Origin of the sequence: Nonomuraea sp. NEAU-A123, from assembly GCF_018603905.1 — a bacterium.
Taxonomy (GTDB): Bacteria; Actinomycetota; Actinomycetes; order Streptosporangiales; family Streptosporangiaceae; genus Nonomuraea.
In genome coordinates this window covers 115,344-229,140 of record NZ_JAHFZZ010000016.1, presented here as the reverse complement: position 1 = coordinate 229,140, position 113,797 = coordinate 115,344, and the positions used below count along the sequence as shown (strand labels likewise).

The window sequence follows — 113,797 nt, the reverse complement described above, 5'->3', positions numbered from 1 at the left end:
ACGCGCAGATCACCGCACTCGCGACACCCCACACAGATCCTCCACCTGGCCCTCGATCTCAGCACGATACACAACGAGTGGTTGACACCATCCAGGTCGAACAGAAAAGATACGGTCGTCCGTACAACTTAGGACGTGAGCGTATGACCGACTGGGAACGTCGGCTGGGTCTCGACCCGTCAGCCGCTGTGCCGCTCTACTACCAGCTACGCGAGCGCCTGCGGGCGGTCATACGCGACTGCGAGCCCGACACGCTGATCCCCGCCGAGAAGGACCTCATGGTCTACGCGGGCGTGAGCCGGGCGACGGCCCGCCGGGCGATCGGCGACCTGGTGCAGGAGGGCCTGCTGGTGGCCAGGCAGGGCAGCGGCACCTACACGGCGCCGCTGGCCGTGGCCCCCGAGCTGGGGGCGCGCCCGGTCGGCTTCACCGAGACGATGGCGCGGCTCGGCCGCAAGCCGACGACGCGGGTGCTCAAGGCCCATCTGCAGCCGGCGGGCGCCGACGTCGCCGTGGCGCTCGGCCTGCGGGAGGCGCAGCAGGTCGTCTTCGTCGAGCGGCTGCGGCTGATCGAAGGCGCGCCCTGCATGCTGGAGAGCGCCCACCTGCCCGCCGAGCTGCTGCCCGGCATCCTCGACGAGGACCTGACCGGCTCGCTGTACGACCTGCTGCGCATGAAGTACGGACTGACTCCCGCGAGCGGCAGGGAGACCATCGGGGCGGTCAACGCCGACTACCGGCTCGCCGAGCTGCTGCAGGTTCCCCTCGCCGCCGCCCTGCTGGCGACCGCCCGCAACACGTGCACCGAGAGCGGCGTCGCGCTCGAATACACCATCCGCCACGCGCGCGGCGACTTCGCCGTGTTCTCCGTGGAGCTCAACGACGCCAAGAACGCCCTGATGGGCCAGTAACCAGCCCATCACCACCCCCCAACACCTCGCCACCTAGCGGTCGGTGGCGGAGCCCTGCCTTCCGGAGGTTGAGCATGACCATGTTGACCCGGCGCAACCTGCTCAGAACCGCCGCGCTGGCCACGGCGTCCGGCGTGCTCGCCGCCTGCGGCGCGGATCCGGTGGCCACCGTGCCCGCCGACGGGGTGCCGCGGGGAAAGATCTCCGTCTGGCTGCACCAGACCAAGTCGTACGACGCGGTCTTCACCCCGCTGTTGCGCAAATACATGCAGGAGTTCGGCGGTGTCGACATCACCCCGCTCTACGTGCCCGTGGCCCAGCTCGACGCCAAGCTGCTGACCGCCTTCGCCGGTGACGTGCCGCCCGACCTGTTCAAGATCGGCGGCTGGACCATCCCCGGCCACGCGCGCAAGGGCCGGCTCGCCCCGATCATCCCCAAGGCCATGGGGGTGGCCGACGAGAAGGCGCTGATCCAGGACTACGACCCGCACGCGATCGGCTCGCTGTCGTACGAGGGCAAGGTCTACGGCGTCCCCATCGACTACACGATCTGCTACCTCTACTACCGCCGGGACAGGTTCATAGAAGCCGGGCTCGACCCGGACAAGCCGCCCACGACCTGGGAAGAGGTCGCCGAGTACAGCAAGAGGCTGACCTCGGCCGACGGCAAGAAGGTGGGCCTGCAGTGGATCCTGGGCAACCCGCAGTGGACGCTGATGCAGTTGCTCGCCCTGGTCAAGGGGAAGGGCGGCGGGATACTCAGTGCCGACGCGGCCAAGGCGACGCTGGCCACTGACGCGGGTGTCGAGGCGCTGCGTTACTACGGGAGCCTGGGCAACGCGAAGCTGTCGAACCCGCTGTCCGGCTTCGGGCTGTTCGCCACCGGGGAGGCGGCCATGCTGGTCTCCGGGCTGTTCGCGATGGACCTGTTCCCCACGCTGAACCCCAAGCTGACGTTCGGCAAGGCCTTCGACATCGCCCCGCTGCCGCGCTGGGACGGGGGGCAGCCCGTCGCCCCCGCCTACACCTGGGGCTGGGCGGTGGCCAAGCAGTCGAAGCTGCCGTACACCGCCTGGCACTTCGTCGACTACCTCCAGCGCGAGGACGTCGCGGCCAAGCAGCTCAAGGACGCCAGCCTGCTCACGCCGGTCAAGGGCTGGGAGAAGCTGACGGGCGCCGACCAGAAGGCGCTGGACATCATGGCGGCCGCCGCCCCGCACGCCGACTTCGGCCCGCAGACGCCGGTGTGGAACGAGATGGCCAAGTCGCTGACCGACGCCGCCGACGCGGTCGCCTTCGGCAAGAAGACGCCCGAGCAGGCGGCCGCGGACTTCGACCAGGCGATGCGGATCACGCTGTGACGGTGTCCTTACGGCTGGTGCCGCCCGTCGCCCGGGTCTCGGGCAAGGGCCAGCGATGGGCGGAGGCCCGAACCGGCGGGCTGCTGGCCCTGCCGGCGGCGGTCTACTTCCTGGTCTTCTGGCTCGTGCCGTTCGTCGTGGCCGTGTATCTCAGCTTCACCAGCTACGACCTGGCCGGGACGCCCGAATGGACCGGCCTGGACAACTACCGCAGGATGCTCGGCGACCCCGGCTTCTGGAACTCGGCCCGCGTCACCGCCGCCTACACGGTCGGGTCGGTGGTCCCGTCGATCGTGCTCGGCCTGGCGATCGCGGTGCCGCTGAGCAAGCCGGGCAGGTACAACGCCTTCCTCCGCGGCCTGGTCATGATCCCGGCGGCGATGCCGCTGGTGGCCACCTCGATGGTGTGGTCGGTGATCTTCGCCGAGAAGGGCCTGGCGAACGCGCTGATCGGGCTGGTCGGGGCCGCGCCGAAGCCGTGGCTGACCGACGAGGGGCTCGCGCTCTGGGCTCTGGTGATCATGACCACGTGGAAGCACCTCGGACTGTTCGTGATCATCCTGACCGCGGGGTTGCAGGGGCTGCCGCTGAGCGTGTTCGAGGCGGCCGAGCTCGACGGCGCCGGTCCGGTGCGGATCTTCTACCGCATCACGCTTCCGCTGCTGCGCCGCACGCTGCTGTTCGTGCTGGTCATCGCGGTGGTCGGGGCGATGCAGTCGTTCGTGCCCGCCTTCCTGCTGACCAAGGGCGGACCGGCGGGCGCCACCGAGGTGCTGCCGCTCTACCTGTGGGCGACCGGCTTCGGGTTCGAGCGCATGGGCTACGCCTCGGCGATCGCGATGGTCCTGCTGGTGGCCATGCTGCTGCTCTCGCTGGTGCAGTTCAGGGTGCTCAGGGGAGGCGAGGAAGGGTGAAGGTGGTCCGTGGCACGCTGCTGACGCTGGTCGTGGCCGTCCTGCTGCTGCCGGTGTACGCGATGTTCGCGGTCTCGTCCGCGTCGGACGCGACCGATCTTGGCGGGTTCGCCTTCGACGTGTCCCAACTGGGCGAGCACGTCTCCCAGCTGTTCAACCAGGGTGACTTCCCCGTCTATCTGCGCAACAGCCTGATCCTCGCGCTCGGCATCGGCGTCCTCGAAGTGATCTTCTCCTCGGCCGCCGGGTACGCGCTCGCGCAGCTCCGATTCCCCGGCAGCGGGGTGCTGTTCGCGCTCATCGTGGGGACGCTCTCGCTGTCGCCGATCGTGGTGCTGGTGCCGATGTACCTCATCGTCAAGGAGCTGGGCTGGATCAACTCCTACCAGGGCATGATCGTGCCGTTCATGATGAGCGCGTTCGGGGTGTTCCTGGTCCGTCAGTTCGCTCTGGCCATCCCGCATGAGCTGCTGCTGTCGGCGCGGGTGGACGGCGCGAGCGAGTTCCGGATCTTCGTCCGCATAGCCGCGCCGCTGTTGCGGCCCGCGCTGCTCACGCTCTTCCTGCTGCAGTTCCTCGCGCAGTGGGACAACCTGCTGTGGCCGCTCATCGTGGCCAACGATCCCGGCCTCTGGCCGCTGCCCGTGGGGCTCGCGCAGATCCAGACGGAGTACGACTTCAGCATCGGCCTGGTCAGCACCGCGGCCCTGATCACGGCGGTGCCGCCGCTGGTGCTGATGTTCCTGCTGCAGCGCTACTACGTCGCGGGGCTGACCCTGGGAGGGGTACGGAAATGAGCGCGTTCGGGGAATGGACCACGGCGTACGGGCTGCCTGCCTTCTCGTACACGATGGACCAGGAGCGCGACCCACGCGCCGAATGGGATCCGGTCCTGGATCCGCTCACCCGCCGGCATTTCCTCCATGTCGGGAACCGGCGTATCACGCTGGTCACGGACAACTACGGGCTCAGCGACCTCTTCGACGAGCACACCGGGCTGCTGTGGCTCACCCGGGGCACGGGCGTCACCCGCGCCGGGACCCTTTCCACCGATATTTCGGGATCAGAGCGGATTTTCGGGCCGACGTTCGCGATCGTCCGGGTCGCCGATGACCGGATGACGCTGGAGCGTACGGTGCTGTGCCCCGAGGGCGAGTGGCCGTGGGTGCTGATCCGGCTGCGCGTGCGCAACCTGCTCGACGAGCCGGTACGGCTGGAGCTGACCGAGGAGTGGACGCCCGGAGCCGCCCGGGTCGAGCTCATCACCGGTGCGCGGCCGACCGAGGATCCCGGGCTGGAGCTCGAACTCATCGGCGGGACCAGGACCGGGTCCGGCCGCTTGACCGTACCCCTGGATCTGGCGGCGGGCGAAGAGCGGTTTCTGGAGCTGAGATATGGCCTGCTGGACGGCGGGACCGCAGCCCCGTCGTCCAGCGGCGGGACGCACGGCGGAGTCCCGGCGTCCGGCTACTGGACGGACGGCGAGGCGAGCGGCCGGGCGGGCGAGGCGGCGGGGGCGTTCGACGGCAGCATCGCCGCGCTGCGCGACCGGCTGCCGAAGGCGGTCGCGGCGCGGGCGCCCGAGGCCGAGCGGGAGGTCCCGTGGCACGCGGCGCTGCTGACCGGCGCGGCCTGTGCCGACGGCGTGCTCGGCGGGCACACCCTCGACCAGGGCTCGTGCTACTCCTTCCGGCACGGCTTCAACGGCGCCGCGCGCGACCCGCTCCAGCACGCGCTGCCGCTGGTGTACATCGAGCCGGACCTGGCGCTGTCCGTGCTGCGCAACACCTGCGCCTGGGGCGGCCCCGACGGCGACCTGCCTTATGCGCTCAGACCGGACAAGCAGCCATGGACCGACCTGTTCCGCCCCTCGGACCAGAACCTGTGGGCCCTGTGGCTGGCGGCCGAATACCTGAGCGCGACGGGCGACGTGGCGGCCTTCGCCGACGCCGTGCCGTACCACCCGGTCCACGGGGCCGAGCCGGTGCCGCTCGGCGAGAACCTGCGCCGGCAGTTCAGGTTCCTCACCGACGTGGTGGGCCGGGGAGAGCACGGCCACCTGCGGATACTGAACGCTGACTGGAACGACATGGCCATCACCGAGAGCGGCGTGGCCCGCGACGTGATGATCTCGCACGGCGAATCGGTCCTGAACTCGGCCATGGCCGCCTGGGTCCTGCCGCGCTACGCGATCCTGGCCGAGCGGCTCGGCGACCACGCGACCGCGGCCGAGGCCCGCAAGCTCGGCGAGGAGCTGCGCGACCTGGTGGCGGGCGAGTGGAACGGGCGGTGGTACCGCCGCGCGTACGGCCCGGGAGCGGTCGTCGGAGAGTCCGACCTGTGGCTGGAAGTGCAGCCTTGGGCAATTCTGAGCGGTGCCGCGTCACCCGAGCGGGCTGTGGAGCTGTTGCACACGATCGAGCGGACCTCCGCCGCCGACTCGCCGCTGGGCGCCCGGCTGCGCTGGCCCGACCGGGGCGGTTACGGTCCCGGCGGGATCGGCACGATCTGGTACGCGATCAACATGACGCTGATCTGGGCCGCCGCCGAGCACGTCCCCGAGCTGGGCTGGAAGTGGTGGCGCCGGATGTCCCTGGCCGCCCATACGGCTGCCTATCCGGACGTATGGGAGGGCACGCTGTCCGGCCCCGACGCCTACCTGGCACCCGAGACCGAGCGGCCGGGCCGTACGTGGGACCTGGCGGAAGTCGGCGTCGCCATGCAGGCGTACCCCGTCGCCAACCTGCACAGCCACTCCCAGCCGTTGCTGGCCTACCTGCGGCTGCTCGGCGTCGAGCCGTTCCGCCCGGCCAAGGCGCCCGACGACGCCGGGTTCGAGTCGCGGGTCCTGAGGATCGGGCTGTGACGCGGCTCGGGATCGACGTCGGCGGAACGTACATCAAATGGGTGCTGCTCGAAGAGGACGAGGTGGTCAGTATGGGCACCGTCCCGACGCCGCCGAGCCCTGACGAGACGATGACGTTCGTGGCCTCGCTGGCCGCCCGGCGCGTGGAGAGCATCGGGATCGGGCTGCCCGGCCACGTGGACAGGGCGACCGGGACCGCGCTGTTCGTGCCGAACCCGCCCGGGGACTGGGACGGCTATCCGGTCGGCTCGCGGCTGGGCGCCCTGACCGGGACACCGGTGAGCGTGGTCAACGACGCCCGCGCGTTCGGGCTCGCGGAGCTGCTCCTGGGGGCGGCTCGCGGGCTGCCCGACGTGCTGTTCGCGGTGCTCGGGACCGGGGTGGGCGGAGCGGTGGCGCTGCGCGGCGGGATCCTCGTCGGCCCTCGCGACAATCTCGGCGAGATCGGGCACGTCACGGTCGCCCCCTGGGGGCCGGTGTGCTGCTGCGGCAACCGGGGTTGCGTGGAGACGTTCACCGGCGCGTCCGGCATCGTGCGGGCCTTCGGCTCCGGCCCGCCCGAGGCCGTCGCCGAGGCCGCCAGGGCGGGTGACGGGCGGGCACAGGGCGTGCTCTCCAGAGCCGGCTGGGCGCTCGGCATCGCGCTGGGCGACGCGGCGGCGTTCTTCGGCGTCGGCACGGTGGTCGTGGGCGGCGGGGTCGCCGGCGCGCTCGATCTCATGCGATCCGCCCTGAACACGGAACTTGAGCGGCGACGTCCGCTTATTGGGGACATCGCGGTGCTACCTGCCGTACTCGGCCCGATGGCAGGGGCGATCGGCGCCGCGCTCTATGGGAGGAGATCTGAATGAAATGGATACGGCGCGCGATGGAGTTGCTCGGCGAGATCGAGCGAACACAGGAGGAGTCGCTTGCCGCGGCCGCCCGGATCGCTGCCGCGGCCATCGGCGGCGGGGGCGTGGTGCACACCTTCGGCACCGGACATTCGCGGATGGGTGTGGAGGAGATGTTCCCCCGCTATGGCTCCTATCCCGGTTTCCATCCCATCGTGGATCTGTCGACGACGTTCTACACCCAGGTGGCCGGGTCGAACGGGATGCGGCAGGCGATGTTCATCGAGCGGGTCGAAGGGCTCGCCGACGCCATCCTGGCCAACTTCGAGCTGCGGCCGACCGACGCGGCCATCGTGTTCAGCGTCAGCGGGCTGAACGCCGTGCCGATCGAGATGGCGATGGGACTGCGCAAGGCGGGACTGCGCGTGGTGGCCGTGACGTCGATGCGGGAGACCACGGCCGTCGAGCCCGGCCATCCCAGCGGGACCCGGCTCGCCGACCACGCCGACGTGGTGATCGACCTGTGCACCCCGGTCGGTGACGCGCTGTGCTCCGTGGACGGGCTGGCCGAGCCGGTGGGTCCGGGCAGCACGCTGGCCGCGGTCTCCGTGGTCAACGAGATCAAGGTCCGTACGGCCGAGCTGCTCGTCGCGGGCGGCTGGATCCCACCGGTCATCTCCAGCGCCAAGCTCGTCGGCGCCCCGCGCTCCGAGGAGCTGTTCGAGGCCGCCTACCTCGAGCACGCCCGCCGCGCCGCCGACGTGCTCAGGAAACCATGAGCGCCGTACTGGTGGCCGGCTCGGACGGCGGCATCGGCCGCGCCTGCCTGGAGGCGGTCGAGGCCACCGGCGGGGCCGCCTTCGGCGTGGACCTGGCCGGCGGGATAGACATCACCGCCCCGGGGCACGCGGAGAAGGCCCTGGCCCAGGCGACGGCCGCACACGGGCAGATCTCCGGCGTCGTGCACGCGGTCGGCATGTCGGGCCGCTCGCTCGGCGACGGCGGCGTGGTCGAGTGCACCGACACGGCGTGGCACGAGGTGCACCGGGTCAACCACGAGTCGGTGTTCCGGCTGCTGCGCGCGGCGATCCCGGCGATGCGGGAGGGCGGCTCGATCGTGGTGATCGGCTCGGCGCTGGGCTCATCGCTCGACGACGACTTCCGCACCGTGGCCTACGCCTCCGCCAAGGGCGCGCTGATCCCGCTGATCAGGACCGCGGCCCGCGAGGCGGCGCCGCACGGCGTACGCGTCAACCTGATCTCGGCCGGGCTGGTGGCCACCCCGATGAGCCGCCGCGCCCAGACCTCCGAGTCCGTCAAGGCCAAGCTGCCCTCCCTGATGCCGCTCGGCGCCGGGCCGTGCCAGCCGGAGGAGGTCGCGCAGGCCGTGCTCTGGCTGCTGTCGCCGTCGTCCGGGCGGACCACGGGCGCGGTCATTCCCGTCGACGGAGGGTGGCACCTGCGATGAACGTGCTGTGGGAAGGCGACGTGGTGGTCGCGGGCGGAGGCAGCGCCGGGTGCGCGGCCGCCGTCGCCGCGGTGCGTTCCGGGGCGTCGTGCCTGCTGGTGGAGTCGGCGGGCTTCCTCGGCGGTACGGGCGCCGCGGTGCTCGACACCTTCTACGGCTTCTACGCCCCCGGCCCCGTCTCGCGGCGGGTCGTCGGCGGCGTCGGCTGGGAGGTGTGCGAGCGGCTCTTCGAGGCCGGAGCCGCCTTCGAGCGGCCCAACACCTATGGCGCGGGCACCGGGGTGACCTACGAGCCCGAGGAGCTCAAGCTGGTCTGGGACGCGCTGGTCCCGGACGCGCTGCTGCACGCCAGGGTCTGCGACTTCGTGCCCGGCACCGGCGTCGTGGTGGAGACCGTGGCGGGCCGGTTCCTGGTCAAGGCCCAGGTGGTGATCGACGCCACCGGGGACGCCGAGGTGGCCTGGCGGGCCGGCGCCACCCTCGAACGCCCGGGGATGCGGCTCCAGCCGATGACGGCCACCTTCCGGCTCGGCGGGGTCGATCTGTCCGCCACCAGCACGGCGGAGCTGCACGCGCTGATGGCCGACACCGACCTGCCGAGGCGCGAGGGGTCCGTGCACAGGACCGTGCACGACGGGATCGTGCACACCAACCTCACGCGGGTGACCGGCCTCGATCCGACCGATCCGGTCCAGTTGGCCGAGGCCGAGCGGGTGGGGCGGCGGCAGGTCCGCGACTATGTCGCCTTCCTGCGGGCGAAGGTGCCGGGGTACGGCTCGGCCGTGCTGCTGAGCACGTCCGTACGGATCGGCGTACGGGAGTCACGACGCCTGGTGGGACGATATGTCCTGACTTCTGATGATGTGTTGGCCGGGAGGGATTTTCCCGACACGATCGCGCGGTGCGGCGCGCCCATCGAGGACCACGACTCGGGGGACGCCACCCGCTGGGAGTACGTCCACGATTTCGGCACCTACGGCATCCCGTACCGGTGCCTGCTCCCCGTCGAGGTCGGCGGGCTGATCGTGGCCGGGCGCTCTCTGTCGGCCACGCACGACGCCCACGCCTCCGCCCGGTCCATGGGGCAGTGCATGGCGATGGGGCAGGCGGCGGGGACGGCGGCGGCGCTGGCCGTACAGGCGGGGGTGGAGCCCGCGGCGGTGGACACAGAGCTGCTGCGTACGCGGCTGCGAGAAGGAGGAGCGCTGCTGTGACGGTCCGGACCGTGCTGGGAGATGTCGAGGAGATCGGCATCACTTACGCGCACGAGCACCTGTTCATGACCGGTGACTGGCCGGTGCGCAACGAGCCGGACTACCGGCTCGACTCCCTCGACGCCGCCGTCGTGGAGGTGACGGATGCGCAGCGGCTCGGCCTGTCCGCGGTGGTCGAGATGACGCCGCTCGGCTTCGGCCGCAGCCCGTCGCTGATGAAGAAGCTGGCGGAGCGGACCGGGCTGCACGTGATCGCGGTGACCGGGTTCCACAAGAGCGGTTACTACAGCGACGCGCACTGGCTGCACCACTACTCGGTCGACGAGATCACCGAACTGCTCGTGACGGAGATCGAGCTGGGCATGGACGAGTACGGGCTGGTGGGGCCGCTGGTGCGGCGGTCGTCGGCCCGCGCGGGGGCTATCAAGATCGCCACTGGGTACCACGCGTTCGGGCGAGGGGTGGCGCGGCTGATCAGCGCGGTGGCCGCCGCCGCGCGTCGGAGCGGGGTGCCGGTCGTCACGCACTGCGACAAGGGCACGATGGGGCACGAACTGCTCGACGCGCTGTCCGCCGAAGGGGTGGCGGCCGACCGGGTCGTGCTCGGGCACATCGACCACAATCCCGACGCCGGATATCTCATCTCCTTGGCGGAGAGAGGGGCTTATCTGGCCTTTGATCGGCCCGGACGCATCAAGTACGGCCCGGACAGTGACGTCGTCTCGCTCGTCGCCGAGCTCGCCGGGCACGGGCTGGGGGATCGGGTGCTGTTCGGGATGGACCTGGCGCGCAGGTCGTACTGGCCGAGTCTGGGTGGCGGCCCCGGCTTGCCGTACCTCTTGGAGCGGTTCGTGCCGCGGCTGGAGGCCGCGGGTCTGGGTGAGGTGGCCAAGGCGGCGCTGACCGGGAACCCGCGCGCCGCCTTCGCACTGCGCCGCTAGGGCAGGTTCTTCTCCACCTGGTTCTGCCAGTTGGCGTTGGTGTTGAGCTCCGGAGCGGTGCCGACGAAGGCGCCCCTGGCGTAGGTGTCGCCCTGGAGCTGGTACATCAGCCAGGCCGTCACGTAACCGAGGAAGCCGCCGCCGGTGCCCTGGATCGTGTTGTGGTCGGCACCCTTGAGCTGCGCCTTCGCCGCGGCGCCGGGGACCTGGCCGTAGTACGTCTGGAGGGCCGAGTTGGGAGAGATGAGGGTGTCGTTGGCGCCGCTGACGAACAGCACCGGGCAGGTGAGCTGGTCGACGTAGAACTTGTCTCCCGAACTCACCCAGATCGGCGCGGGCAGCGCGATGGGGATGACGGTGTCGATGAGGCCGCCGGACTTGGTGGCGGTGTTCACCGCGCCACCGGCGCCCTGGGAGTGGCCGACCGCGCCGACCTTCGTCACGTCGAGCTTGCCGTAGAAGACGCTGGAGCTGTCGGTGTTCCGGTCGATCAGATACTGGGCGGCGGCGATCATCTCGGATCCGGTGCCGGTCGTGGTGTCGGTCGAGGCGACCACGGCGAAGCCCCAGGAGGCGAGTTGGTTGAGCAGCCCGGGATACTGCGTGGGCACGGCGTTCGTGCCGTTGCCCCAGGTGATGATCGGATGCTTGACACCCCCGGCGCCGAGGTCGGCCGGGTAATAGAGCTTGTAGCCCGGCGCGTCGGCGGTGGCGACCGCCCAAGGACCGGCGACCTTGTAGTGCGCCTCGATGGTGTCCGCGGCCTGGGCCGGTATGGCCACAACCCCTAACATGAGCACGACGACGGCCACGAGAAGCTTCATACGGCCTCCACAAGTTGTACGGATGACCGAAACTGTCGCTTCACAAAGGACCGCTGTCAATGGTTGGATCAGGCTCATGAAGCACGTGCCTTCCGCCGCTGAGATGCTCGGCTGGATCGAGACCGTCGTGTCGCGGGGCATCCGCAGACCCGGCTATCCGGCCGATATATGGACCGAGCGGTGGCTGGCCGAGCGGCTGACCGAATTCGGGCTTGAGGTCGCGCTGGAGCCGGTGGAGGTGCCCCGCTGGCAGCCCGGCACCGGGGTGCTGCGGCTCGACGACGGCACGGAGCTGGCCGGGTTCCCGCTCCCGCACACCGCGCCGACCGATGGCCTGCGCGCCAGGATCGTGCCGCTCGCCGACGCGGGGCCCGGCGACATCGCGGTGGACGAGCTGGCCTTCACCGAGCTGCCGCAGTCGTACGTCAGCACGCTGGCGACCTCGGCCTACGACCCGGAGGGCGTCTTCGACACGCTCGTCCAGACCATCCCGTTCGGGCCCCGGATGATGGAGGTCGTCGAGCCCGCGCTGGAGGCGGGCGCGGCCGGCTTCATCGGGGCGCTGACCGGGCTGCCGTGGGAGACGCGCGACTACTACGTGCCCTATGACGCGATCGAACGGCCGATTCCCGGTCTGTGGCTGTCGGGGGCCGACGGCCGGCGGCTCCTGGACCGGCTGCCCTGCACGGGCGAGCTGGTCGCCCAGTCGGTCACCGACACCGTGACCACGTACAACGTGGTCGCCACGCTGCCCGCCGACTCGCCGCACACGGTCATCGTCGCCTCCCACCACGACGGGCCGTGGGCGTCGGCCGTCGAGGACGCCTCCGGCATCGCGCTGGTCCTGGCCGCCGCGCGCTACTGGTCTCAGGTGCCCGTCTCGGCCCGGCCGCACAACCTGATGTTCCTGTTCACCTCGGGGCACATGGCGCATGCGGCGGGCACGAGGGCGTTCATCGAACGCCACCGCCCGCTGCTGGCCGACGTGGTGCTCCAAATGCATCTCGAACACGCCGCGCTGCGCTGCGACGCCGTGGACGGTGAGCTCGTCCCCACCGCGGACCCCGAGGTCAGATGGTGGTTCACCAGCCAGATGCCGCGACTGGAGAAGCTGGTCGCCGAGACGCTGGAGACGGAGGGCCTGCGCCGGTCCTTCGTGCTCCCGCCCGACGCGTTCTCGCCCATGCCGCCCACCGACGGGGCGTTCTTCCATCCTGAAGGCGTGCCGCTCGTGCACTTCCTGTCGGCGCCGATGTACTTGTTCGACTCGGCCGACACCCTCGACAAGATCGACGTGGCGGGGCTGGAGCCGCTGGTCCGCGCGGCCATACGTATCGTGGCCGGGACCGCCGGGTGGTCGCCTCAGCCCTGCTGATCGAGGACTTCCTGATACTTCGCGGCGTCCTCCAGGCTGAGCATGGGATGCGAGTAGATGTCGATCAGGGCCTGGGCGAGCAGGCGGTCGCCCTCCGGGCTGTACACCTCGACGCCCATGGCCCGGGACAGGTGCTGGTGAAGGACCGAGACCGACAGCGCCATCGCGGTGCCCACCGCGGCCCGGGCCTTGCGGGGCACAGGAGAGGGGTCGGGCCGCCCCCGGTCGATCTCCTCGATCCACTCCTCGCTCATCCGCACGAGCTCGTCGAAGACGATCTCAGCCCGGCCCTCGGCCAGGGCCCGCGCCACATACCGTTGGTACGGCCCCAAGGCGGCCCTGGAGACGGCCACATAGTTGACGTCACTCGGTAGGGTGTCGGCCCGGACCTGGTCGTTGATCCGGCGGACCAGCTTGGCCAGGTAGTCGTCGCAGGCCTCGCGCAGCGCCTCTTTGGAGCCGAAGTGGTGGCGTACCAGCCCGGAGGAGACGCCGGCGGTCTCGGCGATGCCCCGGATCGTGGCCCGCTCGAACCCGTGCTCGCCGAAGTGCCGCAGGGCCGCGTCTCTGATCCGGGCGCGGGCGGTGAGGTCTTCGGGGTCGGGTCCGATCGTCACGCTGTCACCGCCATTTGTATAGCCAGCTACTTGATCAGGAAGTCTACTATACGTACGTATAGGCATAGGGGCGGAAGGCGCGGGTAGCCGCAGCCCCGTGATACAGGCCGAGGTAGCCGAGGGACCGACGGAGCTGCCCAAGCGCTCCTGGTGGGATGTGCTCAAGCGGACCGTCAAGGAGTTCGGCGACGACAATCTCATGGACTGGGCGGCGGCGCTCACCTACTACGCGGTCCTGTCGATCTTCCCGGCGCTGCTGGTGGTCGTCTCACTGCTCGGGGTGTTCGGCCAGTCGGCGACCCAGCCGCTGGTGGACAACCTGGGCGCGATGGCTCCGGGGCCCGCGCGGCAGATCATCGACACCGTCCTGCAGTCCTTGCAGAACGGCCGGAGCGCCGCGAGCTTCGCCACCGTCATGGGTATCGCCATCGCCCTGTGGTCGGCCTCCGGCTACGTCGGGGCCTTCATACGGGCCTCGAACGTCGTGTACGAGATGCCGGAAGGCCGTCCCGTCTGGAAGACCTTGCCGCTGCGCCTGGCCATCACCACCGTGCTGGTGCTCCTGATGGCGGTCGGCGCGGTCGCCGTCGTGTTCACCGGCGGGCTCGCCGACCAGGCGGGCCGGTTCCTCGGCATCGGCCAGACCGCCCTGACCGTGTGGGGCATCGCCAAGTGGCCGATCCTGGTCGTCGTCGTGACGCTGGTGCTGGCCCTGCTGTACTGGGCGGCGCCCAACGTCGTGCATCCCGGGTTCCGGTGGATCACCCCCGGCAGTCTGCTGGCCGTCGCGGTGTGGGTCATCGCGTCCGTCGTGTTCGGCTTCTACGTGGCCCACTTCGCGTCGTACAGCAAGACCTACGCCGCGCTGGCCGGCGTCATCGTCTTCCTGGTGTGGCTGTGGATCACCAACATCGCTGTGCTGCTCGGCGTGGAGTTCGACGCCGAGCTGGCCCGCGAACGCGCCATCGAGGCCGGCCAGTCCCCCGAACGGGAGCCGTACGTCGAACCGCGTGACACCAGGAAGATGGACCGGACGGACGATCAGGACGGTTTTTCTCAGGACAGCACCTCCACGTAGCCCTCGCTTTCGCTTTTTCAGGACAGTAGCTCCACGTAGCCCTCGCTTCCGTTCAGCCGGATGAGCCGGCCGTCCTGGATGCGCTCGGTGGCGCCCTCCACGCCGACGACCGCCGGCAGCCCGTACTCCCGCGCGATCACCGCGCCGTGCGTCATCACGCCGCCGACCTCCATGACGACCCCCTTCACCGAGACGAACAGCGCGGACCAGCTCGGGTCGGTGAACACCGTGACCAGGATGTCGCCCTCTTCCACCTCGGCGTCCTCCATGCTCAGGACGACCCGCGCACGGCCCTCCACGACACCCGACGACACCGGGATGCCCGCCAGCGCCCCCTCCGGACGGCTGCCCGCGTCGTACTCGCCGTTGATCACCTCACCCTCCGAGGTGATCACCCGCGGCGGGGTCAGCTTCTGGTACGACTCGTGCGCCTCCCGCCGCTCGGTGATCACGGCGTAGTCCAGCCGCCCGGTGTTGACCACCTCCCTGAACTCCTCCAGGGACAGGAAGTACGCGTCCTCCGGGTCCTTGATCACTCCCTGGGCCACCAGCTTCCTGGCCTCGCCCATGAGCGCCTGCTTGTACAGGCCGTACCGCTGCAGGCACGCGTGCTTGGAGTACTCCCGGTAGCCGATGAAGTGGCGCACCAGGCTCATCTGCCGCGCCGCCTTCTTCGCCTTGCGCTTGCTCCTGCTTCGCAGGTTGGCCAGGAGGTCGTTCATCGTGCGCTCGGCCTCCGCGCGGCCCTGCTCGATCCGGCGTTCGCGCTCGCCGGGCGCGAAGTTCTTGATGTTGCCGAGGATGAGCGGGACGAGCAGCGTCGGGTCCTCGCTCCATCGGGTCCTGGTGAGGTCGATGTCCCCCTGACAGTGCATGCCGTACTTGTGCAGGTACTCCTCGATGGCCTGACGGACGGCATCGCCGCCGTCGCGTTCGGACAGCCCGCTGAAGAACGTGTCGCGCTCGGCTCCTCCTTCGCCGAGATGGTCGACGACGTCCGGGTACTGCCGGACCACGTCGGAGACGTGCAGCAGGTCGAGTCCCATCGCCGCCACGACGTTGTGGTCGGCCGATTGACCGACGGCGTCGGCGGCGTTCTTGACGCCCAGCCAGGCGTTCATGTGCTTGTTGACCCAGTTCACCGACTGGATGCCGAGGAACGCCGCGGCCACGCTCCGCGGCTCGAACATGATGTCGGTCAGCTCGCGGTGGTCCTCGATGATGAACGCGAACACCTCGTCACCGGACTTCCCGGCGATCGTCTCCCGGAGCCGCGCCACCGACGCCTCGTTCTGCGCGATGAGCTCCGGGACGACGCGGGGATCGTCCTCGCGGGAGAGCTTGAGGTACTGGCGGGCCATCGGCAGTGGGCCGCCCTTGCCGAAGTTCAGCACCGAGGTCTTGCCGTGCGCGAGCGACCGGATGAAGTCCTTCCTGCTCAGCACGGTCCGCAGGGCGTTGGCCATCAGCACGTCGACCTGGCCGAGGCTCTTGAGCGTGATCGGCCTGGCCCACGTCGAGGCGAGCTCGTGGGACATGTCCTTGTAGAACCGGTTCCCGGCCACGTCCATCTTCGGCCGGCCGAGCCACTCGTCCAGCAGGAGGAAGAACGACAGGCCGAGCGGGGTGAACGCGTCGGTCATCATCTGCCGGTGCCCGTAGGAGATGTAGACGTGGTTCTTGCCGTCGTCCGGGACGGGAACGGGGTACAGCGTGGTGATGGGACGGCTCTGCAGCACGTGGAACACGCCGTCATCCATGGCCCACTCGATGTCCTGCGGCCGGCCGAAGTGTGCCTCGATCCGCCGCCCGAGCGTCTCCAACTGAAGGATCTGCTCGTCGGCCAGGGTCTGCGCGTTCTGCCGCGCGGCCTCCACCCGCCGTTCCTCCGTGCCGCCGCCTGCCGAGGCGCGCAGCTCCATCGTCTGCGTGGAGACCACCTTGTCGATGATCCGCCCCGCCCTGACCCGGTAGGTGTCGGCGTTCACCAGCCCGGACACCAGCGCCTCACCCAGGCCATAGCCCGCGTCGATCGAGACCACCCTGCGGTTGGAGGTGACCGGGTCGGCGGTGAACATGATGCCCGCCGCCTCGGGGAAGACCATCCGCTGCACGACCACCGACACCTGGACCGCACGGTGGTCGAAGCCGCTCCTGATGCGGTACGCCACAGCGCGGTCGGTGAACAGCGAAGCCCAGCACCGCCTGACGTTGTGAACGACCGACTCGGGCCCCCGGACGTTCAGGTAGGTGTCCTGCTGCCCGGCGAAGGAGCTCGACGGCAGGTCCTCGGCGGTGGCGCTCGACCGTACGGCACAGGGGACGTCGCCGAGCTCTGCCAGGTGGGAGACGATGTCGCGCTCGATTTCCGCTGGTACGGCCAGCGCCTCGATCGCCGTACGAAGGCGGGTGCCGGCGGCGGCGATGGCCGGGCGGTCATCGGCCCGCAGACCGGCGAGCCCGTCGATGAGCGCGCTGACCGTGGGGTCTCCCTCCACGACTGCCCGGTAGGCCGCGGTGGTGACGCAGAAGCCGTCCGGCACGCGAACGCCGTCGATGGCGGACAGCTCGCCGAGGTTGGCGCCCTTTCCGCCGACCAGGGGGAGTTGGGTTTTGTCGATCTCGTGGAAGCCGAGTACGTAGGCGCTCATCGCTGGATCCCATCTGCCTCTCGTGTGGAGAGCTTCAAGCTACTTCAAATACAGTACAGTACTGTATTGCAATGGAATTTACGGAAGACCCATCCCTCTTCACCACCCGGGCCCGCCACCCGGGCCCGCCACCCGGGCCCGCCACCCAGGCCCGCCACCCAGGCCCGCCACCCAGGCCCGCCACCCAGGCCCGCCACCCGGGCCCGCCACCCAGGCCCGCCACCCAGGCCCGCCACCCAGGCCGGTCCGGCTCCGCATGACTACAATGCGGACGTGTTTCGCACCTTCGTTAGCGCCATCGACGTCGATGGCGTCATCGGCGTTCTCGGCGTCGGCAGTGACGCTGGCAGTGGTGCCATGGGCGGTGCAGTCGGCGGCATCGCGCACGGTGTCGCGGGCGGTGTCGGCGGTGCAGTCCACGATGCCGTCAGCACGGAGGGGATAACCATGGCTCTCCCCGAGCGGTCGACATGACTGGCACCGCACACCCCGCACACCCCGCACACCCCGGACCGTCCCAGCGCCCGGCCGGCCGCCCGCGCAGCCAGGAGGTGGACGCGGCCATCCTCGCCGCCGCGCTAGACCTGCTGATCGAACGTGGCGCCGTCCTGACCAGCATCGAGCAGGTCGCCCAGCGAGCCGGCGTGACCCGAGCCACCGTCTACCGGCGGTTCCCCGACAAGACCGCCCTACTGATCCAGGCCATCGAGTCGGTCCACCAGGCCCCCGAGTCCGAGGTCCTCGACTGGCCGGACATCGACCGAATGCTCACCGACTGGGCGACGTATCTGAGCATGCCCCGAAACCGCTCCATGCTCCGCAGACTGTACGGCGCCGTGGACGACTACCCCGAGCTGCTCCAGACGTACCGCAGCTCCCACAGCGCCCGCCGCGCCTCGGCCGAACTCGCCACCCTGACCCGAGCCCGCGACAACGGCCAACTGCCGCCAGACAGGGACCTGAACATCCTCCAGCAGGTGCTAGCCGGCGCAATACTGCACCACCTCGGCGCCTACCCCGACTCAACAAGCGCCGCCGACGTCAAGACATACCTCACAGCCGTCCTCCAGCAGGCCGGCTACCACCCCTGACAAGCAAGGGCCTCCAACAGGGCGCTTCGCGCTATGGGGTCGGGCTGCGTCTAATGGGAGGCTGCGCCCCCCATGCCCCCACAAAGGCATGGTCCTCGCTTCGCTCGGGCGCTCTTATCGGGGGCTTCGCCCCCTGGCGAGGGGCTTGCCAGCCCCTCGCGCTCCCCGGCGTTCAGCTGATTGGACTTCGTCCAGCACTTCAGCGGTAGATAGCGATCTTCACTTCCCATGCGCCGCTTGTAGTGGCTGCCTGAGGTGAAGGGGGCTCAGGTTCACATTCAGCCAGGTGTGGGCATGACGGCAGGAACCATGCTGGCCTTCAGCCATGTTGCTAAGATCTCCTCAGGTTGTGGCGCTGCTGAGGCGTGCAGAGACACTGGCAGCAGCGTGACGATCGAGGTCCCCTCAGATGGGCCCTTACGCGATGGCCGTCCCCGGCAAGAGGCAGCCTTCTGCGTTTGCGGCCCGGGGTGCGTCAGGCCAAGACGGCATCACCGCCTTCGAAGTTACTCCAGCCGTCGTCCGGGACGGTCATGACGACTTCGCGGACCAGCGCCATGGTGGCCCTGTCGACGACGCTCAGGCGGGCTCTGAGCGCGCCGCCGCCGTCGAGGTCCTCATACACCTGCCATTTTCGGGACGGTTGCTCAGCGACCCGCGCGGGATCGGTCGGGCCGCGGATCCATCCAGCCAGAGTTGCCTGCGTCGGGGATCGAAAATCTGTTGTGGCTGAGGTAGACATTCGTGGCTGTTGTGGCTAGTGTTTCTCACATCGCAAGGAACGGATCCACGAGGGCGGCGCACGAGATACCCGGCGTCACGACGAGCCGCCCGGACGAGCGTGGATAGCAGGAGTGATCGGCAGAAGGTCGGACGTGCAGGGCCGAGCAGTTGTTAAGGGCCCGACGCGTGGACGCGCTGCCAAAGCGGCCATACGGGTCGCAGCAGTACCGCAGTTGCAGTGGGAAGTGATCGGCAGAAGGTCGGACGTGCAGGGCCGAGCAGTTGTTAGGGGCCCGACGCGTGGACGCGCTGTCGGGGCGGCCATACGGGTCGTTCCATGACATGGGTTGTAGAAGGTTCACAGATAGCGAAGGGAGTGTTGAACGCCATCAGGATCGCCCGTCGCCGGTGTGTTTTCGCCGCACGGGTACCGCAGCTCCACAGACGGGAAGGTGGTCTACGGTCACGCTTACGCGATCCCCGCATCCCCGCCCTCAGCGGGCGGCTGTTGCGGAAACGGCAATTCGGCCTCTTGGCCGGTAGATGGTGTTGAACAACCTAGTTGCGGGCCCCGGCGCATCATGGCGCCGGGGCCCTCGTCCGCGTTCGGGAGGTTACATGGATCAAACATCGACAGCGTTGGCCACCGGGCCCGATAGCAAGCCCAAGCCCCGGGCCACGGCCGCTACTTCCACGCTCGCATCAAGCGCCGCTTACGGCGACAAAGCCGAGTCCCGCATCCAGCCACCCTCCGATGCGGCGGTGGATGCCAGCGCTGAGGCCAAACTCGACGATGAGGACTACCCCGCCTACAGCATGGGCCGGGCCGCGGAGATCCTGGGCGTTAGCGCGGCTTTCCTGCGCAGCCTGGGCGCCGCCAAACTGATCGAGCCGCAACGCTCCAACGGCGGCCACCGCCGCTACTCCCGCTACCAACTCCGCCTGGCTGCCAGGGCCCGCGAGCTGGTCGACCAGGGCACCGCCCTGGAAGCCGCCTGCCGGATCATCATCTTGGAAGACCAGCTCGCCGAGGCGCTGCGCATCAACAACTCCCACCACCGCCCGGCCGACCACTAGCGCCGGCGACCTCCTCGACTCAGCGGCCTGGTCCCGCAAAGCGCCGACCAGGCCCAACGACGCTTTGAACGCCGGGACGCCGATGCCGGCCCTCCCCGGCCGACGGCATTGGCCACCACGCACAGCACACGGTCTGGCGGGGGAGGCTTGGCGTTCAATTTCAGCCGGATGGTCCCACCCCTGGTCGTGCTGCGTTGTTTGGGGGTATGCGGGCTGCGGAGGTGGTGATGATGATGATGCCGCTGACGCTGACCCATCAGCACCTGCCCGGGGTGACGGTGATCGCTGTGGGTGGTGAGCTGGACACGACCAACCACAGTGAGCTGGAGAACTTCCTCGAGCAGGTTCGCCAGGGGCCCGCCGATCAGGTGGTGTTCGATCTGGCGGAGTTGAGGTTCATGGACAGCCGCGGGTTGGGCAGTCTGCTGGCCTGCCATCAAAGCTGTCTTCACCGCGGTGGTGAGGTGCGCGTGGCCGCCCTGCAGGCGACGCCGGCGCGATTGCTGTCGCTTACCGGGGTCGATGCGCATGTGGTCGTGCATGTCACGGTCGAGCAGGCTGCGGGCCAGGCGTTCGGCGCGCATCTGCTCGCGTTCGGCGTCGGTGATCCCGGTCAGGTACTGCCACCTGCTGACCCGCTGGGGCCTGTCGTCAACGAAGCTGTCACGAAGTGCATTCGAGCTGCGTTAGCTGGTCAGCGCTGTTTCGGCAGCATGGCGAGGTTTGACGGGCTCGGGCGCGCCATATGCGTCCCGGGCCTGTGCCGGGGCGTCACTCGCCTGCCGGCCGATGCGGGGTCAGGGGTGCGCTGGGCGGTCGCGCTTGGCCTCCCGATCGGCCAGCTCGCGGGCCAGTTCGTCGCGCTCTCGCGTGACCTCGATGAGCTGGTGCTGCAGGTCGAGGATGAGGCGAATGGCCGGGAGTGTCATTCCCTGGTCCATCATGATCACGACCTGCTGGATGCGGCCGATCTCGTGGCGGCTGTATCGGCGTTGCCTGCCTGCCGAGCGCTGGGGCGAGATCACCTGGTGGTCGTCGATGCGGCGCAGGAACGCCTGCTGCACTTGGAGCATCGAGGCGACCTGTCCCACCGTGAACAGCGCCGCGTGCTCGTCGTCGAAGGGCAGGTTCATGGTCGTGTCTCCTGGCGCCGGTGGGGTGCGGCAATGACGGGCGGCCCCGTCGCGGTGCCGTTCACCGCGACGGGGCCGCGCCCGCCTCGTCCCGAGGATGTCAACTCTTGATCGCTTTGTAGGTGTCGCCGGTCTGCTGGATGGCGACCTTGCGCGGCTTGGCGCGCTCGAGCACCGGGATGCGGACGGCCAGTACGCCGTTGTTGTAGGCGGCTTCGATGGCGTCGGCGTCGAGGTGCTCTGACAGGTAGACGCGCCGGGTGAAGGAGCCCATCACCCGCTCGCGGACGAAGACGCGCTCGTCCTCGCCGAACTCTTCCTCGCGTTGTGCGGTCACCGACAGGACGCCGCGGTCGACCGCGACCTCGATGGAGTCAGGGTCGATGCCGGGCAGATCGAAGCGCAGGACCACCTCGTCGGCGCGGCGGATCCCGTCCATCGGCATGACCGCTCCGCTGCCCTGGGCGGCGGCCTGGCGGGCCAGGCGGTCGAATTGACGCTCGAACTCCTGGACGAACGGGTCGATCGACGTGAGCAGCATCGTGTTCCACCTCCGAAGATCTCCGGGGGCCTCTTGGTCACTCAGGAGGCCTGCCCTCTAAGAGGAAACCTACAACTCTGATTATAGCTTTTCTCCGAGTCGAGATGTCAACATGGCCGTTCGTCGCGGTCGAAGGGGGTGTCACGGTGAGGCAGGGGGTTTCGTCGCTCGCAGGTGTGACACAGCATCGGAAACCGCGAAAGATCCGGAAACAGCCACACCAAAGGCGTGCGGACCAGGGCTAACGACCCTCGAATGCACTTCGTGACAGCCTCGTTAACGACAGGCCGGGACGCGCGGTGGATGCTACGGGCGGTCGTCTTCTTCGAGATGGCGAAGGGTGGCGTCGCGCTTCTTCCGCTCGCGGTAGTGCTTCCAGGCGTGCTGGACGGCGGCGATCAAGTCGATGACCGCCGCGTCACGGGTGGCGGGCCGGGTGCCGGCGCCTTTCACGCCGGTGCTCAGGTGCCAGGCCGCCGAGCCGCCGCGGTGGCGGGCCTCCCAGCCGGAGCGGCCGCCGCGTGCGGTGCGGTGCGGCTCGACCGTGCCGAGCAGGTCGCCGGCGACGAGTAGCTGCCGTCGCCTCGGTCGGTCTTGACGACCTGGACGGCGTTGAGCTCGTCATCGGTGTACCAGGTGCGGCGCTTGACCGGGTCGGCCTCGTTGGTCCAGGGCACCGGCTGGCCGACCGGGGCGGGCGGCGGCTGGAGCGTGGCAGGCGGGCTCGACGTCCGACGCCCGCTCGGTGGAGGCGGCGACGGCCTGGCCGATGCCAGGCGCGCCGGGCTCGGGCCCGAGCTCAAGCGTGTCGGCCGGGAGCAGCTGCTCGCGCGCCGAGCTCGGCGAGGCACCCGGCTCGTCCTGGCGCTGCTGGCCGCTGTAGTCCCGGCGCCAGGCCTCTACGGCCGACAGCGGCCAGTACAGGCGGTACAGGATGCGATGCGGCGCCGGGAAAGGCAGGCGCTTGGCCTGCGCCCTGGCCAGCCAGGCGGTGATGGTCTTGGGCGCGACGTCGGCGCCGGCGGCCGCGCCGGCGGACTGACGGCTTCGGGGAGCGAGGGAGAAGGCCCATGACCCATTCCACCCCGCCGTACCGCTGTTGCCGAGGCAAATGCCCCAAGCCGTGATCAGAGCGCTTGCGCCCTGCGATAACGCCTCTACTTTAGGGCTCGTCGCGCCAACCTGAGTGGAGGGCCCAGATCTCACACCAGAGCGCGGGCCCTCGATACGAGACCAAAGTGCCTGGTGAAAGCCCCCAAAGCGTCAGTTCGTTGGTCCGGACGAGCGCAGTGGGACACCACGTTGACGGTCCTCCGCCATTGTCCGGCGGAGGACCGTTGTCTGTTCGCAACCCGGGACAATGTCCGGACAATCCACCTCGCGGACATCACCAACACGGCTGGATCACGCCGGACGAACCCCCAATTCGGCAACTCGTTCTCCGCGGTCGTGTTCTCCTGAACTCGATCCCCGCAGAGAGAGATGATGATGAGCGACGACAACATGATCGGACCTGGTGCTCACGAGAACGCCGCGCTGAACGCTCTGGCTGACGACAAGACCGAGGACGCTAAGGTCTTGGCCATCCTGGCGCTGGCTTCAGCGGTCAATCGGCTGGCGGAAGCGCAGGAAGCTATCGCGAACAGCTGATCCTGCGGCCGCAGGTTACGGCTCGAACATGAGGGGATAAGTCCCGCGCGATAACGATCAAAGTGGGGGTTTTCCCAGGTCGTGCTGCCCGGTAAGGAGCCTTATGTCACCCTGCCCGACTCCGTCGACTCGCATCGTGCCCCTCCTCGGCCGCCAACTCCGCGGCCAGTCGCAGCAGCCTCCGCCACCCGCCCTCGCCCGGCACCTCCCGCCAGATGGGCGGCCAGTGCCGCTGCACCCCCGCGGCCACCCGCACAGCGCCCACATCCGCGCCCTCCAGCCCCGTCGCCCCCTCAAACCAGGCGTCGCCGATGAAAGTCGCCCCGCGGAACCAGACGTCTCCGGTGAAGGCCGCCCCGCCGAACTGGGCGCGGCCCCTGAACGTCGCCTCGCCAAATACGGCGTCGCCAGTAAAGGTCAGCCCGTCAAACACGGCGTTGCCGCCGCTAATTGGGCGTGAGGGGGCGGCACAAGGGGACGCAGGTACAACCCGATCGCCGACAAGCGGCCCATTGGCGAGTTCGCACAGCGGCTGCGCGATCGGAAGGACGAAGTGAGCCCGGATCTGACCTTCCGGGCCATAGACAAGGCTGTCTACTGCTCGCACGCGGTGCTCGCCGAGGCATGCGCCGGCAAGAAAATGCCGACCTGGCCGGTGACGGAGGCGTTCGGACGCATGCGGGAAGAGCGCGCGCCCGCGCGTGCGCGAGAAGATGCACCTGAGCGACTCGAAGCGACACGACCGGCCGTGAGCAGTCAGCCCCAGAGCTGGACTGTCCGCCAGACCTCTTGAACGTCGCGCGGCCGCCCCCGGCTCGACTCCGTGACGACGGTCCGGCCGTTCGTCCGGTCGGTGCGCCGGATGACCCACTGTCCGCCTTCGCCGCACAGCTCATACTCGACTCCGCTCATCGTGACGAACTCCAGCACGCGGGAACGCTCGACGCGCTTGATGTACGGGGTCCACTCCAGGCCGACGTGAACGGCGGTCATTTGGATTCGCCGGCGTCTGGAGTGACTCGCTTGAGAAGATCATTAACATTCGTGATCGCTACGAACATGACCGTTTCGCGAGCTCTCCAGATGAGAAGTTCCCAGTGTTCCGCGCTGATCTCCCGGCCGCTGTCCGTGTGCCGACCGCGCCACGTCCCGCCATCCTCGAAGCCGACGATCGAGGTCTGGGTTTCATACTCGGGCTGATCCATTACGCCTCGCCTCGCTCACCTGCTCTTGTCGTGGTGTCAAGAGTATGCCTAGTGCGCCACGTGCGCTAGGTGTACTACGTGCGCCGCTATCGCCACGTGAGGCAGATGTCCCTAGCGTGATCACGTGGCACAGATCGAGACCGAACAGCCTCGTTGGCGACAGGTGTACGCGGTGATCAGCGGACGGATCCGCTCAGGAGAAATCGAAGTCGGGGAACGCGTCCCGTCGCTCGTGGACCTGACGGCAGAGTTCGGCATCGCGAACGCCACAGCACAGAAGGTCATCCGGCAGCTTCGCGCGGACGGCTTGATCCGGACAGAACCGGGCATCGGCTCGAAGGTCGCAGACCGCGAATACTGGGAATCGGAGACCGCTTAGTGCGCGTAGAACGCCCTGCGAGGCGCAGATCCAAGCCGCTGCCGCGCCTGGGTGATCGCCTGTGGAAGCAGTCTCGGCTCCCCGGCGAGGAGCGGTAAGTGGTCCGCACCGAGTACTACGACGACCCTGACGCTCCCGAGCCTGGTACCGTCGAGGCATAAGCCCCGGTTCCGCCTCTGCATCGCACGCAGCCGGGGCATAGCTATGCCTGGCCGCCGGGCGCCATTCGTTCAGCCCGGAGCGCGCCGGCGTCGATGTAGCTCACGTGCGGCCTGGGCGCGCAGTTCGTCGAGCAGTATTTCACTCCTTGGCTGCGGTGCTGCCCGTGCTGACTGCGGCCGTGTCCGCCGTCTTGAGAAGGGTCTGCGGCTGGTCGAGGACGAGCGCCTTGGAAGATCCCGCGCCGTCACCTGGACAGCGCCTGACATACCGTCCGCTGTTCGACAGATACTGCACGCCGCCAGTTCTCGTGCGACCCTAGGTGCATGTTCGGTCACAAACGCCAGGGCTTCTACTTCCGGCCGAGCCGACGGCGCTGGTTCTGGCACCAGCCCATCCATGCGTTCGCAGATGACCCGCTGGCGGAACGGGACGAGCAGGTCTGGCGGGTCGCCTGGTGGCAGGGTGGCTGGGGCGTCTGGCCGGCCGACGCTGATCCGATGGCGGCCGAGCCCATCTACACGACAGAGAACATTCCGCAGGCCGACTCGGACGCGGCTTGCTGCTGGGCGGCGGGCGTGGTACCCGCGCACCCGCGCCTGCACATCTCGTGCTCGCACCGGGGTGACCCGGCAGCGCCCTTCATGTGAGCGGCTCGGAGTTGTCGCAGTCCACGCTGGTACTGCTGCTCTCGTCGGTGACCTTGTAGGGGCTGCCGTCGATAAATGTGCCGGAGATCGACGCTCGGGCGCGGTACCAGCCATCCCGACACGGCCGCGACAGCAACGGGTAGGAGTAAGCGAGTCCGGGCAGTTCGTTGTAATAGTCGTAGTTGACCTCGTACCAGTCGGCGAAACGACCGTCCTTGTGGTCGATGGCGATCCTGGCCATGAACGTGGTGATCACCTCCTGGTCGCACCTGACGCGGAGGCTCGCTCGGACACGGGGTTCGGCGGTGCCGACCCGGACGACGGTGAGCTGTCCCCACGAGTTGACGCAGCCGTGGCGGCCTGCGGGGTGGGTGGTGCTGCTACCGCTGCCGCAGTTAGCTGGTGTGGTGGCCAGGGTTATTGCTGTGGCGATGACGGCGGCGTGTTTGGTCCACACGGCGGGGTCTCCATGGATGGTGGGTGATCCGTCGTCTGGAACGGTAGTCGCATCAGACACGTTGTGTATTTGATAATTCACTCTCCGCATGCGGGTTTGTGTTCGGATGCGGGCGTCGCGGCGGGCTGACCGGCATCACCACCACGGGCGTCGGCCAGGAGGCGGCCGCGGTGCTCGGACGTCCCCTCTCTACAGGGATCGTGGTCCGGAGCCGGACTGGCTTTGTCGGGGATCTGCTGCTCCGCCTCGATGAGGCGATCTACTCACGCGACCTGGTGAGGGCACTCCTATCGCGACCGAGCGCAAGGTTCAGGGCGGCATCTATGCCACGCTGACCAAGGCTGGCCATTTCCCCTGCGGCTGCCGGTCCTTCGACCCGGCCAAGACGTGCTCGGAGAGCTGATCAGCCGACGACCACGTCCAGGAAGATCGGCCTCTTGGTGGACAGTAGTTGGGTCCCGGTCCCGTCGGTCATCTTCCAGTAGATCTTGCATCTGCCGGGGGAGTCCGATGCGCGGACACGTACCGCGATGTCGACCGGCTCGCCCGGCTGGACCGCGCGGATCTCGACCCGTTTGGGGGCGCGGCACGGGGTGTCGTTCAGCCGGGTGAGATAGCGTCCCCGCCACGGGATGGTTCCGGTGTTCCTGATCCGCCAGATCTTCGTGAACTCCGTCCCCTTCTTCACCACCGTGCCGTCCGGATGGGTGATGTCCTGCTCGAAGGCGGAATCGTCGTAGGGGGTGGCGGACCGAGCCGGGGTGGCCTGCGCGGTGGGCTCGTTCTTTCCGGAGAGCGGGGCGAGCCAGGTGAAGAGGGCGGCACCGGCGGCGGTCACGACCGCCGCGATCATGGCCGCCCTCCTGGCAAAGAGGCGCCGGGCTCGGCGTTCGGGGCGCTCCGCCATACGGACGCCTGTCGCGATGTGCCCGGTGCGGGTCTCGTCGAGAATGGGGTCCGCATGGACCTCGGCGGTCTCGCTAAATACGGCGGCGCTCGCGGCCCGCTCCCAGTGGGTTCGCCACTCGCGCCTGGCCTCCTCGGGGTCCTGACTCAGCCGGTCGACGGCGAGGACCCGGACGAACTCCCACGTCGTCTCCCAGGTCGGCAGCACCAGCCCTCGGGCGGCGGCCGCCAGCGAGGACTTCGAGGCCGCCGCGCCCATACGGGTCGACATCTCCGCGAAGGACGGGTCGCCCGCCTCCGCCTTGAGCTCCCACAGCCGGTACGCGAGGGCCGCCACCGGGCCCGCGGCCGGTTCCGGCCGGACCGGCTTTCGTCCGGGCCGCGCTCCGCTGACCGTCCACTGCGGGCCAGGCTCGTCCCCCTGCGAGCCTGATGTCCCCGGTAATTCCGGCATCTTCACCTGCCCTGTCCGGCAGCCGTCATCCGGCCGTGCCGACGAGCCCGGCATGACCTGTGCCACCTGAGAGCAAATGAGATTACCTGGATTGTCCGAATAAGTCCGGAATTCTGAGGTTTACTCAGGTGCCTTGGTCATTCACCCGCGCATGCCCGGAAGCCGTACTCCGCCGCGAAGGATCGCAGCGCCTTCTCGTTCTCGTCCGGTTCCAAGGACTGTTCCACCGCCTTCTTCGCCTCGCCCTCCCTGCCTGCGCGCATTGCCGCCTCCGCGCTTCCGCTGAGTTCGCGCAGGCTCGTGGCCAGCGCCCTGGCGGGCACGTAGAACCTTGTCCGCACGCGCGGGACGTCACCACCGGGCGGCGCGATCGCTTCTATCGCGGCGATGGTGCCGGTCATCGACTCCGATGCGCGGCGGAGTTCGTCCACCTCCTCGCGCAGGTTCGCGGGCGGCTCCTCGCGGAGATCCGACTGCCGGGACGCTGCTTCACACACCGCGTCCACGGCGGCGATGTACTGCTTTTTTACGTCCTCGTACGGTTGCTCCTCCGCCACCGAGACCGTCGCCCACAGCACCAAGGCCAGGGCCGGCACGACCCCGCCGACGATCACGCGCCACGCCGGGACATGCCTTCTCTCACGCGATCCCATCCGCCGCTCACTCCTTCGGAAGAAACTTCGGAGGAAAACGCCCTTGGCGCTCTCGCGAGCGCCAAGGGCCGAAGTCCGGCCGAGCTACGTCCCCGTCCCAGCCCGGGATCAACACTTGATCCGGCGCTCCTGCGTCCGCTTGTACAGGGTGGCCACTTCGCTGCCACGCAGGACGGAGTAGAGATGCACCTTCGTCTGGTTGCGGTAGAGCTGGCTACCGCCGGAGCACTTCCACGAAGGGGTCGTCGTCACGGTGAACGCCTCCCTTCCCTTCTTCACCTCCGAGGTGGCCTTCGTCCGCCAGAAACCGAGCCCGCGATACTGCTGGAGGGTCGTCTTGACCACGGCCCGGCGGCCCCACTCGCCCTTCTCGCAGTGGACCTGCCTGCTGGTGGTGATGTAGGCGCCGGTCCTGTACGGGGTCTTTATCCGCTGCCAGCCCTTGCAGCGGTCGTGGTAGCTGATTCCCAGGTAGGACTTCGCCGACCAGCCCGGCGCCAGGACGGCCGAGCCGTCCGAGACGGCGGTGACGCCCAGGCCTGCCTGCGCCGACGCGGACGACCCCGCCATAAGCGTGGTCGCCATCAGCCCGACGACGAGAGCCGCTCCGGTAATCCCTTTTCGTCCGATCATCGGATCTCCTTTCAAAGAAATCCTCTGCACTTTCCGACTCGGGAGTCCCCGATCGACCGTGTACGGCGATTCAGCGAATATCTGTACGCCTGTCGATGGCGCCGATGCCGAACACCGGCGCTGGGAACGGCGCTACTCTGACCGTCAATGCCCGACAATGGCAAGCGATCTGCCACGTCCAGTCATCCAAGCATTGTCCAGAGATATTAGGACAATCAAATTGGCAGGTCAGGAACCTGGGACAGGGATTCAACGCGGCAACGGAATCTTTCCCGGCCTCGCAGGATTCGGGGTCGACATAGTACTCGGGAAAAGTCTGGCGGATATGGCCATGGCCTGGTGTTTCGCTAATTGGTCGAGCCGCCGCCGGCCCCCGCAAGCGTCGGCGGCGGGTGATCACTAAGAGGTCCTAACAAAGGACTTATCGGACGAGGCGTCGCCAGCAGATGATCGCGGCGGCGAGGGTCATGAATGCTTCGTGGATGTCGTCGCGGATTTCCCATCGGATGCGCAGGCGGCGGAACCAGTGCAAGAGCGCTATCGTGCGTTCGATGACCCAGCGATGAACGCCCAGGCCGGAGCCGTGCGGGGTACCGCGCCGCGCGATGTGCGGACGAATGCCGACGCGCCAGACCCGGCGGCGGTAGACGTCATGGTCGTAGCCGCGGTCGGCGTATAAGCAGGCAGGACGCTTACGGGGCCGCCCTACTCGGCCCCGGACCGGCGGGATCGCCTTGATCAGCGGCAGAAGTTGGGTGACGTCGTTGCGGTTGCCGCCGGTCAGGGATAAGGCGAGCGGGATGCCGTTGCCTTCGGCGATGACGTGGTGCTTCGAGCCCGGCTTGGCGCGGTCGACCGGGCTCGGCCCGGTTTTGGGCCGCCCTTGAGCGCCCGCACGTGCGAGCTGTCGATCACCGCCTTGGACCAATCCAGCTGGCCGGCGGCGTGCAGTTCGGCCAGCAGCAGCCGGTGCAGCCTGTCCCAGACACCGGCCTGATGCCAATCCCGCAACCGCCGCCAGCACGTCATGCCAGAACCGAAGCCCAGCTCCTGCGGCAGGAACTCCCACGGGATCGCGGTGTAGAGCACGAACAAGATCCCGCACAACGCCTTACGGTCGTCCAGCCGCTTGCGCCCCGGATGGTGCGTTCGCCGCTGCACCTTCGGCAACAACGGCTCGACCCGCTCCCACAAGCTGTCCGAGACGATCCACGGCAGCTGCTCACCTTTCCTCACACCCCACCCAACGACAATCATCACCGTAGGGATGCGGGTCATCTCATTCTGTTATGACCTCTAAGCAGGCGGGCCCCTCCGCCGGCTCTCGCGCCCGGATTGGTGAGCGGCTCAGTTCCGGTGCGCGGGCAGTTCTGGGCGTTCGTCGGTCCAGCCGATCGCCTGGTACGAGGTGGAGAGACGCAGCTCCGCCTGCCGCCCGTTCGCGAGCTTGGTGGTGTTCGTCCTCACCTCGGCAAGAAGCAGGCCGGTGCTGGGATCGACCACGAGCTGAACCTGGGCGAACAGGCCCGGCTCTATTTCCTCCTGATAGCTGAGCGTCTGCCCGCGCCGGCCCAGCGGGTCTGTCATCTCCCCCTCGGCCCGTATGCCGGGCAGAGACGCGAGAATCCGGTATGCGGATGCACGAACCTCGGGCGAGGCCGGCAGGCCACTGATGATGCCCACACAATCTCGCAGAAGGATGGACGCCCTCGCCTCCTCCACGTCCATCCCGGATCCGGCCAGCTCCAGCCGGCCGATGCGCTCTTCCAGGTAGTTCCGGAGCTTGTCGGGCTCGCTCGGGATCGCGCGCACCTCCTTCCAGGTCATCGAGTCCCCCGCCATGTCCCCGGCCGAACCCTTCCACTTGCCGTAAAGCCGTTCGGCGGTTCGCTCACCTGCCGCCGCCTCCAGCGGCTTGGACGGGACGGAGAACAGATTCTCCGTCTTCATGTTCTTGGGGTATCGCCAACTGGTGGGCGCCCCCGCGGCCCGCCAGGCCGCCTCGTCCTGCGGGGTCGCGGGCTTGACGCCGAGATCCTGCCAGATGCGCCAGTACTGCAGGTCCGGCCGCTTCGCCAGCCACGTCTCAAGGGACCGCCTGCCCTCGAGCACATAGCTGCGGGTGGGGTCGGTCAACATCCACTGGTTGACGGTCGCGGTGCGCCAGTAGTCGCCGCTCGCAGGGGCCTTCTCCATGGCGACGGCAGCAGCGAGCAGGATCTGCCGGGCAGTCGGTTCGGCCGTCGCGGACACCGACGGTGCGACGGAGATCGTGCTGTCAGACCGCATCGCGGGGGAGATGACCGCTACCGCGGCGGCCGTGGCAAGGCTCAGCCCGGCGGCGAAGCTCACCACGAGCCGCCGCCGTACCTTCGGGCGCGGCCGCGCCGCGGCCACCGGTTCCCGTTCCTCGGACATGATCGCGTGCATGAGCGTCCGCGCCTCCGGTACGGACGCCTCTCCGGCCAGGTCCTTGTCGCGCACGCGGGCGAGATCGGTGAGGTTCACAGTGAGCTCCCTTCCAGAGCGACGGCACGAGGATGGTCGATCCCGGCTTTCGCCAGCCCCCGAGCGAAACGCTTGCGGGCGCGATACAGCCTGATCCGCACTGCGTTGCGGGAGACGCCGAGCATGCGGGCGATCTGCCCATGATCGAGCCTCTCCCAGGCGACCAGGGAGAGTAACTCCCTGTCGTCGTCGGTCAGGTCGCGGAAGACCCGTCCCATCTGCGAGATCTCGTCCTCCGGCGGGCGGGCCAGCGCGGGGAAGGCGGCGAGCCGCTCGCGCAGGGCCGCCGTACGCTGCTCGTGGCGCCGCTCGCCGCGCCGGTGGTTGGCGAGCACCCGGCGCGCCACGCCGTACAGCCACAACCTTGCCTCGTCGCCCTCGGGCAACTCCTCGATGCGCCGCCACGCCGTGGTGAACGTCTCGGCCACCACGTCGGCGGCGTCCTCCGGGTGCGGGCAGCGGCGTAGGACATAGCCGAGTATGGGCTCGTAGGCAGATTCGTAGATCTCCACGAACCGGCTATGGGGATCGACTCCCATCCGGTCTCCTTAACTGGATCATCGGTCATCTACGTCCATGTCCGGAATCCTGGAGGCATTTCTGGAAGGTGGAATCCCGTTCGTCTTGCTCAGTTGAGATAGAAGAGGTGCTCGACGGGGCGATCGGGGCAGGAACGACACTCGAAGAGGTACACACTGCCTCCGCCCGACACCATCAGGCCGGGCGGGTTCTTCGCGGCCTCGGCCCGTTCGGACTCCGAAAGGTAGATCTCCGGCCCGCTGTCGTCGTCGGGCCGGTCCTCCACCGGGAGCCAGGTCTGCCAGGACTTCCCATCGAACTCCTCATAGGCCACGGTCAGAAGATGGTGGATGGGCTGTCCGCACCTCTCGCAGCTGAACGAGGTCGTCGAGCCGTTCCAGCCGCGCGGATGACCACCGACTTTGGTTCCGGGGGCTGTGCTCAGGTGGTAGAAGTAATCCCACCCGGTGCTCTCCTCGGACCGGCGCAACCGGTGGTCGATCTCGTTGCGTAGTTCCTGCGGTATGTCGTCCCAGTCGGGGTATTCCGTCACCTGCTCTGGGTGCACCACGCAGGGGAGGGGAACGTGACCCTCGGGAGTGTCGGCGGGTGCCGGAGGCGTGAGGAGCACATGGCGGACATCTGCCGCACTCCTCCAGTGCACCTGCGGCAAGGGGCAGCGCTCGTAGGGCTCATCCCCGTGGTTGAACGGGCACCATAACACTTGGAGCAGATCGCTTCCCTGCGGGAACGGCACACCAGGCGCGTCCGCCGCGTAGAGCTGTACGACCGGCACCATGGGCACCACGGCCTCGTGGCGGGTGGCGTCCTCCAGGCCGTCGTCGTTGTAGTGTTCCTCGGCGCACAACGGCCAGGGTTCATCGGCCGGCCACCTCAGCGGCCCCCCGACGGAGCTGTCCTCGTACGACGGGATTCCCGTCCGCGGATGCAGCCGGAGCGCGTTTCTGCCGAGCGGCTTCAGCTCGGGAAAGAGTGCCTCCACAGCTACCGGCCGAGACGGAGTATGACGGGCCATTGCTCACTTCTCCGATGACGTTCCGTTCCGGACGCGAGGACCTTACCGGCTGGATCCGACAGAGTACGGAGTGGTTCAACCTCATCCACGAATCGGCACGTCAAACGCTTCGGCGGAGAACTCCAGTCCTTCCGGCACGCTTCTGACCCTGGTCAGCTTCACATCGGAGGGCAGATCCCCCTTGAACGGGATCGGGTAGGAGATCAGCTGTGCGACCTGGTCCGGTATGGGTACGCCCTGGATCTTGTCGGCCTGGATCTTGATCTTCCCGTCAGCGACCTCGACCCGCACTTCGGCGTTGAACTTCACCTTGTTCGCCCCGATCGTCACCTCTCCCGAGGCCGTGAGCCGGTCCCCGTTGCCGCCGATCTTCACGCCACTCGGGGCGTATTTGTCGATCGTCGCTTTGGTGAGGGTGCCGCTGATGCTCACCCGACCGGCCTGGATATGGGCTTGGTTCTGCAGGACGTCGGAGAAGGCGGCGGTAGCGCTGTTCGAGGTCGCTCACGCGACACCTCCGGCCGGGCGCGTGCGCAGCCGGGCGGCGGCGGTCCGGGTGTTGCGCCGCAGTCGTTCGACCTCGGCGGCCAGACGGGCGCTGCCCTCGTCGGTGAGCCGGTAGTAGCGCCGCAACCGGCCGCCGACGATCTCCTCCCGGTCCTCCCCGATCAGCCCCTCGGACTGGAGCCGGTCCAGGGCGGCGTACAGGGTCCCGGCCCGCAACCGGACCTCGCCCTCGGAGATGCGCTCAATGTCGGTGATGATGCCGTAACCGTGCTGAGGCTCGGCGGCCAGCGCGGTCAGGATGAGGAACGAAGGCTCCTGCAAGGACCGTAACTTAGACACAGGATCTTTATATACCGATAGTCGGCATATGGGAAAGATCTCGAATCGCGGACAGCCGCCATGCTTGTGCACTCGCGACTACTCATGTTTTAGTACTCATATGCGAGCAACCCGCCTCTTCATTCTCGGCGCCCTGGCCGACGGCGGCCCCATGCACGGGCACAAGATCCGAACCGCAGCGCAACTCGACCGGGTCGAGCTGTGGGCGGACATCAAGCCCGGATCGCTGTACGGCGCGCTGCGCCGGATGGCGGACGAGGGCGTCGTCGAAGTGGTCCGCACCGAGCAGGAAGGCAACCTCCCCGCCCGAACGGTGTACGGGATCACCGACAAGGGCCGGACCGAGCTGGTCTCGGTGATCAGGTCGGTCCTGGCCGACACCGGGCTCCGGCCGGATCCGATCCAGTTGGTGCTCCTGCACGTCAGCGAGATCGGCCCCGATGAGTTGCGGACGGCCGCCCAGCAGCGGCGCGACTCGTACGCCGGGCAGCTCAACTTCTGGCGCAACCTGCGCATCGAGGCCAAGCCCTATCTCACCAGGCTGGAAGCCATCGCCTTCGACCACACCCTGATGCGGCTCGAGATGGAGGTCACCTGGCACGACCGCCTGCTGGCGGAGCTCGCGGACATGGCCGGCGAACCTGACGGCACGGGCTCGCCTGGCAGCGCGCCCCCTACCGGAAAGTAGGAACACCATGTTGTCTCGGCGCTTGAACGTCGCCGTGATCGGCGGCGGCATCGGCGGGCTCTGCCTGGCGCAGGGCCTGAAGCAAGCCGGCGTGCGCGTCACCGTGTACGAACGCGACCGCACGGCCGACTCACGACTCCAGGGCTTCCGGCTGAACATCGAGCCGACCGGGAGCGTCGCCCTGCACGCCTGCCTGCCACCCGCCCTATGGGAGCTGCTGGTGGCCACCGCGGGCGATCCAGGACCCGGGATCGGCTTCCTCGACGAGCGGATGCGGCCACTCATCCTCATCGGGCAGAACGGCCCAGAACATGACCCGCTCGACCCCACCACCAGCGAGCACGCGGTCAGCCGCGTCACACTGCGCAAGCTGTTGCTGGCCGGCCTGGACGACGTCGTCCGCTTCGGCAAGGAGTTCACCAGCTTCTCCCGGGCGGACGACGGGACGGTCACGGCGAAGTTCGCCGACGGCACCACCGCGACCGCCGACGTGCTTGTCGCGGCCGACGGCGCCAACTCCCGGGTGTGGGCGCAGCTCCACCCGGCGGCGGACCGCACCGCACTGCCGGCGATGGCGGTCGCCGGCAAGCTGTTCCTCACCGAGGAGAACCGCCGGTGGCTGCCGGAGCGGCTGCTGGCCGGCCGGAACGTCTTCTGGCCGCGCAGGGACTTCCTGTTCACCGCGATCTTCCGCAGGCGCGAGGACCCTGCGGCGATCATCGCCAGACTCGGCGACCGGGTACGCGCGCTCGGGCTCGACCCGGAGCACCTGCTGGCGGACTCGCATGACGACGACTATGTCCTGTGGGCGTTCATCATGCACCGCGACTCCCTCCCGGCGAGCTTCGCGTCGAAGGCTCAGGACGATCCGGCCGCGGTGCGGGAGTTACTGGCCGAGCGGACGGCCGGGTGGCATCCCGACCTGCGCAGGCTCCTCACCGCCTCGACCCCGGACACCCTGTACCAGACCGGGTTCAGCGCCGCCGAACCGCTCGACCAGTGGGAGACCGGCAACGTCACCGGGCTCGGAGACGCCGTCCACCAGATGCCCCCGGTCGGCGGGCTCGGCGGCAACACGGCGCTGCGCGACGCGCACCGGCTCTGCGCCGCGCTCACCTCGGCCGACCGCGGCGAGGAACCGTTGCCGCGGGCGTTGCGCGCGTACGAGGCGGACATGCTGCGCTACGGGTTCGAGACGGTCCGCGAGGTGGTGCGCAACACCGAAGGTGCGATCACCAGAAGCACGCTGAAGCGATCAGCGGCTCGATGGTTCTTCCGAACCTGCGGAGCCGTCCCGCCCCTCGGCCGCGCGGTGTTCGGGGAGCGCTGAGCCTGCATGCTGGCACGCGCCTTGGTCAATGGCCTACTGATCAGCGTGGGCGGCTGAGGGCGGCCTCGGCCAGATCCGTCCATTTCTCGGCCGAGGAGTGGGGCACGACCACCCAGTCCTTTATCGCCCTGCCCTGCCCCGAGGGGTCGAACAGGGACGCCCCGGCCAGCTGGAGCGCGGTCGTGTGTTCGGGAGTGTCCCTGACCAGCCGGAACACCATCGCGCCGTCGCGCTGCAGGCTCGCGAACACCTTCCCCGCCTGATCCTTGAGCGCGGGACTCCCCATCATCCTGGAGATCCGTACACCCAGGTCGGCCAGCTCGGCACCGACCTGATGGAAATCCTCTTCTGCGCTCATCGTCAGTCGGTCCCAAACTCCATGGCGGCGTGGTCGAGCAACTCGTCGTGGTCGGGGCTCTTCCCGCGTGACGCGATCGCCACGGCCCCGCCCTCCGGCAGCACGGCGATCAGGTTAGTCGTCCTGACGAAACCGATCAAGATCGGATACGGGGTGCCGAGACAGGCAACAGCGCGCAGAACGGTCGAGGGGTGGGCGGCGCCTTAACTCTTTCGGAAGGACGCTGCGGCCTGGCGGACGGCTCCATCCAGCAGGTTGGCCCAGAGGGACCACGCGTCGTTGGTCGACATCGGCGGTGTCTCATGCACTTGGTGTCCGCCATCGAGTTGGACAGTGCGACGGAGGAGCCCACGACTTCCGCTGGAGCAGAGCTCGTAAACCGTGGCTCGGCAGGCCCATGTCCAAGCGAGAGGGCGAAGACGCTCAAGGGCGGCGCAAAGTGTGCTGTCATTGCGCTCTTCGCTCAGGAAGTCGCGAGCAACAAGGCCATGGTTGTTCCGGTGACCACGGCCAGCACCACGGGCGCCACGGCGTGGGAGCGGTGGCGCCGGTGCGTGAAGTCGCGGGCGCGGAGGTGGAATCCCACTGCGCCGATCAACAGCAGCGTGAGACCGGCTGCGGCCGTGATGGCGAGCGGTTTGAGCCAGAGGCCGGCCGCGAGCCCGAGCGCGCCGGCGATCTCCAGGGCGCCGATCGCTCGGGTCATTGTCGAGCCGACGCCGAGCCTGAGCAGGTTGGCCGTCACGGGATCCCGTAGCAGGACCTTCTGGGCGCCGGCGAGCAGGAAGACGAGCGCGACCAGAGCGCTCAGTGCGTTGGCGACAAACGCCATGGTACGACCTTTCGCAGAAGAGAGAACGAACATTCCTTTTTTAAGAGAGAGGCGGCAAAGTTGTCAAGTACGAATGTTCGTTCTACGTTGTGATCCCATGGCACGCATGCCCAAGGAGCACCTCGAAGCCCGCCGCCGCCAGATCCTGGACGCCGCCCGGCACTGCTTCATCCGCAACGGCTTCCATGCCACGTCCATGCAGGACGTGCTGACTGAGGCCGAGTTGTCGGCCGGGGCCGTCTACCGCTACTTCAAGAGCAAGGACGACATCATCGCGGCGACCGCCGCCGAGGCTCTCGCCGAGGTCGCGTCGGCGTTCGAGGCGGACGACGGCGCGCGGCCGCCGGATCTGGACAACATCGTCGATCTCGTGCTGGGGGTCGAGCGCCCGCCGCTGTCCGGATCGCAGGAGTCGGCCCAACTGCTGGTCCAGGTCTGGTCGGAGGCGCTGCGATCGCCGTCGCTGTGCACGAAACTGAAGGAGGTCATGGCGGAGGCCCGCGGCGTGGTCGGTGGCCTCGTGGCGCGGCATCAGCAGCGCGGGCTGCTTCCCGCCGACGTCCCTGCCGAGCACGTGGCCGATGTCCTGATGGCTCTGGTCGACGGGTTCCTGGTGCGCCGCGCGGTGTACGGTCACGCGGATTCGGCGGCCTTCAGGAACGGCATGCGAGCCCTGATGTCGGCGCCTGCGCAAGCCGCCCAATAGAGAATGAACATTCGCTCTTGACGGTCGCGGCTCAACCGTGCTCTTCTAAAAAGAACGATCATTCGTTCTAAGAGGGTGGGTTTGTGACTACAAAATCGGACGTTCTCATCGTCGGCGCGGGGCCGACCGGCCTGGTGCTGGCCATCGACCTGGCACGGCGGGGAGTGATCCCACGGATCATCGACGCCGGGCGCGCGGACCACCGGGAGAGTCGAGCGGTGTCGATCGTGGCGAGATCGCTGGAGATGCTGGACGATCTCGGGCTGGCCCAAGCCGCCATCGAACGAGGCGTCCCGCTGCACACCCTGAACTTCTACCAGGGCACGACGGCCCTGGCCGAGATGGACGTGACGGCCGTGGACTCCCCGTTCCCGCTGGACCTGTGCATTCCGCAGTGGCAGACGGTCGCGCTGCTGCGCGAGCGCGCCGCCGAACTCGGAGTCATCATCGAATGGGGCACCCGCCTGGTCGGCCAGCAGACCGGCGAGCACAGCGTCAGCGTGGAACTCGGCCACGAGGACGGACGCGGCGAACGGTGCGAAACCGGGTGGCTGATCGGCGCCGACGGCGCCCACAGCACCGTGCGCGAGACGGCGGGAATCACCCGGGAGAGAGCCGACCTGAAGCGGGGGTTCATCCTGGGCGACGTCGCCGTGGACTGGCCGCTCACGCGCGACCGCTTCCATGTCTACTTCGGCAAGTCCGGCCTCGTGGCCGTCTTCCCCATGATCGGGGGCTACTGGCGCATCCTGGCCAGCACGCCGGACGACCGGCCGCCACAGACTCCAGGGCTGGACGACTTCGCCGCCTACGTCGCCGAACGCACGCCCCTGGACTCTCGCGTACGCGATCTGCAGTGGAGTTCGTCGTTCGTGGCCCGCGAGAGCCTGGCCGACCGGCTTCGCGAGGGCCGGATCCTCCTGGCCGGCGACGCCGCGCACAGCCACAGCCCGGTGGGCGGCCAGGGCATGAACACGGGCATGCAGGACGCCTACAACCTGGGCTGGAAACTCGCGCTCGTCGTCACCGGGCGCGCCGAGGAGTCCCTCCTGGACAGCTATCAGGCCGAACGGTGGCCCGTGGTCAAGGCCGTGGTCGAGGCGACCTCGGCCACCACGAAGGCCGCCACCGGCAGCACGCTGGTCGCCCGCAGAGCCAGGCGGCACGCGCTGCGCCTGTTCGGCCGGCTCAATCCCGTGCAGCAGCGGCTGTCGAACGCCTTCGGCGAACATCTCGTCCACTACCGCGACAGTGACCTCGTCTTCGAACGCTGGCACGAGTCACAGGCCAGGGCGTGGAGTGACGTCGCCTGCACCGGACCGGAAGCCGGCGAGCTGGTACGGGACGCCTACGTTGAGAACCGTGAGGGGCCGGTGGCGCTCCGCCACATCCTCCGGACGCCGGGCCACCACCTCGTCCTGTTCGCGGCGGACACGACGGACTCCGCCACGCTGGCCGCCTGGCAGGCCTCCGCACACGAGGCGATGGCCGGGCACGGCGAGGTCCATGTCATCACCCGCGGCCATCTGCCGCACGACCCCATGAACGGAGTCTTCGCCGACCTGCGCAGCGAGGCGCACAACCGCTACGGCGTGCGCCGCCCCAGCCTGTACCTGATCCGCCCGGACAAGTACGTCGGCTTCCGCGGCGACAGCGTCGACTTCGCATCCGTGAGCGACTACTTCCGCGCCCTGGGCGCCCGCCCGTGACACCGCCTGTCAAGAAGAGGAGGTGGACAACCCCGTGACACAAGGGCCGGCCGTCCCCAAAAGCCTGGCCGGAATCGGCGCGACCGCCTTGATGAAGTCGGCGAAGGGCTGGAAGTCCGACGTGGGCCAGTGGCCGGCCCAGCAGTCGCACGTTCCGCGCCCCAGCAGGACGTCGTCCTGGGTGGCGATGACGCGGCGCGGGCCTCTGCGATACATTCGGCCGCAGCCGAATCCAAGGAGCCCCCGGACATGCTCACGCTGGCGTTCTCCGCCTATGACCTGTCCTTTCTCAGGTTCGCCTTCTCCCCGCTGCGGGAGGTCGCCGCCAGCGTCCACGCGCTGCGTACACCCGCCCGGCGCGCCCTGCATCTGCCCTGGTTCAAGCAGGTACGCCCGCAGCTCGGCAGTGAGCTCGGGCCGCTGCTCGACCTCATCACCGGCTCCGGCTACATCCCCGACTTCCTCTGCCCCGTCCCCACCGGTCCGACGCCAGACCTGGCGGGGGAGCTGGCGGTGCTGCGCGCCACCCCCCACGAAGTCATCCGCGCCGACCTCGACCGCATGGCGAGCGAGCTCGGCCCGCTGACCGGCTGCGCCGCGGAGCTGCACCAGGATCCGGCCGTGGGCCTCGAACGGCTGGTGCTCGCCATCGAGACCTACTGGCAGCTCGCCTTCGCCCCGCACTGGCCACGCATGCGCAACCTGCTCGAAGGCGACCTGCTCTATCGCACCAGGCAATACGCCGAACACGGCCCCGCCGGCGTGTTCGCGGACATGCACCCGGCCATCCGCTGGGAAGGCCGCAACCTGCACCTGGAACAGCGCCCCGAGGAGATGTCCCGGGTGCTGGCCGGCGAGGGGCTGCTGCTGGCCGCGTCCATCTTCGTCTGGCCCGGCCTGTTCTACCGCACCGACTCACCCGGCCAGCCGATCATCACCTATCCGGTACGCGCCATCGCCACCCTGTGGGAGCGCGGCACCGCGCCCGCGCCCGACGCGCTGGCCGCCGTCATCGGCCGTTCCCGAGCCCTGCTGCTCAGCGAACTGGATGTACCGGCCTCCACCACCGACCTGTCCCGCCGTACCGGCCTGTCGCCCGCGAACGTCTCCGAGCAGCTCACGCTGCTGCGGTCGGCCGGCCTGGTCACCAAGCATCGCGTCGGCCGGGCCATGCTCTACGTGCGCACTCCCCGCGCCCACGCCCTGATGGACAGTTGATTCGGCGGGGGCCGAATGTGTCGCCTCACCCCGCGGGCCGCCCCCACCATGCTGGCATGACGATCACGGCTCCGGCCCGCCCCACCATGTTCCAGGGGCTGCCCAAGGTGTTCTGGTTACTGTTCTCCGGCCAGTTGGTCAACCGGTTCGGCGGGGTCGTGCTGCCGTTCCTGGTGTTCTACATGACCGGTCGAGGGTACGCGGCCGCGCAGATCGCCGCCGTCGTCTCGGCGTACGGGCTGGGTGGCCTGGGCGGGCAACCACTGGGCGGGTACCTGGCCGATCGGTTCGGCCGCCGTCTCACGCTGATCGGCGGCCTGCTGGCCACCGCGACCTGCCTGATCCTCATCGGCGTCGCCGGCAGCCTGGCCTGGCTCATGGCATCGGCCCTGGCCATGGGGCTGGCCGGCGACGTCTACCGGCCCGCCGCCTCGGCGCTGGTGGCCGAGACCACCCCGCCGCACCTGCGGGCCAAGGCGTTCGGGCTGATGCACTGGGCGGTCAACGTCGGCACCGCCGCCGCCGGCGCCATCGCCGGCCTGCTGCTCGCCCACGGGTTCTGGCTCCTGGTGATCCTGGACGTCACCACGAGCGTCGCGTTCGCCGTGATCGTGTACGTCGGCATCCCGCGCGGCCACGACAAAGCCGCGCCCAAGCCCGCGCGCAACGGGTACGCGATCGCGGCCCGCGACCGGGTGCTGCTGGCCGCGCTGATCTTCCTGCTGATCGGCCTGATCCTGTACGCGCAGGCCTCGTACGCGCTGCCCCTGGCCCTGGCCGCCGACGGGCTCCCGGCCTCCTTCTACGGGCTGCTCATCACCGTCAACGGCGCCATCGTGGTGATCTTCCAGCCGCTGTTCATCACCTGGCTGTCCCGGCTGCCCCGCCTGCCGGTCCTCGGCGTCTCCATGACCGTGGTGGGCGTCGGCCTCGCGCTGACCGGCGTGGCCAGTCGGCCCTGGCACTACGTGGCCACGGTGGTGCTGTGGTCGATCGGCGAGATCGGCATGGCGGGCTTCGAGGCGGCCCTGATCGCCGATCTCACCCCCGGCGGCGCACACGGCACCTACCAGGCACTGTACGGCTGGACCACCTCCATCGCCCGCTTCGCCGGGCCTGCCGCTGGCGCTGTCCTGTTCCAGGCCCACGCGCTGTGGTGGGCCTGCGCCGCGACGGGCATCCTGTGCGCCCTGTTCGCCTTCATCCTGATGCCGGCCGTCGCCCGCCGGTCGAACTGACCCCCGCTTCGATGGGAAAGAAGCCATAAGCGCGTGTCACTATGGCCACCTGCCGCGATGAGGGGATCCCTGATGCGTATCGACCGCCTCGACCACCTGGTGCTGACCGTCGCCGATGTGGCGGCGACGGTTGACTTCTACAGCCGCGTTCTCGGCATGGAGCCGGTCACTTTCGGCGACGGGCGCAAGGCGCTCGCGTTCGGCCAATCAAAGATCAATTTGCACGAGGCAGGCAGCGAGTTCGAGCCGAAGGCCGCCCACGCCGTGCCCGGCAGCGCTGATCTCTGCCTGATCAGCGGAGTCCCGCTGGAGCAGGTCATGGCCGAGTTGGCAAGGCACAATGTGGAGATCGAGGAGGGGCCGGTCCACCGTACCGGCGCCCTGGGGTCGATCGAAAGCGTCTACGTGCGCGACCCCGACCGCAACCTCATCGAAATCAGTGTTTACGTCGACACGCCTTAAGAGCCTCAGGCGGTAATTGTCTGGGATGTACGGGCGAACGTGTCGCGGTAGACGCTGGGCGGGACGCCGACGTGCTCCTTGAACAGCTGCTGGGTCAGCGCAGCCACCGTAGAGCCGCGTCGGCGCAGTCCTCGGGGCTGCTGTTGAAGGCGATGGCCGCGTCGGGCGCGTACTGCCGGACCAGGTTGACCGCCTTCTCGAAGAATTCGAGTAGCGGCTCGTGCTTGCGGATGCCGCCCCCGATCACCACGCAGCCGTAGGGTTCGCGGGTCAGCGCCTCTACGAGCGCTCCTTCGGGGTTCTTGTCGAGTGCCAGCAGGCACCAGTCGGCCTCGATGCCATGATCGTCGAAACGGGCCTGACCGCGTGCTATCGCCGCCTGGATCGGCTCCGGGTCCCAGCCCTGGATCTCGGCGGGATCGAGGCCGACCACCAGTACTCGTGCCACTGTCACGCGTCCTCCCTCTCGCTAGAACGTCTCCACGCCGGCGCGATGGTCGAAGGTGGTGCCTGGGTGCATCGACATCTTGCCACGCGCGGTCCGATCGGCCCCCGCCGACCATCTCCGCCTATTAAGGTGGGGCGTCCGTGGTGTGACGACGTCATGGCGACACGGTGAGCGGTGGCCGAACGAATATGACGTCGTTGGTACCAGCGCGCCTGAGGCAGCAAAGGAAGACCAGTGAGCACTGGCACCCCGCGCCCCACGGTCGGCGTCGTGGTCCTGACCATGAACGACCGGCCCGAAGAGTTCTCCGTCGCGATGCACTCCCTGCTCGCCCAGCAAGGCGTCGACCTGGACGTGGTGGTGGTCGGCAACGGCTGCACACCGGACCAGGTGCCGGGCGGCGTGCGGACCGTCGAACTGCCGACGAACGTGGGCATTCCCGAGGGACGCAACGTGGGCGCCGCCAACGTGAAAGGCGACCTGTTCTTCTTCTTCGACAACGACGCCGTACTCCCCGCTCCCGACTCGCTGCTCCGCCTCGCGGCGGAGTTCACCCGCGACCCACGCCGCGCCTTCGTCCAGCCGCGCATCGCCGACCCGGTCACCGGCCGCACCCTGCGGCGCTGGGTGCCCCGCCTGCGTGTCTCTCACCCCGACCGGAGCGGCACCGTGACCGTCATGGCCGAGGGCGTCGTCATGGTCCGCCGCGACCTGTTCGAGGCCGTCGGCGGGTGGCCCGGCCATTTCTTCCTCTTTCACGAGGGAGTCGACCTGGCCTGGCGGCTGTGGGACCGCGGTTGCATCGGCCACTACGCGCCCGATGTCATCGTTCATCACCCAGCCACCGACCCAGCCCGCCATGCGAACTTCTACCGTCTCAACGCCCGCAACCGGGTCTGGCTGGCACTCCGCAACCTGCCCGCCCCGCTGATCCCCCTCAACCTCGCCATCTGGGCCCTGACGACCCTGTGGCGCTTCCGAGACCCTGCGGCGTTACGCGCTTCCCTTGCCGGACTCGCGGAGGGGCTGCGCGGAGGGTACGGCACCCGCACACCGATGCGCTGGTCCACGGTGGCCCGGCTCACCCGGGCGGGACGGCCCCCTGTCTGCTGACGATCACTAGACCATGGCCGTCCTCATCCGTGGGTTCGGTGATCACGAGTCCCTGAGGCAGGTTGACGCGGCCGGGAGGCTCGCGAAGCGTGCCTTGGTCCAGGCGAGGATGTCGGGCATCGCGCCGTCGTCGATGCCGGTGGAGCCGCCCCAGGTGTCGTGCTCCAGACCGGGGTAGGTCCGATACTCGATGGCGGAGCCCGTGCGGCAAAGGTCGGCCGCGACCCGGTCGGCCACGGCGCGCGGAGTGACGGTGTCGGCGTCGCCCTGCAGGAACAGGACAGGCCCGGCGACGCGGGCTCGGCCGAGGGTGTTGTCTCGCAGATAGCCGGTGAACGCCGGGTTCGACAGCCAGCCGGCCTGGACGAGGGTGGGGCCGATCAGGTCGGAGTACACGGCGACGGCGACATTGAGGCAGCCGCTGCGGACGGTGTTCAGGCGTTGGAGAGCGGCCTGGGTGAGCAGCTCATCGGGGCGGATGCTCGCGTCGCTGTAGGCGGCCCCTTCGGCGATGATCGGTACGAAACCGCCGTAGGGGGCGGTCACGGCGAGGTGGTCGACCAGCGCGGCGAGGTCGGCGGCGGGCGAGGTGACGACCGTGCCGAGGTAGCCGGGCTCGGGCTCGCGGGCCTGCCGCTCGGCGGCGGCCAGGGCCGCGCCGCCGCCCTGCGAGTGGCCCCACAGCACCCACTGGCGGGAGAGGCCGAGTACGGCCCGCGAGGCGGAACGGACCGCGCCGACCAGGTCGGCGGCTTGCGCGGCCTTGTTGAGGAGCTCCGGCCTTCCCGTCGTGCCGAGACCGGCGTAGTCGGGTGCGACAACGGCATAGCCCTGCTCCAGGAACCGCATCATCTGGTTGCCGTGGTACAGGTCCCGCATCAGAGATGGCGCGCAGGCGGTGCCGATGCCGCTCGCACCGTGCGCGTCCACGACGACCTTCCATCCGCCACGGGGCCGGGGGCGGTCCTGCGGCACGAGCACCACCCCGGACGCCGCGACGTCTCGTCCCGCGGAGGTTCGCGAGTGGTAGAGCACTCGCGTGGCCGTCACGGGCTTGCCCTCGACCACGTACTCGCTGGTCTCCTGCTTGCGGATCAACGCCCCCAGCGGTCCCCACCGCAGCGGGTCGGGCGCGTCGTAGAAACCGGTGCGGGGCAACGCGTTCTGCTGCTGCGCCGCCCATGCCCAGCTGACCTGACAGGCCTGGTCGCACTCGTCGGCGTGTACGACGGTCACTGGTGCCGACATTGAGGCCGCCGCCATCACCGCCACCAGGGCGCTACGTAGGAAACTCACATTCATCCTTAGAGGGTGGCGTGCAGGTGGCGGGCGACGTTGTCCACGGATTCGGTGACCGTGGGCTCGGTGTCGTAGAAGTCGAACTGGCCGCGGCCCTCCAGCCAGACCAGCTCTCTGGCTCCGGTCAGCCGGTCGGCGAACCGGCGCGCGCCCACCGGGATCCCGGCGCTCTCGCTGTGCACGATGAGCACGGGCGCGGTGATGCGGTCCGCGGACGGTTGCGGCTCGAAGGTCAGCCATTCGGCCCAGGCCATGGTCGCCCACCTGTTCCCCCACTCGGGGATGGCGCCCCTGGCGGGGTCCAGATAGTAGGCGTACGGGCCGAACATCGCAGCCGTTGAGTCGGTTTCGCTGACTCCGAGCACGTACTCGACCTCGCCGGTCGCCTCGAAGTGCGCGCGGGCCCGCTGTCCTGCCGCCAATCGCGCTGTGAAGGCCGCCTCGCCGCCGAGGGCGAGCCGCATCAGCTCGCCGTCCTGCAGGCCGGGCGCGACCAGGGCCAGCGAGGCGATGCGGGGATCGTCCGCGGCGGCAACCGCGGCGAACGCGCCACCGGCGCAGATGCCCAGCGCGCCGATCCTGGCGGGGGCCACCCGGTCCTGGGAGGAGAGGAAGCTGACGGCGTGGATCAGGTCCTTCACCTTCAGTGAAGGCGACTCCACGTCACGCGGCTCACCGCCCGACTCGCCGAACCCGGTGAAGTCGAAGGCCAGCGCGGTGAAACCGCGCTCGGCCAGGCGCCGCGCGTACAGCCCGGCCATCTGCTCCTTTACCGAGGTCCACGCCCCTGCCACCACGACCGCGGGCAGTCCGCGGTCGGCCGTGGCGGGCAGGTGCAGGTGCCCGGCGAGGGTGACGCCGTCGGCGTCGAAGGTTACTTTTTCCACAGCGGTCTCTGTCATGTGGACAACGGTGACGGAGCTCGACTGCCAACCGACTGCCACGCGACCGTCAGAGCATCGCCCGTACGTCCTCCGCCTCGGGAACGTCGAGGCGCTCGAAGATCTCCAAGGCCTCCCGCAGCCGGGCTCGGCCGCTCTCCTCCTGGCCCAGCCGGGACAGCGCCTTGCCGAGTGTGGTCAGCGCCCGAGCCTGTTCCCAGGCGGCGTCGATCTCGACGTTCACCGCCACGGCCTCTTCCGCCCGTACCCTGGCCTCGTCGAACAGGCCCGCCGCCAGATGGCATTCGGCCAGCCGGAACAGGGCGCCGCCCTCCATCAGGCGATCACCGGCGGCCCGGTGCCGCATCAGCGATTCCGCCCAGGCCTCGACCGCCTCATCGCACCGGCCGACCCCGTGCAGCACGATGCCGAGGTCGTACAGGCGGGTGCCGAGATCCCGCGAGCGGCCCGTCTCCCGCACCAGCTCCACGCCCTGCCTGGCCAGGTCGACGGCCTCGTCATGCCTGCCCAGCGCCAGGCAGGCCCGGGACATGACCCCCAGCGCCGCCCCTACTCCTGTCACGTCGCCCAGCTCGCGATGGAGGGAGAGCGCCTCGGTGAGATGACCGATGGCGGCCTCGTAGTCACGCTGGATCATCGCCGCGGAGCCGAGCACCTGCAGGTTCTCCACCACGATCACCGGGTCGCCCATCGCACGACCCAGCGCGAGGGCCGCCGTCCCCTCCTCGACGCCCTCCTTGAGCGACCGCTGATAGATGAGCATCGCCGCGACAGCCGTACGGGCCAGCCCGTGGCTGCGCCGGTCGCCTCGCTCGGCCGAGGCCCGTGCGATCGCCTGGGCGATCTGCCTGATCTGCTCCCATCGCAAGTGCACCCGTGCCACGTACAGCAGCACGTACAGCAGATCCGCCACGGCCGGATCGGACGCGGCCTGCAGGGTCGTGTGGAACAGGTTGGCCACCTCGGCGTCCAGCCACCCCTCCACCGTCGGATGGCCGGTGAAGGCCAGGCCGGGCGAGGCGGTGGGCGACTGCCGGGCGGTCGAGAGCGCGTCCGGCTCCAGCAGTGACTGGGCGTTTCTGGCGGTGGCCAGGTAGAAGTCGACGAGCCGGTGCAACGCCGCGTCCCGGTCCTGCTCGGGAAGGCCGCGAGCGTACAGTTTGAGCAGGTCGTGATAGCGGTAGCGGCCCGGACTCGGGGCTTCCAGCAGGCCGGCGTCCGCCAGCGACTCGCACAGGTCTTCCGCCACCCAGTCTTCCAGATCCAGTACGGCCGCCGCCGCGGCCACCGAGAAGTCATCGCCATCCGGTACGGCCAGCAGCCGGAACGCCCTGGCCTGACCGACGTCCAACTGGCCGTACCCCAGGGAGAAGGTGGCCTCCATCGCCAGGTCGCCAGTGCGTAGCTCCGCTAATCGGCGGCGCTGGTCGGCGAGCCGGCCGACCAGCGAGGCGATCGTCCACCCCGGCCGCGCCGCCAGCCTGGAGGCGGCGATGCGGACCGCGAGCGGCAGGCAGGCGCAGGCGGCGACCACCTGCTCGGCGGCCTGGCGTTCGGCGGCGACGCGGGCGGTCCCGACGATGCGGGTGAACAACTCCAGCGCCTCGCCGGTCGTGAGCGCCTCCAGACCGATCATCCGGTCGGCGTTGAGACCGGTCAGTCTGGCCCGGCTGGTGATGACGACCCCGCTCGCGGTCGCACCCGGCAGCAGTGGGCGGACCTGGGCGGCGTCGGCCGCGTTGTCCAGGACGACCAGCATCCGCAGGTTCGCCAGCGTGGTGCGGTACAGCGCGGCACGCTCTTCCAGATCCTCGGGGATGGCGTCACCGGCGACGCCCAGCGCACGGAGGAACGCCGCGAGCACGACCGCCGGTGCCAGCGGAGCCGACTCGACGCCGCGCAGATCCACATAAAGCTGCCCGTCGGGATAGCGGTCGCGGACCAGATGGGCCACGTGGACGGCCAGCGCGGTCTTGCCGACGCCGCCGATCCCCGACACCGAGGAGATCACCAGGCTCGCGCCCTCGTGCAGCAGGCCGGTCAGCTCGCCGACCAACGCCTGCCGTCCGGTGAAATCGACGACGTCGGCGGGAAGCTGGGCGGGAACCGTACGGGCAGGCGCCTGAACAGGAGCGGTCAGTGCCGGGTCGGCGCGCAGTATCGCCTGGTGGAGGGCGGTGAGTTCGGGACCGGGGTCGACGCCGAGCTCGTCCGCGAGCAACCTGCGCGTGCCGGCGTGGACCGCCAGCGCCTCGGCCTGGCGTCCGGACCGGTACAGAGCGAGCATCAACAGCCCTCGCAGGCGCTCCCGCAACGGGAACTCCTCGGACAATGACGTCAGCTCCGCGATCAGCTCATGGTGACGACCCAACTCCAGGTCCAGCTCCAGCCGCTGTTCCAGGGCCAGTAGCCGGCGTTCGGTCAGCCGGGCTCGATGAGTCTCGGCCAGCGGCCCCGGCAGTCCCAGCAACGGAACACCGGACCACAGCGCGAGCGCCTCGGACAGCAGGTCCCTGGCTCGGCTCAGCTCGCCGGCGGCCCGGGCCTTGTCGGCCGCCTCCACTCGTTCCTCGAACACCGCGGCGTCCAACGCGCCAGGCGGAAGCCGCAGTGCGTAGCCGCCGGAGACCGTGGTCAGCACCTTCCAAGGTGACCCGTTCGGCTCCAGAACCGGCCGCAACCGCGAGACCAGAATCCGCATCGCGTGCGTCGGCCGCGCGGGCGGCGCCTGACCCCACAGCCCATCCACGATCGCCTCGTCGGACAGTGCCCGGCCCTGCCGCAGCAGCAACAGCGCCAGCAACGCCTGCTGCTGCGGGCGACCGAGATCCAGCGGCTCCTCACCTCGCCAGCCCCGCAACGGCCCCAACACGGCGAACCGCAAGTCCTTGGTCATCAGCCCTCCTCCGAAGGGCAGATTAGGACAAGGGCCTTGGACGCTGTTCTCGCGGGCCCGCCCCGTACGAGGCGGGGGTGGCCGGGATGCTTCGTGGGCGGTCAGGCGCCGAAGCCGACCGCGAACGCTCGCTTGAGGTAGTCCCAGACCTGTGGGGTCAGCACGCCGCGGGTCGCGGTCTCAGGCCCCTTCCCCTCGATCTTGGCGTAGATCGAGGAGAGCACGGATCTGTCCCCGCCGGCCATGTCCCGCATGACCTCCGTCCACCGCCGGGCCAGCTCCTGTGCGGCGGGATCCGCCGGGTCGGTTCCGCGTTCGACATGCGTGGTGATGTCGCCGGCGATCTCCGCCCCGAGGCGCTGCCACTCGGCGAACCTCTCCGCGAAGCCGGCCTCCTGGTGCCGTTGTTTCGCCTGTGCCAGTTGCTCGGGCGTGAAATGGCTCGCCTGCATCATTGCCTCCATGGTCTCGATGAGCTGATCTATGGACGGCTCGGTGGCCTCCTCGATGGCGCGGAGCAGGGCCAAGAGCCGCGCGCGTAGCTGGTGTCGCGTCTCGATGTGCTGCTCGACGTGCGAGAGCTGGGCACGTACCGCCGAGCCGAGGTTCTTCGCGTCACCGTCCAGCGAGCGGGCGATCAGGTCCAGCGGCATCCCGAGTTGGCGCAGCGCGAGTACCCGGTAAAGCCGCCGGACATCGTCGGAGCTGTAGATCCGATGCCCGGCAGGGGAGCGCTGCGTAGGCCGTAGCAGGCCGATCTGGTCGAAATGGTGTAGAGCGCGGACCGTGAGGCCTGTCGCCGCGGCCAGGTCGCCGACCTTCCAGCATCGTTCGTCCATGTGATCACCCAGATCGGACGCTAGTACCTGACGCGACGTCAGGCGCAAGCTCGAAGGGGAGGGTCCGCAGGCTTATCTTCCAGGGCAGATCACAGCTTTGGCCGCCTGGTCGATGGCGTCCGGGGAGTATTCCATGTTGCTGACGCTCAACGTGGCGGACACGGCGAACTGCAGGCGGCCGTCGAGCGAGGTGAAGGTCGTGGCCATGAAGCCGGGCCCGCTGCCCGCGATCGCCTGCACCAGGGGCTCGCCGCCGCACAGGCGGCTGCCGGGGGAAGGCTGGGGTGGCGCGTCCTTCGGCGGGTCGGTGATCACCTTTTGCAGCGACGCCGGTAGCAGCTTGCCTTGGACGAACGCGCGCTGGAAAGCGCTGACGTCACGGGCGGTGGAGATCACCCCTCCGGCCGCGTACCCGAAACTCGCGTTCTGCCGGTCGACATCGCGCGGCTTGCCTTGGGGGTCGGGGAAGTAGCCATGCCCGTGCGGGCCCTTGATGCCCTGGGGCGGTTTGGTGGGCAGGTAGGTGTGGCTCATCCCGAGGGGGGCGAAGATGCGCCGGGTGAGTTCGGCGGGCAGGGTATGGCCGGTCACCTTTTCGATGATCATGCCGAGGAGCATGTAGTTGGTATTGGAGTAGGTGAACTTCTCTCCCGGCTCCCCTGTCCGGGGCAGGCCGCGTGCGGCCTTCACCAGCTCGATCGGAGGGTAGTAGATCGTGAAGTCGAAGTTGTCGAACCGGCCGGAGCCAAAGAAGTCCGGGATGCCAGAGGTGTGCCGGATCAGCTGCCGTACGGTGATCTCGTCGGCCCGCTCCACCACGTCCTGCTGAGCCACTTCCGGCAGGACGTCGCTGAGCTTGTCATCCAGGCCGAGCTTGCCCTCCTTGACCAGTTGCAGCAGGACTGTGGCGGTCATCTGCTTGGTCTGGGATCCGATGCGGTAGCGGGCGTCGGCGGGGATCTTTCCGCCCTTGCCGTTGAGGAGGCGGGAGCCGGCCGAACCCTGGCCGACGCGCTTGCCGTCGACGTACAGCTCACCGATGGCACCGACCACTCCAGTGGTCTTCGCGAGGGCGTTCAGCGCCTCCTGCACATTCCCGGTCGGCTGCTGGTCGGCAGCGGTGGCGGGCGCGGCGATGCTCAGTGTCAGTAGCGCGCAGGCCAGACCGGCGACACGAGTCGCTGTCACATGATTCACAACAAGGGTCCCTTCATCGTGGGAACGCGCGGGGAGCGTCTGCTAGGGCACAGACGCTCCCCGCGCGCCGACGTTCAAGGACTTTGTAGGCCGAGAGGCGTTTCCTTACCGTTTCTGCCGCCCGTGGGGCGGGCTCAGTGCGTCAGTTCCGCGATCAACTGGCGATAAGTGGAGAAGGCCGGCTTGGGTGTGTAGTCGTCGCGCAGCAGACCGAACCGGTCGTACAGTCCCTCGCCCGCGCTGTTGGCGTCGCGCAGGCCGAACAGGGAGTAGCCGGTGATGTTGAGGTCGCCGCGGAGCTTGTCCAGGGTCCTGATCACTTCCTCGATGACCTCGGCCTGGCGCTCCTCGCTGCGCTCCGGGCCGGTGGGCCAGCCGTGCTCGCAGACGCGGATCGGCACGCCGTCGCCGATGCCGGCCTTGGGCAGGTCGGCGGTCCGCAGCGCCGTGAGCACCCCTTCGATCGCCGCCGCCAACTGCTCGGCGGGGATGGGCCGGAAGACGTCGGGGAAGAAGTCCAGGCCGACGTAGTCCAGCGCCTGATGGAAGCGGTCGTCGGCGACCGCGCCGAGGTCGTGCCACCAGGTGTCGGCGGGGTTGAAGGTCGGCACCACGTTGAAGCCGACGGCGAGGTCATGTCCGCAGGCGCGCGCCTCCTCCTTGGCCGCGATCACGCCTTGCACGAGCGCCTGGTGGACGTTGGGCATGCTGCCGTCCAGGACCGGCAGGTTCGCGTTGGGCTCCTCGCAGATCTGCAGGCTCGCGATCCGTGCCCCCTCCTCGCGCACGGTGGCCCGGATGAAGTCCAGCCAGCCCTCCAGGGCGCCCGTCGGCTCGCGGAAGGTGACGACCAGATCGAGCTTGCGGCCGTTGGCGAGGTAGCGCTCCGGGTCGGCGGGGGTGGGCGGCGCGTCGGGTGCGACGGTGGCCGCGTACGGGCGGTAGGCGCGTACGAGCAGCGTCGGCGCGTCAGCCTGCAACTGCCGCAGCGCGTCCTCGATCCGCTCCGGATGGTCGGGATGGGCGAGGTGTACGGCCCCGGTGGCGGTGCCCAGCAGGGCGCCGGGATAGATGCCGAAGGTGAACGTCATGAGGCGTCACCCTAGCCATAAATTTGGTGTCACTACAACTTTGATGTCGCTTAAAAAACAAGGTTCGAAGCGGAGTCAGGGCATGCCACGTCGCTCCCTATGGTGGCGGCGGTGTGAGAGATTATAAGGATTCGTGAAGGTCTCACCGATGCATGGGGAGTGCCGTAGGTGAAGTCACGCGCGGCCGGTGGGGCCACCAGGCGCCAGGCCATGGCGGAGCATGTCCTGCGGCAGGGCTCGGCCTCGATGACGGAGCTCGCCGAGACGTTCGGCGTGAGCGTGATGACCGTCCATCGTGACCTGGATCTGCTGGAGAGCCAGGGCATGGTGCGGAAGTATCGCGGTGGCGCGAGTGCCCAGGCGTCCAGCATCTTCGAGAGCAACATCGCCTACCGGAAGACCGCCCAGACGGCGGAGAAGGAGGCGATCGCCCGGCATGTGGTGGGGCTGATCGAGCCGGGCAGTTCGGTCATGATCGACGACTCCACGACCGCGCTGGCCGTCGCCCGCCATCTCGACGAGGCGGCCCCGCTGACCGTGGTGACGAACTTCCTGGAGGCGATCAAGCTGCTCGCCCCCATGCCGGGCATCCGGCTCATGGCGCTCGGCGGCGAGTACTACCCGACGCACGACTCCTTCCTGGGGGTGGCCTGCGTAGACGCGGTCGAGGCGATGAACACCGACACGGTGGTCGTCTCCACCTCGGCGATCTCCGATCGGCACGCCTTCCATCAGGAGCAGGAGATCGTGCTGGTCAAGCGGGCCATGGTGGCCGCGGGGACGCGCTGCATACTCGCGGTCGACCACACGAAGCTCGACCGGGTGGCCTTGCACAGGGTCGCTCCTCTCGACGCCTTCGACGTCATCGTGGTCGATTCGAACGCGCCTCCCGAGGCGGTGCAACGGCTCCGCGACCGGCATCACCGGGTCGACATCGCCCAGGTCGGCGAGGTGTAGGGCTGGTAGGAGGGTGCGGGGGGCTCACCCCCTACCAGCGACGGGCTACGGGAGTGCGGTGCGGGGGAAGGCGAAGATGGTCCGGCCGCAGTTCAGTGGGGTGGCGGTTTCGGTGGCGCACTGGTTCTTGGTCCACTCGGTGAGCGACCAGACCAGGCCCGTTGCGTAGTCGTAGGTGAGCGACTCGGGGTGGAATCCCCAGCACTCATACGCCGAGCTGTAGGGGTTGGTGCAGGTGTGGGATCTGCCGGTGGAGGTGTTCAGGGCCCACAGCTCGCCTCGCTCGTCCGCCCAACTGTGCGAGACGTACCAGGTGCCGTTCCACGACAGCACCCCCTGCATGTTGCCGACCCGGGTGCGGTACGCCTGGGCCGCCGGGGTGTAGCCGCTGGCGTTGGCGCTCAGCAGGTAGTCCGCGCCGCCGAGGTTGTAGCGGTAGACCCTGCCGTGCAGGGCGGGGTCGCTGAAGTACTCCACGGCGGTCAGGCTGTCGGGGCTGGTGCTGCGGTCCAGGGAGATGGAGGCGAAGCACGGCACGCCCGTGTCGACGCTGCTGGTGCAGGTGCCGCTGGCGTAGCTGTAGAAGCCGACCTCCGGCATCACGTACTGGTAGCCGTAGGCGGCGTACCCGGTGCTCGTCTTGCCGATCGTCGAGTCGGCATCGCTCACCTGAAGGATCTCCGACATGCTGAAGACCCTGATGCCGGTGGAGTTGCCGCCGGTCGCGCTGACGTACAGCTTGTCGCCGTACCAGGCCATGCCGCCCATATGCGCTTTTGCCGGGCCGAAGGTGTTGTTGGCGTAGCTGGTGATGTTCGGGTTGGTGGTGCCGTCCGTCGGCGCGACCAGGTAGACCCAGCGGTACTTCGGCGCCGAGGGGGTGGTGTAGTCGATGAAGGCGATCCTGGCGTCGTTGTTGCGGGTGTTCGCACCGCACTCGGCGGAGTTGCAGTAGTTCCAGCCGCTGATGATGGCCTTGTACCCGCGCCAGATGCCGTCGTCGTCGGCGTCCCCGGAGGTGGTGAGGCTCTGCGGGATCCAGGTCGTGGTGCTCGCGTCACCGCTGTCCCAGCACCAGCTGACCGTGGCGGCGGGCTTGATCGGCAGCCCCGCGGCCTCGGTGCTGTCGCAGGTGCGCATGGGGTGGTTGGCGCTCGTCATGACGTCGGCGAAGTCGACCTGCGTGAGGCCTGACTGCGCCTTGAGCGTGCTCAGCCCGGTCGTCGGGTGCCAGTTGACGCCGGCTCCGGAGACGGCGACGAGCGGGGTTCCGTAGGCGGAGTCGTTGACGGGATCGGCGTGCGCCGCGGTGGCGGCGGCGAGCGGGGCGGTGGCTAACAGGAGGATGGCGGCGATTCTGGCCACGGCTTTGGACAAGGGGCGTCCTCTCCATCCGGCTCGTGTCCCACGTGTTGAGAGACGGACAGCAGAAAGCATGGAAGCCGGAGTGGCCGCACAGATAGCACTAAACACGTGTGAGTCGGACAAAATTGATGTCAATCCGTGTGGCTATGGTGGCTGCTGTGATGGCCACCCCCCTGAAGTTGTCGCGCGGCCTGCTCTTCATCACCGACGGCTCTCCCGCCTACGCGCGGCGATACACGCACCAGGGCGAGGAGCCCGTGCACACGCACAGCTTCGTGGAGATCGCCGTCGTGGTCGCCGGGACGGGTGTTCACCTTTCCTCGTCGGGACGGCAGGAACTGCAGGTCGGGGACGTCGTCCTGCTGCGTCCGGGCGTCTGGCACGGGTACGAGGACTGCGCGCGGCTCGCCCTGTACAACTGCTGCATCGGCACCGACCTCCTCCGCAACGAGCTGTCCTGGACGCGCGAGGACTCCCGGCTGGGCTACCTGCTCTGGACCGGGCCGCACTCGTTGCAGCGCCGCGGCCTGCTGACCACCCACTTGGAGGAAGTTGATCTGCGTACGTGCGTCGGCTACCTGGAGGCGCTCGACCGGCTGCGCGATCGCAGCATCCAGAAGCACCGGGCCGACGTCATCGGCTGGGTCTCGCTCTTCCTCGGGCAGCTGTCCCGCACCGTCGACACCGGCCAGGACGAGGCGGCGGCCGACTGCTCGGTGACGCATCCGACGGTCATGCGTGTGGTGGGCATGGTGGAAGGAGACCTCGCCCACGACTGGACGCTGGCCGAGCTGGCCGGGGCCGTCGCGCTCAGCCCCGCCTATCTGGTGCGGCTGTTCAAGTCGGCCACCGGGCTGCCGCCGATGGCCTACCTGGGCCGGCTGCGTGTCGAGACCGCGGCCGACCTGCTGCTGCGGACCGACGAGCCGGTGACGTCGATCGCCCGGGCGGTGGGCTGGCCGGACCAGAGCCACTTCGCCCGCCGCTTCAAGGCGTACTTCGGGCTGAGCGCGACCACCTACCGCAACCGGTTCCGGCACCTGGCGGGAGCGCCGGACCGCACCTAGCGGGAGTCGCGGGCGCGCCTAGCCGAGCAGCAGGCGTGCCGGACCGTACAGGCCGCTCACCCGCTGTCCCGGGAAGACGAAGTGCGTGGGGCTGACCGCGTCGAGATGCGGCGCGAGTGTGCCGTACACCTCGACCTCGACCGTGTTCTCACCGGCCCGCAGCGCCGCGCCGACGTCGAACCGGTACGGCGAGCACACCCTGATCCCGCACGAGCGGCCGTTGACCCGCACCTCCGCGGTGCCGCGCACCCGGCCGAGGTCCATGAGGCCGGTGTCCGGGCGCTCGTCGAGCCGCACGGTGCGGCGGTAGCGGACGCCGCCGCTGTACTCCGGCAGGCCGGCCCGCTCCCAGTCGCCCAGCTCGATCGGGCCGGGGCCGGTCTCGATCTCGATCGGTCCGGTGAGTATGGCGCCGCCGGTGTGCCCGGCCTCGGTCACCACACGCAGCAGGGCCTCGCGCGGCCCGGCCCGCCCGTCGAGGGACGCCCCCAGACAGCCGGCGCCCTCCGCCACCGTCTTCCCGTCGATCAGCAGCTCGGCCGTGCCGCGCAACGGCACCCGGAGGGCGGTCGCGCCCGCCGGGACCTCGAAGCGCAGCCACTCGACGCGCCCCGCCGTACCCTCCTCGGCCATCACGACCGGCAGCACGATCGGCGACGCGGAGTTGTCCGGGTCGTCCCCTGACAGCCAGGCGGTGCCGGGGAGCGGGTGCGGGCGGCGCGGCAGGTGCAGGGCGGCGGGGTCGTGGTACTGCGTCCTGCGGGTCTCGGCCTGGGCGCGCTCGCCGTCGTGCACCGCCCACCAGCCGGGCCCGGAGGTGACGCAGCCGTCGACCAGGACCGGCTCGGCGCCGTCCCCCACACGGATGGTCACCTCGTTCGCGCCGGGCCGCAGGACGCCGGCCAGGTTGTAGCGGCGCACCCGGGGCTTGCGCTCGTCGGCGTACGGGTCGAACCCGCCCTGCCGGCCCATCTCCACCCCGTTGACCAGCACCTGGCAGGCCGTCATCGAGGCCACCTGGAGCACCGTGCCCTTCGGCGTGAACACGGCGGTCAGCTCGGCCGGCCCCGCTGGACCGGTGATCCACTCCGGGCGCAGGTAGTGCTCGGGGCTGGTCACGACGGCGACGTGCGCGCGCAGCCACCCGTCGTCCTCGGGCACCAGCCGGACCTCCAGCAGGTGGCTGCCGGGCGAGAGCGGCCGGCGGGCGAGTGCCAGGTAGCCCCTGTCGTCCAGCTCGACGTCACGGTCGTCGATCCGCACCGCCTTGGCGGCCGCGGCGCCGATGGCGAGGAACCCGTGCTCCGGCACGGTCAGCTCGGTTCTGAACCAGGCGCTCTTCCCCATGGCCACCTCGCCGAAGTCCAGGAACTCCTCCGGCACGTGCCCCTTGGGCCCGAGGGTGCGGCGGTGGATGGGGTCCTTCCTGATGCCGCGCGAGGTCGAGAACACCACGGGCCGCCACTCGCCACCGTCGATCCGCGAGCTGCCGTGCGACCCGTACGTCGCGTACGCGGGCTGCCACCTCAACCCGTCCACGCGGTGCTCGACCTCCCAGCGGTGCAGGACCGGCCCGGAGTGGCCGAGGTCGCCCCAGGTGTCGTCCAGAGTGGGTACGAGCTCCATCTCCCAGCCGGTGCCGAGATCGAGCTCCCGCGTCGGGGGCGCGGCCGGTTCGGGCGTCGCCACCTGCTCGCCGGTGAAGACGAGCAGCGCGGCGGGACCGGCGTCGAACGGCACGACGACCTCGGTGTGCTCGCCCTCCACCGTGTACGGCAACGCGCGCACGCCACCCCCGAACGGGTCCACCAGCAGCGGCGTCCCCGAGACGCCGCGCACCCGCACCGGCATCTCGGCGGCGTACCGGCCGGCGTCGAAGTCGATGGTGGCCGAGTCCCAGCCCTGGTCGGCGCCGCGGTCGTCGGGCCGTTCGACCGACACCCGGCTCGCCATGGGGAAGGTGGCCTGGAGGTAGACGATGGTGGTCCCGTCGAACTCCCGTACCAGCGGGGGGACCGGCGCCTCGACCCGGCGCAGCGGCGACAGCAGCGGGCCGAGGTCGGCCGTCGTCGCGGCGAAGCGGACGCGCGAACGCAGCGGGCCGTCGGGGCGCGCGCCGACGGCGACGACCAGCCCGCCCTTGTCGACGAACGCCACGAGCGCCGCTTCCGTGGCCGGATCGAGCGTGACGCACGCGGGCAGCACGATCACGGCATAGGACTCGTCCGCGACCTCCAGCCGGGTCCCACCCGTGCCAGGCCTGACGGTGGCTCGCTGGAGCGAGTCGTCGTCGATCACGTCGGCGTCCAGGCCGAGCCGGTCCAGGACGCCGGGCACCATCCGGAACCACGCCATCTCGCCCACGATCTCGCGGTAGACCTCCTGCGCCCGCGCGGCCTCCGCCGCCACCCCGTCGAGCCGGGTGCTCGCCTGGGCGGTCGCGGTGGGCATGAGGACCGCCAGGTCACAGGCGTGCCGGCCCAGCGAAAGGATCGCGCACAGCCGGGTGACGGCGTCGGCGAAGACGCGGTGGTGCCGCCAGTACGGCTGGCGCCAGTCCGTGGACGGCGGCGCCCACTCCCACCACCCGGCCTTGGTCGTGTAGTAGACGGCGTGCGGGTTGTAGAGCGTGGCTCCGGCCCGCAGCCAGGGGAGCAGCCAGTCGAAGGTCTCCTCCAGCGTGCCGCCCCAGCCGCTGGAGTGGAACGCCTCGATCCAGGTGCGCGGCCGGTCGTACAGGTGGGCCAGCGAGGAGTGCACCCGCGCGTCACCGTGGTGGTCGGAGCCCGGTGCGCTGAACCAGCGGTGGGTGCGCGGGTAGTCGGCGTACAACTGGACGCCCTCCACCGGGTACCCGCCGCGGGCGGGATCCTGCTGGTCGCAGCCGCTCAGCAGGCCGTGGCGGTCGTGCCAGGCGGCGAGCGGGCGGAAGAACGCCTCCTCCGCCAGCTCGGCCCGGGTGCGCTGGTAGTCACGGCGGACCTCGCCCGCGCCCGGACCGTCCGCCCACAGCAGCGGCAGGTGGGGGGTGAGATCGTAGCCCCGGCGCTTCTCGAACTCCACGGCGAAGGTGTCGGACCAGGTGGGGAGCGAGGGCAGCTCGTCCTGGAAGGAACCGGCGATGACCCCGCCCAGCCGGTGCCCCACCCGGCGCTCGAACTCGCCGTGCACCCGGTCGATCAGCGTCGCGCACGCCTCGGCGGACAGGTAGTCGAAGCCGCGGGTGGTCACCGAGCCGTCAGGAGACAGCCACCGGCCGGCGAAGCGGGGCTCCTCGCTGACCAGCCGGGCCTGGAGGTCGGCGCCCGAGAAGCCAAGCTGGTCGTAGAACCACAGGGAGATCCCCAGCTCCTCGGCGTCGGCGCACACCTGCTCCAGCAGGGTCCACCACTCCTCGGAGAAGAACGGCGGGTCGTCGGCGTCCGAGCCGAACATCGGTCCCGACGGCGCCAGGTTGAGTATCACGAGGTTCCACACGCCGCCCTCGGCGAACCGCTCCAGTTGCCAGCGCAGCCGGTCGTGTCTCAACCGCTCGCCGCTCCACCACCAGATGGCCGCGGGGGAGTACGCCCGGGGCGGGTGACGCAGGATGTCGGCAAGCTCGGCCGGCAGGGTCATGGCAGCTCCAAAGGGGAGGTGGCCACGGCCACCACGTCGTAGGACAGGTTCAGCTCGTCGAGGTCGGACAGCGCCTCCGGCCGGGCCCCGCCGTCCACGATGACATGGTCGAACGTCCGGAGGTTCGTGACCCGGTACAGCGCGGTTCTGGCCAGTTTGGTGTGGTCGATCAGCAGCACGCTGCGGGTCGCGGAGGCGAGCATCGCCCGTTTCACCGGCACGATGTGCTGCTCCTGGTGGTAGGCGTACTCGCCGGTCACCGCCGAGGTGGAGACGAAGCACAGGTCCGCCTGCAGGGCCGCGACCGCGTCGGTGCAGGAGACGCCGAGGAAGGAGTTGTGCAGCACGTCGTAGTCGCCGCCCAGCGCGATCAGCCGGATGCCGGACATGCCGGCGACCAGCTCGATCGTCGTCAGGAAGTTGGTGACGACGGTCAGCGGCGCCAGCGGCTCCAGCTTCCTGGCCAGCGCCAGGCTGGTGGTGGAGTCGTCGAGTATGACGGCCATGCCGGGCTCGACCAGCTCCACCGCCCTGGCGGCGATCGCGTCCTTCTCCCTGCGCATCGACTTCTCGCGGAAGGCGACGTTGCTCTCGAAGACGCTGGACGGCTGCGCCGTGACGCCGCCGCGCAGCTTGCGTACGATCCCCTGGCGTTCCAGCTCGTTGAGATCGCGGTGGATCGTCATCACGCTGACCTGGAACAGTTCGGCCAGCTCGGCGGCCGCGAGCTCGCCCTTGGCGTGGATCCGCTCCGCGATGGCCTGCTGCCGCCGCGCGGGTCCCTGCCGGGGCTCCTTGTCGTCGGTCATCATGGCGTCTCCGGAGGGGGTTTCCGCGAAGCGGAGGGCATAACGCGACCTAACATTGACATGTGATTCTCACGCTGTCCAGCGTTACAAGGAGCCTTATCTCGTAACATCCCGCTGGGGCCGAGGGGCGGCCATAGGGGTGAAGTGCCAGCTCATGCGGGGCGGAGTGGCTCGGTGGGCGGAGCGTCGCGGCGGCTGTTATTTTCACATTCGGCTTGATAGGTTTCCGGCCGCGATATATACGTTTTCTTGACGCCCTCACCAGGCAAAACACCCATCTCTCCTCACTAGTGTGCCTAGTGCGCGATGTTGATGGAGGGTGGCCGGGATGGTGCTGGCGAAACGGCCGGTCGCTACCGAGGGGACGCTGCGGTCGTGGCTCCTGGAAGGGCTGCAGACCGACCGCACGCAGATCGAGCACGGCCCGCACGTGAAGCACTCGTGGTGGCGGGTGATGTGCCTGACCGGTGTGGACTACTTCTCCACGCTGGGCTACCAGCCGGGCATCGCCGCGCTGGCGGCCGGGCTGCTGTCGCCGCTGGCCACGCTGTTCCTGGTGGCCCTGACGTTGTTCGGCGTGCTGCCGGTCTATCGGCGGGTGGCCGAGGAGAGCCCGTACGGGCAGGGCTCGATCGCGATGCTGGAGAAGCTGGCGCCGCAGTGGTGGGGCAAGTTCTTCGTGCTGGCCCTGCTCGGGTTCGCGGCCACCGACTTCGTGATCACGATGACGCTGTCGGCCGCCGACGCGACCGCGCACCTGCTGGAGAACCCGTTCGTGCCCGACTTCCTGGCCGGACAGCGGGTGATCGTCACGCTGGTGCTGCTGGCGCTGCTCGGCGGGGTGTTCCTGATGGGGTTCAGCGAGGCGATCGGCATCGCCGTCCTGCTCGTCTTCGTCTATCTCGGGCTGAACGCGGTGGTGGTGAGCACCGCGATCGCGCACGTGCTGGAGGCGCCAGGGGTGGTCGTGGACTGGAAGCAGGCCCTGAGCACGAGTTACCGCAGCCCGCTGGCGATGATCGGGTTGTCGCTGCTGGTGATGCCCAAGCTCGCGCTGGGCATGTCCGGGTTCGAGACCGGCGTGGCGGTGATGCCGGTGGTCAAGGGTGACATCCCGCGGCGGATCGCGGGGACCAGGCGGCTGCTGACGGTCGCGGCGCTGATCATGAGCGTGTTCCTGATCTTCTCCAGCTTCGTGACCACCGTGCTCATCCCGCACCAGGAGTTCGGGGAGGGGGGCAAGGCCAACGGGCGCGCGCTCGCTTACCTGGCCCACCAGTACTTGGGCAACTGGTTCGGCACCGTCTACGACGTCAGCACGATCGCGATCCTCTGGTTCGCCGGGGCCTCGGCGATGGCGGGCCTGATCAACCTGGTGCCGCGATACCTGCCCCGGTACGGCATGGCGCCGGAGTGGACCGGGGCCGTGCGGCCACTCGTGCTGGGCTTCTCCGCCATCGGGTTCGCCATCACGATCATCTTCCACGCCGACGTCGACGCCCAGGGCGGCGCGTACGCCACCGGGGTGCTGGTGCTCATGCTGTCGGCGGCGGTCGCGGTGACGCTGTCGGCGCGGACCAAGAGGCAGCACCGGGCGACGGCGGGGTTCGGCGTCATCGCGGCCGTGCTGGCCTACACGCTGGTCGACAACGTCTTCGAGCGGCCGGACGGCGTGAAGATCGCCTCGTTCTTCATCGCCGCCATCATCGTCACGTCGCTGATCTCGCGGGCGACGCGCTCCACCGAGCTGCGGGTCACCCAGGTGCACCTGGACCCGCTGGCGGAGGAGTTCGTCAATGACGCGTGCGGTGAGATCCACGTGATCGCGAACGAGCCGCACCAGCGTGACCAGAACGAGTACAACGACAAGCTGCGCGAGACGTGGATCAACCACCGGCTGCGCAGCTCCGAGCCGGTCCTGTTCGTCGAGGTGTCGGTGCCGGACGCGTCGGAGTTCGAGACCGAGCTGCGGGTCAAGGGCGAGGAGCGGTACGGCCACCAGATCCTCACCATCGAGAGCTCGGCCGTGGCCAACGCGCTGGCCGCCCTCCTGATCTACCTGCGTGACCGCACCGGCGGCGCTCCGCACATCTACTTCCACTGGGCCGAGGGCAACCCGATCGTGGCGATGCTGCGGTACCTGGTCTTCGGCGGTGGCGACGTACCGGCGCTGACTCGCGAGGTCCTCCGCAAGGCCGAGCCGGACCTCGAACGCAGACCGCACGTCCACGTCGGCTGAGGGCCCGCACTACGCCTTGGGCTCAGGGGCGAACGCCCTGAGGGTGAGCGCCACCAGGGCGTCGGCGTAGTCAGGCGTGAGCGGCCCGGAGCGGTGCAGCCAGCGCTGGTAAAGGGGGGCGTACAGCAGTTCGAGCGCGAGGTCGAGGTCGGCGTCCGCGGCGAACTGACCCGCCCGCTGCGCGCTCCGCAGCCGGGCCTTCTTGGCCTCGTCCACGGGGCCGGCCAGCTTCTCGCGGTATTGGGCGGCGAGCTCCGGATCGTTGATGATCTCCGAGTTGAGCGCCCGGATCGGCGCCTCGAAGCCGGGGTCGGCGAACTCGGCGACGGTCGCGCGCATGACGGTCTTGAGGTCGGCTTCGATGTCGCCCGTGTCGGGTAGCGCGAGACCTTCGGCCCCCTCGCTGAGCGCCAGGAACGAGTCGAAGATCACGGCCGCACCCGTCATCATGGAGCTGGTCGACCTTCCGGACCCGCCGCTGCGGCTGATCGTCGGCGGCCACTCGTACGACCTCGTCCAGCAGATGGAGCAGGCCCGGACAGAGGAGTACCGCGCCTGGGAGCACCTCAGCCGCAAGGCGCCGGGTTGAGCGGCCCATACGCCTGTTAGCAGGAAAAATCTGTATATGAGACGGTCCATCCTGGGCGAGGCCGACAGCGTACGCTGCTCTGCATGCGCAGACGGGTGATCGACGACCGATTCGAGCTGGTGGAACGGCTCGGCGGCGGCGGTATGGGCCTCGTCTGGCGGGCCTGGGACGTGGCCCTGCACCGGGAGGTCGCGCTCAAGGAGGTACGGCCGCCCGACCCCGACATGGACGAGCGCGACCCCGAGGCCGCCCGCGAGCTGCGGGCCAGGGTGCTCCGCGAGGCCCGCGCCCTGGCCCGGCTGAACCACCCGCACGTCGTGACCATCCACCACATCGTGGATAACGGCGACAGCGGCTACCCGTGGCTCGTCATGGAGCTGGTCTCCGGCGGCTCTCTTCAGGAGCGCCTCGAACGCGGCCCGATGACGCCGCAGGAGACCGCGCGTCTCGGCCGCGAGATCCTGTCCGCGCTGCGGGCCGCGCACGCGGTCGGCATCCAGCACCGCGACGTCAAACCCGCCAACGTCCTGCTGCGGCCGGACGGACGGTCGGTGCTCACCGACTTCGGCATCGCCGCGGTCCGCGAGTCCACCAGCCTGACGGCGACCGGCTCGTTCATCGGCTCGCCCGAGTACATCGCGCCGGAACGCATCAACGGCTACGAGGGCGACCCGGCCTCGGACCTGTGGTCGCTGGGGATGCTGCTGTACGTCGCGGTCGAAGGCCGCCATCCGCTGCGCAGGGCCACCACGCTCGCGACGCTGGCCGCGGTGCTCAACCAGGACGTGCCGCCGCCGCAGCGGGCGGGAGCGCTCGGTCCCGTGCTCGGCTACGTGCTCACGCGCGACCTGGCCGCCCGGCCGGACGGCGAGACGTTTGACCGCATGCTCGCCTCGGTGACCGACGCCCCCGCGTCGATGCCCCCGCCGCCGGGCTGGGCCCCGGGCCCGCCACTCGCGCAGCCGAACAGCGGCCAGCCGTTCTCGCAGCCGAACACCGGGCCGTCCTTTCCGCACGCGCCCACTGGCCCGTCGTTCCCGCACGCGCCCACCGGCCCGTCTTTCCAGCAGCCGCCCACGGGCCCGCGGTTCCCGCAACCGGCCATGGGCTCGCAGCCGGGTATGGGTCCGCAGCCGGGCATGGGCCCGTACTCGGCCATGGGCCCGCAGTTGGGCACCGGTCCGCAGTACCCCCAGCAGAACACCAGCCCGCCACTCCCGCGCCCGGTCACCGGAACCACGCGCCGTCGCCGGCGGCGCGGCGCGCACCCGGCCGTGGTCGCGGTGTCCGCCGCCGTGGTCGTGGTGGTCGGCGTGCTGGTGTGGACGTTCTTGCCCGCGCTGAACGGCGACGCCGCTGACGATCCGCAGTCACAGAAGTCCGGGCAGCCGACCAGCTCCGCCACCAGATCCACCCCCAAATCCACGAAGAAGAGCACAAGCGAGCCCACCGAGGCCGCCGACCCGGGCAACCTGCTGACCCCGGCGGGGATGCGGACCATCATCTCCAAGCTGAAGCCGGTGATGGGCGGCACCAAGGTCGTCCGGCTGGTGGTCTACCCGGAGTACGCGAGCGCTCAGGCGCCGGTCAAGGGCGAGAAGGGCATCTACGACAACTTCACCTACCGCGACGGCGAAGCCGCTCGCCAGGGCCCTGGCAGCACCATGACCACGACCCCGGTGGATCTGGCCAAGTTCAACTGGGACGCCCTCCCCGCCCTGTTGCGCAAGGCGGACAAGGATCTGGGCGTACGCAAGCCCACCACCCATTACCTGGTCGTGGACCCCTCCTTCGACTTCGTGGGCGGCCACGACACGGTGCTCGTCTACGTGGGCGACGAATACCGTTCGGGCTACCTGGTAGCCGACGTCAACGGCAAGGTGGTCAAGACCAATCCGGCGTGACCGGCATCTCCCGCTGCCCCCGCAGCGGTGAGAACACCAGCCAGAGCACCGCCAGCCAGGAGCAGCTCACCGCGACCGCCAGGGTCACGCGGGCGCCGAGCCACGCGCCGAGGATCCCGGCCAGCAGACCGCCGATCGGCATCGCGCCGCGGATCATCCACCGGATGCTCGCGTTCATCCGCCCGAGCAGCTCGGGCGGGCAGATCGACTGCCGGAAGGCGATCTGCAGCACGTTGTACGCGACAGTGGACAGCCGCGAGGCGAACAGCCCCGCCGCGACGGCCAGCACTCCCCAGCCGGGCCCGCCCATCGGGACGAGCAGCGCGAACCCCCCGAGGTACAGCTTCCCCGCCCATAACGCCCGAGCCGCGCCCACCCAGCGCGCGAACGACGTGGCGAGCACGCCGCCCACGATCCCGCCGGCACTGCCCAGCCCCAGCACCAGCCCGAGCGTGGCGGGGTCGGTGCCGAGATCGCCGAGCAGGAAGACGACGACGAGTGTGGTGACCATGGCGTCGCAGAGGTTGGAGATCGCGCTGCACGCCACGACGCGCCGCAGCACCGGGTGCCGCAGGACGAAGGTGATTCCCTCGGCCGCCTCCCTGCGCATGCTCCGGTCCCCGTGGTCGGCGGGCCGCGGTTCGGGACTGCGGATCAGCAGCAGGGTCACGATGCCGATCACGTACGACAGGCAGTCCACGACCATCACCCGTGCCGCGCTGTTCAGCAGCGCCATCAGGCCGCCGGCCAGGGAGGGGCCGCCGGCGACGGCCACCGCGTTGGTCGTGGCGATCTTGCCGTTGCCCTCGATGAGCCGCCGCCGCGACATCAGGACCGGCAGGTAGCTCTGGCCGGCGATCTCGAACACGACATTGATCGACCCCACGAGGAAGGCCACCGCGAACAGGTGAATGATCGTCAGCTTGCCCAGCGCCGCCGCGACGGGGACCGAGGCCACCACCACGCCTCGTGCCACGCCGCAGCCGATCATCAGGGGGCGCTTGGTGACGCGGTCGACGATCATGCCGGCGGGCAGTGTCATGACCAGCCAGGCGGCTGTGCTGCAGGCGGTCAGCACCCCCACCTGGAAGGTCGAGGCGCGGAGCATGGTGATGGCCGCGAGCGGCACCGCCAGCGTCGTGACCGCGGCGCCCAGATCGCTGATGCTCTGCCCGGTCCAGAAGAGCATGAAGTCGCGATTTCTCAGGAGGGTGCCGCCCGGTTCGGGCGTCTGCCGGTTGAGGGTCACGGCTTTGACCGTACGGAAAGCGGTCTCCAAGATTCGGCCATATGTCCGGATTCGACGGCAGTCGCGCGGGCGATGGCGTACATGTAGGGCCATGACCACGTACTCCGCCGTCGTCACCACCGGCATCTACTGCCGGCCCGGGTGCGGCGCGAAGCCGCTGGCCAAGAACAACCGGACCTTCGAGCTGGCCGCCGCCGCCGAGGCCGCCGGGTTCCGGGCCTGCCTGCGCTGCCGCCCCTACCGCGTGGCCGGGCCCATCGGCTCCGACGCGCCGGAGCTGGTGTGCCGGGCGTGGCAGTTGATCATCGACGGCGTGCTGGACCATGGCACGGAGGCGGCGCTGGCGGAGCGGGTCGGCCTGTCGCCCCGGCATCTGCGCCGGCTGTTCGTCAAGCACCTGGGTGCCAGCCCGGACCAACTGGCCAGGTCGCGGCGGGCGCACTTCGCCCGCCGGCTGCTCGACGACACCGACCTCACGGCCCTCGACATCGCCTTCGCGTCGGGATTCGGGAGCCTGCGGCAGTTCAACCGGATCATGCGGGAGGTGTTCCGCGCGTCGCCGACCGAGCTACGCGCGCGTCGGCGCCGCGCCGACCGGCTCGTCGCCGACGGCGGGCTCGCGCTGCGGCTGCCGGTCCTGCCGGGCTACGACTGGGACGCCGTACGGACCTTCCTCGCGGTACGGGCCACGCCTGGAGTCGAGGCGATCGAGGGCGACACCTACCGGCGCACGGTCACCGTGGACGGCGCCCCCGGAGTCCTGGAGATCTCACCCCACGGCGAAGGGAACCTCCTGCTGCGCGCCCACCTGCCGTACTGGGAGGGCCTGATCCACGTGGTGGACCAGGTGGGGCGGCTGCTCGGCATCGACACCGACCACTCCGCCGGGATCGCCGCCCTCTCCGCCGATCCGCTGCTCGGCCCGCTGGTACGCAAGCGTCCCGGGCTGGTCGTGCCGGGCGTGTGGAGCCCGTACGAGCTCGGCGTACGGGCGCTGCTTGACCACGCTCCCGGGGGAGCGGCCCGCTGGATGGCGGCGATCGTGACAGGGCTGGGCACACCCGTGGCCGGGCTGCCCGGCGGCCTGACCCATACCTTCCCTGCCCTGGAGGCGATGACCCTGGCCGCCCTCACCGCGCTCGGCCTGCCCGAGGCGGACGCGACCGCGATCGCCGAGCTGGGACCCATCGGTTACGGCACGGACGTGGACGACCAGGTCGGGTTCCGGCTCGGGCGGCGCGAGGCGTTCCCGGCGGCCGACCCGTCGCTCGGCGCGGCGCTCGCGGACCTCGGTCTCCACCCGTCGGACGCCGGGCAGTGGCGGCCGTGGTCGGCCCTGGCGGCGGTCCACCTGATGGCCCACGGCGACAGCCTCCCCCTTACCCGCACCTAACACCTGATCGGCCATGCTCGACGGGACCGGAAGGGGTCTTGTCGTGAAAGAGCGGGCCTGGGGCCGGGTACTCCCGTGGAACCGGCTGGGGCTCCGGATGCGGCTCACGCTCCTGTACGGCTGCTCGTTCTTCGTCGCCGGCTCGCTGCTGCTCTGGTCGACGTACCTGATCACCGGGCAGGCGCTGGACCAGCAGTTCTCCCCGGGACCCAGGATGATCAGCGGCGAGAGAGCCGAGGGTGTGCCGGGGGACGCGGTCAAGGGCGAGGTGTTCCTCGAGCGGGTCAACGTCAAGGCGCGGGCGGACGGCGTGCTCGACGAGATGCTGCGGTCCTCGCTCGTCATCATGATCCTGATCGGGATCATCGCGTTCGTGCTCGGTTACTTGATGGCCGATCGGGCGTTGCGGCCGTTGGATCGGGTGACCGAGACGGCGCGGCGGTTGTCGGAGAGCACGTTGCATGAGCGGATCGGGTTGCGGGGTCCGCATGATGAGGTCAAGCGGCTGGCCGATACGTTCGACGCGATGCTGGATCGGTTGCATCGGGTGTTCGAGGCGCAGCGCAGGTTCATCGGCAATGCCTCGCATGAGTTGCGGACGCCGTTGGCGATCAACCGGACGATTCTGGAGGTGTCGCTGGAGGAGCCGGCTGCGTCGCCGGATCTCAAGGCGCTGGCCCGGGCGCTGCTGGGCACCAACGCCCGTTACGAGCGGTTGATCGAGGGCCTGCTGCTGCTCGCGCAGTCGGAGCAGGAGCTCGCCATCCGCAAGAGCATCGACCTGCGCCAGGTGGTCCGGGCCGTGGAGGAGCAGCTCGACCTGCAACCCCGCAAGCGGCCGGTCACCCTCCACCAGGACCTGCGCGCCGCTCTCGCGACGGGTGACCCGCTCCTGCTGGAGCGGTGCGTGTACAACCTGCTGGAGAACGCGATCAAGTACAACGTCCGCGACGGTGACGTGTGGCTGCGCCTGCGTGAGGAGGGTGACGAGGCGGTCGTCGTGGTGGAGAACACCGGGACGCCTGTCCCGCCGTACGAGGTGGACGACCTGTTCGAGCCGTTCCGCCGGCTGCAGGGCGACCGGATCCGGTCGGCTCGCGGCGCGGGGCTGGGACTGTCGATCGTCCGGGCCATCGTCGACGCGCACGGTGGCACGGTCACCGCCGAGGCGCGGCCGGAGGGCGGTCTGACCGTCACCATGCGGCTGCCCCGGCTGGAGCGCCGGGCCGCCCTGCGCGCCTGAGCCGAACCGGCGGGCGGCGCGTACGTAGATTTTCCGATGTGTGGAATGCACTCTATGTCTACTGTCTGCCGCATCGAGCGCCGTTCAAGCAAGGTGGGTTCATGCGCGCGCTGACCGTCTTACTCTCCACCGTCCTGGTTTCCGCGACCCTGGCCGCTCCCGCGCCCGGTCTCGCCGCCACGCGACCCGAGGCGGCCACGGTGAACGTCGTCTATCAACGAGCCGATTTCGCCTCCGGTACGGCTGAGGGGATGGCCTCCGGCGACGGCCTGTCGTTCGCCGCCGCGGTCGGCACCACCACCTATACCGACGCGCTCGGCACCAAGAGCTGGGAGTACGCCCGCTGGACCGGCCCGGAGCGGACGATCGACTTCGCCGCCACCCAGCTGATCGCGTCCTGGACCGCCGACGTCCCGGCGGGGAGCTGGCTGCAGGTCGAGGCCCGCGGCCGGCACGCGGCCGGGCTGACCAAGTGGTACGTGCTCGGCCGCTGGGCGTACGGGGAGGACGACATCCGCCGCACCTCGGTGCCCGGTCAGGCCGACGCCGACGGCAGCGTCTCCGTCGACACGTTCGTCGCGGCGACGGGCAAGCAGATCAACGCCTACCAGCTACGCCTCACCCTCTACCGGACGCCGGGCTCCGCCGTGACGCCGACCGTACGGACGCTGGGGGCGATGGCCTCGAACGTGCCCGAGCGCAAGACCGTGCCGGTCAGCCCGGGCGGCGGCGCGTGGGGCACCGAGCTGACCGTGCCGCGCCGCTCCCAGAACGTGCACGAAGGCCACTACCCGGAATGGGACGGTGGCGGTCAGGCCTGGTGCAGCCCGACCTCGACCACGATGGTCCTCGGCTACTGGGGCAAGTGGCCCAGCGCGCAGGACACCTCCTGGGTCGATCCGGCCGACCCCAACCCGGAGGTCGACTACGCCGCCCGCTACTCCTACGACCACGCCTACCAGGGCGCGGGCAACTGGCCGTTCAACACCGCCTACGCCGGACGCTACGGCCTGGACGGCTTCATCACCCGCCTGCGGTCGCTGACCGAGCTGGAGCGGCTGATCAGCGCCGGAATCCCGGTGATCACCTCGCAGTCCTTCAAGAAGGGCGAGCTGCCGGGCGCCGGATACGGCACCAACGGGCACATCATGGTGATCGTCGGCTTCACCGCCACCGGTGACGTGATCGCCAACGACCCCGCCTCCGCCTCCAACGACGTCGTACGGCACGTCTATCCGCGGGCCGACTTCGAGAACATCTGGCTCCGCAGCTCCAGCAGCGGCGGCATCGTGTACGTCATCCACCCGCCCGGCCACGCCCTGCCCGCGACCACGCCGGGACTGCCCGCCAACTGGTGACCACGGTTCGCCGGGTTATTCGCGGTAACGGGCGAGCGTGGCGCGGGCCTGCGCGGTGATCGTCTCGATCACCGTGGCCGCCGGTTCGATCGAGTCGACCAGGCCCACGCCCTGCCCCGCGAGCAGCGCCATCTCTTCCAGATCGCCGGTGGTCAGGCCGCGCATCGGCACCAGGGAGGAGAACCTGCGCATGTCCACCCGCTCCCCGTTGAGCGTCGTGTGCCCGATGACCTCCAGGCCCGAGGTGTCGCGCGGCACCTCGTCCGCCCGGTTGTGCCACTCGCGGACCACCCGGTTACGCAGCACCCGCATCGGGTTGAACTGGGGGATCTCCGGGCCGAACACCTGGGTGCGCGCGGTGTCGGTGCCCCGCGCCGCCACCAGCCGGCTCTTGTAGCCTTCGTGCGCCGCCGACTCGGCCGTGGCCGCCAGCCGCGTACCGATCCAGGCGCCGTCGGCCCCGAGCATGAGCGCGGCGGCCAGCCCCCGGCCGTCCGCGATCCCCCCGGAGGCCAGGACCAGCGCCGGGGCGACCGCGTCGACCACCAGCGGGACCAGCGCGAACGTCGGCAGCGTCGCGTAGTTGTGCCCGCCCGCCTCCAGCCCCTGCGCCACCACCACGTCCACGCCGTCGTCCACCGCCCACTTGGCGTCGTCCACCGACCCGACCTGCTCGAAGACCCGCACGCCCGCGCTGTGCAACTGGCGGACGAAGCTCGTCGGCGGATGCCCCCAGTGGAACGACGCCACCGCGACACCGGCCGCGCAGATCGCGTCGATCTGCTCGGGCTTGGCGAAGGGGGTGATGAGGTTGACGTTGAGCGGCCCGGTCGTGTCGGCTCGTACCGCGGCGATGGTCTCGACCATGGCGTCGGCCGGCATCAGTCCCACCCCGAGCGACCCCAGCGCCCCGGCATTGCTCACCGCGATCGCCAGCTCCGGCAGCCCTCCGACGAACGCCATGCCGGCCTGCGCGATCGGGGTGGTCAGACCGTACGCGTCGGTGAAGCGTGTCCGCAGTTCCATGTCTTAAAGGCGTTCCATCCCGTTCCACAGGGTTCGCCAAGAGAACACATCCGACCTATTGACTCGCCTGGCTGCCGGTGGTCATATCGAGAAATATTAGGAAAGTTTATTAACGAGCGCACGTCACAGGGAGCTGCGCCATGTCCAGAACGGTGCCTGTCTTAGCCATGTTAACCCTGCTGGCAACGATATTGATCGGAGGTATAGCGCAGGCCGCGCCCACCCGCTACGAGGCGGAAGCCGCCACGATCTCCAAGGGCGTCCTGGAGACCACGCACACGGGCTTCTCCGGCACCGGCTACGTCAACGGCGACAACGTCTCGGGCAGTTACCTGGAGTTCGCCGTCACCGCCCCATCGGCCGGTCCCGCGACCCTCGCCCTGCGCTACGCGAACGGCACCACCACCAACCGTCCCGCCACCATCACGGTCAACGGCACGGCCATCGCCACCGGCCAGGCGTTCAACGGCACGGGGAACTGGGACACCTGGGCCACCACCACCCTCACCGCGACGCTGCAGGCGGGCGCCAACTCGGTCAGGATCACCGCGACCACGGCCAACGGCAACCCCAACCTGGACTTCCTCGACGTCACTCCGTCCAGCACCCAGGACATCGCCTACCAGGCCGAAACGGCCCTACTCTCCCAGGCGGCGGTGGCGAGCAACCACACCGGCTTCACCGGCACCGGCTTCGTCGACTACGTCAACACGACGGGCGGCTACGTCGAGTGGACGGTGAACGCGCCCGAGGCGGCCAGGACGACCCTGACCCTGCGCTACGCCAACGGGACGACGGCCAACCGCCCCCTGGACATCTCGGTCAACGGGACCGTGGTCGCCGCGGGCCAGGCGTTCAACCCCACGGCGAACTGGGACACCTGGGCGGACCTCGCCATCACCGCTTCGCTGAACGCCGGGACGAACACGGTCAGGGCGACCGCCACGGGCGCCGCCGGCGGGCCCAACCTCGACAAGCTCACCGTCTCCGGGCCCATCGACTCCCACCCGCCCACGGCACCCGGTCAGCCGAGCCAGACGGACATCACCTCGGCGAGCGTCACGGTGACCTGGGCCGCCTCGGCCGATGACGTGGGCGTCGCCTTCTACGACCTGTTCGGCGACGGGCGGGCGTGCGGCACCGTCTCGGGACAGACCACCACGGGCACCTGTACGGGCCTGAGCGCCGATGCCGACCACGTCATCCACGTCGTCGCGCGGGACGCGGCCGGCAACCTCTCGCCGCCGAGCCCCGATCTCACCGTGCACACCGCCGTCGCGCAGAACCCGTACGGCGACCCCTATCTGGTCTCCATGTTCGACGGCACCACGCTGGACGGCTGGACCCCGCACGCGGCGGCCGGCTGGACCGTGAAGAGCGGCGCCATCCACGGCACCGGTACGGCAGGCAGGGGCTGGATCTACTACAACAAGCAGCAGACCGGCACCTTCCGCTGGATCTTCAACGTCCGGCAGGTGTCGGGCGACCACGCGCCGACCGTGCTGATCTGGGGCACCACCACGCCGATCAGGGACGCCCTCAGCGCCATCCAGTTCCAGCCGCCCAACGGCGGCCACTGGGACTACCGCCCCGGCCACAACAACGGCGGCGGCAGCCTGTTCACCCAGTTCCCGCACACCAAGTGGGACATCCACAACTGGAGCCAGTGCGAGCTCGTGGCCAACCAGAGCACCGGCCAGGCCAGGATGGCCTGCTGCCCGCTCACCGCGAGCGCGCCCACGTGTACGGCGGTCGAGGTGCTGGCGTTCAAGGACACCACCGCCGGGCAGGTCGGCCCGCTGGCCATCCAGATCCACAACAGCGGCATCCAGGACGAGTACCGCGGCCTCTACCTGGAGTCGCCGGTGGTGGTGAACCCGGACGGCTTCATCACGACGGGCTAGCACCGTGGCGTTCCCGGCTGCCCGATGATCTCGGGCAGCCGGGGCTGCACATCGGCCAGGCGGTCCGCTAGCGGAGGCGGCGACTCTTCGACCGGGCCAGCAGGGTGATCACTCCAGCGGCGGCGACGAGTGCCGCACCGCCCACCGCCCACGGCAGACGGCCGTTCCCGGCGGATGCGGGTCCGGCGGCCGCGGCCTCGGACAACGCGGCGGCGGGTTCGGGCCGTGTGGCGGCTGTCTTGGCGCCCCGGAAGACCACGTCTGAGCAGGAGTAATAGGTGTCCGGTGTGTCAGAGTTCTGCCAGATCGTGTAGATCAAATGGCGGCCGGTCTTAGCGGCGGGCAGGCGGCCCTTCATGACGTACGAACCGTCCGCCATCGCCGGGTCGGTGAACTTGAGGAAGGGCTTCTTCTCCAGGTCGGACCACTTGAGGGCGCGGGACGGGTTGTAGCCGTCCCTGGTGACGTACAGCCGGAAGGTCCCCTTGTGCGGGATGGTGCCGCGGTATTTGAAGGTGAAGTTCGCTCCGGCCGTCAGCTTGGTGGCGGGCCAGTCCTTGCGGGCGAGGTCGAGGCCGCTGTACCCCTTGATGCCGCCGCTGCACAGCTTCCCGTCGGGGATCACCTGACGGTCCCGGCCGGCGACGTTGGCCACCCTGAGGTTGTCCCACCCGCCGGGCAGTGCCGTACTGCTCACCGCCAGGGCGGCCTTGCAGGCGGGCGACTTGGCCGTCCGCGGGCTGCCGGTGCCGCAGGCCGCCGCCCGGCTGAGCGGGTTCTCCAGTGCCCCGTGGGCACCGGCCGGCCCGGCGGGCAGCAGCAGGCCGACACCGAGCACGGTGACCGCCAGGCTCGCGATCCGGCGACGCATGACCACGTGGCAGTCCTCCTCGGCTCGCGAAATCCGTCCTGCGTACAGGTACGGACGCCCGGCCGTGTGGGTTCATCCGGGCTCGGCGGAGAACCGGTAGAACTCCTGGAGGACCCGCGCGGCCTGGTCCTCGCCCACCTCGGGGCAGACGTACCCGCCGGCCGCGATGTGCGCGCACAGCTCCGGGTCCGGCCGCAGGTGGTGGGCGCGCAGGTAGTAGGCGACCGTGTCGGTCCAGACGTACGTACCGTCGGTGCGGAAGCTCAGCGGCACCACCTCGCCGCGCTCCGGTTCGACCCGGTCCACGTCCAGCCCGGTGGTGGCCAGGATCGGCGTGCCCGCCTCGAGGTAGCCGGCGAGCCGTTCGCGCTCTCGCGGGTTCTCCACCAGGGGATGGCCGGGCTCGAAGTACGGCACACCGTCCCTGACGCCGTCGAAGACCCGGGCGACCGCGATCACGGCCGCCTCGCCCCTCCCTGGCTGTACCGCTCGAGGACGGACGGCTGCCAGCCGGTGATCGCGTAGAGGCTGATGAGCTGCTCCTTGTCGAGGTCGTGCAGCGGAAGTTCGTCGAGCATGCGGCGGAACGACTCGGAGTCGTCGCCGTGCTCCCGGTGGTGGCCGACCACTTCGGGAGGGTGGCCGACGCCGTCGCCGGTCAACGCCCCGTCGGCGAGGGCCAGCGAGAGCCGCGCCTGGGCCTGGATGACGCCGGTCTCCAGCGAGCCGTCCCAGAGCCTGAACTGCACGTGGTCGTTGGCTCGTCCCCGCACCGATTCCATGCTGACCGCGGAGATGGGACCGTTCGCGTCGATGAGGGCCTGGAAGTGGTACGGCCTGAGTCCTGGTCTCGCTATGTTGGGGATGCAGGAGTCGTAACCCCGGTGCAGGGCGCCCTCGGCGACCGGGTTCTGCGCCAGCCTGAACAGGATGTCCTGGTGCCCTCGGACGCTGTCGAGCAGCTTGAGGTAGTTGACCACTTCGCGGTAGTCGGGCGTGCCGACGTGGATGTGCCCGCCCACCCCTGGCCCCGCCTCCCCGCCGTGCGCGCGGATGATCTCGACGACCTGGGCGACCCGGTGCCAGGTCTCGGGCGTGTCGCGCAGAATCGGTGAGACGACCTCGCCGGCCACGGAGGCCGTCCGTTCCAGCTCCACCCACCAGCCGTCGCGAGCCTCGCCGTAGCCCCGTTCGTGGCCTGTGTGATGGGCGAGGACCCCGGTCTCGGCGGACAGGCCCGCCTCGTGCAGGGCGCGGGCGATCTGCGCGTTCACCCTGGCGTGCTGCTCCGGCGGCACGTGCGGGAGGCTGTACTCCAGCTCGACCCCGAACGTCCGCTCGCTCCCTCCACCTCGGGCCAGGTACGGGACGACGTCGCCCACTCGCCACCGCGTCTGGAAGATCGCCTGCGCCTGGTCGTGCACCCGGTCGAAGGCGGCCGGATAGTCGCTGTAGGAGTCGCCGAAGTGGTGGACGGGCTCATGACTCAACGGCACGTCACCGGTCGCGTGGTCGCCGATCTGGTACAGGTTGTCGAGCACCTGGTCGTGCCACGCCTCGCGGCCCAGCTTCTCGAACTCCGGCCGCAGCGCCTCGATCCGTTGGGTGAACAGCTCGATGTCCTGCCGGGTGAGCTGGTTGTCGATCCAGTCGCCCTCCGCGTCCATGTAGTGCTCGGAGAAGTCGTTCACGGTGTACTCGTCCTTCGGCAGCCCGAACGTGAAGGATCTGCTGAGGTCGATCCCGTGGACGCCGTCCTTACCGTGGGCGAGCCAGTTGCCGCCCCTGCGGTCGGTGTTGGCGACCAGCGCGTCGAGCAGGCCGAGCAACCTCCCTGACGCGCCGGAGCGGAAGGGGTAGACGCTGCCCTTGAGCTGGGACGGGTCGACGCCGTCCATGAACTGCATGTAGACGGCGTCCCGGTTGGCCGGATCCCTGATGATGTGGGGCACGGGAGCACCGATCGCCCGCCCGACGAGGGAGGCGAGCAGGTCTTTGGCCACCGTGACGTGCCCGAAGTTATGAAGTTTCCTGATCAGGAGGGTTCCATCGCGGAATCGGACTTCTTGTACGATTCCGTGCTGGCCATCGCCCACGACCTTGATCCTTGGTTGCTCCCGTTCCAGCTTCGCCTTCAGCGTCTCCTCGTTGAGCGGCCCCGGCGGGAGCTCGTGGCTCGGCCGGGCCACGTCCATCGGGACGGTCGGCTGCTGGTGCGGCTGCTCCGGCTGGGTGTGGTGCCACTGGCCGTCTTCGCGGAAGATCGGCCGGCCGTCCTGGCGGTACTGGGGGATGCTCCCCGTGTGCGCCAGCCGGTCGGCGCCGATGTAGACGAACTTGTCGGCCGCGATGACCTCCCGGCCGGTGATGTCGGCGAGCTGCCGCATCGCGACGAGGTCCTGGCCGATGTCGCAGCCCAGGATGCGCAGCTTGGCGCCGGGATCGGCCAGCACGACCGGGTCGTTGGCGAGCATCGTGCCCACGTCGTGGCTCGACAGCCGCTGGTCGCCGATGTGGAACCCGTTGCGGTCGGTCCGGATGCCCACGTCGATGATCCCCGGCGTCTGCCGCAGCAGCCGCATGTCCGCGCTGGGCATGACCGCCCGGTCCGGATCCCGGTACCAGACGCCCGCGGCCACCTCGTGCCTGCTCTGCCGGATGAGCTCCCGATGCCTGGGCGTGAGCTCCGGTGCGGCCCGGCCGTCGGTCCCGCGCGCCCCGCCCCCGGGTTCGCCCCCTCCGGTCCGCTCGTGTGGCGACCCGCCCGCGCCGTCGCGGGGTTGCCCGCCCGCACTCTCATGGGGCCGCCCGCTCGCACCCTCATGGGGTCGCCCGCTCGCGCCGTTGTGCAGTGGTCCGCCCGCGCTGTAGTGGGACGGTCCGCCCGCGCCGTCGTGCGGGTCCGCGCCGAAGTGGTACGCGGGCACCCGCTGGTCAGCCGGCCGCGGCGCCTCTCCCGGGATCCGGGCGTCCGCCAGCCGGGTGCCGCCCGTCGGTGCGGATTCTCCCAGGCGTGGCGCCTCTCCCAGCCGCGGCACGTGGAGGCCGTCGGCGGCCCGCGGGCCCGCGTAGCCCGCCCGGCCGTCGATGCCGCCCACGAAGCCCGCCACCGCTGCCTTGCCCAGCGCCTCGGGAGTGAGCTGGCCGTTCTCCACCAGCATGGGGACCGAGCCGATCACCGAGGCCACGCTGCTCTGGGTGGCCACCCCGCCCACGGTCTGGGTCAGGAACGCCGCCACCCGCTCGCGCGCCGTCATCTCCTCCTTCAGCACGACGCCACCCAGCAACCGCGGACCGCCCAGCTTGGCGATGATCCCACCCAGCCCGGCGAACGCCAGCCCGGTCAGCAGCCCGCCCTCCACGGCCGCGACCGTCTTGTCGCTGTCCCACTCGTCCCGCCTGCCCTCGGCGAACTGCCAGAGCTGGGTGCCGCCGTCCAGGCCGACCATGAACGCGACGCTCATCATCAGCAGCTTGGCGATCGTCTTGACGTTCAGCCTGGCCATCGAGCAGGCGGGCCCGATCGACAGGAACGAGGCGCCGCCCGTGGCGGGCCCGAACGCGTAGGACCGCAGCAGCAGGAAGGCCAGCAGGATCAGGCAGAGCGCGATGTACTTCTGCGTGTAGTCGGTGTCCAGGCCGTACGCCTCAAGCCGTTTCGCCGCGCTCTCGCAGGACTTGGCCAGCTCCTCCACGTAGGCGGGGTCATCGACGGTGAACTTCGCCCAGTACGCGGTCAGCGCGGAAGCCGCGGGGCCCATGGCGTAGGCGAGCACGTGGTTGAGCGTCTCGTCGCCCTCGCCGCCCGCCGTACGGCACTTCGTGGCCGCGGTACGCAGGTCGGTGGCTCCCGCCACGCTCTGCTCGCCGTCGTTCTGGGGGTAGTCCATGCCGACGACCCAGCCGAGTACCGGTTCCACGTAGGGGAACGCGGGGCCGAGCAAGGTCTGCAGGTCCACGCCTCAGGCCCGCGGGTCCGGGTGATTGGCCCGCTCGTAATTGCGGGCCGCCAGGTCGACCTGCGCCTCCAGATCGTCGATGCTCTTCGCGCCCTCGCCGCAGCTCCGGAGGAGGTCTTCGAGCGTGCCGACGAAGCCGGCGGCGAACTGCCGGCCATACTGGTCCTGGCCCCACGGGGCGCTGTCGAGCACGGACCGTACGAGCCCGTGCGCGTCACGCATGGTGGCGGCGGGGGTGCACCAGTCCGTGCCCGCCCGGCGCATGTGGTTCCAGGCGACGTCGAACCCCTGCGCCCAGTCGCTCATCGAGCCTCCCCGCGCTTGGCGGGCGTCTGGAAGGGCATGTCCGGCAGCAGCCGGTCGAGCTCGAACTCGCCGCCGTACAGCTCCTCGGCCGCCATCCCCTCGGGTACGAGCGGCGCCATCAGCACCCGCGACTCCTCGGCGACCTGCGCGTTGGCCTTGGTGACCTGGTCGAGAACCGCCCGGGCCAGCTCTGACGGCGAGAGCCGGCTGTAGACGCGGGGGTGGAAGGTGATCTCGTCGATCCTGCCCTGCGGACCCGCCGTCACGGTCACGTTGCCGTCGGAGACCGTGGCCGTGACCTCCCGGAGCTGGGCGTGTGTCTCTCGAACCTGGCGGACTTGCCTGCCGAACTCCGCCACCAGATCCTCGATGGCTGCCTGCAGGTCATCGTGCATCAACCGCACCCCTTCGCTACCAAGATTCACCATATTCCCATATGTCACGCTGATGCACTGGAATCCGCCCGGCAACTGCTGTGTATTATTAATAAAATACGAAATAATGGAGTAGCACGTGAAGCGAGTGCATTTCGGCGCCGACTACAACCCCGAGCAGTGGTCGCCGGAAGTGTGGCGCGAGGACATCCGCCTCATGCGCGAGGCGGGGGTCACCATCGTCACGCTCGGCGTCTTCTCCTGGGCCCTTGTCGAGCCTGAGCCGGGGTCCTACGACTTCGCCTGGCTGGACGAGGTCATGGACCTGCTCGGCGACGCGGGCATCGAGGTCAGCCTGGCCACGGGCACCGCGTCACCGCCTGCCTGGCTCTCGCGCCTGCACCCCGAGACACTGCCGGTCTCCCGCGACGGCGTGCGCCTGTCTCCCGGCTCCCGCCAGCACTACTGCCCCAGCTCGCCCGTCTACCGCGAGGCGGCCGCGGGCCTGGCCGTGCAGCTGGCCAAGAGGTACGGCGAGCACCCCGCGCTGGCCATCTGGCACGTCGGCAACGAGTACGGCTGCCACATCCAGGAGTGCTACTGCGAGGTCTCCGCCGAGGAGTTCCGGGCCTGGCTGCGCGGGCGCTACGGCGACCTCGACGCGCTCAACGCCGCCTGGTCCACCACGTTCTGGAGCCAGCGGGTCACCGACTGGGCCGACGTACTGCCGCCCCGCGCGACCCCGACGCTGCGTAATCCCGCGCAGGAGCTCGACTACCGCCGCTTCAGCTCCGACGCGCTGCTGGCCTGCTACCGGGCCGAGCGGGCAGTGCTCCGGGAACTGACCCCCGACGTGCCGATCACCACGAACATCATGGGCATGTGGGAGCCGGTCGCCGACTACGCCTCCTGGGCGGCCGACTTCGACGTCGTGGCGCTCGACATCTACCCCGAGCCGAAGGACCCCGGCGCGCACATCGACGCGGCCTTCTTCCACGACCAGATGCGCTCGCTGGGCGGCGGCCGGCCGTACCTGATGATGGAGACCGCGACCAGCGCGATCAGCTACCGCCCGCCGAACCGGCCGAAGCGGGACGGGCTCAACCGGTTGTGGAGCCACCAGGCGGTCGCGCGCGGCGCCGACGCGGTCATGTACTTCCAGTGGCGGGCCTCGGCGGGCGGCGCGGAGAAGTTCCACTCCGCGATCGTCTCGCACGGCGGCGCGGACAACCGGATCTTCCGCGAGGTGGCCGGGCTGGGCGCCGAGCTGGCGGCGCTGTCCGGCGTCGCGGGCTCGCGGGTGCGCGCCGACGTGGCGATCGTGCACGACTACGCCAACTGGTGGGCGCTGGAGCTGGACGCCAGGCCGGGCGAGCTGAAGATCCCCGAGAGGGTACGCGCCCACTACGCGCCGCTGTGGCGGGAGAACGTCACGGTGGACGTGGTGACACCCGAGGCGGACCTGTCTTCGTACAAGCTGGTCGTCGTGCCGAACCTCTACCTGTGCACCGACGCGGCGGCCGCCAACCTCCGCGGCTATGTCGAGGGCGGCGGGCACCTGCTGATGTCGTTCTTCAGCGGGATCGTCGACGAGTGCGACCGGGTCCGGCTGGGCGGGTACCCGGGCGCCTTCCGGGAGCTGCTCGGGCTGCGGGTGGCGGAGTTCTGGCCGCTCAGCGAGGGCGAGAGCGTGGGCCTGACCTCGGGCGGGAGCGCCGACCTGTGGGCCGACCACGTCGTGCCGGAGGGCGCCGAGGTCCTGGCCGCCTACACCGACGGTCCGCTGCCCGGGTCGCCGGCGATCACCAGGCACGCCTTCGGCCTGGGCACCGCCACCTATCTCGGCACGCGCCCCGACGAGCGGGCCATGCGCGAGCTCGTACGCGACACCCTGCGGCTGGCGGCGGTTCCGCCCGTCCTGCCGGGGCTGCCCGACGAGGTGGAGGCCGTACGGCGCGGGCGGCACCTGTTCCTGCTCAACCACGGTGACCGTGCCGTGAGCGCCGCCGGGGTGGAGCTGGCTCCCCTTGACGTCGTCGTGGTGGCGGAACCATGAAGGACTCGGTGTGATGGCGGCGGCCTACAGCGGGCGCGGCCTCCACGGGCAGACGGTCGAGGCGATGGCCGCGATGATCTTCGGCGGGGAGTTCGAGGCGGGCGACAGCCTCGACGTCACCGCCCTGCGGGAGCGGCTCGGCGTCAGCTCGACGGCGCTGCGCGAGGCGATGAAGGTCCTCACCGCCAAGGGGCTCATCGGGGCCAGGCCCAAGCTCGGCACCTACGTAAGGCCGCGCGCCGACTGGAACCTCCTCGACGGCGACGTGATCCGGTGGAAGTCCGCCGGGCGCCCCGACCCGGGATTCCTGCGCGACCTGCGCGAACTGCGCTCGATCGTCGAGCCCCCGGTCGCCCGGCTGGCCGCGCTGCGCCGTACCCCCGAGCAGCTCGACACCCTGCAGCGAGCGCTGGACGCGATGGCGTCCGCCGCCGACCCCGTCGCGGCCGACCTGGACTTCCACCGGGCGCTGCTCGCGGCGGGCGGCAACGAGCTGCTGATCCGCATGGAGGCCGTCATCGGACGCGACGGGCTCGTCCACGGCTCCGGCGCCGACCCCGTGCCCGGCCACCTGGCGGTGCTGACGGCCATCAGGATGGCCGACGGCCAGGCCGCGGAGTCGGCGATGCGGGAACTGCTCGACGTGAGGTGAAGACGTTCGCGGCGTTGCTGCGCGGCTCCGGGCGGCACCCTCTCGCCCTGCTGGCCACCGCGTACGCCATGGACCGCAATCCGGAAGCCGCCACCGCCATGCTCAGGAAAGTGGTGGAGACCTGTCCCGAGGAGCTCAAGTACAGCCCGGGGGCCGGCCGGGTGGTGGAACAACTGCGGCTGCTCGACTGCGAGACGACCCGCGGCGAGCTGCGGGAGATCGCCCGCCTCACCGCGTGATCATCTGCTTGGGCAGGTGACATGGGTTCCGCTGACCGGGCCGCGGTGCTATCACTGCGGTACAAGGTCATGTCCCCGAGGGGGATCAGTGGAGTTTCGACTGCTCGGTCCCGTCGAAGTCTGGGACGGCGGGCGCCGTCTGCCGCTGGGCGGTCCGAAACCCCGTGCCCTCCTGGCCGCCCTGCTGCTCGCCGCCGGGAAGGTGGTCTCCAGCGAACACCTGGTCGACGTGCTGTGGGGCGAGGATCCGCCGAAGAGCGCCCACGCGCTCGTCCAGACGTATGTCTCCGGCCTGCGCCGCACGCTCGCCGAAGGCGGCGGTTCGGAGGTGATCGAGACCAGGCTGCCCGGCTACGCGGCGCTGTTCCAGCCGGGACAGCTCGACGTGGAGTCGTTCGAGCGGCTGGTCGCCGACGGCCGCCGGCACGCTGTGGACGGCGACCACGAGCGCGCGGCGGAGAGCCTGCGCGCGGCGCTGTCGCTGTGGCGGGGATCGGCGCTCGGCGGGATCGGGCACGTGCTGCGCGGCGAGGCCGCGCGCCTGGACGAGACGCGACTGCTCGTCCTGGAGGAGCGCCTCGACGCCGAGCTGGCGCTGGGCAGGCAGGCGGAGGCGGTCGGCGAGCTCACCGAGCTGGTCCGGGCCCACCCCGCCCGCGAACACCCGCGTGCCCAGCTCATGAAGGCCCTGTACCGGCTGGGCCGCCAGGCCGACGCGTTGACCGTCTATCACGAGGGGCGGCAGGCGCTCTCCGACGAGCTGGGCGTGGACCCCGGCGCGAAGCTTCAGGAACTGTACGAGGCCGTCCTGCGCGCGGACTCCGCCCTGGACTCCGCTCCGCCTGCTCCGCCCACGCCGCCACCCCCGAGGCGGCCCGGACCCGGGGCGGTCCCGGCGCATCTGCCGCGCGGCGTCGCCGACTTCACCGGTAGGGAGAAGCCGCTCGCCGAGCTGGCCGACCTGCTCGGCGCCGCCAGCGACACGCTGACGGTGTGCGTCATCTCCGGCAAGGGCGGGGTGGGCAAGTCGACGCTCGCGGTGAAGGTCGCCCACCAGGTGACCCCGGCCTACCCCGACGGCCAGTTGTACGCCGACCTGCGCGGCGTCACCGGCTCGCCCGCGCCCGCCCTGGAGGTGCTCGGACGTTTCCTGCGGGCGCTCGGCCTGCCGCCCGCCGCCATCCCGGAGACCGTGCCCGAGTGCGTGGACGCGTACCGCAGCGCCGTGTCCGGCAAGCGACTGCTCGTGGTGCTCGACGACGCGGGCACCGAGCAGCAGGTACGCCCCCTGCTGCCGGGCAGCCCCACCTGCGCCGTACTGATCACGGCCAGGCGCAGGCTCGCGGGCCTGGACGGGGTGCGGGTGAACGACCTCGACGTCTTCGACACCGAGGCGGGCGTGGACCTGCTGGCCCGCATCGCCGGTTCCGCGCGCGTCCGCGCCGAGCACGAGGCGGCCGAGCGCATCGTCCGGCTCTGCGGCCACCTGCCGCTCGCGCTGCGTACGGCGGGCGCGCGGCTGGCCGCCCGCCCGCACTGGCCGCTCGCCACGCTCGCCCTGCGCCTGGCCGACGAGCGCCGCCGCCTGGACGAGCTCACCGCCGGCGATCTGGAGGTGCGGGCCAGCGTCGGGCTGAGCTACCGGGGGCTCGACGACGCGGCGAAGCGGGCGTTCCGCCTGCTCGGGCTCCTCGGCGTGCCCGACTTCGCGTCCTGGGTGATGGCGGCCCTGCTGGACGCGCCCGAGGCGGTGGCCGAGGGGGTCGTCGAACGCCTGCTGGACGCCCAGATCCTCGACCACGTCGGCGTGGACGCGGTGGGCCAGACCCGCTACCGATTACATGACCTGCTCCGCGTGTACGCGGCCGAGCGGGCCGAGGTGGAGGAGCCGCCCGAGGAGCGCGCGGCGGCGGTGACCCGCGTCCTGGGCGGATGGCTGTGGCTGATCACGCGGGCCGCCGCCGCCTGGCCCTCGGGCGCGCTGGCTCTGCGGCGCGAGTACACCACGGCCAGGCCCGTCGACGCGGACATCCCCGATGAGGCGGCCGGTGACGTGCTGACCTGGTTCAACGCGGAGAGCCCGGCCCTCGTCGTCGCCGTCGAACGGGCCGCCGCCATGAACCTGCACGAGGTGGCCTGCGAGGTGGCCGCCGCCCTGTGCTCCTCGTCGTTCTGGTTGGACGCCCGCTTCGAGGAGTGGCGGCGTACCCACGAGGCGGCGCTGGAGGCGGCCCGGCGCGCCGGCGACCCGCTGGCGGAGGCCACCCTGCTGGTGGGGCTCGGCCAGCTCCGCTACCGGCAGGACCGCTACCCGGAGGCGAACCGGTTCTTCCAGCAGGCGATTCCGCTGCTGCGCGCGGGGGGCGACCGGCACGGGCAGGCGGTGGCCATCACCGGCATCGGCACCACCTGCCGCGAGCAGGGCGACCTGGCCGAGTCCTTGGTACACCTGCGCCAGGCGGGCGACACCTTCCGCGCGCTCGGCGACGACGCCGGGATCGGGCACGTCAACCGGCTGGCCGGATCGGTGCTGCTCGAACAGGGCGAGTTCGCCGCCGCGCACGCGCTGCTCGACGACGCGCTGGCCGCCTTCCGCCGGCTGGGCAGCGGGCGCGGCGAGGGCCTCACGCTGCGGTCCATCGGGCTGGTCCATCGGGCCGTCGGCGAGCTCGACCGGGCGGCGGCGCTGTCCGAGCGGGCGGTCGTCCTGCTGCGCGAGGCCAGTGACCCGCTCATGGCGGCCTACGCCGTGCAGGCCCTGGCCAAAACCCGGATCCGGCTCGGTGGCGACGCCGGGATCCTGCCCGAACTCCTCGACGCGCTGCGGGTGTGCGAGCGGCACGGCGACCGGTTCGGCGTGGCGCTCGTCGAGCGGACCGTCGGCGAGCTGCACCTGGCCCGTGGCCGGTACGCCCTGGCCGAGGAGCATCTCTGCCGGGCCGCCGAGGCGTGGGACCGGCTCGACCTGCCGCTGTTTCGCGCGCGCACCCTGCGCGACCTGGCCGCCGTGCGCGAGGCGACCGGGGACGGGCCGTCCGCGGCGTCCCTGCGGGCCGAGGCCGTCGCCGTCTTCGCCAAGTTCGGCACCCGCGAGTACGGCGAGCTGCACGGAAGCACCTGACGGTCCCGGAGCTATTGCGTTCTTGAAGCGAATTTGTAGAGCTCTCGACGAACGTTCTCCTTGCCTGCCTGACCAACGCGAGGAGAACACCGTGCTGGACATCGTCCTCATGTCCGACCCACGGGTCAGCGAGATGCCCGTCGAGGATAGAGGAGAGCCGCTGGTGGACCTTCGCACCGTGCCCGACCTGCGGCTGGATGGGCGCATGGCCGATCAGGACGGCGCGTACGCGCACATCCGCCAGGGCCACGTCGAACGCCTCCTGCACGCCCAGAGCCGGCTCCCCGGGGGGCTGCGCCTGCTCATCGTGGAGGCGTACCGGCCGCCCGAGCTGCAGGAGCGGTATTTCCGGCGCTACGCGGCCACGCTGAGCGAGGCCAACCCGGACTGGCCGCCGGAGCACGTCTACGTGCAGGCCAGCCGCTCCCTGGCCCCGCCGCACATCGGCCCGCACGTCTGCGGCGCGGCGGTGGACCTCACCCTGTGCACCACGGACGGTAGGGAACTGGACATGGGCACGGAGGTGAACGCCGGCCCGGAGGAGAGCGACGACGCCTGCTACACGGCGGCGACCAACATCTCCCACCAGGCCACCACCAACCGGGACATCCTCGGTGACGCCCTGTCCGAGGCCGGTTTCGTGAACTATCCAACGGAATGGTGGCACTGGTCGTACGGCGACCGCTACTGGGCTCTGGCCACCGGCGCCCCCGCGGCCCTGCACCCCCAGCTCCCCTGGCCGCTCAGCCGATCTTGACCGGGGGCAGGCCGAGGCCGCCGTCGCTCGCTGCGGGGTGACGGCGGCCTCGGCCTTCATAACCAATCGTGCTGGTAGGCAGAGGAATCATCTCTTGGACTTCTGGTTCGTTCTGCCGCAGGGTGGGGGCATGACGACCTTTGTGCTTGTTCCCGGCTCCTGCCACGGCGCCTGGTGTTTCGAACCGCTGGCGCGCCGGCTCCGGCAGCACGGCCACGAGGCGTACCCGATCACGCTGACCGGCGTGGGGGCCAGGAAGCACCTGCTCAACGCATCGGTCAACCTCGACACGCATATCGACGACGTGGTGAATCTCCTGGAGGACGAGCAGATCACCGACGCCGTGCTGGTCGGGCACAGTTATGCCGGAATGGTGATCACCGGGGCCGCCGATCGTGTCCCCGAACGTGTCGAGGGCCTGGTCTACATCGACGCCTTCGTACCCCGGGACGGCGACTCCTGCTGGACCCTGGCCCCGGGTGGCACGCGAGACTGGCTTCTCAGCGACGTCGGCACGAACGGCTACACGACCCCGCCGCTGCCGTTCTTCGATCCGCGAGCCACGCCGCACCCGCTGGCGTCCCTCCTGCAGTCGATCCGCCTGCGCGGCGGCCTCGACCGGTTCCGGCGCAAGGAGTACGTGTACGCGACCCTGTCGGAAGGGGAATCGCCGTTCAAGGCCACCTATGAGCAGGTGCTCGACGATCCCGCGTGGCGGGTGCATGCCCTCGTGTCCAAGCACAACGTGATGCGGGACGCGCTCGACGAACTGCTGAAGATCCTCCTGGCCACGGACCGCTAATCCCGCCTGATCAGGGCGTAGGAGACGAGGCGGTCGATCTCCTCGAAACCGGCGGCGTCGAAGACGCTCCAGGCCGGATGCGCGTCGGACGATCCGTCGTCGGCGTACAGGACCGCCTCCTTCGCGCCGTGCTCGTGGAGCAGGGTGAGAGCCTCCGCCAGGAGCGCCCGCTCGAGGACGTCGTCGGTGTGGGCGGTGTCCGTACCGAACCACCACACGACGCCGGTCCCATCCCGCGGCGTCTCGACGACGACTTCGGCGGCCAGCTCGTCCCCCTGGATCTTGAGCAACCAGCCGGGCAGCGAAGCACTGCCGATCACGTCGACCGGAGAGGACGCGGGCGGCGGGCAGGAGGCGGGCAGCACACAACGCAGGTACCGCCACGAATCCCGGGAGGAGAACCCGGCCTGCTCCATGATCCTGCGCGTCACCGGGCGACGACCCGACGGAAGAGCCGCCAGGCCAAGGCCCAAGGCGGACACGAAGGCGTGTACGGCCGGGCTGCTCTCCAGACCGCGGAGCGCGTGGCCGAGGAGCGTCTCGATGACGGCCCGGCTCTCGTGTCCGTGCAACCAGAGGATCACGCCGGCGCCGTCCGTACGGCGGACCGCATAGGACACCGCGCCCACCACGTCGCCGCTCGCGTCCACCATCACCTGCGTGCACGGCGGTTCGAGATCGGTCCAGGGCAGCGGGTCGCGCCCGGAGGTTCCGGCGACGGCGTCGCCGAGCATCCGGAGGGAGCAGGCCGGCCGGCCCGGGAGGCGGTCGGCGTCGACCAGCGCCAGCACCGCCGCCTCGTCGGCGCTCTCATAGGGGCGCATCGTGGTGCCCGGCCCGGTCCCGACGGGAGTCCGGCCGCGGGCGAGGATCTCCGCCGCGGACAGGCTGTTGTCGGTACGCGCGGCCGTCCGCATCGCCGCGGTGGCCGCCCACGTGGTGGTCTCCGGCGGGATCACCAGCAGCAGGAAGTCATCCTGGCCGCCGCGGACCACCCTGACCGTGTCGGCCGCCCCCGGCAGGCCGCTGATCCGGAGGAACCTACCCATGACGAACAGATGGCTGGGTACGTGCTCCCAGGCGGTCAGGTCCAGCCGGATCCGCAGGATCGGGCCGAGGCGGGCATCGAGCGCCTGGACGAGGCCGGGCAGTTCGCGCCGGAGGTCGTGGGACCGCGGCCACCACGCGCCGTCCAGCGCGCCGTCGCGGGTCAGAGTCGGTTCCAGGCGGATCCGGGCGCTCGACGGCGGCCGAAGATCGATGGGTGCGAAGGATCTGTTGTGATTCGACATCGGACGTGCCGCCTGTCTCCGGCCCCCGGAGAGCCGGTTGTGCCCGGGGCGACGCCGACACGGTAGCCGACATGCGAAATGTCCTAGGTAATGCCAGCCTACGCCTGCCCTGGACGGGCGGCCTTCCCGCTGGTGGGAGCGGGGGACACGGGTGAGTCGTCGCCCGTCCGCGCGGGTTCGTCCGGGTGCGCCGGTGGTGCCGCATCCGGCCCACGGGGGAGCTCAAGCGGAGAGTCCCGGAAGAGCTCGGGCACCGACCGGTACAGGATCGCGGCGATCGGCACGGCCACGACCGCGCCCGCGATCCCGGCCAGGATGCCGCCGACGGCGAGCACGATGATGATCGCCAGCGGGTGGAAGTGCAGCGCCCGGCCGACGATCAGCGGCTGGAGCACGTGGTTCTCCAGTTGCTGCTCGACGAGCAGGATGCCGAGGAAGATCAGCGCGTAGATCGGGCCCCGCGCGCCGAGCGTCACCAGCGTCGCGACGGCGCCGGCGAAGAAGATGCCGACGATCGGGATGAAACTGGCCAGGAAGATCAGCACGGCGAGCGCCGCCCAGAGCGGGACGCCCATGATCGCCAGCACGATGCCCATGAGCACGCCGTGCACCGCCGCCACGGCCACGGTGCCCTGGACGTAGTGCGAGAGCGTGACCCAGGCTGTCCGCCCGGCTCGATCGACTCGGGGCGCGACCGAGCCGAACGCCTTGAGGAACCAGGCCCAGATCCCTTCGCCATCCTTGAGCAGGAAGAACGTCACGAAGAGCAGCAGGACGATCGAGGCCAGCACTTCGACCAGCACGACGGTGCCCGCGAGCACCGTCGTGGTGATCTGCCGCTGCTGCGCGGTGACCATGTCGGCGATGTCATCGACCCATTTGCTGAGCTGGTACGGCTGCAGATGCAGCGGGCCGGTGTAGAGCCAGCCCTCCACCGTCTTGGCGGTCTGCCGCACCTGCTTCACCAGGCCGGGGAACTCCTCGTTGGCCCGTGCCCCGATGATCCAGCCGGTCCCGCCCAGCACGGCGAACGCGACGAGCATGGTCGCCCAGGTGGCGTAGATCGCCCGCAGCCCCGACGCGCGCAGTTGCCTGGTGAGGGGGTACAGCAGCGCGGTCAGCAGCAGCGCGACCGCGACCGGGAGGGCGATGATGCGCATCATCGCCACGATGCCGAACACGTAGTTGGCCACGACACCGATGAAGATCAAGCAGGCGCTCCACGCGGCCATCTTGGCCAGCGTGGGTGGTACCAGCCCCCAGAGGGGCTCTTGATCCGGCTTCACACCTTCAGACTCTCACCTCTGGTCCTGATAGGCACGGCTCCCGGCCGCCCAGTGAGGTGCGGCCGGGACAATGGGACACGCGTTGTCCCGGTCTTCCTCATCGCGTTCGCGGGGGGCAGACTGAAGATCTCGCATTTTCCGGCGGTTCCGCCCGCGACCAGCACGAAACGGTACGGTGAGTAACCTCAAGTGACACGACAGCGTCTGGCGGCGGCCTGGGAGCGGGCGAGAAGCCGGCACGGCTGGCTGGATCACCTGGTCCGGGCCGTGGCCCGCTACGACGAGACAGACGCCGGCCGGTTGTCGGCCGCGCTCACGTACTACGCCTTCTTCGCCACCTTCGCGCTGGCGCTGCTGGGGTTCGCGATACTCGGTCGGTTTCTGGACTATCCGCCGGTGCTGCTCGCGGTGCAGCACTACCTGAGCGAGAACTTTCCACGGCTGAACGTCCAGGCGTTGATCGACGCGCGCGGGACGGCCGGGTTGGTGGCGTTCGTCGCGCTGCCGCTGACGGGCCTGTTCTGGATGGACACCTTGCGCTCGGCCAGCAGAGCGATCTGGCGGCTGGAGCAGTATCCGGGACACTTCCTCCTGCGCCAGCTCATCGACCTGGGCGTGGTGGCCGGGCTCGGGCTGCTGCTCCTGCTGTCGGTCGGCCTCGCCTTCGCCGCCGAGTGGCTGCTGGGCTGGCTGGCCGTGCACACCGTGGGCACGGACGCCGACTCGGCGCAGTGGGTGCTGTCCGCGGCCGCGTTCGTCATCGGTCTCGGGGTCAACACCCTGCTGGCCATGGCGTTGCTGACCGCCCCGGCCCGGCTGCATCTGCCGCTGCGCAGGGTGATCGGCCCCGCGCTGGTCATCACGATCGGCCTGGAGGTGCTCAAGAGCCTCGGGCAGGTCTACCTCAACCTGACCGCGGCCAACCCCGCCTACCAGGTCGTCACCGGCGCCGTGGGGATGCTCGTGTTCCTCAAGATTCTCAACCAGCTCATCCTGTTCGCCGTCGCGCTGGCCGCCACCAGCACCACAGGACGGGTCAAGGACCTGGCCGCATAGGACGCGACCGCTCCGTTTCCTTGTCTCATTTGAGGGGAGAGGAGGGGCCACGGTCAGGAAGATGGAAGGAGAGCCCATGCGCTTAGGATCGATAGTGGTGATCCTTTGGCTGGTTGTCGGCGCCTTCGCGGCGGCTCAGCGCGACTACTACACAAAACCGATCGACGACTGCAACCGGGTGGCCACGATCGCCGTGACGATTCTGGCGGGTCCCCTCAACTATCTCGGCATGAACCCGAAGATCGCTTGTCAGACCCCCCAGCCCAGCAAGTGACGCCTGCTGACGACTCCCAAGACGTTCTACAGTGGTAGGACGATGGTCGGTATCGGCGCCGCCCGGCTTGGGAAGAGGTGGCGGCCATGGAGCTGCGCCAGTTGCGCTATTTCGTGACGCTTGCCGAGGAACTCCATTTCGGCCGGGCGGCGGCCAGGGAGCACATCGTGCAGTCCGCGCTGAGCCAGCAGGTGCAGCGGCTGGAGCGTGAATTAGGAGTGCGGCTGCTGGACCGCAGCACCCATCACGTTGACCTGACCGCCGCGGGCGCCGCGTTCCTCGTCGAGGCGCGCCAGATCCTCGACCACGTGAGCAGGGCCAAGCAGGCCGCCCGCAACGCCGTTTCGCCGTCGCCGACGCTCCGCGTGGGCATCATCGACGCCGCTTATGACTCCATGCCCCAGATCCTGCGCGAGGTCCAGCGCAGCCATCCGGATTTCACCATCCACCAGGTCGAAGCGGGCACCCCCGAGCAGTATCGGCAACTGGCCGACGGGCGGCTGGACATCGGCATCGGGCGTGCCTCCCAGGCCCCGCCCGGCGTGGCCACCGAACTGATCCGGCTCGATCCGCTCGGCGTGCTGGTCCCCGACGACCACCGCTTCGCCGGGCGCGACGCCGTACCCGTCACGGCCCTCGCCGCCGAGCTCCTGCTGCTCGGCGAGGAGAGCCAGACGCCGGAGCTCAACCAGTTCGTCATCGAGCTGTGCCGGTCGGCCGGATTCGCGCCCACGGTCTACGAGGGAACGGTCGAGAGCACCCGGGCCGCCGCCGACCTCGTCCTCCAGCACCGCTGTGTGCACTGCATCCCCTCCTCCTCCCGCACGTCCAACCGGCCGGGCACCACCTGGCGGCCGCTGGCCGAACCCGTCACGCACTACCCCTGGTCACTCCTGTGGCGCGACGCGAACCCCTCTCGCCACCTGGCCGCCGTCATCGACAGCGCCCGCCGACTCGCCGAGCGGCTCGGGTGGCTGCGACCGGTCGCGGGGACTCCGACAGTCGTCGGCGCCGATGACGAGGAGCCCGCCTGAGCTCGCGGGCTCAGCGGGCCCCCAGCCGGTGAGGACGAGCAGGCGGTGTACCTGCGGCGGCGCGGATCGCAACGTGAGAACGTGCCCGGCATCCCGCCGAGCGGCGACGTCGACCAGGGCGCGCAGGCAGCCGACGTCGATGAACTCCAGGTCCGCCAGATCGACGCAGACGCCGCCACCCGTGATCGAGGCCAACGCGCGGACCAGGACGGGCAAGGTGACGCAGTCCAGATCCCCCACGACCCGCAGCTCCCGCAGATCGAGATCATGCCTGATGCGCAGCCGGCCATTGCCGAACGCGACGAACTCGATGATGGGACCGCACGGGGCCATGAATTGATCATGCGGCAGTGCCGAGGAGCCGGAAATGGCCAATCCCAGATGAGCTCATCGTCAATCGCGCATGCGCAGCCCTGTCAGCGACCGCCGACGCTCTGAGAGTCGCGGTCTTCGTCCAGGACGTCGGCCGCCGCGCGGACGACGAGCGGATCGGGTACGCCGACCACGTCGTGGTCCTTGTCGTCGTAGTCGAACTGGCTGAGGACATGACGGATCGCGGCGATCCGGGCGCGCTTCTTGTCGTTGCTCTTGATGACCGTCCACGGCGCGTAGTCGGTGTCGGTGTGCAGGAACATGTCCTCCTTGGCGTCGGTGTACTCATCCCATTTCTGGCGGGAGGCCAGATCCATCCGGGACAGCTTCCAGCGCCGGACCGGGTCGATGCTGCGGATGATGAAGCGGGTCAGCTGCTCGCCGCGCGAGACCGAGAACCAGAGCTTGATCAGGTGGACGCCGTCCTCGACGAGCATCTGCTCGAACATCGGCGCCTGACGCAGAAACTGCAGGTACTCCGGCGCGGAGCAGAACCCCATCACGCGCTCGACCCCGGCCCGGTTGTACCAGGAGCGGTCGAAGAAGACCATCTCCCCGGCCGCGGGCAGGTGGGCGATGTAACGCTGGAAGTACCACTGGCTGCTCTCACGCTCGCCGGGCTTGTCCAAGGCGACCACGGTCGACCCGCGGGGGTTGAGGTGTTCCCTGAAGCGCTTGATCGTGCCGCCCTTGCCCGCGGCGTCGCGCCCCTCGAAGAGGATCACCAGCCGGACGCCGGAGTCCTTGATCCAGTACTGCAGCTTCACGAGCTCGATCTGCAGGGACCGCTTGATCCGCTCATACTCGGCCCGGTCCATCCGGCTCTGATAGGGATAGTGCTCCCGCCAGGTCTCGATGGGGCGGCCGTCGCGGCCGATCAGGAACGGGTCGTCGTCGTCCTCGTCGATCACCCGTAGGTAGGGAAGATCGTCGAGGAGGGAGGACGCCACCCCCCTCTCCCCATACGGGCCGGTGGAAAGGAGCCCGCTGCCGTTCGTTCTGCTTTCATCGTCGCCCACGCCCTGGGCCCTGCCCTGGTGGGCCCGCTCGACACACAGGGCCCGGTTCGCCGGTCAGACTCGGCGGTTGGCGTCCTCGAGGAAGTGCAGGACGGCGGTGACGCGCCGGTCCGCCCGGTCGGTGGGCGCCAGGTCGAGCTTGGCGAAGATGCTGCGGATGTGCTTGTGCACGGCGCCATCGGTGACGAAGAGCCGTTCGGCGATGGCGGCGTTGCCCAGACCTTCGGCCATCAGGGCCAGCACGTCACGTTCGCGAGGGCTCAGGCGGTCCAGCCGGGTGTCGGGCCGGGTGCGGACGAGTAACTGCGCCACGACATCCGGATCGATGGCCGTACCGCCGTCCGCCACCCGGTGCAGCGCGCTCAGGAACTCATCGACCCGCCCGACCCGCTCCTTCAGCAGGTACCCGAGGCGGGCACTGCCGTGGGAGAGCAGTTCGGTGGCGAACGCCTGCTCGACATAGGCGGACAGCACGAGCACGGCCAGGTCCGGCTGGCGCCGCCTGGCCTCGACGGCGGCGACGATCCCCTCGTCGGTGTGGGTCGGCGGCATCCGTACGTCGACGATCGCGACATCCGGCTTGTGGACGCCGAGGGCCTCCAGGAAGCCGTCGGGGTCGCCGGCGGTGGCCACGACGTCGAGCGACTCCGCGCGCAGCAGCAGCGCGAGCCCTTCGCGCAGGAGCGCGTCGTCCTCCGCGATCACGATCCGCATGGCAGGCTCACGGTCACGGTGGTGGGTCCCCCAGGAGGGCTGTTCAGCATGAATGTCCCATCGTGCGCTTCGGTACGGCGGCGGATGCCGACGAACCCGGATCCGTTGCGTTCATCCGCCCCGCCCTGGCCGTCGTCGCTGATCTGCAGGTGGAGCCGGTCGTCATGGAGCCGGGCCGCGACGGTGGCGTGCCCGGCCCGGCTGTGCTTGGCGATGTTCGTGAGCGTCTCGGCCACCACGAAGTAGGCCGTCGCCTCGACGGAAGAGGCGCACCGGACGGGAAGGTCGGCGTCGATCCGGCAGGGCACCGGGCAGGCCGTGGCCAGGCCGGTGAGGGCGTCGGCGAGGCTGCGGTCGGTCAGCACCGGCGGCAGGATGCTGCGGACGACCCCGCGGAGCTCGGCGAGCGCCTGCTCGGCGGCGTCCTGCGCGCGTTCGAGAATGGCCTCGGCGGTGGCCGGATCGCGGGTCAGCGCCCGGCGGGCCGCGCCGAGCAGGACGTTGACGGCGACGATCCGGTTCTGCGTCCCGTCGTGCAGCGAGCGTTCGATGCGCCGCAGCTCGGCGGAGTGCGCGTCGAGCGCGGCGGCGCGGGTCGCGGTGAGTTGGACGACCCGCAGCGCGAGGTCGGTGCCGGAGACAGGCGCCAGGAGCCGGCGGCCGGGCCAGGCCTGCAGCCACGCCATGCCCGGGGTGACCGTCGTGGTGACGACGATCCAGCCCAGGCCCAGCAGGGCGACGGCGAGGGCGGTGGGCCAGTCATGCACGGTCCAGAGCCCCCAGGTCCGCGCCGACACCTCTTCCGGTGGCAACATCCGCCAGTACAACGGGAAAAGGGTGTCCTCCACCACGTAGATGGGCAGCGAGATGGCCACCGCACCGAGGAACAGTCCGAGAACGGGATAGGCGGCCACCCAGCCAACTTCCCGGCGCACGGCCGAGTCGGCGAGGGCGGCGCGCAGCCCGTGCGGTATCGGCGCCGGCCCGACGACCTCCGGACCCCAGCGGGACAGCCGCCCGCGTTCCCGGTCGGCGACGGCACGCACCACGCGCAGCGTGACGGGCGCCAGCAGCAGGCCCACACCGATGAGGCAGGTCAGTGCGGTGGCGATCACCAACACGAGTGCGACGAACGCCAGGACCGCGGTGCCGAGCCCGCCGACGAGGTGTTCCAGCGCGTCCAGGATGGCTCGGGCGCGGGCGAGCGCGAACGCGTCCCGTCCACGGGCCGCCCGACGACCGGCCGTGGGGTCATGAGTCGACATGCGGCACCTCCTCAGCCCAGGACAATAAGGCATATCCGGGCGGCCGACAGATCGTCGGCCAAGGAGTACAGCCTGCTATACCTCGCCTGTCTCGCTGGTGGGATCGTCGTCGGCGGTGATCGCTCGTAGCTTCGATTACTGACAGCCCATCGAGTGAGGAGCACACCATGTCCGAGTCGTCCAGTTCGGTCCAGCCCGCCGGCGCTCAGCGCGGGATGCCGCGTCCCGTGCTGTGGCTCCTGCTCGTGATCAGCGCCGTGCTCAACATCGTGACCTCGAACATCGGCATCAACATCTTCATCGGCATCGGATTCGGGCTGGCCACTCTCGCGTGCGCCGCCGCCCTGGTCGTCGACCACTACCGGCACCGGCGCCCATGAGCGTGCCGAACGGCCCGGGCGACCAGCGTCGCCCGGGCCGCACCGGTGGTCAGCCGAGTTGGTAGAGAGCCTGGCCGCTGCTGTCGGTGCCTCCGTAGGCGGACGCGTCCACCAGGGTGCCGTTGGCCTTGACCCACTCGGTCACTGACGAGCTTCTGCCGTCGGTGATCAGGATGTACTTGAGCGTGCCGCCGGTGACGTACCCCTTGAGCTTGGCGACGGTCATGGCCGGGTCGCTGCCGGTGAAGCCGCCCATGGCGATGACGGCCTTGCCGCTGGACAGGATGATCGAGGACGCGCTCTGCGCGCTGTCGACGGCCACCAGCCAGGTGGCGTCGCCCTGGTTGGCTTCCAGGTACTTGATCAGTTGAGTGCTCACCTGTCCACCGCCGGGCCGGCCGGTTTGCGGCCTTTCGGCCGTACGCTGCTGGGTGCCACCGGGCCTGCTGCCCATCCCACCCATCCCGCCGCTGCCGGCCGGGCCCGCGGTCGGGTTGGTGCCCTGGACGGCCGAGGTCAGCGGGGTCACCGCGTACGCGGCCGGTCCGGCGAGACCGCCGAACAACCCCGCGACCAGGGCCACGGCGGCCAGCCGCTTGGCGCCGAACGCGACCGCCAGGAGCCCGAGCACCGCCACCGCCGTCGCGCCGACGACCAGCCAGGGCAGCCACGACACGAAGTCGGTGGTCCGGCGGAGCACCACGAAGGACCAGCCACCGGTGACGGCGATGCCGAGCGGCAGCACCCACCTCCAGGCGGCGGACCGCCGGAAGGCCTGCCACATCAGCACCGCGCCGATCCCGGTGAGAGCGGCGATCGCGGGAGCCATGGCGGTGGCGTAGTAGGGGTGGAAGCCGCCTTCCGAGAAGCTGAACACCACGAAGTGGATCGCCAGCCAGCCACCCCACAGCAGCAGCGCGGCCCGGACCGGATCGGTCCGCGGCCGACGGCCGACCAAGGCGACCCCCACGGCCAGGGCGAGGGCCGCGAACGGGATCAGCCAGGAGATCTGCCCGGCCATCGTGTCGTTGAACAGCCGGGTGGCCCCGGCCTCGCCGCCGAAGTTGGCGCCGCCGCCGCTGCCCCCGCCGCTCGCACCGAAGATCCGGCCGAGCCCGTTGTAGCCGACGACCAGGTCCCAGACGGTGTTGTCCGCGCTGCCGCCGATGTACGGCCGGCTGCCCGACGGCCACAGATCGACGATCGCCAGCCACCAGCCGCTGGAGCCGACGAGAACCGCTCCGGCCGCGAGCAACCGCCCGATCCGCCGCAGCGGCCGGCCCGGGGCGGCCATCAGGTAGACGGCCGCGAAGGCGGGCAGCACCAGGTACGCCTGGAGCATCTTGGTGTTGAACGCCAGGCCGACCAGCAGCGCCGTGACCAGCAACGTACGCGTCCGGCCGGTACGGATCGCCTCCAGGCAGAACCAGGCCGCCGCGACCAGCAGCAGAACCAGGAGCGTGTCGGGGTTGTTGTCCCGGTTGATGGCCACCGTGATCGGCGTGAGCGTCATCACCAGAGCCGCGATCAGCGCCGCGACGTGGGCCAGGCGCCCCGCCCCGTCGCCGATCAGCCTGGCGGTGAGCGTACGTCGTACCGCCGAATGGACCAGGCCCACGGCGGCGACGCCCGCGATGGCCTGGGGGAGCAGCATGCTCCACGTTCCGAACCCGAAGAGGCGGGCCGACAGGCCCATCACCCACAGCGCGAGTGGTGGCTTGTCGACGGTGATGTACGAACCGGCGTCGAGGGCTCCGAAGAAGAAGGCCTTCCAGCTCTGGGTGCCGGAGTAGATCGCGGCGGAGTAGTAGTCGTTGGCGTAGCCGTTCTGGCCGAGCGCCCAGGTGTAGAGGACGGCGGCCAAGGCGAGCACGCCCCACATCGCGGGACGTGCCCACCGCGGGTCGCCCCGGTGGTCGGCCGGGGCGCCACTGGTCGGGCGCTCCAGCAACTGTGCGGTCATCGTGCTCATGACGCCTACCATCGACGGCGGCCCTTGAACCGCGGTGAGGCGACCATTAAGCCTCAGTGAGAAGAAAACGTCAGGGCGTGAAGTGCTCGGGGCCGTCAGCGCGTACTGGAGATCAGGGCGAGCGCCGCGCCCAGCAGCGCGATCACGGGCGCCGCCGCGGGGAGCAGGTGCAGGGTCACCGTGGCGGCGGCGGCGCCGAGCGCCAGGGCGAGGAATACGGCCACCAGCTCGGGAATGTGCGGTTGCCCGGTGCCGGGAGTGAGGAAACGGGAGATCGAGCTGGTCAGCGCGCCGGTGATGAACGTCGTCGAGCCGATGAAGGTGTGCAGGCGGTCGGTCACCGCACTCTGGACGCCCATGGCGAGGGCGGCGGTCGCGATCAGCGGCAGGTTGGGGCCGGACAGTGCCCAGGCGATGGCCAGCACGATCAGCAGGCCCAGCTCGGCGGCCAGGGCCAGCCTGGTGCGGGTGCCCCAGCCGGTGGTCGAGGCGGTGAACCGGAACGTGGCGACCAGGCCGCAGGTGAAGGCGATCAGCGCCACCAGCGAGCCCAGGGCCTCGGAGAACCGGCCGTGACCCGCTGACACACCGAGCAGGACCAGGTTGCCGGTCATGTTCGAGGTGAAGACCCGGCCCAGGGCGAGAAAGGTGAAGGCGTCCATGGCACCCGAGGCCAGCGCCAGGCTCAGGACGGGCAGGCGGTTGCTGGCCGGCATCCTCCCATGGTCGGGCCGCCCGCGCGGCCTGCGACGGGAGGCGCGCCGACCTGGAGAAACCTTGGCAGACGGGTCACTGAGGATGGGCGGGCGTGTTCGGGGGGTTCAGCCAGTCGGGGGTGCGCCACTGCTGGACGTTCGCGCGTGTGCAGGGGCGCAGTGACACCGACTGCCGGGCAGGCTCCATTTCCAGGCACAGGCCGCTGGCGACGTGCTGGACCTCCCAGTAGTGCCAGCGGTTGTACGCCGAGCGGTAGGTGAACCGCCAGAGCTGGCCGGCGGAGCCGGAGCAGGACTCGCGGGCCGGGCGTCGCCGATCCGTCGGGCCGGTGGCGGCCAGGCAGCCGCCCATGCTCGTGATCGCGTACTCGCCCCGGGCGTTCCGCTGGTAACCGAACGCCTGGTTGACGCCGCCGTGGCAGCCCCACATGATCAGGTCCGTGGTGCCCGTGGCGTCCAGGCACCGGCCGTTCTCCGCGCTGGCCAGCGAGCTGCCGAGGTCCGGCAGGCGGGCGGTGACCAGCCAGCGCTGGCCGGGCCGGTCGGCGGCGCAGGCCAGCAGGACCAGCGGGGTGCCCGAGTCGGCGGTGCTCTGGTTGGGCTCGGCGCACAGGTCTCCCTGGGGGGAGGAGATGGCGATCGCGTGGTCGCCGGTGAGCCGCCAGAGCTGGTCGTCGGAGTCGTCGCAGGCCGCCTCGGTGAGGAAGATCCCCTCGGTGACGCGCCGGGCCTCCGGGGTCAGGCAGCGCTCGCTCAGGCGGTTGCGGATCCGGTAGAAGAACGTGCCATCGCGCTTGTCCGGTTCGAGGTCCCACCGCTGGGCCGCGCCGGGGACCGTGTCGACGGCCGAGCCGCCCAGCCTGGCGTGCGGGGGAGCGGTGGTGGAGGTGCTGACGACCAGGGGCTTGCCGGATGCGTACAGGGAGAGGATCGTCACGTTCGAGCGCTTGAGCGAGTCGGGGACGTGGGTGTCGACGTACACCACATAGGTCAGGAAGGCCGCGGTCGCGAACGCGACCGACACCACGATGCCGACGACCAGCCTGGTGCGGCGGGCGGGCGGAGCGGGCCGGGGATCGGCCAGCCTGCGGTAGGACTGGAGCCACTTGTCCGCCGCGGCGTCCGGCACGTCGTGCACCAGGAGGAAGGCGCGGATGACCGGCTCGGCGCGCTCGGCGTCGGTCAGCCAGCCGGCGCCCTGCTTGGTGACCTTCTCCAGGTCGGCCCGGTCGAAGGCGAGCCCTCGCCGGGCGGCGCGCGCCTGGAGCTCGGCGAACCTGGGTGTGCTCGCCTCCCTGCGCAGGTCCTTGAGCAGCCGCTTGAACGTGGGCAGGTCGTGGGCGGTGAACGGATCGGTCGCGGTCGCCGTCCGGTTGGCCCAGCGTGACTGCAGGAAGCCGCCCAGCGGCGGGAGCACGGCGGCCAGGCAGGCGAACAGGATCGCGGGCAGGATGTGCGCCGGGTTGAGCTCGGGCCGGCCGTCGGTGGCGAAGTTGACGTAGATCCCGGCCAGCACGGTGAAGACCGCGCTGAGCACGGCCACCGCGCCGATCACCAGGGCGAGTTCGCGTGGGGGGTTGCGCATCTGCTCCGTCCGGCACTTTGTGTCAGATCATGCTAACGGAGCGTGCGCGTGTCTTTTCCCGGTTACCGGTTCGGCACCGGGTCCGGGGTATCAGTGCGAGTGCGGGTCAGAGTGGCCAGCAGGAGGAGGAGCGCGCTCTGGGCGAGCATGCCGGGCGCCAGGGGTGGCGCGGCGCCGACCGACTTGCTGACGGCGTACCACCAGCGGGTCAGCGGGGACAGGGCGTCCCATGTGTCGGCGTAGCGCTGGTCGAGCAGGCCCGCGTCGTAGTTGGCGGACACGTGGGCGTACACGCCGAACGCCGCCACCAGCAGCACGGCCAGCGCGAGCACCCGTACCGTGGTCAGCGCTCCCTGGGGCCGGCCGATGGCGAGCATGGCCAGCGCGAGCGTGAGCAGGGCCAGCGCTCCCCAGGGGAGCAACTGCTGCAAGGTCTGCCAGTGGCGTTCGGCGGCGAGCTCTAAGGCGGCGCCCATGATGCTGATGAGAACCAGGGCCAGGAGCCCTCTGCGCACGATCATGGCGTCAGCGCCGAGACGATCTTGTCAACCGTGTCCTGGCCGGGGTTGTACTTGGCCAGGTTCTGCCGCAGCGACGTGAGGTCGTTGTCGTCGGCGGCGTAGGGCCGGTACTCCATGACCTCTTTGGCCCACCGCTCGGGGTTGGTCACTCCGGCGGCCTTGAGCGCGGCGGTGATCTGGGTCTCGTCGGCGGTGTTCGCCGAAACCTTCCCGGCCGGGGCGGACGCGCTCGTGGCGGACGTGCTCACGCCGGCGGAGGTGGTCTGGTCCGTCGTCGAGGTGCAGGCGGTGAGGGAGACCGCCGTGGCGATGACCGCCAGGGCGATCCTGATCTTGCTTGGTTTCATGCGGGCCGTCCGGTCGGGGGGTTCTCAGTGGCCTCAACGCTGTCCGAGCCGTCTCAGATGGATCTCGATGAATCATGAAGATCAGGTGAGAAACGATGCTTAGTCCGATAAGAGGCGAAAGCTGAATGATCGTTCGTGATTAGGTCCTCCTCAGTCGGCGTAAGTCGGGTTACATTCACGTTAATTTGCCCTCTCTTGTCCCCCCGAGCCGACCGAAGGGAGAGGCATGAGAACGAGAACCGCAATCGCCGCCCTGACCGCTGCGGCGATCCTCATGCCGGCCACCGCCGCGAACGCCACCGGGAGCACCACTGGGAGCGCCGTCGCCGTGGCTCCGCCGCCCGACAACCAGTTCCAGAAGGTGACGCTGAACGACAATCCGGGCGAGCCGATGGACCTGGCGGTGTTACCGGATTCGAGGGTCCTGCACACCACCAGGACCGGAGTCATCTGGTTGCATGATCCGAAGACCGGCCTCAACACGCAGGCCGCACGGCTCGACGTCTACCGGCACGACGAGGAGGGGCTGCAGAGCATCGCCCTCAGCCCCGGCTTCGGCAAGGGCTCCAAGGCGGACGACTGGGTCTACCTCTACTACTCCCCGCCGCTCAACACTCCGATCGACGACCCGGCGACGCCGGACGTCAACGAGGGTGACGCCCCGCTCACCGGCACCCCGGCGGACTTCGCGCCCTTCAAAGGGCTGATCCGGCTGTCCCGGTTCCGCTTCACCGGCGCCACGATCGACCTCGGCACCGAGCAGCGCGTTCTCGACGTGCCGGTGGATCGCGGCATCTGCTGCCACGTCGGCGGGGACATCGTCTTCGACGCCGGTGGCAACCTCTACCTGTCGACCGGCGACGACACGAACCCGTTCTCCTCCGACGGCTACGCCCCGATCGACGAGCGCCCCGACCGCAACCCCGCCTTCGACGCCCAGCGCAGCGCCGGCAACACCAACGACCTGCGCGGCAAGGTCCTCCGCATCAAGGTGCGCGCGGACGGCTCCTACACGATCCCCCGCGGCAACCTCTTCCCGTCCGGCACAGCGGGCACCCGGCCGGAGATCTACGCGATGGGCCTGCGCAATCCCTTCCGCATCGAGGTCAACCGGTCCACCGGGGATCTCTACGTCGGCGACTACTCGCCCGACGCGCGAGAGGCCGATCCGCTGCGCGGCCCGGCGGGGACCGGCAAATGGGCGCTGATCCGCAAGGCCGGCAACTACGGCTGGCCGTACTGCGCGACGGCGCGGCTCCCGTACGTGGACTACGACTTCGCGACCGGCACATCAGGCGCGAAGTTCGACTGCGCCGCGCCCGTCAACGATTCGCCGCACAACACCGGCCTGCGCAAGCTGCCGCCGGTGGCGCAGCCGGACGTGTGGTACTCCTACGGGCCTTCGGCGGAGTTCCCGGCGCTGGGCACCGGCGGCATCGGCCCGATGGCTGGCCCGGCGTACCACTTCGACCCGCGCACCACGCGCGGCCGCGCTCCGGTGGCGTGGCCAAAGTACTTCGACGGCGTTCCGCTCTTCTACGAGTGGACCCGTGACTACGTCAAGGCGTTCCACCGTGACGGGCGGATCGAGGACGTGCTGCCGTCGTTCGTCTTCGACAACCCGATGGACATGGAGTTCGGCCCGGACGGTGCGCTCTATGTGCTGGAGTACGGCGACGGCTACTTCCAGGAGAACCCGGACGCCCAGCTCGCGCGCTACGACTACATCGGCCACACTGGCAACCACACCCCCATCCCGGCCGCCGCGGCGTCGGTGACCAGCGGCCACGCGCCGCTCACCGTCCGCTTCACCAGCGCGGGTACGACCGACCCCGACGGTGACAGACTCCGCTACGCGTGGGACTTCGACGCCGACGGCACGGTTGACTCCCGCAGCCCCGAGGCGTCGTACACCTACCAGGCGAACGGCCTCTACAACGCCACGCTCAAGGTCACCGACAGCGCCGGCAGGTCCGCGGCGACGTCGGTGCGGATCGTGGTCGGCAACGCCGCGCCGGTCGTGGAGCTGATCCGGCCCGCCGAGGGGCAGGCGTTCCACTTCGGCGACGTCGTCGAGTTCGAGGTGCGGATCACCGACGACCAGCCGGTGGACTGCGCCAACGTGACCGTGGACTACATCCTCGGCCACGACGACCACGGCCATCCGCAGACCACGGCCCGCGGCTGCACGGGCTCCATCCAGACCACCGAGCCGAGCGGGCACGACCCCGAGACCGACCACCTCACCGGCGTCTTCGTCGCCGGCTACACCGACCCCGGTGGCGCCGATCTGCCCCCGCTGACCGGCAGCGACCAGGTCGTACTCCAGCCCACACGTTAGGAGATCCCCATGTGTTACGGGTATGGCCCCAGCAGGCGGTCCTTGCTCGCCGCGGGCCTAGGACTCGGGGTGGGCGCCGTGGCCGCCGCCGCTTCGCCCGCCGCCGCGGCGACCCCGCTCGGCAACGGCGGTCACCGCGTCCCTCCCGACCAGATCAGCATCCAGCTCTGGACGGTACGCGACGACCTCTCCCAGAACTACGACACCACCCTCGCCTACCTGGCCGAGACCGGCTATCCGAAGGTCGAGCTCGCGCTCGGCTACTTCGGTCGTACGGCCCAGCAGCTCCGGGAGTTCCTCGACGGGATCGGCATCCGGGCCAGCTCCAGCCACGACGGCCTCACCACCGACGCCGCCGCGCTGGACACGAAGATCAACAACGCGCTGACCCTCGGCCAGTCCTTCATGATCGTGCCCTACCTGAACTCCACCAGCGCGGACGAGTGGAAGGCGTGGGCCGAGCGCATGAACGTCGAGGCGGCGGCCGCCCGCTCGGCTGGGCTGCGGTACGGCTACCACAACCACGCCCACGAGTTCACGACCGACCTCGGTGGCGGGCGGACGCCGTGGGACGTACTCACGTCGGAGCTCGATCCGCGCCTGGTCCATCTAGAGATCGACATCTACTGGGCGGTCACCGGCGGCATCGGGCGCGGCGTCGCCGACCCGGTGCGCTTCACGCTCGACGTCATCCGCCGGGCGCCGCAGCGGGTGCTGCAGTTCCACGTCAAGGACCGGCACCTCGACGGTGACATGGCCGACCTCGGCACCGGGACCATCGACTTCCGGCGGATCTTCGACGCGCACCGCGTGAAGGAGTACATCGTGGAGAACGACACCCCGGACGTGACTCCCCGGCGTACCGCGGAGGTCGGATACCGCTACCTGCGGAAGGTGCGGTTCTAGGGATCACGTCACCGAGCCCGGCCCGGGGGCCGGGCTCGGTGTCCCGGGCTCAGTAGCCGGGGAAGACCAGTCGCAGGTCGTCCAGGGTGAGGGTCTGGCCCGTGAGAGTCACGACCTCCGGCGTGTGCGCGGGAGAGTGCCGGCCGGTGGTGAGCCGCAGCCACCACTCGGCCGGCGCGCTGAGGACGGCGTCGGGCTGGGCGGGCTCGTCGATGAGGGTGACCGTGTCACCCACGTCGAGTCCGAAGGAGCGCTCGGGGGAGATGGTCCGGATGGTCAGACTGCCCCGGCGGCCGCCAAGGGCGTCGGCCTTGCCGATGAAGTGGAGGAGCAGGCTCACCTGGTCGAGGAGCAGTTCGGTCGCGGCCGGGGCCAGGGCCGCCGCCGGGTCGAAGGCGACCTCGACATCCCAGGAGTGGTGGGCGAACTCGCTGAGCCGCAGACCCGCCGCGGTCGCGACGTCCACGGGGACGGGCAGGAAGCCGAGATCGATCCGCAGGTCCGTTCTCGTCTGCGCGTCGAGGCTTTCGTAGCGGCTGACCAGCGCCTCGTTGGCGGCCAGAAAGCCCTCGGCCCGCTCGGCCGGGGACATCGCGTCCCAGCGGGCCCAGACCGTCTTGTTGAAGTCTCCGTCCGGTGCGGCGGCGCCGCTCAGCGAGGCCTCCAGGTTGGCCAGGTTGATCTCCGAGCCGCTGCCCAGGTGGCTGAGCACCTGCGACACGTCCCATTCCGCCGCTCCGGACGGCCGGGTGAGGTCGTCGGCTGCGAGGCCGCGTACGAGAGCGGCCAAGTGATCGTGTCCGCTGCGCAGAGCGTCGATGATCTGGTCGGCGCGATCGGTCATGTTCGGCTCCAAAAGGGAAGGTGGTGGTGCCGTACCGGGGATGTCCACAAGCTCACCCGTGTAGCCGGTCGCGCCCGCCGATAATTCCCGGGCGGGACCACGCGGTTCATCCGGACGCGTCCCGAGGCTGGATGGAGTCGAACACGGTCATTCCCGAGGCCGGGTCGAGGTCGGTCTCCGTCGCCTCGGTCAGGCGGGCCATGGTCATGTAGAAGCCGATCGCCAGGATCGCCTCGACGATCTGCCGCTCGGAGAAGTGTCCCCGAACCGCATCGAACACGGTCTCCTCGACCCTGACGGTCTCGATCACCTGCCTGCCGAACGCGAGCAGCGCACGCTCCGCGTCGTCGAAGACGTCGCTGCCGAGATCCAGCCGTTCGATCGCGTCGATCTGCGCCTGCGGCACGCCGACTCCCAGGGCGATCGGCACGTGCTGCCGCCATTCGTAGGCGCCGCCCTCGACCTGCGCCACGAGCAGGATCAGCAGTTCGCGCAGTCGATGCCCGAGGTCAAGACTGCTGAGGATGGCCTGGCCCAGTCGAACCTGCGGGATCACGCACGACTCCGCGTGCGCCAGCATGCGGAAGATGTTGAGCTTGATCGGTAGGGCCGCGAGCGTTTCGGCCGCGTTCCCGGTCGCGTCGTCAGGGTGGATGAGGCTGAGTCTCGCCATGGGTACCTCCGGTTGTGTGAAGGATCAGCGTCACGAAAGCGGCTACCAGACAGCGGTACGTGCGGTCAGGGCCGGGGCCTCCTGGCGGAGGAGGTCGAGGAAGGCGTCCACCGTCGGGGTGGCCACGCGTCCCGCCCGGCGATACAGGCGGATCTCGCGTTGCCACAGCGGCCCCGGTAGCGGCCGGATCACCACGTCGTCCCCGAACACCGCCACCTGCGCGGCGAACGCCCCCAGGATCGCCACCCCCAAGCCGGCGGCCACCAGGGCGGAGATGGTGGTGGGCTGTGCGATGACCATGATCTCGACGGGGTCGGCGCCGATCCGGTCGAGCCTGTCGCGGTAGTCGGCCCAGCCCCCATAGGGGTCCCCGGTGACCATGACGGTCTCCTCGGTCAGCAGCCCGAGGTCCAGAGGGGAGGCGGTGGCCAGGGGATGGCGGGCCGGCGCCACCAGGACGATCTTCTCGTGGAACAGGTGTGTCGAGGGGAGGTTGTGGTGCACCTGCGGCACGTCAGAGGTGCGCAGGGCGATGTCGACCTCGCCGTGGGCGAGGGCCTCCTCCAGTTGCAGCGGGTCGCCCTCGCGCAGCACCACCGTGACCCCGGGATGCAGCCGGCGGAACTGCTGCATCAGCGGCGCCAGCAGCACGGCGCTCAGCCCCGGGTAGCCGCCCACCGTGACCCGGCCCTTGAGCTTGGTCCCCAGGGTGCGCACCTCGTCCACGCCGGACTGGATCTCCGCCAGCGCCGCCCGCGCCTTGGGCAGGAACCGGGCGCCGGCGGCCGTGAGCGTGAGCTCCTTGCTGGTACGGATGAGCAGCGTGCCGCCGAGCGCCTGCTCCAGTCCCGCGACGTGCGCGCTCACCCGCGGCTGCGACCGGCCCAGGGCGCGCCCGGCGGCGGTGAAGCTGCCGTGGTCCACGACGGCGACGAAGGTGGCCAGCCAGCTGAGCCGCAGGTCCAGACGCTCGCTCATTCGAAAAACGTATGGTTTGCAGTCGCACTATGGCAATAGACGAATGGATATGTCCGGCATAGATTCGCCCGCATGACGAGCGAAACTGTCGAATTCGACACGGGACGCATGACCAGAGGGCAGCGCAGGATCGCACTGACCGCCATCGGTGGTTACTACGTAGACGGCTACGACCTGCTGGTCCTGTCCGGCGCCCTGCTGGGCATCAAGCCCGAACTCTCCCCCGATCCCGGACTTCTCGGCCTCGTGGGCGCCTCCGCGTTCGTCGGCATGGCCCTCGGCTCCGTGCTGACCGGCCCGCTGACCGACCGGCTCGGCCGCCGCCCCGTCTTCTTCGCGTCGATGGCCGTTTTCGTCCTGGCCTCACTGGGGTTCCTGCTCGTCAATGACGTGTGGCAGCTCATCGCGCTGCGCTTCTTCGTCGGCTTCGCGATCGGCGCGGACATGCCGGCCTCGGCCGCCCTGATCGCGGAGTTCATCCCGTCCAGGAGGCGTGGGACGTTCACCGGTCTGGGCGGGGTGGCCTGGATGCTGGGCGCGCTGACCGCCATCGCGGTAACGCTGCTGATCTTCACCCTCGCGGGCGCCCAGCACTGGAGATGGGTGATGGCCACCGGGGCCATCGCGGCGGTGCTGCTGCTGTTCCTGCGGCGCCGCACGCCCGAGTCACCGTACTGGCTGCGCGCCCACGGCCGCCACGAGGAGGCGCTGGCCGCCTGGCGCTACGCCACCTCCGGCGAGATCCCGCCCGAAGCCGCTCCGGCCGCCGCCCCCGGCCCCCGGCAGCCGGCCCCGCTGCGCCTGCTCTTCCGCAAGCCGCTGGCCATCATGATGGTCATGCTGTGTGTGTACTGGGGATGCAACAACCTGTACGGCTCAGCCATCCTGCTCTACCAGCCCACCCTGATCAGTCGCATCGTCACGCCGAGCACGTTCACCGCGCTGCTGTTCACCGCGGCCACGACGGCGCTCGCGGTGATCCTCGGCCTCGTCGTCTGCCTGTGGGTGATCGAGTCGATCGGCCGCCGCTTCATCGCGCTCACCGGCACGGCGATCGCCGCCGTGTGCACGTTCCTCATCTGGGCCGGGTTCGGCACCTCGTGGCTCGTCCTGGTGGCCTTCGCGATCACGATCGCGGTGATCAACGGCGGCACCTCGCTGGCCTTCTACTCCTGGGCGCCCGAGCTGTTCCCCGCCTCGGTGCGCGGACGCGCCATCGGCATCGTCAACATGGTCGGCAAGACGGGCAGCGTGGTCGGCACGCTCGCGCTGCCGAGCATGTTCGAAGCGCTCGGCGCGGTGTCCTTCCTGGTGATCGCGGGCCTGGCGCTGCTGAACGTGGCGGTGACCTACCGGCTGGCTCCGGAGACCCGCGGTCTGACGCTTCGCCAGCTCGAGGAGAGGGTGTACGCATGACGGCCGGAAATGTGGGGCGTACCTACCAGGACTCCACGCCATGGTGGCCGGAGCCGCCCAAGCCGCGCGAGGGCGCGCCGGACGTGATCGTCGTCGTCCTCGACGACGTCGGGTTCGGCAGCCTCGGCTGCTACGGATCGGAGATCGCCACGCCCGCCATGGACGGGCTGGCCGGCGACGGGCTGCGCTACACCAACTTCCACGTCACGCCCCTGTGCTCGCCCACCCGCGCCTCGCTCCTCACCGGCCGCAACCACCACGCCGTCGGCATGTCCCTGCTGTCCAACGCCGACAGCGGCTTTCCCGGCAAACGCGGCACCGTGACCCACCGCGCGGCCACGATCGCCGAGGTGCTGCGCGAGACCGGTTACAACACCTACGCGCTCGGCAAGTGGCACCTGGCCCCGATGGACCAGACCAGCGCGATCGGCCCCTACGACCAGTGGCCGCTGGGCCGGGGCTTCGACCGCTACTACGGCTTCCTGGAGGGCATCAGCGACCAGTACTATCCCGAGCTGGTCCAGGACAACCACCGGGTGGAGCCGCCGAAGACGCCGGAGGAGGGCTACCACCTGACCGAGGACCTCGTCGATCGGGCCATCGCCTGTATCTCGGACCACAAGTCGGTGGGGCCCGACAAGCCGTACTTCCTCTACCTGGCCATGGGGGCGGGCCACGCGCCGCATCAGGCGCCCGAGGAGTACCTGCGGCGCTACCGAGGCCGCTACGACGAGGGCTGGGACGTGATCAGGGAGCGCCGCCACGCCAGGCAGCTCGAACTCGGGATCATCCCGCCCGGCACCGCGCTGGCGCCGCGCAACGACGGCGTACACCCCTGGGCCGAGCTGCCCGAGGAGGAGCGCGCCGTGGCCGCCCGGCTGCAGGAGGCGTTCGCCGCGATGCTGGAGCACACCGACGCCCACCTGAACCGGCTCCTCGCGCACCTCGACCGCATCGGCACCCGGCAGGACACGCTGATCGTGCTCCTGTCGGACAACGGCGCCAGCCAGGAGGGAGGCAGGCTCGGCAACACCAACTCCATCGCCTACGAGAACGGGGACGAGGTCTCCCACGCCGACAACTACGCCCGGCTCGACGAGATCGGTGGCCCACGCTGCCACGGCAACTACCCCTGGGGCTGGGCGCAGGCGGGCAACACCCCGCTCAAGCGGTACAAGCAGAACACGCACGCCGGGGGTGTCCGGGCCCCGCTCATCGTCTCGTGGCCGGGGCGGGTCGCCGGTGGTGGCGTGCGGGCGCAGTTCCACGACGTCATCGACGTGACGCCGACGATCCTGGACATCGTCGGCGCCGAGATGCCGCAGACCTACCGCGGGCTCGCGCAGTTGCCGGTGCACGGCATGTCCATGCGCTACACGTTCACCGACGGCGCGACGCCGACCCGCCGCACCACCCAGTATTTCGAGATGTACGGGCACCGCGCGATCTGGCACGAGGGATGGAAGGCCGTCGCCTACCACGAGCGTGGCGCCGCCTACGAGGAGGACCGGTGGGAGCTGTACCACCTGGACAAGGACTTCTCCGAATGCCATGACCTGGCGGCCGAGCGCCCGGATGTGCTGCATGAGCTGATCGGCCGCTGGTGGTCCGAGGCCGACCGCTACGACGTCTTCCCGCTGGACGATCGCAACTTCGCCGAGCGGGCCGCGATGTACCACAGCGCGGCCTCGCCCAGGCGGCGACGGAGCTTCGTGCTCTACCCGGAGATGAGCCGCATCCCCGGCGGGGTCACTCCGCTGATCTACGACCGCTCGTACCGCATCGACGCCCACGTCCGCTTGCGGGCGGGCGACGAAGGCGTGCTCATCTCGCAGGGCGACGTCAATGGTGGTCACGTCCTGTACGTCGCCGGCGGTCGGCTCCACTACGAGTACAACCACCAGGGCACCCGCTACCGCGTGCACGGCGACCGCGACCTGCCGCCCGGCGACCGCGTCCTGTCCATGATCTTCACGAGGACCGGCCCCCGCCAGGGCGTCGCCGAACTGGCCGTCGACGGTCGCCCGGCCGGCGGCAAGGAGCCGCTCACGACCGCGCGCTACCTGATCGGCTGGCAGGGCCTGGTGCTGGGCCGTGACGCCCTGTCGCCGGTGAGCTGGGACTATCCGCGCGGCTTCCCCTTCACCGGGACGATCGATCGGGTCCGCGTCGAGCTGGACGACGACATCCCGGCCACCACCCACGAGACCTTCGACTGACCATCCCTCTTGCATTGGCTAGCTAATTCAGTATTTACTGTAATTGCTAGTCGATGAGAGGAGATGCGGGTGACTGATGAGGATCGGGTGCTCGGCTGGGTGGAGCGGGCGGCGATGTTCTGTGCGGATGAGTACGGTGTGCCACCGATCGCCGGCCGGGCTCTCGCGTGGTTGATGATCTGTGATCCGCCGGAGCAGTCCCCGGGGGAGATCGCGGAGGCGATCGGCGCCAGCAGGGCCTCGCTCACCACGAACATGCGGGTGCTGATCGACGCAGGGTTCGTCCGCAGGCGGACCCGGCCAGGGCAGAAGACCAACTACTACTACGTGGGCGACGACGCCTGGGAGACGGTGGTCAGACGCCGGGTCGCCGGCCTCGCCGCCTTCCGCGAGATCGCCGCGGAGGGCATGGAGATCGCCGGACCGGACCGAGCCCGCCGACGGCGCCTGCGTGTGGCGCATGACGTCTTCGACTGGATGGACAGGGCCTTCGCGAGCATGCCGGGACCGGCGTCAGAGGAGGAGGAAGACGATGAATCGTGAGGCGATCGTGGCGGGAGCCGGCATCGGCGGCCTGGCCGCGGCCATCGGCCTGCTGAGAACCGGCTGGACGGTGACCGTGCTGGAACGGGCGCCGAAACTGGAGGAGGCGGGGGCCGGCTGGTCGTTCGCGCCGAACGCGTTAAGAGCCGCCGACGCCCTGGGGGTCGGCGAGGAGTTCCGGGCATGCTCGGTGCCGACCGAGGCGGGCGCCACGATGCGGCTGCCCGGCGGCGAATATCTGATGCGCTTCCAACCCGGTACCGACGCCCCGCTCCTGGCCAATCATCGCGCCGACCTGCAACGTGTGCTGGCGCGGCACGTACCGGCCGATCGGCTGCACACCGGCGCGGAAGTCACCGGCGTCCAGGAGACCGGAGATGGGGTCACGGTCACCTACGTCGACGGCGGGGACACGCGTACGACGACGGCGGACCTCCTGGTCGGAGCCGACGGCATCCACAGCGCCGTGCGCCGCCAGGTATGGCCGGACACGCCCGAACCCATCTTCCAGCGCATCCTGTGCTGGCGCGGAGTGACCGAGCCCGGCTCGGTGTGGCCGGTGAACGGCTTCCAGACCTGGGGACGCGGCGCCCGGTTCGGGGCGCACCCCCTGACCGGGGAGCGGGTGTTCTGGTTCCTGACCGTCAGGCAGGAGGAGCCGGGGCGGCGCTATGACGACGACCTCGCTGAGGTGCGGCGCCGGACGCGAGGCTGGCACGATCCGATCCCTGCCCTGCTGGCGGCCACGCCGTCCGAGCAGGTGCTCCGCCACGACATCTACGACCTGGACCCGCTGCCCGCCTATGCGGCGGGACGCACCGCCCTGCTCGGTGACGCGGCCCATGCCATGACGCCGTTCCTGGCCCAGGGCGCCTGCCAGGCGCTGGAGGACGCGACCGTACTCGCCGCCGAGTTGAGCGTCGCCCCCGTCGCCGAGGCCCTGGCCGCCTATGACCGGACCCGCCGGCACCGGACGCAGCAGGTGCAGCGCATGGCGCGGACCGACCCGAAGCTCACCCTGTCGACGAGCCCGTTCACCTACCGGATCATGACCGCCATGACGCGCCGGGCATCCTCCGGCGTCGCCCGCCGTAAGAGCGCCAGGCTGTGGGACTGGACGCCGCCCGTCGTGGAGGTCCGATGACGGTCGAGCACATCATGTTCCGCAGCGGCGACGTCCGTTGCGCCGCGGACCTCTACCTGCCCGACGACACGGGCGAGGCCGTCCCCGGCGTGGTGATGGGGCACAGCGTCCACATGGTCAAGGAGGCGCTGGCGCCCAGCGCCGCCTACCTGGTTCGAGCCGGCTTCGCCGTACTCGCGATCGACTACCGCACCATCGGTGCCAGCGAGGGCCTCCCGCGTGGGCAGGTCTTCCCGCAGCGATACGTCGACGACGTACGTAACGGCGTCTCCTTCCTGGCGAGCCGGCCCGAGGTCGACCCGGCGCGGATCGGGCTGTGGGGACACAGTCTCGGCGCCACCGTGATGATCCAGGCGGCCGCCATCGATCGGCGGGTGACGTGCGTGGTCTGCCAGAACCCCAGCATGTTCAGCGGCTGGCGGGCGATGGAGAAGGCCCGCGGGCGGCCCGGCGTCCAGACGATGCTGGACGCTGTCGACCGTGACCGGCAGCAACGGTACGAGACCGGGACGGGGATTCGGACGCCACTGCTCGGGAACGGCGACTCGGACATCGCGGACTACTTGCAGCTCGCCAAGGAGGTGTTCCCGACGTTCGACGACGAGGTGGAGGTGGAGTCCCTGGCCCAGGTCCTGCTCTGGGCGCCGGAGGCGTTCATCGATCGCGTCGCGCCGCGACCGCTGCTCATGGTCACCGGACGGGAGGACCTGACCCACGACATCGGCGAGGTCCTGGACGCGTACGCCAAGGCCCGCGAACCGAAGCAGCTGGAGCTCCTGCCCTTCGACGAGCGCGGCCTGTCCGTGGAACCGGGGCTCGGTCAATCCATGACGATCGCCGTCGAATGGTTCGACCGGCATCTTCGCCAGGCGCCCCGTTTTGTCCCCTCGCCACCGGCCAGCGAGGTGCGCACCCGTGGGCTGCGCCCCGAATTCCTGGAGGTGGACGGGTCCGTCAGCTCGCCATCCGTGCCTCGGGAAGCAGGGGAAAACCCTCTCCGAGGTCGCGGTTGATCGGCAACGTGACCAGCTCGAATTCCTTTCTGGCCACCTCGACGCCATGGATCTTGCAGGCGATGGCGGCCGTGCAGGCGCCCCCGGTCAGGCGCATCAGCCGACCGGCCCGGACACTCGCGGTCACCATTGTGAGGTGCAGGATCAGGTCTATCCCGAAGGTCACCCGGCCCACGGGCTGGCCGTTGACCTGCACCTCGACATAGGGCTCGTGGTGGGAGACGACCTCATGCTCGGCCAGGGGCACCATCAGCCCCAGGCCCGGGTTGTCCAAGGTTCTGCGGGCCGCGGCCCGCAGACTGCGGTATTTCGCCCAGCCGCCCAGCAGCACCGAGCCCACGTCGATGCCGCCCAGCAGCGTGGCGCCCGCCTCCGCGGCCTTGTGCAGCAGCTCGCCGGGCGGCGCCTGGACCTGCCGGGTGATCTCGTCGAGCACCCGGTGGGCGTCCACGGCCCGCGACAGCTCCTGGGCCGCATGTCGCGGATCGGCGTAGAGCAGCAGGTCGGCGGTGCTGGGGTGGGTGGTGAAGGTGACGATCACCGTACGATCTCCCTGATCTCCTGGCGGCCCTGGTCGTGATGGCAGACGAAGTCGAGGCTGAGCGAGGGGGCCACCAGCTCGCGGAGCTCCAGGTAGGGCGAGAGGTCGGCGTACGGCACGCAGACGACTGAGGGCGTCGGCGGCGTCGCGGACGTTGTCGGCATGACGGTGGTCGCGGTCATGTCGGTCATCGCGGATGCCGCGGCCATCGCGGGCGTCTCCCGCCTGCGGCGGGCGCGGCGTAGCGCCCAGACCAGGACGGCCGCCGCCACGAGCACGACCACCAGCAAGCCGGGCAGTGGCGTGCTCGACGAGCCCCTCTCGTCGGTGTCGATGGTGCCGGCCTCCGGCGACTCGTCGGTGTCGGTGGGGGTGACGGTGGGGCTCGCGGGGTCGGTCGGACCGGTGACCGGTGTCAGTGTGACGGTGACGGAGCTACCGCGTTCGACGAGGCTGCCGGCGGCCGGCTCCTGCTCGCTCACATTGCCGGAATCTCCGCTCCCGACGATGAGCGTGAGCCCCCGTTCCTGGACCCGCCGTCTCGCCGCGCTCGCGCTGAGCCCGCTCAGGTCGGGGACCGTGACTTGTTCGGGAGTCGGGGACACCGGCGTGGGGGGACGCAGGCGCAGCGTCACGGTGCTGCCCTTCGGCACCCGCGTCCCGGCTGCGGGATCCTGGGAGTCCACCACGCGCGGTTCGGCGGCCTCTCCCTGGGCCACGGACGAGACGAGCCCTTGGTCCCGTACCTCCTGTTCCGCTTGATCGAGCGGGTCGCCGACGACGTCCGGGACCTCCACGGTCGGCGCTTCCAGGTCGATGGTCACGGTGGAGCCGCAGTTCGCGAGCTCCTCGCTGGTCGGGGTCTGGTCGGTCACCGTCCAGTCGGCCGCCGCGTCAGAAGGCGTCGCCTCCGTGTCGAACCCGGCCTGCGCCAGGGTGGCTTTCGCGTTCTCCCGCGTCATCCCCATGACGTTCGGCACGGGCCCCGGGTGGCTGCCGTCGTGCGTCTCGCTGTTCCATTCGGACAGCGTCGGGCAAGACTGCTCGGCCGTCGGTGTCACCGACCCGCCTACCACCGGCTCGCCTGTCGGCGCCGTGGCTCCGGCCATCGCTGGGCTCGCCGGCCTGATCAGGGTCGTGGCCGTCGCCGGGCTCGCCGGCCCGATCAGGCTCGCGGCCATCAGCACCATCACGCTCGCGGCAACCGCGTAGGCCACCAGCCCGTACCGCCGCATCGCCACCTCCCTGACATCAGCCTCGACGCTAGGCACGCCGTCCGGCCAGGACATGAGTAGGTCACTACTCAATTCGAAAGAGTGACGCTCGCGTTACAGGCGGTGATGATGAATCAGGCGATTTCCGACGCCTCCTGCTGGGCCTCGGTGAGGACTTCGTGGATGACGTGGCGGGCGTTGGCGGCGATGCCGGGGTTCGTGCGGTGGTAGTACGGGAGCTGGATCAGCGCCATGGACAGGGCCCAGCCGCGGCC

At 69.9% G+C, this 113,797-nt stretch carries 111 protein-coding genes and 2 pseudogenes (2 of these 113 only partly in view); 53 read left to right on the top strand and 60 right to left on the bottom strand.

Annotated elements, in window-relative coordinates; all coding sequences use genetic code 11:
• Positions 1-34 carry the 5' end (the start) of an FG-GAP-like repeat-containing protein gene (locus tag KLK06_RS40130; protein ID WP_214640899.1) on the bottom strand. It extends 1,358 nt beyond the left edge of the window, so the window shows 34 of its 1,392 coding nt (coding positions 1-34); its start codon is at positions 32-34; its stop codon lies beyond the left edge, outside the window.
• A 109-nt stretch (positions 35-143) separates the two neighbouring features.
• Here KLK06_RS40130 and KLK06_RS40125 point away from each other — a divergent pair, with 109 nt between their 5' ends.
• The 10 genes from KLK06_RS40125 (at position 144) to KLK06_RS40080 (ending at position 10,508) form a co-directional block, all read left to right on the top strand.
• Complete coding sequence (locus KLK06_RS40125) at positions 144-911, top strand: GntR family transcriptional regulator (RefSeq protein ID WP_214640898.1); 768 nt, start codon at positions 144-146, stop codon at positions 909-911.
• 74 nt (positions 912-985) lie between these two features.
• Positions 986-2,272 carry an extracellular solute-binding protein gene (locus KLK06_RS40120; protein WP_214640897.1) on the top strand — a complete coding sequence of 429 codons (1,287 nt, stop codon included), beginning with the start codon at positions 986-988 and terminating at the stop codon, positions 2,270-2,272.
• Positions 2,273-2,274: 2 nt separating this feature from the next.
• Complete coding sequence (locus tag KLK06_RS40115) at positions 2,275-3,186, top strand: carbohydrate ABC transporter permease (protein ID WP_214640896.1); 912 nt, start codon at positions 2,275-2,277, stop codon at positions 3,184-3,186.
• On the top strand, positions 3,183-3,983 hold the full coding sequence (locus KLK06_RS40110) for a carbohydrate ABC transporter permease (protein WP_214640895.1): 801 nt from the start codon (positions 3,183-3,185) through the stop codon (positions 3,981-3,983). The genes KLK06_RS40115 and KLK06_RS40110 overlap by 4 nt, the downstream gene beginning before the upstream one ends.
• Positions 3,980-6,052, top strand: coding sequence for a GH36-type glycosyl hydrolase domain-containing protein (locus KLK06_RS40105; RefSeq protein ID WP_214640894.1), 2,073 nt, complete (start codon positions 3,980-3,982; stop codon positions 6,050-6,052). Before KLK06_RS40110 ends, KLK06_RS40105 begins: the two co-directional genes overlap by 4 nt.
• Positions 6,049-6,903, top strand: coding sequence for an ROK family protein (locus KLK06_RS40100; protein WP_214640893.1), 855 nt, complete (start codon positions 6,049-6,051; stop codon positions 6,901-6,903). The genes KLK06_RS40105 and KLK06_RS40100 overlap by 4 nt, the downstream gene beginning before the upstream one ends.
• On the top strand, positions 6,900-7,664 hold the full coding sequence (locus tag KLK06_RS40095) for a sugar isomerase domain-containing protein (protein ID WP_214640892.1): 765 nt from the start codon (positions 6,900-6,902) through the stop codon (positions 7,662-7,664). Before KLK06_RS40100 ends, KLK06_RS40095 begins: the two co-directional genes overlap by 4 nt.
• Positions 7,661-8,353: an SDR family NAD(P)-dependent oxidoreductase gene (locus tag KLK06_RS40090; protein WP_214640891.1), complete on the top strand. Its 693-nt coding sequence runs from the start codon at positions 7,661-7,663 to the stop codon at positions 8,351-8,353. The genes KLK06_RS40095 and KLK06_RS40090 overlap by 4 nt, the downstream gene beginning before the upstream one ends.
• Positions 8,350-9,567, top strand: a complete 1,218-nt coding sequence (locus tag KLK06_RS40085; RefSeq protein ID WP_214640890.1) for an FAD-dependent oxidoreductase — start codon at positions 8,350-8,352, stop codon at positions 9,565-9,567. Before KLK06_RS40090 ends, KLK06_RS40085 begins: the two co-directional genes overlap by 4 nt.
• Entirely contained in the window at positions 9,564-10,508 is a 945-nt protein-coding gene (locus tag KLK06_RS40080; protein ID WP_214640889.1) for a phosphotriesterase, read from the top strand. Before KLK06_RS40085 ends, KLK06_RS40080 begins: the two co-directional genes overlap by 4 nt.
• Here the strand turns inward: KLK06_RS40080 and KLK06_RS40075 are convergent.
• Positions 10,505-11,332, bottom strand: a complete 828-nt coding sequence (locus KLK06_RS40075; RefSeq protein WP_214640888.1) for a S9 family peptidase — start codon at positions 11,330-11,332, stop codon at positions 10,505-10,507. The two genes, KLK06_RS40080 and KLK06_RS40075, sit on opposite strands and share 4 nt — an antisense overlap.
• A 76-nt stretch (positions 11,333-11,408) precedes the next feature.
• Between KLK06_RS40075 and KLK06_RS40070 the strand changes: the two genes are divergently transcribed.
• Entirely contained in the window at positions 11,409-12,707 is a 1,299-nt protein-coding gene (locus KLK06_RS40070) for a M28 family peptidase (protein WP_214640887.1), read from the top strand.
• Here the strand turns inward: KLK06_RS40070 and KLK06_RS61910 are convergent.
• Entirely contained in the window at positions 12,695-13,324 is a 630-nt protein-coding gene (locus KLK06_RS61910) for a helix-turn-helix domain-containing protein (RefSeq protein ID WP_308168670.1), read from the bottom strand. The genes KLK06_RS40070 and KLK06_RS61910 overlap by 13 nt on opposite strands.
• A gap of 97 nt (positions 13,325-13,421) precedes the next feature.
• Here KLK06_RS61910 and KLK06_RS40060 point away from each other — a divergent pair, with 97 nt between their 5' ends.
• Positions 13,422-14,402 (top strand): YihY/virulence factor BrkB family protein, encoded by a 981-nt coding sequence (locus tag KLK06_RS40060; protein WP_308168669.1) that lies wholly within the window; start codon positions 13,422-13,424, stop codon positions 14,400-14,402.
• A gap of 17 nt (positions 14,403-14,419) precedes the next feature.
• Here the strand turns inward: KLK06_RS40060 and rph are convergent, their stop codons facing one another.
• Positions 14,420-17,053, bottom strand: a complete 2,634-nt coding sequence (gene rph / locus KLK06_RS40055; RefSeq protein ID WP_214640885.1) for a rifamycin-inactivating phosphotransferase — start codon at positions 17,051-17,053, stop codon at positions 14,420-14,422.
• Positions 17,054-17,326: 273 nt separating this feature from the next.
• On the opposite strand from rph, the gene KLK06_RS40050 reads away from it, so the two are divergent.
• Both KLK06_RS40050 and KLK06_RS40045 read left to right on the top strand, forming a co-directional pair.
• Entirely contained in the window at positions 17,327-17,527 is a 201-nt protein-coding gene (locus KLK06_RS40050) for a hypothetical protein (protein ID WP_214640884.1), read from the top strand.
• Positions 17,524-18,144, top strand: coding sequence for a TetR/AcrR family transcriptional regulator (locus tag KLK06_RS40045; protein ID WP_214640883.1), 621 nt, complete (start codon positions 17,524-17,526; stop codon positions 18,142-18,144). The genes KLK06_RS40050 and KLK06_RS40045 overlap by 4 nt, the downstream gene beginning before the upstream one ends.
• A gap of 475 nt (positions 18,145-18,619) precedes the next feature.
• Here KLK06_RS40045 and KLK06_RS40040 read toward each other — a convergent pair whose 3' ends face one another.
• Positions 18,620-18,769, bottom strand: coding sequence for a hypothetical protein (locus KLK06_RS40040; RefSeq protein ID WP_214640882.1), 150 nt, complete (start codon positions 18,767-18,769; stop codon positions 18,620-18,622).
• A 914-nt stretch (positions 18,770-19,683) separates the two neighbouring features.
• On the opposite strand from KLK06_RS40040, the gene KLK06_RS40035 reads away from it, so the two are divergent.
• Together KLK06_RS40035 and KLK06_RS60495 are read left to right on the top strand one after the other, a co-directional pair.
• The gene (locus tag KLK06_RS40035; protein ID WP_214640954.1) at positions 19,684-19,944 is read left to right on the top strand and encodes a MerR family transcriptional regulator; all 261 of its coding nucleotides are present in this window, start codon (positions 19,684-19,686) and stop codon (positions 19,942-19,944) included.
• Between the two features lie 206 nt (positions 19,945-20,150).
• Positions 20,151-20,492 (top strand): annotated as a pseudogene (locus KLK06_RS60495) (STAS domain-containing protein); the annotation flags it as partial.
• Between the two features lie 249 nt (positions 20,493-20,741).
• On the opposite strand, the gene KLK06_RS40030 reads toward KLK06_RS60495, so the two are convergent.
• The 4 genes from KLK06_RS40030 to KLK06_RS40015 form a co-directional block, all read right to left on the bottom strand.
• Positions 20,742-21,017: a MerR family transcriptional regulator gene (locus KLK06_RS40030; RefSeq protein ID WP_250906758.1), complete on the bottom strand. Its 276-nt coding sequence runs from the start codon at positions 21,015-21,017 to the stop codon at positions 20,742-20,744.
• A 160-nt stretch (positions 21,018-21,177) separates the two neighbouring features.
• On the bottom strand, positions 21,178-21,618 hold the full coding sequence (locus KLK06_RS40025; protein WP_214640881.1) for an Hsp20/alpha crystallin family protein: 441 nt from the start codon (positions 21,616-21,618) through the stop codon (positions 21,178-21,180).
• Positions 21,619-21,924: 306 nt separating this feature from the next.
• A complete protein-coding gene (locus KLK06_RS40020) occupies positions 21,925-22,071 on the bottom strand; it encodes a hypothetical protein (RefSeq protein ID WP_214640880.1) in 147 nt (48 codons plus the stop codon).
• Positions 22,072-22,079: 8 nt separating this feature from the next.
• Positions 22,080-22,295: a hypothetical protein gene (locus KLK06_RS40015; protein WP_214640879.1), complete on the bottom strand. Its 216-nt coding sequence runs from the start codon at positions 22,293-22,295 to the stop codon at positions 22,080-22,082.
• Between the two features lie 805 nt (positions 22,296-23,100).
• On the opposite strand from KLK06_RS40015, the gene KLK06_RS40010 reads away from it, so the two are divergent.
• Positions 23,101-23,268 (top strand): hypothetical protein, encoded by a 168-nt coding sequence (locus KLK06_RS40010; protein WP_214640878.1) that lies wholly within the window; start codon positions 23,101-23,103, stop codon positions 23,266-23,268.
• A 106-nt stretch (positions 23,269-23,374) separates the two neighbouring features.
• Here the strand turns inward: KLK06_RS40010 and KLK06_RS40005 are convergent, their stop codons facing one another.
• The 3 genes from KLK06_RS40005 to KLK06_RS39995 form a co-directional block, all read right to left on the bottom strand.
• Positions 23,375-23,701 carry a pentapeptide repeat-containing protein gene (locus tag KLK06_RS40005; RefSeq protein WP_214640877.1) on the bottom strand — a complete coding sequence of 109 codons (327 nt, stop codon included), beginning with the start codon at positions 23,699-23,701 and terminating at the stop codon, positions 23,375-23,377.
• A gap of 323 nt (positions 23,702-24,024) precedes the next feature.
• Entirely contained in the window at positions 24,025-24,261 is a 237-nt protein-coding gene (locus KLK06_RS40000; RefSeq protein WP_214640876.1) for a hypothetical protein, read from the bottom strand.
• Positions 24,258-24,473 (bottom strand): hypothetical protein, encoded by a 216-nt coding sequence (locus KLK06_RS39995; RefSeq protein WP_214640875.1) that lies wholly within the window; start codon positions 24,471-24,473, stop codon positions 24,258-24,260. Before KLK06_RS39995 ends, KLK06_RS40000 begins: the two co-directional genes overlap by 4 nt.
• A 124-nt stretch (positions 24,474-24,597) precedes the next feature.
• Between KLK06_RS39995 and KLK06_RS60490 the strand changes: the two genes are divergently transcribed.
• Together KLK06_RS60490 and KLK06_RS39985 are read left to right on the top strand one after the other, a co-directional pair.
• Positions 24,598-24,852 carry a winged helix-turn-helix domain-containing protein gene (locus KLK06_RS60490; protein WP_214640874.1) on the top strand — a complete coding sequence of 85 codons (255 nt, stop codon included), beginning with the start codon at positions 24,598-24,600 and terminating at the stop codon, positions 24,850-24,852.
• A 485-nt stretch (positions 24,853-25,337) separates the two neighbouring features.
• The gene (locus tag KLK06_RS39985) at positions 25,338-25,661 is read left to right on the top strand and encodes a hypothetical protein (RefSeq protein ID WP_214640873.1); all 324 of its coding nucleotides are present in this window, start codon (positions 25,338-25,340) and stop codon (positions 25,659-25,661) included.
• Here KLK06_RS39985 and KLK06_RS39980 read toward each other — a convergent pair.
• The 10 genes from KLK06_RS39980 to KLK06_RS39935 form a co-directional block, all read right to left on the bottom strand.
• Complete coding sequence (locus KLK06_RS39980) at positions 25,654-26,118, bottom strand: hypothetical protein (protein WP_214640872.1); 465 nt, start codon at positions 26,116-26,118, stop codon at positions 25,654-25,656. The two genes, KLK06_RS39985 and KLK06_RS39980, sit on opposite strands and share 8 nt — an antisense overlap.
• Before the next feature lie 403 nt (positions 26,119-26,521).
• Positions 26,522-27,478 carry an NBR1-Ig-like domain-containing protein gene (locus tag KLK06_RS39975; protein ID WP_214640871.1) on the bottom strand — a complete coding sequence of 319 codons (957 nt, stop codon included), beginning with the start codon at positions 27,476-27,478 and terminating at the stop codon, positions 26,522-26,524.
• A 137-nt stretch (positions 27,479-27,615) separates the two neighbouring features.
• Positions 27,616-28,131: a hypothetical protein gene (locus tag KLK06_RS39970; RefSeq protein ID WP_214640870.1), complete on the bottom strand. Its 516-nt coding sequence runs from the start codon at positions 28,129-28,131 to the stop codon at positions 27,616-27,618.
• A 108-nt stretch (positions 28,132-28,239) separates the two neighbouring features.
• Positions 28,240-28,764: a hypothetical protein gene (locus KLK06_RS39965; RefSeq protein WP_214640869.1), complete on the bottom strand. Its 525-nt coding sequence runs from the start codon at positions 28,762-28,764 to the stop codon at positions 28,240-28,242.
• A 421-nt stretch (positions 28,765-29,185) separates the two neighbouring features.
• Positions 29,186-30,021, bottom strand: a protein-coding gene (locus KLK06_RS39960; protein WP_214640952.1) for an IS5 family transposase whose coding sequence is annotated in 2 segments (ribosomal slippage) — positions 29,186-29,640 and positions 29,640-30,021 — 837 coding nt in all. Because the reading frame shifts where the segments join, the coding sequence is not laid out codon by codon here.
• Between the two features lie 90 nt (positions 30,022-30,111).
• Positions 30,112-31,272, bottom strand: coding sequence for a CU044_5270 family protein (locus KLK06_RS39955; RefSeq protein WP_214640868.1), 1,161 nt, complete (start codon positions 31,270-31,272; stop codon positions 30,112-30,114).
• Entirely contained in the window at positions 31,269-31,811 is a 543-nt protein-coding gene (locus KLK06_RS39950) for an RNA polymerase sigma factor (protein WP_214640867.1), read from the bottom strand. The genes KLK06_RS39955 and KLK06_RS39950 overlap by 4 nt, the downstream gene beginning before the upstream one ends.
• 89 nt (positions 31,812-31,900) lie before the next feature.
• Positions 31,901-32,794 carry a DUF1963 domain-containing protein gene (locus KLK06_RS39945; RefSeq protein ID WP_308168668.1) on the bottom strand — a complete coding sequence of 298 codons (894 nt, stop codon included), beginning with the start codon at positions 32,792-32,794 and terminating at the stop codon, positions 31,901-31,903.
• A 114-nt stretch (positions 32,795-32,908) separates the two neighbouring features.
• Entirely contained in the window at positions 32,909-33,292 is a 384-nt protein-coding gene (locus tag KLK06_RS39940; protein ID WP_250906755.1) for an LmeA family phospholipid-binding protein, read from the bottom strand.
• A gap of 39 nt (positions 33,293-33,331) precedes the next feature.
• The gene (locus KLK06_RS39935; protein ID WP_214640864.1) at positions 33,332-33,655 is read right to left on the bottom strand and encodes a PadR family transcriptional regulator; all 324 of its coding nucleotides are present in this window, start codon (positions 33,653-33,655) and stop codon (positions 33,332-33,334) included.
• A gap of 118 nt (positions 33,656-33,773) precedes the next feature.
• Here KLK06_RS39935 and KLK06_RS39930 point away from each other — a divergent pair, with 118 nt between their 5' ends.
• Entirely contained in the window at positions 33,774-34,361 is a 588-nt protein-coding gene (locus KLK06_RS39930) for a PadR family transcriptional regulator (RefSeq protein ID WP_214640863.1), read from the top strand.
• Between the two features lie 22 nt (positions 34,362-34,383).
• Positions 34,384-35,691: an NAD(P)/FAD-dependent oxidoreductase gene (locus KLK06_RS39925; RefSeq protein WP_214640862.1), complete on the top strand. Its 1,308-nt coding sequence runs from the start codon at positions 34,384-34,386 to the stop codon at positions 35,689-35,691.
• Positions 35,692-35,731: 40 nt separating this feature from the next.
• Here the strand turns inward: KLK06_RS39925 and KLK06_RS39920 are convergent, their stop codons facing one another.
• The 3 genes from KLK06_RS39920 to KLK06_RS39910 all read right to left on the bottom strand — a co-directional run bounded on the left by KLK06_RS39920 (position 35,732) and on the right by KLK06_RS39910 (position 36,881).
• A complete protein-coding gene (locus tag KLK06_RS39920) occupies positions 35,732-36,049 on the bottom strand; it encodes a hypothetical protein (RefSeq protein WP_214640861.1) in 318 nt (105 codons plus the stop codon).
• Positions 36,050-36,051: 2 nt separating this feature from the next.
• Positions 36,052-36,189: a hypothetical protein gene (locus KLK06_RS39915; RefSeq protein WP_214640962.1), complete on the bottom strand. Its 138-nt coding sequence runs from the start codon at positions 36,187-36,189 to the stop codon at positions 36,052-36,054.
• 323 nt (positions 36,190-36,512) lie between these two features.
• Positions 36,513-36,881: a DoxX family protein gene (locus KLK06_RS39910; protein ID WP_214640860.1), complete on the bottom strand. Its 369-nt coding sequence runs from the start codon at positions 36,879-36,881 to the stop codon at positions 36,513-36,515.
• 97 nt (positions 36,882-36,978) lie between these two features.
• Between KLK06_RS39910 and KLK06_RS39905 the strand changes: the two genes are divergently transcribed.
• The 5 genes from KLK06_RS39905 to KLK06_RS39885 all read left to right on the top strand — a co-directional run bounded on the left by KLK06_RS39905 (position 36,979) and on the right by KLK06_RS39885 (position 42,214).
• On the top strand, positions 36,979-37,587 hold the full coding sequence (locus KLK06_RS39905) for a TetR/AcrR family transcriptional regulator (protein ID WP_214640859.1): 609 nt from the start codon (positions 36,979-36,981) through the stop codon (positions 37,585-37,587).
• 83 nt (positions 37,588-37,670) lie between these two features.
• On the top strand, positions 37,671-39,296 hold the full coding sequence (locus KLK06_RS39900) for an FAD-dependent monooxygenase (protein WP_214640858.1): 1,626 nt from the start codon (positions 37,671-37,673) through the stop codon (positions 39,294-39,296).
• Positions 39,297-39,545: 249 nt separating this feature from the next.
• Complete coding sequence (locus tag KLK06_RS39895) at positions 39,546-40,514, top strand: ArsR family transcriptional regulator (protein ID WP_214640857.1); 969 nt, start codon at positions 39,546-39,548, stop codon at positions 40,512-40,514.
• Positions 40,515-40,570: 56 nt separating this feature from the next.
• Positions 40,571-41,752 carry an MFS transporter gene (locus KLK06_RS39890; protein ID WP_214640856.1) on the top strand — a complete coding sequence of 394 codons (1,182 nt, stop codon included), beginning with the start codon at positions 40,571-40,573 and terminating at the stop codon, positions 41,750-41,752.
• Between the two features lie 72 nt (positions 41,753-41,824).
• Complete coding sequence (locus KLK06_RS39885; RefSeq protein WP_214640855.1) at positions 41,825-42,214, top strand: VOC family protein; 390 nt, start codon at positions 41,825-41,827, stop codon at positions 42,212-42,214.
• Positions 42,215-42,308: 94 nt separating this feature from the next.
• On the opposite strand, the gene KLK06_RS39880 is transcribed toward KLK06_RS39885, so the two are convergent.
• Complete coding sequence (locus KLK06_RS39880; protein WP_214640854.1) at positions 42,309-42,668, bottom strand: hypothetical protein; 360 nt, start codon at positions 42,666-42,668, stop codon at positions 42,309-42,311.
• Positions 42,669-42,896: 228 nt separating this feature from the next.
• Between KLK06_RS39880 and KLK06_RS39875 the strand changes: the two genes are divergently transcribed.
• On the top strand, positions 42,897-43,775 hold the full coding sequence (locus tag KLK06_RS39875) for a glycosyltransferase family 2 protein (RefSeq protein ID WP_308168667.1): 879 nt from the start codon (positions 42,897-42,899) through the stop codon (positions 43,773-43,775).
• A 42-nt stretch (positions 43,776-43,817) separates the two neighbouring features.
• Here KLK06_RS39875 and KLK06_RS39870 read toward each other — a convergent pair whose 3' ends face one another.
• The 6 genes from KLK06_RS39870 to KLK06_RS39845 form a co-directional block, all read right to left on the bottom strand.
• On the bottom strand, positions 43,818-45,071 hold the full coding sequence (locus KLK06_RS39870; RefSeq protein WP_214640853.1) for an alpha/beta fold hydrolase: 1,254 nt from the start codon (positions 45,069-45,071) through the stop codon (positions 43,818-43,820).
• Positions 45,072-45,079: 8 nt separating this feature from the next.
• Positions 45,080-45,976 (bottom strand): alpha/beta hydrolase, encoded by an 897-nt coding sequence (locus KLK06_RS39865; protein ID WP_214640852.1) that lies wholly within the window; start codon positions 45,974-45,976, stop codon positions 45,080-45,082.
• Positions 45,977-46,025: 49 nt separating this feature from the next.
• Entirely contained in the window at positions 46,026-48,872 is a 2,847-nt protein-coding gene (locus KLK06_RS39860; protein WP_214640851.1) for an AfsR/SARP family transcriptional regulator, read from the bottom strand.
• Positions 48,873-48,973: 101 nt separating this feature from the next.
• Positions 48,974-49,711, bottom strand: coding sequence for a MerR family transcriptional regulator (locus tag KLK06_RS39855; protein ID WP_214640850.1), 738 nt, complete (start codon positions 49,709-49,711; stop codon positions 48,974-48,976).
• Positions 49,712-49,783: 72 nt separating this feature from the next.
• Entirely contained in the window at positions 49,784-50,899 is a 1,116-nt protein-coding gene (locus KLK06_RS39850; protein ID WP_214640849.1) for a serine hydrolase, read from the bottom strand.
• A gap of 143 nt (positions 50,900-51,042) precedes the next feature.
• Positions 51,043-51,999, bottom strand: coding sequence for a hypothetical protein (locus KLK06_RS39845; RefSeq protein WP_214640848.1), 957 nt, complete (start codon positions 51,997-51,999; stop codon positions 51,043-51,045).
• 168 nt (positions 52,000-52,167) lie between these two features.
• Between KLK06_RS39845 and KLK06_RS39840 the strand changes: the two genes are divergently transcribed.
• Positions 52,168-52,956 carry a DeoR/GlpR family DNA-binding transcription regulator gene (locus KLK06_RS39840; RefSeq protein ID WP_308168666.1) on the top strand — a complete coding sequence of 263 codons (789 nt, stop codon included), beginning with the start codon at positions 52,168-52,170 and terminating at the stop codon, positions 52,954-52,956.
• Positions 52,957-53,001: 45 nt separating this feature from the next.
• Here KLK06_RS39840 and KLK06_RS39835 read toward each other — a convergent pair whose 3' ends face one another.
• On the bottom strand, positions 53,002-54,333 hold the full coding sequence (locus tag KLK06_RS39835) for a hypothetical protein (RefSeq protein WP_214640847.1): 1,332 nt from the start codon (positions 54,331-54,333) through the stop codon (positions 53,002-53,004).
• Positions 54,334-54,482: 149 nt separating this feature from the next.
• Here KLK06_RS39835 and KLK06_RS39830 point away from each other — a divergent pair, with 149 nt between their 5' ends.
• The gene (locus KLK06_RS39830) at positions 54,483-55,388 is read left to right on the top strand and encodes an AraC family transcriptional regulator (protein ID WP_250906750.1); all 906 of its coding nucleotides are present in this window, start codon (positions 54,483-54,485) and stop codon (positions 55,386-55,388) included.
• Between the two features lie 18 nt (positions 55,389-55,406).
• On the opposite strand, the gene KLK06_RS39825 is transcribed toward KLK06_RS39830, so the two are convergent.
• A complete protein-coding gene (locus KLK06_RS39825; protein ID WP_214640845.1) occupies positions 55,407-59,006 on the bottom strand; it encodes a glycosylhydrolase-like jelly roll fold domain-containing protein in 3,600 nt (1,199 codons plus the stop codon).
• Positions 59,003-59,818 carry a DeoR/GlpR family DNA-binding transcription regulator gene (locus KLK06_RS39820; protein ID WP_214640844.1) on the bottom strand — a complete coding sequence of 272 codons (816 nt, stop codon included), beginning with the start codon at positions 59,816-59,818 and terminating at the stop codon, positions 59,003-59,005. Before KLK06_RS39820 ends, KLK06_RS39825 begins: the two co-directional genes overlap by 4 nt.
• A gap of 325 nt (positions 59,819-60,143) precedes the next feature.
• Between KLK06_RS39820 and KLK06_RS39815 the strand changes: the two genes are divergently transcribed.
• Positions 60,144-62,054: an APC family permease gene (locus KLK06_RS39815; RefSeq protein WP_250906715.1), complete on the top strand. Its 1,911-nt coding sequence runs from the start codon at positions 60,144-60,146 to the stop codon at positions 62,052-62,054.
• A gap of 9 nt (positions 62,055-62,063) precedes the next feature.
• Here KLK06_RS39815 and KLK06_RS39810 read toward each other — a convergent pair whose 3' ends face one another.
• Positions 62,064-62,504, bottom strand: a complete 441-nt coding sequence (locus KLK06_RS39810) for a TetR-like C-terminal domain-containing protein (RefSeq protein ID WP_214640843.1) — start codon at positions 62,502-62,504, stop codon at positions 62,064-62,066.
• Between KLK06_RS39810 and KLK06_RS39805 the strand changes: the two genes are divergently transcribed.
• Positions 62,503-62,643 (top strand): hypothetical protein, encoded by a 141-nt coding sequence (locus tag KLK06_RS39805; RefSeq protein WP_214640842.1) that lies wholly within the window; start codon positions 62,503-62,505, stop codon positions 62,641-62,643. The two genes, KLK06_RS39810 and KLK06_RS39805, sit on opposite strands and share 2 nt — an antisense overlap.
• 83 nt (positions 62,644-62,726) lie before the next feature.
• Positions 62,727-64,547 carry a serine/threonine-protein kinase gene (locus KLK06_RS60485; RefSeq protein WP_250906714.1) on the top strand — a complete coding sequence of 607 codons (1,821 nt, stop codon included), beginning with the start codon at positions 62,727-62,729 and terminating at the stop codon, positions 64,545-64,547.
• Here KLK06_RS60485 and KLK06_RS39795 read toward each other — a convergent pair.
• Complete coding sequence (locus KLK06_RS39795; protein WP_214640841.1) at positions 64,528-65,796, bottom strand: MFS transporter; 1,269 nt, start codon at positions 65,794-65,796, stop codon at positions 64,528-64,530. The genes KLK06_RS60485 and KLK06_RS39795 overlap by 20 nt on opposite strands.
• Before the next feature lie 91 nt (positions 65,797-65,887).
• Here KLK06_RS39795 and KLK06_RS39790 point away from each other — a divergent pair, with 91 nt between their 5' ends.
• The 3 genes from KLK06_RS39790 to KLK06_RS39780 all read left to right on the top strand — a co-directional run bounded on the left by KLK06_RS39790 (position 65,888) and on the right by KLK06_RS39780 (position 69,790).
• Complete coding sequence (locus tag KLK06_RS39790; protein ID WP_214640840.1) at positions 65,888-67,189, top strand: AlkA N-terminal domain-containing protein; 1,302 nt, start codon at positions 65,888-65,890, stop codon at positions 67,187-67,189.
• Positions 67,190-67,232: 43 nt separating this feature from the next.
• On the top strand, positions 67,233-68,432 hold the full coding sequence (locus KLK06_RS39785; RefSeq protein WP_308168664.1) for an ATP-binding protein: 1,200 nt from the start codon (positions 67,233-67,235) through the stop codon (positions 68,430-68,432).
• Positions 68,433-68,533: 101 nt separating this feature from the next.
• Positions 68,534-69,790 carry a C39 family peptidase gene (locus KLK06_RS39780; protein ID WP_214640839.1) on the top strand — a complete coding sequence of 419 codons (1,257 nt, stop codon included), beginning with the start codon at positions 68,534-68,536 and terminating at the stop codon, positions 69,788-69,790.
• A 15-nt stretch (positions 69,791-69,805) separates the two neighbouring features.
• On the opposite strand, the gene KLK06_RS39775 is transcribed toward KLK06_RS39780, so the two are convergent.
• Positions 69,806-70,816, bottom strand: coding sequence for a nitronate monooxygenase family protein (locus KLK06_RS39775; protein ID WP_214640838.1), 1,011 nt, complete (start codon positions 70,814-70,816; stop codon positions 69,806-69,808).
• Between the two features lie 191 nt (positions 70,817-71,007).
• Between KLK06_RS39775 and KLK06_RS39770 the strand changes: the two genes are divergently transcribed.
• Positions 71,008-72,720, top strand: a complete 1,713-nt coding sequence (locus tag KLK06_RS39770; RefSeq protein WP_214640837.1) for a CBM35 domain-containing protein — start codon at positions 71,008-71,010, stop codon at positions 72,718-72,720.
• A gap of 67 nt (positions 72,721-72,787) precedes the next feature.
• Here KLK06_RS39770 and KLK06_RS39765 read toward each other — a convergent pair whose 3' ends face one another.
• The 5 genes from KLK06_RS39765 to KLK06_RS39745 all read right to left on the bottom strand — a co-directional run bounded on the left by KLK06_RS39765 (position 72,788) and on the right by KLK06_RS39745 (position 78,251).
• The gene (locus KLK06_RS39765) at positions 72,788-73,591 is read right to left on the bottom strand and encodes a lytic polysaccharide monooxygenase (RefSeq protein WP_214640947.1); all 804 of its coding nucleotides are present in this window, start codon (positions 73,589-73,591) and stop codon (positions 72,788-72,790) included.
• 72 nt (positions 73,592-73,663) lie between these two features.
• Positions 73,664-74,050 (bottom strand): hypothetical protein, encoded by a 387-nt coding sequence (locus KLK06_RS39760; protein ID WP_214640836.1) that lies wholly within the window; start codon positions 74,048-74,050, stop codon positions 73,664-73,666.
• Positions 74,047-77,550: a hypothetical protein gene (locus tag KLK06_RS39755; protein ID WP_214640835.1), complete on the bottom strand. Its 3,504-nt coding sequence runs from the start codon at positions 77,548-77,550 to the stop codon at positions 74,047-74,049. Before KLK06_RS39755 ends, KLK06_RS39760 begins: the two co-directional genes overlap by 4 nt.
• 3 nt (positions 77,551-77,553) lie before the next feature.
• A complete protein-coding gene (locus KLK06_RS39750; protein WP_214640834.1) occupies positions 77,554-77,856 on the bottom strand; it encodes a hypothetical protein in 303 nt (100 codons plus the stop codon).
• Complete coding sequence (locus KLK06_RS39745) at positions 77,853-78,251, bottom strand: YbaB/EbfC family nucleoid-associated protein (RefSeq protein ID WP_214640833.1); 399 nt, start codon at positions 78,249-78,251, stop codon at positions 77,853-77,855. The genes KLK06_RS39750 and KLK06_RS39745 overlap by 4 nt, the downstream gene beginning before the upstream one ends.
• Before the next feature lie 118 nt (positions 78,252-78,369).
• On the opposite strand from KLK06_RS39745, the gene KLK06_RS62640 reads away from it, so the two are divergent.
• From KLK06_RS62640 to KLK06_RS39715, 6 genes are all read left to right on the top strand, one after another.
• Positions 78,370-80,286: a beta-galactosidase gene (locus KLK06_RS62640; protein ID WP_214640832.1), complete on the top strand. Its 1,917-nt coding sequence runs from the start codon at positions 78,370-78,372 to the stop codon at positions 80,284-80,286.
• Positions 80,287-80,299: 13 nt separating this feature from the next.
• The gene (locus tag KLK06_RS39735; protein WP_214640831.1) at positions 80,300-80,938 is read left to right on the top strand and encodes a FadR/GntR family transcriptional regulator; all 639 of its coding nucleotides are present in this window, start codon (positions 80,300-80,302) and stop codon (positions 80,936-80,938) included.
• Positions 80,935-81,177: a hypothetical protein gene (locus tag KLK06_RS39730; RefSeq protein WP_214640830.1), complete on the top strand. Its 243-nt coding sequence runs from the start codon at positions 80,935-80,937 to the stop codon at positions 81,175-81,177. The genes KLK06_RS39735 and KLK06_RS39730 overlap by 4 nt, the downstream gene beginning before the upstream one ends.
• 88 nt (positions 81,178-81,265) lie before the next feature.
• Complete coding sequence (locus KLK06_RS39725) at positions 81,266-84,298, top strand: AfsR/SARP family transcriptional regulator (RefSeq protein WP_214640829.1); 3,033 nt, start codon at positions 81,266-81,268, stop codon at positions 84,296-84,298.
• Positions 84,299-84,389: 91 nt separating this feature from the next.
• The gene (locus KLK06_RS39720) at positions 84,390-85,055 is read left to right on the top strand and encodes a M15 family metallopeptidase (protein ID WP_214640828.1); all 666 of its coding nucleotides are present in this window, start codon (positions 84,390-84,392) and stop codon (positions 85,053-85,055) included.
• Positions 85,056-85,185: 130 nt separating this feature from the next.
• Complete coding sequence (locus KLK06_RS39715) at positions 85,186-85,857, top strand: alpha/beta fold hydrolase (protein WP_214640827.1); 672 nt, start codon at positions 85,186-85,188, stop codon at positions 85,855-85,857.
• Here the strand turns inward: KLK06_RS39715 and KLK06_RS39710 are convergent.
• Positions 85,854-87,149 (bottom strand): DUF5994 family protein, encoded by a 1,296-nt coding sequence (locus tag KLK06_RS39710; protein WP_214640826.1) that lies wholly within the window; start codon positions 87,147-87,149, stop codon positions 85,854-85,856. The two genes, KLK06_RS39715 and KLK06_RS39710, sit on opposite strands and share 4 nt — an antisense overlap.
• Before the next feature lie 98 nt (positions 87,150-87,247).
• Positions 87,248-88,435, bottom strand: coding sequence for an AI-2E family transporter (locus KLK06_RS39705; RefSeq protein WP_308168663.1), 1,188 nt, complete (start codon positions 88,433-88,435; stop codon positions 87,248-87,250).
• Between the two features lie 189 nt (positions 88,436-88,624).
• Between KLK06_RS39705 and KLK06_RS39700 the strand changes: the two genes are divergently transcribed.
• From KLK06_RS39700 to KLK06_RS39690, 3 genes and pseudogenes are all read left to right on the top strand, one after another.
• Positions 88,625-89,491, top strand: coding sequence for a YihY/virulence factor BrkB family protein (locus KLK06_RS39700; protein WP_214640825.1), 867 nt, complete (start codon positions 88,625-88,627; stop codon positions 89,489-89,491).
• 76 nt (positions 89,492-89,567) lie between these two features.
• A complete protein-coding gene (locus KLK06_RS39695; protein ID WP_214640824.1) occupies positions 89,568-89,765 on the top strand; it encodes a hypothetical protein in 198 nt (65 codons plus the stop codon).
• Positions 89,766-89,851: 86 nt separating this feature from the next.
• Positions 89,852-90,706, top strand: a pseudogene (locus KLK06_RS39690) (LysR family transcriptional regulator); the annotation flags it as partial.
• On the opposite strand, the gene KLK06_RS63230 reads toward KLK06_RS39690, so the two are convergent.
• The 4 genes from KLK06_RS63230 to KLK06_RS39670 form a co-directional block, all read right to left on the bottom strand.
• Positions 90,653-91,006 (bottom strand): STAS domain-containing protein, encoded by a 354-nt coding sequence (locus KLK06_RS63230; RefSeq protein ID WP_374197176.1) that lies wholly within the window; start codon positions 91,004-91,006, stop codon positions 90,653-90,655. The pseudogene KLK06_RS39690 and the gene KLK06_RS63230 overlap by 54 nt on opposite strands.
• A 209-nt stretch (positions 91,007-91,215) precedes the next feature.
• Positions 91,216-92,121 (bottom strand): polyphosphate kinase 2, encoded by a 906-nt coding sequence (gene ppk2 / locus KLK06_RS39680; protein ID WP_308168662.1) that lies wholly within the window; start codon positions 92,119-92,121, stop codon positions 91,216-91,218.
• Positions 92,122-92,244: 123 nt separating this feature from the next.
• The gene (locus tag KLK06_RS39675) at positions 92,245-92,904 is read right to left on the bottom strand and encodes a response regulator transcription factor (protein ID WP_214640821.1); all 660 of its coding nucleotides are present in this window, start codon (positions 92,902-92,904) and stop codon (positions 92,245-92,247) included.
• Complete coding sequence (locus KLK06_RS39670) at positions 92,892-94,169, bottom strand: sensor histidine kinase (protein ID WP_214640820.1); 1,278 nt, start codon at positions 94,167-94,169, stop codon at positions 92,892-92,894. Before KLK06_RS39670 ends, KLK06_RS39675 begins: the two co-directional genes overlap by 13 nt.
• Before the next feature lie 167 nt (positions 94,170-94,336).
• Between KLK06_RS39670 and KLK06_RS39665 the strand changes: the two genes are divergently transcribed.
• Positions 94,337-94,549, top strand: a complete 213-nt coding sequence (locus KLK06_RS39665) for a hypothetical protein (protein ID WP_214640819.1) — start codon at positions 94,337-94,339, stop codon at positions 94,547-94,549.
• Between the two features lie 49 nt (positions 94,550-94,598).
• Here the strand turns inward: KLK06_RS39665 and KLK06_RS39660 are convergent, their stop codons facing one another.
• The 5 genes from KLK06_RS39660 to KLK06_RS39640 form a co-directional block, all read right to left on the bottom strand.
• A complete protein-coding gene (locus KLK06_RS39660; protein ID WP_214640818.1) occupies positions 94,599-96,521 on the bottom strand; it encodes a glycosyltransferase family 39 protein in 1,923 nt (640 codons plus the stop codon).
• 95 nt (positions 96,522-96,616) lie between these two features.
• Entirely contained in the window at positions 96,617-97,237 is a 621-nt protein-coding gene (locus KLK06_RS39655; RefSeq protein WP_214640817.1) for a YoaK family protein, read from the bottom strand.
• Positions 97,238-97,310: 73 nt separating this feature from the next.
• Entirely contained in the window at positions 97,311-98,822 is a 1,512-nt protein-coding gene (locus KLK06_RS39650; RefSeq protein ID WP_214640816.1) for an RICIN domain-containing protein, read from the bottom strand.
• A gap of 62 nt (positions 98,823-98,884) precedes the next feature.
• Entirely contained in the window at positions 98,885-99,343 is a 459-nt protein-coding gene (locus KLK06_RS39645) for a hypothetical protein (protein WP_214640815.1), read from the bottom strand.
• Positions 99,340-99,690, bottom strand: a complete 351-nt coding sequence (locus KLK06_RS39640) for a hypothetical protein (RefSeq protein WP_214640814.1) — start codon at positions 99,688-99,690, stop codon at positions 99,340-99,342. Before KLK06_RS39640 ends, KLK06_RS39645 begins: the two co-directional genes overlap by 4 nt.
• A gap of 226 nt (positions 99,691-99,916) precedes the next feature.
• Here KLK06_RS39640 and KLK06_RS39635 point away from each other — a divergent pair, with 226 nt between their 5' ends.
• Both KLK06_RS39635 and KLK06_RS39630 read left to right on the top strand, forming a co-directional pair.
• Positions 99,917-102,031, top strand: a complete 2,115-nt coding sequence (locus tag KLK06_RS39635; protein WP_214640813.1) for a PQQ-dependent sugar dehydrogenase — start codon at positions 99,917-99,919, stop codon at positions 102,029-102,031.
• A gap of 9 nt (positions 102,032-102,040) precedes the next feature.
• Positions 102,041-102,937, top strand: a complete 897-nt coding sequence (locus KLK06_RS39630) for a sugar phosphate isomerase/epimerase (RefSeq protein WP_214640812.1) — start codon at positions 102,041-102,043, stop codon at positions 102,935-102,937.
• Positions 102,938-102,986: 49 nt separating this feature from the next.
• Here the strand turns inward: KLK06_RS39630 and KLK06_RS39625 are convergent, their stop codons facing one another.
• The 3 genes from KLK06_RS39625 to KLK06_RS39615 all read right to left on the bottom strand — a co-directional run bounded on the left by KLK06_RS39625 (position 102,987) and on the right by KLK06_RS39615 (position 105,432).
• A complete protein-coding gene (locus KLK06_RS39625) occupies positions 102,987-103,781 on the bottom strand; it encodes a maleylpyruvate isomerase family mycothiol-dependent enzyme (protein ID WP_214640811.1) in 795 nt (264 codons plus the stop codon).
• Positions 103,782-103,887: 106 nt separating this feature from the next.
• Positions 103,888-104,454, bottom strand: coding sequence for a carboxymuconolactone decarboxylase family protein (locus tag KLK06_RS39620; RefSeq protein ID WP_214640810.1), 567 nt, complete (start codon positions 104,452-104,454; stop codon positions 103,888-103,890).
• Positions 104,455-104,496: 42 nt separating this feature from the next.
• A complete protein-coding gene (locus KLK06_RS39615) occupies positions 104,497-105,432 on the bottom strand; it encodes a LysR family transcriptional regulator (RefSeq protein ID WP_214640809.1) in 936 nt (311 codons plus the stop codon).
• Between the two features lie 72 nt (positions 105,433-105,504).
• On the opposite strand from KLK06_RS39615, the gene KLK06_RS39610 reads away from it, so the two are divergent.
• The 5 genes from KLK06_RS39610 to KLK06_RS39590 all read left to right on the top strand — a co-directional run bounded on the left by KLK06_RS39610 (position 105,505) and on the right by KLK06_RS39590 (position 111,767).
• Positions 105,505-106,848: an MFS transporter gene (locus KLK06_RS39610; protein WP_214640808.1), complete on the top strand. Its 1,344-nt coding sequence runs from the start codon at positions 105,505-105,507 to the stop codon at positions 106,846-106,848.
• Positions 106,845-109,067 (top strand): arylsulfatase, encoded by a 2,223-nt coding sequence (locus KLK06_RS39605; protein WP_214640807.1) that lies wholly within the window; start codon positions 106,845-106,847, stop codon positions 109,065-109,067. The genes KLK06_RS39610 and KLK06_RS39605 overlap by 4 nt, the downstream gene beginning before the upstream one ends.
• A 69-nt stretch (positions 109,068-109,136) precedes the next feature.
• Complete coding sequence (locus KLK06_RS39600; protein ID WP_214640806.1) at positions 109,137-109,610, top strand: GbsR/MarR family transcriptional regulator; 474 nt, start codon at positions 109,137-109,139, stop codon at positions 109,608-109,610.
• Positions 109,600-110,754, top strand: a complete 1,155-nt coding sequence (locus tag KLK06_RS39595; RefSeq protein ID WP_214640805.1) for an FAD-dependent monooxygenase — start codon at positions 109,600-109,602, stop codon at positions 110,752-110,754. The genes KLK06_RS39600 and KLK06_RS39595 overlap by 11 nt, the downstream gene beginning before the upstream one ends.
• The gene (locus KLK06_RS39590) at positions 110,751-111,767 is read left to right on the top strand and encodes an alpha/beta hydrolase (protein ID WP_214640804.1); all 1,017 of its coding nucleotides are present in this window, start codon (positions 110,751-110,753) and stop codon (positions 111,765-111,767) included. Before KLK06_RS39595 ends, KLK06_RS39590 begins: the two co-directional genes overlap by 4 nt.
• On the opposite strand, the gene KLK06_RS39585 is transcribed toward KLK06_RS39590, so the two are convergent.
• The 3 genes in view from KLK06_RS39585 to KLK06_RS39575 are tightly spaced (at most 41 nt apart) and all read right to left on the bottom strand, a layout consistent with a single transcriptional unit that may run on beyond the window.
• Positions 111,709-112,308: a hypothetical protein gene (locus KLK06_RS39585; RefSeq protein WP_214640803.1), complete on the bottom strand. Its 600-nt coding sequence runs from the start codon at positions 112,306-112,308 to the stop codon at positions 111,709-111,711. The genes KLK06_RS39590 and KLK06_RS39585 overlap by 59 nt on opposite strands.
• Positions 112,305-113,615: a PASTA domain-containing protein gene (locus KLK06_RS39580; RefSeq protein WP_214640802.1), complete on the bottom strand. Its 1,311-nt coding sequence runs from the start codon at positions 113,613-113,615 to the stop codon at positions 112,305-112,307. The genes KLK06_RS39585 and KLK06_RS39580 overlap by 4 nt, the downstream gene beginning before the upstream one ends.
• Before the next feature lie 41 nt (positions 113,616-113,656).
• Positions 113,657-113,797 carry the final stretch of an aminoglycoside phosphotransferase family protein gene (locus tag KLK06_RS39575; RefSeq protein WP_214640801.1) on the bottom strand. 771 nt of this gene lie beyond the right edge of the window, so only the last 141 of its 912 coding nucleotides appear in the window; its start codon lies off the right edge, out of view; it ends in the stop codon at positions 113,657-113,659.

Coding starts and splice junctions, on each gene's coding strand:
- KLK06_RS40035 (WP_214640954.1), top strand. CDS start 19,684: ATGGGCCGGGCCGCGGAGATCCTGGGCGTTAGCGCGGCTTTCCTGCGC.
- KLK06_RS40025 (WP_214640881.1), bottom strand. CDS start 21,618: ATGCTGCTCACGTCGATCGACCCGTTCGTCCAGGAGTTCGAGCGTCAA.
- KLK06_RS39620 (WP_214640810.1), bottom strand. CDS start 104,454: ATGGCGAGACTCAGCCTCATCCACCCTGACGACGCGACCGGGAACGCG.
- KLK06_RS40070 (WP_214640887.1), top strand. CDS start 11,409: ATGAAGCACGTGCCTTCCGCCGCTGAGATGCTCGGCTGGATCGAGACC.
- KLK06_RS39820 (WP_214640844.1), bottom strand. CDS start 59,818: ATGATGACCGACGACAAGGAGCCCCGGCAGGGACCCGCGCGGCGGCAG.
- KLK06_RS40090 (WP_214640891.1), top strand. CDS start 7,661: ATGAGCGCCGTACTGGTGGCCGGCTCGGACGGCGGCATCGGCCGCGCC.
- KLK06_RS39640 (WP_214640814.1), bottom strand. CDS start 99,690: ATGAAACCAAGCAAGATCAGGATCGCCCTGGCGGTCATCGCCACGGCG.
- KLK06_RS39630 (WP_214640812.1), top strand. CDS start 102,041: ATGTGTTACGGGTATGGCCCCAGCAGGCGGTCCTTGCTCGCCGCGGGC.
- KLK06_RS39605 (WP_214640807.1), top strand. CDS start 106,845: ATGACGGCCGGAAATGTGGGGCGTACCTACCAGGACTCCACGCCATGG.
- KLK06_RS40010 (WP_214640878.1), top strand. CDS start 23,101: ATGATGATGAGCGACGACAACATGATCGGACCTGGTGCTCACGAGAAC.
- KLK06_RS39765 (WP_214640947.1), bottom strand. CDS start 73,591: ATGCGTCGCCGGATCGCGAGCCTGGCGGTCACCGTGCTCGGTGTCGGC.
- KLK06_RS40045 (WP_214640883.1), top strand. CDS start 17,524: ATGACTGGCACCGCACACCCCGCACACCCCGCACACCCCGGACCGTCC.
- KLK06_RS39920 (WP_214640861.1), bottom strand. CDS start 36,049: ATGAGCGCAGAAGAGGATTTCCATCAGGTCGGTGCCGAGCTGGCCGAC.
- KLK06_RS39815 (WP_250906715.1), top strand. CDS start 60,144: ATGGTGCTGGCGAAACGGCCGGTCGCTACCGAGGGGACGCTGCGGTCG.
- KLK06_RS39615 (WP_214640809.1), bottom strand. CDS start 105,432: ATGAGCGAGCGTCTGGACCTGCGGCTCAGCTGGCTGGCCACCTTCGTC.
- KLK06_RS39670 (WP_214640820.1), bottom strand. CDS start 94,169: ATGTCGACTCATGACCCCACGGCCGGTCGTCGGGCGGCCCGTGGACGG.
- KLK06_RS39965 (WP_214640869.1), bottom strand. CDS start 28,764: ATGATCGGACGAAAAGGGATTACCGGAGCGGCTCTCGTCGTCGGGCTG.
- KLK06_RS39930 (WP_214640863.1), top strand. CDS start 33,774: ATGCGAGCAACCCGCCTCTTCATTCTCGGCGCCCTGGCCGACGGCGGC.
- KLK06_RS39750 (WP_214640834.1), bottom strand. CDS start 77,856: ATGAGCGACTGGGCGCAGGGGTTCGACGTCGCCTGGAACCACATGCGC.
- KLK06_RS40000 (WP_214640876.1), bottom strand. CDS start 24,261: ATGACCGCCGTTCACGTCGGCCTGGAGTGGACCCCGTACATCAAGCGC.
- KLK06_RS60485 (WP_250906714.1), top strand. CDS start 62,727: ATGCGCAGACGGGTGATCGACGACCGATTCGAGCTGGTGGAACGGCTC.
- KLK06_RS40105 (WP_214640894.1), top strand. CDS start 3,980: ATGAGCGCGTTCGGGGAATGGACCACGGCGTACGGGCTGCCTGCCTTC.
- KLK06_RS39845 (WP_214640848.1), bottom strand. CDS start 51,999: ATGACGTTCACCTTCGGCATCTATCCCGGCGCCCTGCTGGGCACCGCC.
- KLK06_RS39810 (WP_214640843.1), bottom strand. CDS start 62,504: ATGATGACGGGTGCGGCCGTGATCTTCGACTCGTTCCTGGCGCTCAGC.
- KLK06_RS39985 (WP_214640873.1), top strand. CDS start 25,338: ATGTTCGGTCACAAACGCCAGGGCTTCTACTTCCGGCCGAGCCGACGG.
- KLK06_RS39860 (WP_214640851.1), bottom strand. CDS start 48,872: ATGACCAAGGACTTGCGGTTCGCCGTGTTGGGGCCGTTGCGGGGCTGG.
- KLK06_RS39910 (WP_214640860.1), bottom strand. CDS start 36,881: ATGGCGTTTGTCGCCAACGCACTGAGCGCTCTGGTCGCGCTCGTCTTC.
- KLK06_RS40085 (WP_214640890.1), top strand. CDS start 8,350: ATGAACGTGCTGTGGGAAGGCGACGTGGTGGTCGCGGGCGGAGGCAGC.
- KLK06_RS40095 (WP_214640892.1), top strand. CDS start 6,900: ATGAAATGGATACGGCGCGCGATGGAGTTGCTCGGCGAGATCGAGCGA.
- KLK06_RS39890 (WP_214640856.1), top strand. CDS start 40,571: ATGACGATCACGGCTCCGGCCCGCCCCACCATGTTCCAGGGGCTGCCC.
- KLK06_RS39645 (WP_214640815.1), bottom strand. CDS start 99,343: ATGATCGTGCGCAGAGGGCTCCTGGCCCTGGTTCTCATCAGCATCATG.
- KLK06_RS39970 (WP_214640870.1), bottom strand. CDS start 28,131: ATGGGATCGCGTGAGAGAAGGCATGTCCCGGCGTGGCGCGTGATCGTC.
- KLK06_RS39655 (WP_214640817.1), bottom strand. CDS start 97,237: ATGCCGGCCAGCAACCGCCTGCCCGTCCTGAGCCTGGCGCTGGCCTCG.
- KLK06_RS39895 (WP_214640857.1), top strand. CDS start 39,546: ATGCTCACGCTGGCGTTCTCCGCCTATGACCTGTCCTTTCTCAGGTTC.
- KLK06_RS39610 (WP_214640808.1), top strand. CDS start 105,505: ATGACGAGCGAAACTGTCGAATTCGACACGGGACGCATGACCAGAGGG.
- KLK06_RS39675 (WP_214640821.1), bottom strand. CDS start 92,904: ATGCGGATCGTGATCGCGGAGGACGACGCGCTCCTGCGCGAAGGGCTC.
- KLK06_RS39590 (WP_214640804.1), top strand. CDS start 110,751: ATGACGGTCGAGCACATCATGTTCCGCAGCGGCGACGTCCGTTGCGCC.
- KLK06_RS39885 (WP_214640855.1), top strand. CDS start 41,825: ATGCGTATCGACCGCCTCGACCACCTGGTGCTGACCGTCGCCGATGTG.
- KLK06_RS39780 (WP_214640839.1), top strand. CDS start 68,534: ATGCGCGCGCTGACCGTCTTACTCTCCACCGTCCTGGTTTCCGCGACC.
- KLK06_RS39695 (WP_214640824.1), top strand. CDS start 89,568: ATGCGCTTAGGATCGATAGTGGTGATCCTTTGGCTGGTTGTCGGCGCC.
- KLK06_RS40030 (WP_250906758.1), bottom strand. CDS start 21,017: ATGCTCCAAGTGCAGCAGGCGTTCCTGCGCCGCATCGACGACCACCAG.
- KLK06_RS39865 (WP_214640852.1), bottom strand. CDS start 45,976: ATGACAGAGACCGCTGTGGAAAAAGTAACCTTCGACGCCGACGGCGTC.
- KLK06_RS39595 (WP_214640805.1), top strand. CDS start 109,600: ATGAATCGTGAGGCGATCGTGGCGGGAGCCGGCATCGGCGGCCTGGCC.
- KLK06_RS40075 (WP_214640888.1), bottom strand. CDS start 11,332: ATGAAGCTTCTCGTGGCCGTCGTCGTGCTCATGTTAGGGGTTGTGGCC.
- KLK06_RS39715 (WP_214640827.1), top strand. CDS start 85,186: ATGACGACCTTTGTGCTTGTTCCCGGCTCCTGCCACGGCGCCTGGTGT.
- KLK06_RS39735 (WP_214640831.1), top strand. CDS start 80,300: ATGGCGGCGGCCTACAGCGGGCGCGGCCTCCACGGGCAGACGGTCGAG.
- KLK06_RS39745 (WP_214640833.1), bottom strand. CDS start 78,251: ATGCACGATGACCTGCAGGCAGCCATCGAGGATCTGGTGGCGGAGTTC.
- KLK06_RS39855 (WP_214640850.1), bottom strand. CDS start 49,711: ATGGACGAACGATGCTGGAAGGTCGGCGACCTGGCCGCGGCGACAGGC.
- KLK06_RS39825 (WP_214640845.1), bottom strand. CDS start 59,006: ATGACCCTGCCGGCCGAGCTTGCCGACATCCTGCGTCACCCGCCCCGG.
- KLK06_RS39775 (WP_214640838.1), bottom strand. CDS start 70,816: ATGGAACTGCGGACACGCTTCACCGACGCGTACGGTCTGACCACCCCG.
- KLK06_RS39950 (WP_214640867.1), bottom strand. CDS start 31,811: ATGGGAGTCGATCCCCATAGCCGGTTCGTGGAGATCTACGAATCTGCC.
- KLK06_RS39710 (WP_214640826.1), bottom strand. CDS start 87,149: ATGTCGAATCACAACAGATCCTTCGCACCCATCGATCTTCGGCCGCCG.
- KLK06_RS39660 (WP_214640818.1), bottom strand. CDS start 96,521: ATGAGCACGATGACCGCACAGTTGCTGGAGCGCCCGACCAGTGGCGCC.
- KLK06_RS39905 (WP_214640859.1), top strand. CDS start 36,979: ATGGCACGCATGCCCAAGGAGCACCTCGAAGCCCGCCGCCGCCAGATC.
- KLK06_RS39790 (WP_214640840.1), top strand. CDS start 65,888: ATGACCACGTACTCCGCCGTCGTCACCACCGGCATCTACTGCCGGCCC.
- KLK06_RS39805 (WP_214640842.1), top strand. CDS start 62,503: ATGGAGCTGGTCGACCTTCCGGACCCGCCGCTGCGGCTGATCGTCGGC.
- KLK06_RS40125 (WP_214640898.1), top strand. CDS start 144: ATGACCGACTGGGAACGTCGGCTGGGTCTCGACCCGTCAGCCGCTGTG.
- KLK06_RS39995 (WP_214640875.1), bottom strand. CDS start 24,473: ATGGATCAGCCCGAGTATGAAACCCAGACCTCGATCGTCGGCTTCGAG.
- KLK06_RS39650 (WP_214640816.1), bottom strand. CDS start 98,822: ATGCGCAACCCCCCACGCGAACTCGCCCTGGTGATCGGCGCGGTGGCC.
- KLK06_RS39830 (WP_250906750.1), top strand. CDS start 54,483: ATGGCCACCCCCCTGAAGTTGTCGCGCGGCCTGCTCTTCATCACCGAC.
- KLK06_RS40120 (WP_214640897.1), top strand. CDS start 986: ATGACCATGTTGACCCGGCGCAACCTGCTCAGAACCGCCGCGCTGGCC.
- KLK06_RS39975 (WP_214640871.1), bottom strand. CDS start 27,478: ATGCCGGAATTACCGGGGACATCAGGCTCGCAGGGGGACGAGCCTGGC.
- KLK06_RS39635 (WP_214640813.1), top strand. CDS start 99,917: ATGAGAACGAGAACCGCAATCGCCGCCCTGACCGCTGCGGCGATCCTC.
- KLK06_RS39665 (WP_214640819.1), top strand. CDS start 94,337: ATGTCCGAGTCGTCCAGTTCGGTCCAGCCCGCCGGCGCTCAGCGCGGG.
- rph (WP_214640885.1), bottom strand. CDS start 17,053: ATGAGCGCCTACGTACTCGGCTTCCACGAGATCGACAAAACCCAACTC.
- KLK06_RS39625 (WP_214640811.1), bottom strand. CDS start 103,781: ATGACCGATCGCGCCGACCAGATCATCGACGCTCTGCGCAGCGGACAC.